Source organism: Delftia sp. DLF01 (assembly GCF_014852125.1).
In the GTDB taxonomy this organism is placed as follows: Bacteria; Pseudomonadota; Gammaproteobacteria; order Burkholderiales; family Burkholderiaceae_C; genus Comamonas; species Comamonas acidovorans.
This window is the reverse complement of record NZ_JACVAZ010000004.1, coordinates 1-115,343: the sequence shown is the minus strand read 5'-3', so window position 1 is coordinate 115,343 and position 115,343 is coordinate 1. Positions and strand designations below refer to the sequence as shown.

The 115,343-nt window shown below is 66.3% G+C and carries 89 protein-coding genes, 1 rRNA gene and 1 riboswitch; of the genes, 39 read left to right on the top strand and 51 right to left on the bottom strand.

Features of this window, described 5'->3' with window-relative positions; genetic code table 11:
• Positions 1 to 64 precede the first annotated feature (64 nt).
• From IB269_RS21555 to rplM, 7 genes are all read right to left on the bottom strand, one after another.
• On the bottom strand, positions 65 to 1,363 hold the full coding sequence (locus IB269_RS21555; protein ID WP_012207705.1) for an NCS2 family permease: 1,299 nt from the start codon (positions 1,361 to 1,363) through the stop codon (positions 65 to 67).
• Positions 1,364 to 1,539: 176 nt separating this feature from the next.
• A complete protein-coding gene (xdhB, locus tag IB269_RS21550) occupies positions 1,540 to 3,966 on the bottom strand; it encodes a xanthine dehydrogenase molybdopterin binding subunit (RefSeq protein WP_192368259.1) in 2,427 nt (808 codons plus the stop codon).
• A 1-nt stretch (position 3,967) separates the two neighbouring features.
• Entirely contained in the window at positions 3,968 to 5,581 is a 1,614-nt protein-coding gene (xdhA, locus tag IB269_RS21545) for a xanthine dehydrogenase small subunit (protein WP_192368258.1), read from the bottom strand.
• A 279-nt stretch (positions 5,582 to 5,860) separates the two neighbouring features.
• Positions 5,861 to 7,303, bottom strand: a complete 1,443-nt coding sequence (gene mdtD / locus IB269_RS21540) for a multidrug transporter subunit MdtD (protein WP_043820192.1) — start codon at positions 7,301 to 7,303, stop codon at positions 5,861 to 5,863.
• Positions 7,304 to 7,419: 116 nt separating this feature from the next.
• The gene (gene erpA, locus IB269_RS21535) at positions 7,420 to 7,794 is read right to left on the bottom strand and encodes an iron-sulfur cluster insertion protein ErpA (protein ID WP_013800449.1); all 375 of its coding nucleotides are present in this window, start codon (positions 7,792 to 7,794) and stop codon (positions 7,420 to 7,422) included.
• A gap of 214 nt (positions 7,795 to 8,008) precedes the next feature.
• The gene (gene rpsI, locus IB269_RS21530) at positions 8,009 to 8,401 is read right to left on the bottom strand and encodes a 30S ribosomal protein S9 (RefSeq protein WP_012207710.1); all 393 of its coding nucleotides are present in this window, start codon (positions 8,399 to 8,401) and stop codon (positions 8,009 to 8,011) included.
• A 10-nt stretch (positions 8,402 to 8,411) separates the two neighbouring features.
• Positions 8,412 to 8,840, bottom strand: coding sequence for a 50S ribosomal protein L13 (rplM, locus tag IB269_RS21525; RefSeq protein ID WP_012207711.1), 429 nt, complete (start codon positions 8,838 to 8,840; stop codon positions 8,412 to 8,414).
• Positions 8,841 to 9,087: 247 nt separating this feature from the next.
• Here rplM and IB269_RS21520 point away from each other — a divergent pair, with 247 nt between their 5' ends.
• Positions 9,088 to 9,960 (top strand): 23S rRNA (adenine(2030)-N(6))-methyltransferase RlmJ, encoded by an 873-nt coding sequence (locus tag IB269_RS21520; protein ID WP_012207712.1) that lies wholly within the window; start codon positions 9,088 to 9,090, stop codon positions 9,958 to 9,960.
• A 7-nt stretch (positions 9,961 to 9,967) separates the two neighbouring features.
• On the opposite strand, the gene IB269_RS21515 is transcribed toward IB269_RS21520, so the two are convergent.
• The 11 genes from IB269_RS21515 to kdpF form a co-directional block, all read right to left on the bottom strand.
• Positions 9,968 to 10,879 (bottom strand): septal ring lytic transglycosylase RlpA family protein, encoded by a 912-nt coding sequence (locus IB269_RS21515; protein WP_192368257.1) that lies wholly within the window; start codon positions 10,877 to 10,879, stop codon positions 9,968 to 9,970.
• 78 nt (positions 10,880 to 10,957) lie between these two features.
• The gene (gene metF / locus IB269_RS21510; RefSeq protein ID WP_034397320.1) at positions 10,958 to 11,785 is read right to left on the bottom strand and encodes a methylenetetrahydrofolate reductase [NAD(P)H]; all 828 of its coding nucleotides are present in this window, start codon (positions 11,783 to 11,785) and stop codon (positions 10,958 to 10,960) included.
• A gap of 22 nt (positions 11,786 to 11,807) precedes the next feature.
• A complete protein-coding gene (locus IB269_RS21505) occupies positions 11,808 to 13,010 on the bottom strand; it encodes a TlyA family RNA methyltransferase (RefSeq protein WP_012207715.1) in 1,203 nt (400 codons plus the stop codon).
• 175 nt (positions 13,011 to 13,185) lie between these two features.
• The gene (gene ahcY, locus IB269_RS21500; RefSeq protein ID WP_013800445.1) at positions 13,186 to 14,616 is read right to left on the bottom strand and encodes an adenosylhomocysteinase; all 1,431 of its coding nucleotides are present in this window, start codon (positions 14,614 to 14,616) and stop codon (positions 13,186 to 13,188) included.
• A gap of 70 nt (positions 14,617 to 14,686) precedes the next feature.
• A riboswitch (S-adenosyl-L-homocysteine riboswitch) is annotated at positions 14,687 to 14,771 on the bottom strand.
• A 7-nt stretch (positions 14,772 to 14,778) separates the two neighbouring features.
• The gene (locus IB269_RS21495) at positions 14,779 to 15,522 is read right to left on the bottom strand and encodes a response regulator (RefSeq protein WP_034397322.1); all 744 of its coding nucleotides are present in this window, start codon (positions 15,520 to 15,522) and stop codon (positions 14,779 to 14,781) included.
• A gap of 26 nt (positions 15,523 to 15,548) precedes the next feature.
• Positions 15,549 to 18,263, bottom strand: a complete 2,715-nt coding sequence (locus IB269_RS21490) for a sensor histidine kinase (RefSeq protein WP_192368256.1) — start codon at positions 18,261 to 18,263, stop codon at positions 15,549 to 15,551.
• A gap of 46 nt (positions 18,264 to 18,309) precedes the next feature.
• On the bottom strand, positions 18,310 to 19,188 hold the full coding sequence (locus IB269_RS21485) for a TorF family putative porin (protein ID WP_192368255.1): 879 nt from the start codon (positions 19,186 to 19,188) through the stop codon (positions 18,310 to 18,312).
• 151 nt (positions 19,189 to 19,339) lie between these two features.
• Positions 19,340 to 21,430 carry a potassium-transporting ATPase subunit KdpB gene (gene kdpB, locus IB269_RS21480; protein ID WP_192368254.1) on the bottom strand — a complete coding sequence of 697 codons (2,091 nt, stop codon included), beginning with the start codon at positions 21,428 to 21,430 and terminating at the stop codon, positions 19,340 to 19,342.
• Positions 21,431 to 21,433: 3 nt separating this feature from the next.
• Positions 21,434 to 22,180 (bottom strand): K(+)-transporting ATPase subunit C, encoded by a 747-nt coding sequence (gene kdpC / locus IB269_RS21475; protein WP_192368253.1) that lies wholly within the window; start codon positions 22,178 to 22,180, stop codon positions 21,434 to 21,436.
• Between the two features lie 78 nt (positions 22,181 to 22,258).
• On the bottom strand, positions 22,259 to 23,965 hold the full coding sequence (kdpA, locus tag IB269_RS21470) for a potassium-transporting ATPase subunit KdpA (protein WP_192368252.1): 1,707 nt from the start codon (positions 23,963 to 23,965) through the stop codon (positions 22,259 to 22,261).
• Positions 23,966 to 24,079: 114 nt separating this feature from the next.
• The gene (kdpF, locus tag IB269_RS21465) at positions 24,080 to 24,178 is read right to left on the bottom strand and encodes a K(+)-transporting ATPase subunit F (protein ID WP_034397326.1); all 99 of its coding nucleotides are present in this window, start codon (positions 24,176 to 24,178) and stop codon (positions 24,080 to 24,082) included.
• A 207-nt stretch (positions 24,179 to 24,385) separates the two neighbouring features.
• Here kdpF and IB269_RS21460 point away from each other — a divergent pair, with 207 nt between their 5' ends.
• The 23 genes from IB269_RS21460 to IB269_RS21350 all read left to right on the top strand — a co-directional run bounded on the left by IB269_RS21460 (position 24,386) and on the right by IB269_RS21350 (position 58,899).
• On the top strand, positions 24,386 to 25,783 hold the full coding sequence (locus tag IB269_RS21460; protein WP_318652178.1) for a hypothetical protein: 1,398 nt from the start codon (positions 24,386 to 24,388) through the stop codon (positions 25,781 to 25,783).
• A 146-nt stretch (positions 25,784 to 25,929) separates the two neighbouring features.
• The gene (locus tag IB269_RS21455) at positions 25,930 to 27,558 is read left to right on the top strand and encodes a peptide chain release factor 3 (protein ID WP_192368250.1); all 1,629 of its coding nucleotides are present in this window, start codon (positions 25,930 to 25,932) and stop codon (positions 27,556 to 27,558) included.
• 24 nt (positions 27,559 to 27,582) lie between these two features.
• On the top strand, positions 27,583 to 28,611 hold the full coding sequence (locus IB269_RS21450; protein ID WP_192368249.1) for an acyltransferase family protein: 1,029 nt from the start codon (positions 27,583 to 27,585) through the stop codon (positions 28,609 to 28,611).
• Between the two features lie 8 nt (positions 28,612 to 28,619).
• Positions 28,620 to 32,123 (top strand): hypothetical protein, encoded by a 3,504-nt coding sequence (locus tag IB269_RS21445; RefSeq protein ID WP_192368248.1) that lies wholly within the window; start codon positions 28,620 to 28,622, stop codon positions 32,121 to 32,123.
• A 21-nt stretch (positions 32,124 to 32,144) separates the two neighbouring features.
• Entirely contained in the window at positions 32,145 to 32,495 is a 351-nt protein-coding gene (locus IB269_RS21440; RefSeq protein WP_034397334.1) for an EamA family transporter, read from the top strand.
• Between the two features lie 5 nt (positions 32,496 to 32,500).
• The gene (locus IB269_RS21435; protein WP_225614248.1) at positions 32,501 to 33,478 is read left to right on the top strand and encodes a glycosyltransferase; all 978 of its coding nucleotides are present in this window, start codon (positions 32,501 to 32,503) and stop codon (positions 33,476 to 33,478) included.
• 51 nt (positions 33,479 to 33,529) lie between these two features.
• On the top strand, positions 33,530 to 35,404 hold the full coding sequence (locus IB269_RS21430) for a hypothetical protein (RefSeq protein ID WP_192368247.1): 1,875 nt from the start codon (positions 33,530 to 33,532) through the stop codon (positions 35,402 to 35,404).
• An 86-nt stretch (positions 35,405 to 35,490) separates the two neighbouring features.
• Complete coding sequence (locus tag IB269_RS21425) at positions 35,491 to 36,288, top strand: HAD-IIB family hydrolase (protein WP_192368246.1); 798 nt, start codon at positions 35,491 to 35,493, stop codon at positions 36,286 to 36,288.
• A 633-nt stretch (positions 36,289 to 36,921) separates the two neighbouring features.
• Positions 36,922 to 37,509 (top strand): fimbrial protein, encoded by a 588-nt coding sequence (locus tag IB269_RS21420; RefSeq protein ID WP_013800427.1) that lies wholly within the window; start codon positions 36,922 to 36,924, stop codon positions 37,507 to 37,509.
• Between the two features lie 113 nt (positions 37,510 to 37,622).
• Positions 37,623 to 38,384, top strand: coding sequence for a molecular chaperone (locus IB269_RS21415; RefSeq protein WP_192368245.1), 762 nt, complete (start codon positions 37,623 to 37,625; stop codon positions 38,382 to 38,384).
• A gap of 274 nt (positions 38,385 to 38,658) precedes the next feature.
• Entirely contained in the window at positions 38,659 to 41,751 is a 3,093-nt protein-coding gene (locus IB269_RS21410; protein WP_192368244.1) for a fimbria/pilus outer membrane usher protein, read from the top strand.
• A gap of 803 nt (positions 41,752 to 42,554) precedes the next feature.
• Positions 42,555 to 43,109, top strand: coding sequence for a fimbrial protein (locus IB269_RS21405; RefSeq protein ID WP_192368243.1), 555 nt, complete (start codon positions 42,555 to 42,557; stop codon positions 43,107 to 43,109).
• A gap of 152 nt (positions 43,110 to 43,261) precedes the next feature.
• Positions 43,262 to 43,990, top strand: a complete 729-nt coding sequence (locus tag IB269_RS21400) for a molecular chaperone (protein ID WP_225614246.1) — start codon at positions 43,262 to 43,264, stop codon at positions 43,988 to 43,990.
• 122 nt (positions 43,991 to 44,112) lie between these two features.
• Positions 44,113 to 47,004: a fimbria/pilus outer membrane usher protein gene (locus IB269_RS21395; protein WP_192368241.1), complete on the top strand. Its 2,892-nt coding sequence runs from the start codon at positions 44,113 to 44,115 to the stop codon at positions 47,002 to 47,004.
• A 115-nt stretch (positions 47,005 to 47,119) separates the two neighbouring features.
• The gene (locus IB269_RS21390) at positions 47,120 to 47,908 is read left to right on the top strand and encodes a hypothetical protein (RefSeq protein ID WP_192368240.1); all 789 of its coding nucleotides are present in this window, start codon (positions 47,120 to 47,122) and stop codon (positions 47,906 to 47,908) included.
• Positions 47,909 to 48,072: 164 nt separating this feature from the next.
• On the top strand, positions 48,073 to 49,080 hold the full coding sequence (locus tag IB269_RS21385; protein WP_192368239.1) for a fimbrial protein: 1,008 nt from the start codon (positions 48,073 to 48,075) through the stop codon (positions 49,078 to 49,080).
• Between the two features lie 182 nt (positions 49,081 to 49,262).
• Positions 49,263 to 53,300 (top strand): trifunctional transcriptional regulator/proline dehydrogenase/L-glutamate gamma-semialdehyde dehydrogenase, encoded by a 4,038-nt coding sequence (gene putA, locus IB269_RS21380; protein WP_192368238.1) that lies wholly within the window; start codon positions 49,263 to 49,265, stop codon positions 53,298 to 53,300.
• A 79-nt stretch (positions 53,301 to 53,379) separates the two neighbouring features.
• Complete coding sequence (gene putP / locus IB269_RS21375; RefSeq protein ID WP_180318657.1) at positions 53,380 to 54,882, top strand: sodium/proline symporter PutP; 1,503 nt, start codon at positions 53,380 to 53,382, stop codon at positions 54,880 to 54,882.
• A gap of 152 nt (positions 54,883 to 55,034) precedes the next feature.
• On the top strand, positions 55,035 to 55,379 hold the full coding sequence (locus tag IB269_RS21370; RefSeq protein WP_013800422.1) for a type II toxin-antitoxin system RelE/ParE family toxin: 345 nt from the start codon (positions 55,035 to 55,037) through the stop codon (positions 55,377 to 55,379).
• Complete coding sequence (locus IB269_RS21365) at positions 55,376 to 55,708, top strand: helix-turn-helix domain-containing protein (protein WP_013800421.1); 333 nt, start codon at positions 55,376 to 55,378, stop codon at positions 55,706 to 55,708. The genes IB269_RS21370 and IB269_RS21365 overlap by 4 nt, the downstream gene beginning before the upstream one ends.
• A gap of 232 nt (positions 55,709 to 55,940) precedes the next feature.
• Positions 55,941 to 56,927 (top strand): TRAP transporter substrate-binding protein, encoded by a 987-nt coding sequence (locus tag IB269_RS21360; protein WP_192368237.1) that lies wholly within the window; start codon positions 55,941 to 55,943, stop codon positions 56,925 to 56,927.
• A gap of 150 nt (positions 56,928 to 57,077) precedes the next feature.
• On the top strand, positions 57,078 to 57,593 hold the full coding sequence (locus tag IB269_RS21355; protein WP_013800419.1) for a TRAP transporter small permease: 516 nt from the start codon (positions 57,078 to 57,080) through the stop codon (positions 57,591 to 57,593).
• Positions 57,594 to 57,612: 19 nt separating this feature from the next.
• Positions 57,613 to 58,899 (top strand): TRAP transporter large permease, encoded by a 1,287-nt coding sequence (locus IB269_RS21350; RefSeq protein WP_192368236.1) that lies wholly within the window; start codon positions 57,613 to 57,615, stop codon positions 58,897 to 58,899.
• Between the two features lie 37 nt (positions 58,900 to 58,936).
• Here the strand turns inward: IB269_RS21350 and IB269_RS21345 are convergent, their stop codons facing one another.
• Positions 58,937 to 59,737 (bottom strand): IclR family transcriptional regulator, encoded by an 801-nt coding sequence (locus IB269_RS21345; RefSeq protein WP_012207743.1) that lies wholly within the window; start codon positions 59,735 to 59,737, stop codon positions 58,937 to 58,939.
• A gap of 165 nt (positions 59,738 to 59,902) precedes the next feature.
• Here IB269_RS21345 and IB269_RS21340 point away from each other — a divergent pair, with 165 nt between their 5' ends.
• From IB269_RS21340 to IB269_RS21330, 3 genes are all read left to right on the top strand, one after another.
• Positions 59,903 to 61,555, top strand: coding sequence for a GMC family oxidoreductase (locus tag IB269_RS21340; RefSeq protein ID WP_192368235.1), 1,653 nt, complete (start codon positions 59,903 to 59,905; stop codon positions 61,553 to 61,555).
• A 48-nt stretch (positions 61,556 to 61,603) separates the two neighbouring features.
• Positions 61,604 to 62,932 (top strand): MFS transporter, encoded by a 1,329-nt coding sequence (locus tag IB269_RS21335; protein WP_192368234.1) that lies wholly within the window; start codon positions 61,604 to 61,606, stop codon positions 62,930 to 62,932.
• 181 nt (positions 62,933 to 63,113) lie between these two features.
• Positions 63,114 to 63,974, top strand: coding sequence for a hypothetical protein (locus tag IB269_RS21330; RefSeq protein ID WP_192368233.1), 861 nt, complete (start codon positions 63,114 to 63,116; stop codon positions 63,972 to 63,974).
• A 23-nt stretch (positions 63,975 to 63,997) separates the two neighbouring features.
• On the opposite strand, the gene IB269_RS21325 is transcribed toward IB269_RS21330, so the two are convergent.
• Positions 63,998 to 64,963: a LysR family transcriptional regulator gene (locus IB269_RS21325; protein WP_192368232.1), complete on the bottom strand. Its 966-nt coding sequence runs from the start codon at positions 64,961 to 64,963 to the stop codon at positions 63,998 to 64,000.
• A gap of 129 nt (positions 64,964 to 65,092) precedes the next feature.
• Between IB269_RS21325 and IB269_RS21320 the strand changes: the two genes are divergently transcribed.
• Positions 65,093 to 66,271, top strand: a complete 1,179-nt coding sequence (locus IB269_RS21320) for an MFS transporter (protein ID WP_063328538.1) — start codon at positions 65,093 to 65,095, stop codon at positions 66,269 to 66,271.
• A 3-nt stretch (positions 66,272 to 66,274) separates the two neighbouring features.
• On the opposite strand, the gene uvrA is transcribed toward IB269_RS21320, so the two are convergent.
• The 3 genes from uvrA to IB269_RS21305 all read right to left on the bottom strand — a co-directional run bounded on the left by uvrA (position 66,275) and on the right by IB269_RS21305 (position 75,746).
• Entirely contained in the window at positions 66,275 to 72,232 is a 5,958-nt protein-coding gene (gene uvrA, locus IB269_RS21315; RefSeq protein WP_192368231.1) for an excinuclease ABC subunit UvrA, read from the bottom strand.
• A 435-nt stretch (positions 72,233 to 72,667) separates the two neighbouring features.
• Complete coding sequence (locus IB269_RS21310) at positions 72,668 to 73,657, bottom strand: porin (RefSeq protein ID WP_071956976.1); 990 nt, start codon at positions 73,655 to 73,657, stop codon at positions 72,668 to 72,670.
• Between the two features lie 406 nt (positions 73,658 to 74,063).
• A complete protein-coding gene (locus IB269_RS21305) occupies positions 74,064 to 75,746 on the bottom strand; it encodes an MFS transporter (RefSeq protein ID WP_013800409.1) in 1,683 nt (560 codons plus the stop codon).
• Positions 75,747 to 76,049: 303 nt separating this feature from the next.
• Between IB269_RS21305 and IB269_RS21300 the strand changes: the two genes are divergently transcribed.
• The 3 genes from IB269_RS21300 to IB269_RS21290 all read left to right on the top strand — a co-directional run bounded on the left by IB269_RS21300 (position 76,050) and on the right by IB269_RS21290 (position 78,941).
• Positions 76,050 to 76,358, top strand: coding sequence for a DUF485 domain-containing protein (locus tag IB269_RS21300; protein ID WP_013800408.1), 309 nt, complete (start codon positions 76,050 to 76,052; stop codon positions 76,356 to 76,358).
• The gene (locus IB269_RS21295) at positions 76,355 to 78,088 is read left to right on the top strand and encodes a cation acetate symporter (protein ID WP_012207754.1); all 1,734 of its coding nucleotides are present in this window, start codon (positions 76,355 to 76,357) and stop codon (positions 78,086 to 78,088) included. The genes IB269_RS21300 and IB269_RS21295 overlap by 4 nt, the downstream gene beginning before the upstream one ends.
• 217 nt (positions 78,089 to 78,305) lie before the next feature.
• Entirely contained in the window at positions 78,306 to 78,941 is a 636-nt protein-coding gene (locus tag IB269_RS21290; protein ID WP_012207755.1) for a YbhB/YbcL family Raf kinase inhibitor-like protein, read from the top strand.
• 21 nt (positions 78,942 to 78,962) lie between these two features.
• On the opposite strand, the gene IB269_RS21285 is transcribed toward IB269_RS21290, so the two are convergent.
• From IB269_RS21285 to IB269_RS21255, 7 genes are all read right to left on the bottom strand, one after another.
• Positions 78,963 to 79,616 carry a 3'-5' exonuclease gene (locus IB269_RS21285; protein ID WP_192368230.1) on the bottom strand — a complete coding sequence of 218 codons (654 nt, stop codon included), beginning with the start codon at positions 79,614 to 79,616 and terminating at the stop codon, positions 78,963 to 78,965.
• Positions 79,613 to 81,466, bottom strand: a complete 1,854-nt coding sequence (locus tag IB269_RS21280; RefSeq protein WP_065346953.1) for a DUF294 nucleotidyltransferase-like domain-containing protein — start codon at positions 81,464 to 81,466, stop codon at positions 79,613 to 79,615. The genes IB269_RS21285 and IB269_RS21280 overlap by 4 nt, the downstream gene beginning before the upstream one ends.
• Complete coding sequence (locus IB269_RS21275) at positions 81,467 to 82,102, bottom strand: DsbA family protein (protein ID WP_192368229.1); 636 nt, start codon at positions 82,100 to 82,102, stop codon at positions 81,467 to 81,469.
• A gap of 23 nt (positions 82,103 to 82,125) precedes the next feature.
• Positions 82,126 to 82,368 (bottom strand): DUF1289 domain-containing protein, encoded by a 243-nt coding sequence (locus tag IB269_RS21270; RefSeq protein ID WP_049801477.1) that lies wholly within the window; start codon positions 82,366 to 82,368, stop codon positions 82,126 to 82,128.
• Entirely contained in the window at positions 82,368 to 82,871 is a 504-nt protein-coding gene (locus tag IB269_RS21265; RefSeq protein ID WP_013800403.1) for a YbaK/EbsC family protein, read from the bottom strand. Before IB269_RS21265 ends, IB269_RS21270 begins: the two co-directional genes overlap by 1 nt.
• A gap of 2 nt (positions 82,872 to 82,873) precedes the next feature.
• Positions 82,874 to 83,815: a hydroxymethylglutaryl-CoA lyase gene (locus IB269_RS21260; protein ID WP_043820259.1), complete on the bottom strand. Its 942-nt coding sequence runs from the start codon at positions 83,813 to 83,815 to the stop codon at positions 82,874 to 82,876.
• Between the two features lie 109 nt (positions 83,816 to 83,924).
• Positions 83,925 to 84,833, bottom strand: a complete 909-nt coding sequence (locus IB269_RS21255) for a LysR family transcriptional regulator (protein WP_012207762.1) — start codon at positions 84,831 to 84,833, stop codon at positions 83,925 to 83,927.
• Between the two features lie 91 nt (positions 84,834 to 84,924).
• On the opposite strand from IB269_RS21255, the gene IB269_RS21250 reads away from it, so the two are divergent.
• From IB269_RS21250 to IB269_RS21240, 3 genes are all read left to right on the top strand, one after another.
• Positions 84,925 to 85,887 (top strand): 3-hydroxyacyl-CoA dehydrogenase family protein, encoded by a 963-nt coding sequence (locus tag IB269_RS21250; protein ID WP_034397384.1) that lies wholly within the window; start codon positions 84,925 to 84,927, stop codon positions 85,885 to 85,887.
• Positions 85,884 to 86,765 (top strand): 3-keto-5-aminohexanoate cleavage protein, encoded by an 882-nt coding sequence (locus tag IB269_RS21245; RefSeq protein WP_192368228.1) that lies wholly within the window; start codon positions 85,884 to 85,886, stop codon positions 86,763 to 86,765. The genes IB269_RS21250 and IB269_RS21245 overlap by 4 nt, the downstream gene beginning before the upstream one ends.
• 108 nt (positions 86,766 to 86,873) lie before the next feature.
• Positions 86,874 to 87,902 (top strand): Bug family tripartite tricarboxylate transporter substrate binding protein, encoded by a 1,029-nt coding sequence (locus IB269_RS21240; protein WP_192368227.1) that lies wholly within the window; start codon positions 86,874 to 86,876, stop codon positions 87,900 to 87,902.
• Between the two features lie 9 nt (positions 87,903 to 87,911).
• Here the strand turns inward: IB269_RS21240 and IB269_RS21235 are convergent, their stop codons facing one another.
• The 5 genes from IB269_RS21235 to IB269_RS21215 all read right to left on the bottom strand — a co-directional run bounded on the left by IB269_RS21235 (position 87,912) and on the right by IB269_RS21215 (position 94,216).
• Entirely contained in the window at positions 87,912 to 88,832 is a 921-nt protein-coding gene (locus tag IB269_RS21235; protein WP_192368226.1) for a 2-hydroxyacid dehydrogenase, read from the bottom strand.
• Between the two features lie 70 nt (positions 88,833 to 88,902).
• A complete protein-coding gene (locus IB269_RS21230; protein ID WP_099751274.1) occupies positions 88,903 to 90,921 on the bottom strand; it encodes an acetyl/propionyl/methylcrotonyl-CoA carboxylase subunit alpha in 2,019 nt (672 codons plus the stop codon).
• Positions 90,922 to 90,972: 51 nt separating this feature from the next.
• Positions 90,973 to 91,722, bottom strand: a complete 750-nt coding sequence (locus IB269_RS21225; RefSeq protein ID WP_043820273.1) for a DUF4126 domain-containing protein — start codon at positions 91,720 to 91,722, stop codon at positions 90,973 to 90,975.
• 66 nt (positions 91,723 to 91,788) lie between these two features.
• Positions 91,789 to 92,574: an enoyl-CoA hydratase/isomerase family protein gene (locus IB269_RS21220; RefSeq protein ID WP_012207769.1), complete on the bottom strand. Its 786-nt coding sequence runs from the start codon at positions 92,572 to 92,574 to the stop codon at positions 91,789 to 91,791.
• 34 nt (positions 92,575 to 92,608) lie between these two features.
• Positions 92,609 to 94,216: a carboxyl transferase domain-containing protein gene (locus IB269_RS21215; RefSeq protein ID WP_034397395.1), complete on the bottom strand. Its 1,608-nt coding sequence runs from the start codon at positions 94,214 to 94,216 to the stop codon at positions 92,609 to 92,611.
• 92 nt (positions 94,217 to 94,308) lie between these two features.
• Between IB269_RS21215 and IB269_RS21210 the strand changes: the two genes are divergently transcribed.
• A complete protein-coding gene (locus IB269_RS21210) occupies positions 94,309 to 96,042 on the top strand; it encodes a Na+/H+ antiporter (RefSeq protein WP_013800394.1) in 1,734 nt (577 codons plus the stop codon).
• A 44-nt stretch (positions 96,043 to 96,086) separates the two neighbouring features.
• Here the strand turns inward: IB269_RS21210 and IB269_RS21205 are convergent, their stop codons facing one another.
• The gene (locus IB269_RS21205; RefSeq protein WP_192368225.1) at positions 96,087 to 97,805 is read right to left on the bottom strand and encodes an AMP-binding protein; all 1,719 of its coding nucleotides are present in this window, start codon (positions 97,803 to 97,805) and stop codon (positions 96,087 to 96,089) included.
• A gap of 136 nt (positions 97,806 to 97,941) precedes the next feature.
• Between IB269_RS21205 and IB269_RS21200 the strand changes: the two genes are divergently transcribed.
• Positions 97,942 to 99,018: an AraC family transcriptional regulator gene (locus IB269_RS21200; RefSeq protein ID WP_192368224.1), complete on the top strand. Its 1,077-nt coding sequence runs from the start codon at positions 97,942 to 97,944 to the stop codon at positions 99,016 to 99,018.
• A gap of 75 nt (positions 99,019 to 99,093) precedes the next feature.
• Positions 99,094 to 99,759: a glutathione S-transferase family protein gene (locus IB269_RS21195; protein WP_192368223.1), complete on the top strand. Its 666-nt coding sequence runs from the start codon at positions 99,094 to 99,096 to the stop codon at positions 99,757 to 99,759.
• Positions 99,760 to 99,784: 25 nt separating this feature from the next.
• On the opposite strand, the gene IB269_RS21190 is transcribed toward IB269_RS21195, so the two are convergent.
• Positions 99,785 to 100,477: an HAD family hydrolase gene (locus IB269_RS21190; protein ID WP_012207775.1), complete on the bottom strand. Its 693-nt coding sequence runs from the start codon at positions 100,475 to 100,477 to the stop codon at positions 99,785 to 99,787.
• Between the two features lie 99 nt (positions 100,478 to 100,576).
• Complete coding sequence (locus tag IB269_RS21185) at positions 100,577 to 101,629, bottom strand: hypothetical protein (protein WP_012207776.1); 1,053 nt, start codon at positions 101,627 to 101,629, stop codon at positions 100,577 to 100,579.
• A gap of 187 nt (positions 101,630 to 101,816) precedes the next feature.
• Between IB269_RS21185 and IB269_RS21180 the strand changes: the two genes are divergently transcribed.
• Entirely contained in the window at positions 101,817 to 102,554 is a 738-nt protein-coding gene (locus IB269_RS21180) for a response regulator (protein WP_013800389.1), read from the top strand.
• Here IB269_RS21180 and IB269_RS21175 read toward each other — a convergent pair.
• Positions 102,524 to 104,377 carry a hybrid sensor histidine kinase/response regulator gene (locus IB269_RS21175; protein ID WP_192368222.1) on the bottom strand — a complete coding sequence of 618 codons (1,854 nt, stop codon included), beginning with the start codon at positions 104,375 to 104,377 and terminating at the stop codon, positions 102,524 to 102,526. The genes IB269_RS21180 and IB269_RS21175 overlap by 31 nt on opposite strands.
• The gene (locus IB269_RS21170) at positions 104,361 to 104,774 is read right to left on the bottom strand and encodes a YchJ family protein (RefSeq protein ID WP_192368221.1); all 414 of its coding nucleotides are present in this window, start codon (positions 104,772 to 104,774) and stop codon (positions 104,361 to 104,363) included. Before IB269_RS21170 ends, IB269_RS21175 begins: the two co-directional genes overlap by 17 nt.
• Before the next feature lie 166 nt (positions 104,775 to 104,940).
• Here IB269_RS21170 and IB269_RS21165 point away from each other — a divergent pair, with 166 nt between their 5' ends.
• The gene (locus tag IB269_RS21165) at positions 104,941 to 105,438 is read left to right on the top strand and encodes a DUF421 domain-containing protein (RefSeq protein WP_071956988.1); all 498 of its coding nucleotides are present in this window, start codon (positions 104,941 to 104,943) and stop codon (positions 105,436 to 105,438) included.
• 21 nt (positions 105,439 to 105,459) lie between these two features.
• Here the strand turns inward: IB269_RS21165 and IB269_RS21160 are convergent, their stop codons facing one another.
• The 11 genes from IB269_RS21160 to rrf all read right to left on the bottom strand — a co-directional run bounded on the left by IB269_RS21160 (position 105,460) and on the right by rrf (position 115,339).
• Positions 105,460 to 106,251, bottom strand: coding sequence for an alpha/beta fold hydrolase (locus IB269_RS21160; protein WP_192368220.1), 792 nt, complete (start codon positions 106,249 to 106,251; stop codon positions 105,460 to 105,462).
• A 142-nt stretch (positions 106,252 to 106,393) separates the two neighbouring features.
• Complete coding sequence (locus IB269_RS21155; protein ID WP_012207782.1) at positions 106,394 to 107,524, bottom strand: acyl-CoA dehydrogenase family protein; 1,131 nt, start codon at positions 107,522 to 107,524, stop codon at positions 106,394 to 106,396.
• A 66-nt stretch (positions 107,525 to 107,590) separates the two neighbouring features.
• Complete coding sequence (locus tag IB269_RS21150; RefSeq protein WP_065346941.1) at positions 107,591 to 108,253, bottom strand: SDR family oxidoreductase; 663 nt, start codon at positions 108,251 to 108,253, stop codon at positions 107,591 to 107,593.
• A 28-nt stretch (positions 108,254 to 108,281) separates the two neighbouring features.
• Entirely contained in the window at positions 108,282 to 108,905 is a 624-nt protein-coding gene (locus IB269_RS21145; protein WP_034397418.1) for a pyridoxamine 5'-phosphate oxidase family protein, read from the bottom strand.
• Between the two features lie 165 nt (positions 108,906 to 109,070).
• Complete coding sequence (locus IB269_RS21140; RefSeq protein ID WP_013800383.1) at positions 109,071 to 110,258, bottom strand: acetyl-CoA C-acyltransferase; 1,188 nt, start codon at positions 110,256 to 110,258, stop codon at positions 109,071 to 109,073.
• A 46-nt stretch (positions 110,259 to 110,304) separates the two neighbouring features.
• The gene (aceK, locus tag IB269_RS21135; protein WP_013800382.1) at positions 110,305 to 112,092 is read right to left on the bottom strand and encodes a bifunctional isocitrate dehydrogenase kinase/phosphatase; all 1,788 of its coding nucleotides are present in this window, start codon (positions 112,090 to 112,092) and stop codon (positions 110,305 to 110,307) included.
• 33 nt (positions 112,093 to 112,125) lie between these two features.
• Positions 112,126 to 112,788 (bottom strand): carbonate dehydratase, encoded by a 663-nt coding sequence (gene can / locus IB269_RS21130; protein WP_012207787.1) that lies wholly within the window; start codon positions 112,786 to 112,788, stop codon positions 112,126 to 112,128.
• A 55-nt stretch (positions 112,789 to 112,843) separates the two neighbouring features.
• Entirely contained in the window at positions 112,844 to 114,031 is a 1,188-nt protein-coding gene (locus IB269_RS21125) for an isovaleryl-CoA dehydrogenase (RefSeq protein ID WP_192368219.1), read from the bottom strand.
• 43 nt (positions 114,032 to 114,074) lie between these two features.
• On the bottom strand, positions 114,075 to 114,533 hold the full coding sequence (locus IB269_RS21120) for a PaaI family thioesterase (RefSeq protein WP_192368218.1): 459 nt from the start codon (positions 114,531 to 114,533) through the stop codon (positions 114,075 to 114,077).
• Positions 114,534 to 114,569: 36 nt separating this feature from the next.
• Positions 114,570 to 114,971, bottom strand: a complete 402-nt coding sequence (locus tag IB269_RS21115; RefSeq protein ID WP_013800379.1) for a MerR family transcriptional regulator — start codon at positions 114,969 to 114,971, stop codon at positions 114,570 to 114,572.
• A gap of 255 nt (positions 114,972 to 115,226) precedes the next feature.
• A 5S ribosomal RNA gene (rrf, locus tag IB269_RS21110) occupies positions 115,227 to 115,339 on the bottom strand.
• Positions 115,340 to 115,343: the final 4 nt, after the last annotated feature.

Sequence of the window (115,343 nt, the reverse complement as noted above, 5' to 3'; positions counted from 1 at the left end):
CTCCCGCGAAGCGAGAGAGGGCGCCGTGCATACGGGGGAAGGCGCGTAAGCGCCTCAGGGGGTGCTATCCGCCTATATAGACGAACTTGAAGAGGAAGACGCCGCCGATCAGCCACACCATCCAGTGCACTTCCTTGGCGCGCCCCGTGAACAGCTTGAGCACGGCATAGGTGATGAAGCCGAAGGCCAGGCCATTGGCCACCGAGTAGGTGAAGGGCATGAGCAGGGCCGTGACGGCGGCGGGGATGGCCTCGGTGGTCTCGCCCCATTCGATCTCGGTCAGCTCCTTGAGCATCAGGCAGGCCACGAAGAACAGCGCAGGCGCCGTGGCGTAGCCGGGCACCACGCCGGCCAGCGGCGACAGGAACAGGCAGCACAGGAAGAGCACGGCCACGGTCAGCGCCGTCAGGCCCGTGCGGCCACCCGCTTGCACGCCGGCCGCGCTTTCCACATAGGCCGTGGTGCTGGAGGTGCCCAGCAACGAGCCCGCGAAGATGGCGCCGCTGTCGGCCAGCAGCGAGCGGTTGAAGCGTCCCATGCGGCTGGGCACCAGCAGGCCCGCGCGCTTGGCCACGCCCATCAGCGTGCCCGTGGCATCGAACAGCTCGACCAGGAAGAACACCAGCACCACGTTGAGGATGCCACCTGTCAGCGCGGACTTGATGTCCAGCTGCAGGAAGGTGGGCGCAATGGAGGGCGGCGCCGAGAACACGCCATGGAACTCGTTGCCTGCGAAGAAGAACGAGGCCACGGTGACGGCGACGATGCCGATCAGGATGGCGCCCGGCACCTTCAGGCGGTCCAGCACCACGATGATCAGAAAGCCCAGCGAGGCCAGGATGACTTCGGGCTTGTGCAGGTCGCCCAGGGTCACGAAGGTGGCCGGCGATGCGGCGACGATGCCCGCGCTCTTGAGCGCGATCAGCGCCAGGAACAGGCCGATGCCCACGGTGATCGCTATGCGTATGGACTGCGGTATGCCCTTGATGATCAGCTCCCGCAGGCCGAACAGCGTCACCAGCAGGAACAGGCAGCCCGAGACGAAGACCGCGCCCAGCGCGGCCTGCCAGGTGAAGCCCATGTGCAGCACCACCACGTAGGCGAAGTAGGCGTTCAGGCCCATGCCCGGCGCCAGTGCGATGGGATAGTTGGCGTACAGCGCCATGATGGTCGTGCCCAGCGCCGCGATCAGGCAGGTGGCCACGAAGACGGCCCCCTTGGGCATCCCCGCATCCCCCAGGATCGAGGGATTGACGAAGATGATGTAGGCCATCGTCAGAAAGGTCGTCAGGCCCGCGACCAGCTCGGTTCTTACATTGGTGCCGTGCTCACTGAGCTTGAACACCCGTTCCATCCAGTTCATCGCATTGTCTCCGTGTTGTTTTCGCATGCGGGGCGCAACGGTTGTGAAAGCGCCCAGGGTTGAGCACCGGCTGTCCAGGCCGGCACAAGGCATGGCACCCTGCCGGGCGGCCATGGACCTGGTGGCGCGCATCGCTGCGCGCGGATTCAAGGAATGAGGAGGCGGCGCCGGTCCGCTCAGCTCCCGGCGGCCTGCACGGCCTCGATGGCGCGCAGGATGGATTCAGGCGTGGCCGGCGATTGCAGCGGCGGGTTGCTGCGGTGCCCGCCCGCGGCCGAGACGGCGTCGCGGATGGCGAAGAACACCGAGAACGGCAGCAGCAGCGGCGGCTCGCCCACGGCCTTGCTGCGGTGGATGGAGTCCTCGAAGTTGTCGCCCTCGAACAGCCGCACGTTGAACACGGGCGGGCAGTCATTGGCCGTCGGGATCTTGTAGGTGCTGGGCGCGTGCGTGGTGAGCTTGCCGCTTTGCGGGTGCCAGACCAGCTCTTCCGTGGTCAGCCAGCCCATGCCCTGGATGAAGGCGCCCTCGACCTGGCCCACGTCCACGGCCGGGTTCAGCGAGCGGCCCACGTCGTGCAGCACGTCGGCGCGCAGCAGCTTGAACTCGCCGGTCAGCGTGTCCACCACCACCTCGCTCACGGCCGCGCCGTAGGCGTAGTAGAAGAAGGGCCGGCCCTGCATGGTGTCCTTGTTCCACGACAGGCCGGGCGTGGCATAGAAGCCGTCGGACCACAGCTGCACGCGCTCGATGTAGGCCTCGCCCACCACGGCCTTGAAATCCAGCACCTTGCCGTTGACGTGGACCTGATCGTTGGCAAAGCGCACGTCCTGCGCGCGGCCGCCATGGCGCTCGGCGGCGCAGGCGGCCAGGCGTTCGCGGATCTGGCGCGCCGCATCCTGCGCGGCCTTGCCGTTGAGGTCGGCCCCCGTCGATGCCGCCGTGGCCGAGGTGTTGGCCACCTTGGTGGTGTCGGTGGCCGTGACGCGCACGCGCCCGAAGCCCACGCCCAGCTCGTGCGCCACGACCTGGGCCACCTTGGTGTTCAGGCCCTGGCCCATCTCGGTGCCGCCGTGGTTCACGAGGATGGAGCCGTCGTTGTAGACATGGACCAGGGCGCCGGCCTGGTTGAAGTGCTTGACGTTGAAGGAGATGCCGAACTTGAGCGGCGTCAGCGACAGGCCGCGCTTGAGCACGGGGCTGGCCGCGTTGAACTCGGCGATGGCATCGCGGCGCGCGCGGTAGTCGCTGCAGGTCTCCAGCTCGGCCACCAGCTCGTGGATCACGTTGTCGGTCACGACCTGGCTGTAGGGCGTGACATTGCGCTCGGTCTTGCCATAGAAGTTGACGCGGCGCACATCGAGCGCATCGCGTCCCAGCTCGCGCGCCACCGTCTCCATGATGTTCTCGATGGCGATCGCGCCCTGCGGGCCGCCGAAGCCGCGGAACGCCGTATTGCTCTGGGTATTGGTCTTGCCGGAGTAGCCGTGCATGGACACATCGGGCAGCCAGTACGTGTTGTCGAAGTGGCACAGCGCGCGCGTCATCACGGGGCCGGACAGGTCGGCCGAGTGGCCGGCGCGCGAGACCATGGAGATCTCGGCGCCGAGGATGCGGCCCTCGTCGTCGTAGCCCACCTCGTACTCGTACCAGAAGCAGTGGCGGCGGCCCGTGATCATGAAGTCGTCATCGCGGTCCAGGCGCAGCTTGACGGGGCGGCGCAGCCGCGTCGCGGCCACCGAGGCCACGCAGGCGAACAGGGCCGACTGCGACTCCTTGCCGCCGAAGCCGCCGCCCATGCGGCGGCACTCCACATGCACGGCGTGCGAGGCCACGCCCAGCGCATGCGCCACCAGATGCTGCATCTCGCTGGGGTGCTGGGTGGAGCAGTACAGGTGGACGGCGCCGTCCTCCTTGGGAATGGCGTAGCTGATCTGGCCTTCCAGGTAGAACTGCTCCTGGCCGCCCACGTAGAACGATGACTTCAGGCGGTGCGGCGCCTCGTCCATGGCGCGGCGAGCGCCGCCTTCATTCGTGCTGCGCGCCAGGTGCATGGGCGGCAGCACGTACTGGCCCAGCTCATGCGCCTGCTGGGGCGTGAGCACGGGCGGCTCGGCCGTGATGTCGGCCGCCGCCTTGGCTTGGGCCGCAGCCAGGCGCGCAGCCTCGCGGCTTTCGGCGATCACGGCGAACAGCGGCTGGCCCAGGTAGCGGATTTCGCCGCTGCACAGGATGGGGTCGTCGTGGATGATGGAGCCGCAGTCGTTGACGCCGGGAATGTCCTCGCCCGTGAGCACGGCCACCACGCCGGGCATGGCGCGGATGGCGTCGAGCTTGAGCGCATTGAGCCGGCCATTGGCCACGGGCGACAGGCCCAGCGCACAGTGCAGCGTGCCGTCCAGCTCGGGCAGGTCGTCGATGTAGGCGGCCTCGCCGGCCACATGCAGATGGGCCGATTCATGCGGGCGGCTGATGCCCACGCGCTGGCCCTGGGTGTGGGCACCGGCCTCGGCGCGCTCGTCCACGCGGAAGGCGGTGTTCTTCAGGTAATGCGCAAAGGCCTCGGACGAGTGCAGCAGGGAGGGATCGATGGGGCGGTTCATTTCAGGCTCCTTGGTGCACTGCGTGGGGCATCACGCTCCAGACGCTGGTGGCCTGCAGCGGCAGCGGTTGCTGCGGACGTGTCTCCAGCCACAGGCGCTGCAGCAGGTTCTGCGCCACCTTGAGCCGGTAGTCGGCGCTGGCGCGCATGTCGGACATGGGCTTGAAGTCCTGGGCCAGCGCGGCCTGGGCGGCCTTCACTGCGGCCTGGTCCCAGGGCTGGCCCACGATGGCCGCCTCCGCCAGGGCCGCACGCTTGACCACGGCGGCCATGCCGCCAAAGGCCAGGCGGGCGGACTTCACCACCTCGCCATCGAGCTCGATGGCCAGCCCCGCGCACAGCGCCGAGATGTCGCAGTCAAAGCGCTTGCTGATCTTGTAGGCCCGGGTCTGGCGCCGTGCAGCGTCCAGCGGCACGGCCAGTGCCTGCACGAACTCGCCCGGCTCCAGCTGGTTCTTCATGTAGTCCAGATAGAAGTCATGCAGCGGCATGCGGCGCACGCGTGCGCCCTTGCGCAGCTCGATCTGCGCGTCCAGCGCCATCAGCACGGGCGGCGAGTCGCCAATGGGCGAGCCATTGGCCACGTTGCCACCCATGGTGCCCGCATGCCGGATGGGCACGGAGGCAAAGCGCAGCCACACGTCGGTCAGCCCCTCGAAGCGCTGCGACAGCGCGGACCAGGCCGATTCCAGCGAGGCACCGGCGCCGATGTACAGCTCGCCGCCGTCCAGGCTGCCCGCGCCGCGGCGCTCCTCGACGCGCTTCATCTCGGCCACGTCGCCCACATAGACGATGTCGCCCAGGTCGCGGAACTGCTTGGTCACCCACAGCCCCACATCGGTGGAGCCTGCCAGCAGGCGCGCGCGGGGCTTGGCCTCGCACACGGCGGCCAGCTCGTCCAGCGTGCGCGGAGCGTGGAAGCTGTCCACACGGCCGCCCTGGGCGGCGTTGGACGCGGTGTAGTCCAAGCCGGCATCCTGCGCGCGCAGGCCCTGCAGTGCCTGCACCACGGGGTCGGTGGCCATGCGCGTGGCTGGCAGGTCGAACATGCGCTGGCCTGCGTCCAGGATGGGACGGTAGCCCGTGCAGCGGCACAGATTGCCCGACAGCTCGTCGGCCAGCTGCTGGCGCGAGGGGCGCGTGCCGGCCTGCTGGTGGTGCTCGTAGGCCGACCACAGCGACATCACGAAGCCCGGCGTGCAAAAGCCGCACTGCGAGCCGTGACAGTCCACCAGCGCCTGCTGCACGGGGTGCAGCTCGGCACCGCCTGCGGGCTTGCCGGTGGCACAGCCCTGCTTGCCGGCGCACTGGCCCTTGACGTCCTCCACCGTGAACAGCGCCTTGCCGTGCAGCGTGGGCAGGAACTGGATGCAGGCATTGACCGTCTGCAGCTGCAGGCCGCCCACGGCGTCGGGCGCGCCGTCTTCGGCCAGCTCGGCAATGACCACGGTGCAGGCGCCGCAGTCACCTTCGTTGCAGCCCTCCTTGGTGCCGGTGCAGCGCGCGTCGCCGCGCAGCCAGTCGAGCACCGAGCGCGTGGGATGCGGCCCCTGTACCTCGACGATCTGGCCGCGGTGATAGAAGCGGATGGGTTGGGAACTGGGGCTCTGGCTCATGCTCGTGGGGGCAACTGCTGGTGCGTGGACTGTTCGGATCACGACTTACGCAAATTCCGAGGAAGAAAGCCGCTGGCCCTGTGGCGATGGCGTGTTTGCGTTCTTGCTTGCGTAAGTCCTGCGGATGTACCCGAGATTAAGTCCAGCCCCGCCCAAACGCATAAGAAGGCCTCGATATTTCCTATGCGGGCTGCCATATATCCTTGCCAAAAACAAGGGTAAACCCGCAACAAAAGTGTGGATTGCAGCGGTTCAGGGTGCAAAAGGCATGCACAGCCCTCACTCGTGCTCGGCCGGCTCCAGAGGCTTGGGCCGCACATCCTCATCGTCGCCGAGCTGCGAGAAGATCATGGTCGAGGCCAGCGTCACCGCGCCCATGCAGACGAAGGTGGCGCGGAAGGCATTGAGGGTGTGCTGCGGCGTATCGCCGCCGAACCATTCGCTGAAACCGGCCAGCACCGCACCTGCGGCGGCCACGCCCATGCCCATGGCCAGCATCTGCACCATGGACAGCAGGCTGTTGCCGCTGCTGGCGTTGCCGGCATCGAGGTCCTTGAGCGTGACGGTGTTCATGGCCGTGAACTGCATGGAGTTGGTGGCGCCGAAGATCAGCAGTTGGACGATGACCACCCACAGCGGCAGCGCCGTGGAGACCGTGCCGAAGCTGGCGATCATCAGCGACAGCACCAGGGTGTTGCCCATGAGCACGCGGCGGTAGCCGATGCGCTGGATCAGCGTGGTGGTCTGGCGCTTCATGGCCATGCTGGCCAGCACCGTGGGCAGCATCATCATGCCGGCCTGCAGCGGAGAGAAACCCAGGCAGACCTGCAGCACCAGCGGGATCAGGAAGGGCATGCAGGAGCTGCCCAGGCGCGAGAACAGGTTGCCCAGCAGGCCCACGCGCAGGCTGCGTACGGCAAACAGCTCGGGGGCGAACAGCGGGTCGGGCCGGCGCAGCGCATGCAGCCAGTAGGCGGCCAGGCTGGCCAGGCCGAAGATCAGCAGCACGAAGACCATGGCGCCGTGGATGCCCTTGCCCGACATGCTGTCCAGCGCCAGCGACACGGCCACCATGCCGAAGGCCAGCAGCGCATAGCCCACGCCGTCGAAGCGCTTGACGGCAAAGCGGTCGCCCACCGGCATGAAGCGCAGCGTAGCGGCCAGGCCGATCAGGCCCACGGGCACGTTGACCAGGAAGATCCAGTGCCAGCTCACGTACTCCACCATCCAGCCGCCCAGCGTGGGTCCGATCAGTGGCCCGACCAGGCCGGGGATGGCCACGAAGCTCATGGCCTTGAGGAACTGCTCGCGCGGAAAGGCGCGCAGCACGGCCAGCCGCCCCACCGGCATGAGCAGCGCCCCGCCCATGCCCTGCAGCACGCGCGCAGCCACCATCAGCTGCAGGTTGGGCGCAATCGCGCACATCACCGAGCCCAGCACGAACAGCGCAATCGCCCACAGGTAGACACGCCGCGTGCCGAAGCGGTCGGCCATCCAGCCCGAGGCCGGGATCAGCATGGCCATGGTCAGCGAGTAGGCGACGATGACCGACTGCATGCGCAGCGGGCTCTCGCCCAGGGCCTCGGCCATGGTGGGCAGCGCGGTGTTGACGATGGTGCCGTCCAGCGTCTGCATGAAAAAGCCGATGGCCACAAGCCATAGCAGCACCGAACGCGAGGAGGATGTGGAGGAGGCGGAAGCGCTTTTGTCTTCAGGAATCATGGCAAGGCAGGAAGGGCGCAGGCGTTAAAAAACCGCCTGCGCATTGCTGCGCGGCGGTTGGTGGCGTGTTGTGCGGCGGGCTGCTGCGGGCTTCACTGCAGCGCGGCCAACAAGGCTTACACCGAGAAGCTCGATCCGCAGCCGCAGGTGGTGGAGGCGTTGGGGTTCTTGATCACGAACTGCGCGCCCTGCAGGTCTTCCTTGTAGTCGATCTCGGCACCCACCAGGTACTGGTAGCTCATGGCGTCGATCAGCAGCGACACGCCATTCTTGGTCATGGTCGTGTCGTCGTCGTTGGTGATCTCGTCGAAGGTGAAGCCGTACTGGAAGCCCGAGCAGCCGCCACCTTGCACGAACACGCGCAGCTTCAGGTCAGGGTTGCCTTCCTCGGCGATCAGATCGGCCACCTTGGCAGCTGCGCTGTCGGTGAAGACGATCGGGGTGGGCATTTCGGCGGTGGTGGTTTCGGTGATTTCTGCGACGGCGCTCATGGGGATACTCCGAAGTTCTCAATTGGCCCGAATGGTACAGCAAAGGGCTCGGGAATTCCCGGGGCCGCCGGCTTGACGACAGTGCAAGTGGGGGCATTGGCCACCAACGGCGAAGGTGAATGCGAAGGGTTTGCATCGCCCAGAAAAAAACCGCCGGCAAAGGCGGTTTTTTTCTGGGGAAAGCCCCGGGGGACTTTCCTGCAGTGCCAGCGGATTAACGCTTGGAGAACTGCTTGGCGCGGCGTGCGGAGCGCAGGCCGACCTTCTTACGCTCGACTTCACGAGCGTCACGCGTCACGAAGCCGGCTTGGCTCAGGACGGGCTTGAGCGCTGCGTCATAGTCGATCAGGGCGCGGGTGATGCCGTGGCGGGTAGCGCCGGCCTGGCCGGATTCACCACCACCGTGGACGTTCACTTGAATGTCGAAAGCTTCCAGGTTGCTCGTCAGAGCCAGGGGCTGCTTTGCGATCATGATCGAGGTTTCGCGGCCGAAGTATTCCTGAATGTCCTTGCCATTCACGGTAATCTTGCCGGAGCCCTTCTTCAGGAACACGCGCGCGACGCTGGATTTGCGACGGCCGGTGCCATTGTTCCAATCACCAATCATCTAGGTCTCCTTAGATTTCCAGAGCCTTGGGCTGCTGGGCGGTGTGGGGATGCTCAGCACCGCCGTACACCTTGAGCTTCTTGATCATTGCGTAGCCCAGGGGACCCTTGGGCAGCATGCCCTTGACGGCCTTTTCCAGAGCGCGGCCGGGGAACTTGGCCTGCATGTCGCGGAAGTTGGTGGCAGTGATGCCGCCGGGGAAACCAGAGTGGCGGTAGTACACCTTGTCCAGGTTCTTGGTGCCGGTGACCTTGAGCTTGGAGGCGTTGATGATGACGATGAAGTCGCCGGTGTCAACGTGAGGTGTGTAAATGGCTTTGTGCTTGCCGCGCAGACGGAGTGCCACTTCGCTGGCGACACGTCCGAGCACCTTATCGGTGGCGTCAATCACAAACCACTCGTGTTGCACCTCAGCGGGCTTTGCGCTGAATGTAGACATGAGTTTTCTCTTTCAAGAAAGGTTTGGCGGGTCCTTTTCCGCGGTCGGCGCTTCTTCAAAAAGGAAGCCTCTTAGGCGGGGATGTAAACTTCGCCGCGGGACCCTAAAATCGCTGCGAAGCCCTCCATTATACAAAAACGGCAGGTCTTCGCCATCCCCCCTTGCGCCGCCCTGGCTTCAGCGCCGGCCCCCATCCTTCAGCCGCCACGGACAACCACCCGGCAGCGCGGCTGGTTACCATACGCCTATGTTCAGTTACCGCCACGCCTTCCATGCAGGCAACCATGCCGATGTGCTCAAGCACACCGTGCTGATCGCCACCCTGCAATACCTCCTCCAGAAGGATGCCGCCCTCACGGTGCTGGACACGCACGCCGGCGCCGGCCTGTACCGACTGGACGGCGACTACGCCAACAAGAGCGGCGAGTCCGCCGACGGCATCATGCGCCTGGCCCAGGCCAAGGAGGCCGAGCTGGCCCCGGTGCTGCAGGCCTACCTGGCCACGGTGCGCTCCTTCAACCAGGGCGCGCAGCTGCGCAACTACCCGGGCTCGCCCTTCATCATCCAGTCCCTGCTGCGCGTGCAGGAGCGCGACAAGCTCAAGGTCTTCGAGCTGCATCCCACCGACATGCGCTCGCTGGTGGGCAACATTGCCCAGCTCGAAGCGGGCCGCCAGGTGGCCGTGCTGCACGAGGACGGCTTCGAGGGCATCAAGAAATTCCTGCCACCACCGTCACGCCGCGCCCTGGTGCTGTGCGACCCCAGCTACGAGCTCAAGAGCGACTACGCCAAGGTGCTGGACATGGCGGCCGACAGCCTCAAGCGCTTTGCCACAGGCACCTATGCGGTCTGGTATCCGATCATCCCGCGCCCTGAAGCGCACGATCTGCCGCGCCGCCTGAAGACCATGACCACCAAGGCCGGCAAGAGCTGGCTGCACGTGGAGCTCACGGTCAAGAGCAACAAGACGTCGGAGCGCGGCGGCCTGCCGGCCAGCGGCATGTTCCTGATCAATCCGCCGTTCAATCTCAAGGAACAGCTCAAGCCGGCCATGCCGCAGCTGGTCAAGCTGCTCGGTCAGGACGAGAACGCGGCCTTCACGCTCGAATCGGGCGGCTGAACACGGTTCAGCGCGAGCTCGACGCCGCAGAGGCCACTGCCGTGGCCGAGGCTGCGGCGGGCGCAGCGGCCTTCGCCACCGGCTTGGCGGCAGGGGCGGCACGGCTGGCCACGGCCGTGCGTGCATTGGGCCTGGATGCGGGCGCCTTGGCCTGCACACGCGGCCGGACCGGGGCCTTTGCCTGAACCTGGGTCCGCGCCTGTGTTTGTGTCTGTCCCTTGGCCTGCTGCGTCTTCTTGAGCGACTCTGCCTTCCTGGCCGTGACCAGGGTTTCGGGGCATTCTTCCTCGCCTTCGTCGAGCTGCCACAGCTCCACGGGCTTGATGCCCAGGCCGACCATGCCCAGCTCCTGCGCAGCGGCCTGACTCAGGTCGATCACGCGGCCAGGCGCAAACGGCCCCCGGTCATTGATGCGCACCACCACCGTCCTGCCTGTCGCGGCGCTGCGCACGCAGACACGGCTGCCGAAGGCGAAGCTGCGGTGCGCAGCCGTCAGCTCTTCCTTGTCGAAACGTTCGCCGCTGGCCGTCAGCCGGCCATGCAGGCCCGGGCCATACCAGGAAGCCAGGCCTTGCTGGTCACTGTCGCGCGAGGGAACGAGGGCGAAATCGGGATTGGAGGGAGTGTCGGCACTCTCTTCGGGCGAAGCCGGTTCGGAGGGCCTGGCATCCGCGGACCTGCTGGCAGGCGGTGTGGCCCGCGAGGCGCGGCTGCTGCGCTTGCCTGCGGAGGGAACGGCCGCAGGCGTCTGGCCTTCAGCCATGGCCTCGGCACCTGCCGAACCAGCAGAACCGGCCATCAGGGCGCCGGACTCGGCATCGGTTTCGGCCACGGGAGCCGGTGCGCAGCCAGCCAGGGTGGCGGTGATGGCACACATGGCCAGCCAGCGCCAATGCAGGCGTCGAAAATTACGATCCATGGGCAAAAACCTCCAGGGAACGCCTGACCGTTCCCAAGTTCTAGAGGGCCGCCCGGGGCCGGCGCAGTGGCTGCGCGCTCAAAGGCCCAATCGATCGCAGATTTCCAGCGTGGCGACGCTCTGGTTCATCGTATAGAAGTGCAGCCCGGGAGCGCCCTGGCTGCGCAACTGCTCGCATAGACGGGACACGACATCGAGGCCGAAGGCGCGAATGGACGCCGTGTCATCTCCGTAAGCCTGCAGACGCAGGCGGATCCAGCGCGGGATCTCGGCGCCGCAGGCGTCCGAGAAGCGCATCAGCTGCGTAGAGCTGGTGATGGGCATGATGCCGGGAACAACCGGTGCATCAAGCCCCATGCCGCGCGCCGCATCAACGAAACGGCAGTAGGCGTCGGCATTGTAGAAATATTGGGTGATCGCGGAATCCGCGCCAGCGCGCACTTTAGCCGCAAACGCTTCCAGATCGGAATGTGGGGATTTCGCCTGCGGATGGACCTCGGGATAGGCTGCCACCTCGATGTGGAACCAGTCGCCGAACTCGCGGCGGATGAATTCCACGAGGTCGCTGGCGTACTGGAATTCCCCTCCCAGGCCATAGCCGCTGGGCAGGTCGCCGCGCAGCGCGACGATGCGGCGCACGCCCATGGCCTTGAGCTCCTGCAGCTCGGCACGCACCTTGTCGTGCGTGGCGCCCACGCAGGAGAAATGCGATGCCGCGCTGACGCCTTCGCTCTGGATGTCACGCACCATGTTGAAGGTGCCGGCCTGCGTGGAGCCGCCCGCGCCATAGGTGACGGAGCAGAACTGGGGCTTGCGCGCATAGAGGTTCTTGCGCACCTGCACATGCTTGGCCGCGCCTTCGGGCGTCTTGGTCGGGAAGAATTCGAAGCTGATCGGAAAGCTCATGTAAGACTCACTGCTCAGTGTTTCATTCGTTGCGTTTGCGCAGCTTGGCGCGCCCCGGTCCGGGCACGCCGAACTCGGTGCTGGTGTCGATCACACGCTCGTTGCGCTGCTCGCGCAGCACGGTGCGGGACACGCGCTTGGGCGCGGCCGGCTTAGGCGCTGCTTTCACGGCCGAACGGGGTTCGTCCTCGTCCTGCGTTTCAGGCTGTGCAGGCTCCTTCACCACGGCCGCCTGCTGGGCATGCACGAAAAATTCGCGGTTGCCGTCACCGCCTTCGATGGCCGACTCCATCCAGCCCTTGACCTCCAGCCCCAGCTCGCCCAGGCAGGTGCGGATGCGCTGCTCCACCTCGGTGAACAGGGCCGCATCGCGCACGATGCCGCCCTTGCCGACCTGGCCCGGCTGCAGCTCGAACTGCGGCTTGACCAGCATCAGCAGCTGGCCATGCGGCTTGAGCAGGCGCGTGACGGCCGGCAGCACCAGGGTCAACGAGATGAAGGACAGATCGCCCGTGACGAAGTCGAACTGCGGCGTGATGTCCACGTCGGCAAACTCGGCGCGGCGGCGGCGCTGCGTGGCCACCGTGCCTTCTTCCCGGGCCTTGCCCTTGGCCGCGCGCTCGGCCTTGAAGGCCTCGATCTCTTTTTCCTTGGCGTCGTCGCTGTCGTCGTAGTCTTCATCGACCAGACCGCCGTTGCGCATCCAGGCATAGGGCGCCACGGGCTGGGTGTCGTTGTCGTCGGGATCTTCTTCCCAGCGTTCGGACAGCACTTCCTCGCAGGACTCCTGCAGGCCCTCAGCCGTCACCGCGCGGGCGTTGACGCCCTCGACGCAGATCACACGCACATCCGAGCGCAGCCGGTCATGCAACTGGCCGTGGCCCACGTCCACGCCGATGACCTGGGCGGCGCCCGCCTGCAGCAGGCAGTCGGTGAAACCGCCCGTGCTCTGGCCCACGTCCAGGCAGCGCAGGCCCTGCACCGACAGCTTGGTGGCCGCCAGCGCGCCTTCCAGCTTCAGCCCGCCGCGCGAGATGAACCGGGCCTCGGCCCCGTCCAGCAACTGCAGCTCGGCACCCGCAGGAATCTCGTCGCCGTTCTTGGCAACCTTCTTCCAAGGCGTCAGCGGCGTCATGCGCCATTGCACGCCGCCTGCAATCAGCCGCTGCGCCTGCGAGCGCGTGGCCGCATGGCCGGCTTCCACCAAAAATACATCTGCGCGCATAGCGTCGTTCCCAGGAAATCTCTAAACCAATGACGCCAAGCGGCGCCGCACCCCACAACTGGCAGGGCCCAACTCAGGGACACCGAGCAAGGGCCGCCCCGCCGCGAGGGTGTCGTCCCCCTCCCTTGCAAAGCAAGTAGAGAGGGGGAAGCGGCGCAAGCCGCTCAGGGGGTGCTTAATAGCGATAAGTTTCGGGCTTGTAGGGGCCCTGCTTGCTCACGCCGATATAGGCGGCCTGGCCGTCCGTCAGTTCGGTCAGCATGGCGCCGACCTTCTTCAGGTGCAGGCGGGCAACCTTCTCGTCCAGGATCTTGGGCAGCACGTATACCTTGCCGACCTCGTAGGCATCGGGCTTGGTGAACAGCTCGATCTGGGCGATGGTCTGGTTGGCGAACGAGGCGCTCATCACGAAGCTGGGGTGGCCGGTGGCGCAACCCAGGTTCACCAGGCGGCCCTTGGCCAGCAGGATGATCTTCTTGCCGTCAGGGAAGGTGATGTGGTCCACCTGGGGCTTGATCTCTTCCCACTGGTACTGCTCGATGGAGGCGACGTCGATCTCGTTGTCGAAGTGGCCGATGTTGCAGACGATGGCTTCGTTCTTCATGGCCACCATGTGCTCGTGGCGGATGATGTCGCGGTTGCCGGTGGTGGTCACGAAGATGTCGGCCTTGTCGGCTGCCCATTCCATGGTCACGACCTTGTAGCCTTCCATGGCCGCCTGCAGGGCGTTGATGGGATCGATCTCGGTGACCCAGACCTGGGCCGACAGCGCGCGCAGCGCCTGGGCGCAGCCCTTGCCCACGTCGCCGTAGCCGGCCACCACGGCAACCTTGCCGGCGATCATCACGTCGGTGGCGCGCTTGATGCCGTCCACCAGCGATTCACGGCAGCCGTAGAGGTTGTCGAACTTGCTCTTGGTGACGGAGTCATTGACGTTGATGGCGCGGAACTTCAGCGTGCCCTTGGCCGACATCTCGTTGAGGCGGTGCACGCCGGTCGTGGTCTCTTCGGTCACGCCGATGATGTGGGCGCTCTTGCGCGTGTACCAGGTGGGGTCCTGGGCCAGCTTGGCGCGGATGGCGGCGAAGGCGATCTTCTCTTCTTCGGAGGCGGGGTTGTCCAGCACGGACAGGTCCTTTTCGGCGCGCATGCCCAGGTGCAGCAGCATGGTGGCGTCGCCCCCGTCGTCCAGGATCATGTTGGGGCCTTCGCCTTCGGTGCCGGCGGCGCCGAATTCAAAGATGCGGTGGGTGTAGTCCCAGTAGTCGGCCAGCGATTCGCCCTTGATGGCGAACACGGGCGTGCCGGTTTCCGCGATGGCGGCAGCAGCGTGGTCCTGCGTCGAGAAGATGTTGCACGACGCCCAGCGCACTTCGGCGCCCAGGGCCTTGAGCGTCTCGATCAGCACGGCCGTCTGGATGGTCATGTGCAGCGAGCCGGTGATGCGCGCGCCCTTGAGGGGCTGGGCAGCGGCGAATTCCTCGCGCGTGGCCATCAGGCCGGGCATTTCGGTTTCGGCGATCAGGATTTCCTTGCGGCCCCAGGCAGCGAGGGAAATGTCAGCGATGGCCGTGTCGGCGGAAACGGGACGAACAGCAGCGTTCATGGTTTTCTCCAAAAGATGAATGAAAAACCACGTTCTGCGGGAGACGAAAAAAAGCTCACCGCACAGAAAGCGTGGGCGAGCGTCGTTGCAGGTATGACTCCGAGCCTCGCGACCACGCCTGATGTGTGGGGGCCGCTGCAACGCTCCTCGGAGAGGCGCCGATTATACCGATCCCGGGGATGCCTCACCGCCCAGCCCCACAAGCCGGTAGCCCACCTGCAGCTCGGTCACCAGGTGGCGCGGCTGGGCCGGCTCGTCCTCGATCTTCTGGCGCAGATTGGCCATGTGCACGCGCAGGTAGTGGGCGCGGCTCAGGTACTCGGGGCCCCAGACCTGCAGCAGCAGCTGGCGGTGGGTCATCACACGGCCCTGCGCGGCAATCAGGGCCGCCAGCAGGCGGAATTCGATGGGCGTGAGGTGCACCGGCTGCCCCGCGCGCCGCACCTCATGCGTGGCCAGGTCCACCTGCACCGGGCCGAAGTGCACCTTGCTGGACGCGGCGGTGCCGCCCGCCCCACCAGCGGCGCCCAGCTGCTGGCGGCGGCGCAGCATCACGCGCAGCCGGGCCAGCAGCTCGGGCACGCCGAAGGGCTTGACCAGGTAGTCGTCGGCGCCGGCATCCAATGCGGCCACCTTCTCGTCCTCACGCTCGCGCGCGGAGAGCACGAGCACGGGCACGGAGGACCACCCGCGCAGCTCGGTCAGGACCTGCTTGCCATCGGCGTCCGGCAGGCCCAGGTCGAGGATGACCAGGTCGGGCTGGCGGCTGGCGGCCTCGATCAGGCCACGGCGCGCGCTGTCGGCCTCGAAGACCTGCCAGCCTTCGTCTTCCAGCACCAGGCGCACGAAGCGGCGGATGCCGGGATCGTCCTCGATCATCAGGATGCGGTTGGCGGGCGTGCTCATGGGGGGCTTTCGTGCATGGCGGGACTCTAATCCAGCGCAGGCTGCTCGGGCACGGGAAAGCGCAGCGTGAAGATAGTGCCCGGGCCGGGCCGCGCGGGGGCAGCCTCGATGCGCCCGCCATGCGCCTCGACAATGCTGCGCACCAGCGCCAGTCCCAGGCCGATGCCCGAGACGGTGGACTCGGCCGTGCCGCGCGTGAAGGGCTCGAACAGCGTCTCCACCGGCAGATGCGATGGCAGGCCTGGCCCGCCATCGCGCACGGACAGCAGCAGTTCGCCATCCTGCACACGCGCACTGATGGCCAGCGGCGTGCCGGCCGGCGTGTACTTGGCGGCGTTGTCCAGCAGGTTGACCAGCACGCGCTCCATGAGCAGGGCATCGAGCTGCAGCAGCGGCAGGCTGGCGGGCACGTCGGTGCTCACAAGATGCTGGCCCAGGCGCGCGCGCATCTGGCGCAGCGCGCTGCCCACCACTTCGTCCAGCGGCAGCCATTCGCGCTGCAGGTGCACGCCGCCTTGCTGCAGGCGCGCCATGTCCAGCAGGTTCTCCACCAGGCGCTGCATGGCCTGCGCCTGGATGCGGACCTGCTCCAGCATGTCGGCCGCGCCGCCCGGCGGCACATGGCGCTGCGCGGCCTCGGCCGCGCCCAGGATGGTGGTCAGCGGGGTGCGCAGGTCGTGCGAGACGGCCGACAGCAGGGTGTTGCGCATGCGCTCGCCCTCCATGGCGATCTGGGTCTGCTGGGCCACGGCCACGAAGTGCTGACGCTCCAGCGCCAGCGCCACCTGGCTGGCACAGGCCTCCAGCAGGCGCTGCTCCTCGGGCACCTCCAGGCGCTGCGGCGCGCGCAGCTGCAGCACCAGCACGCCGCGCATGCGCACGGGTGCCGCCAGCGGCACATAGCGGGCCGGTGCGGCCGGCAGCGTGTCCGTGCCCTGGCCGGCCTGCTGGCCATGGTCCATGGCCCAGCGCGCAATGCTGTCGTCCATGGGGCAGGGGCCGCCGCCCGCGGGCCGCAGGCGCTCGTCGGCATCGGGCAGCAGCAGCCCGGCCTGGGCGTCGAACACGCCCGAGACCGTGCGCAGCGCGATCTCCACCACCTGCTCCTGCGTGAGCGCGCCCGACAGGTCGCGCGCCAGCCGTGCCAGGGCGCCCGCGCGGCGCTCGCGCTCGGCCGCCACGCGCGCCTCGTGGCGCAGCCGCGCCATGAGCTGGCCGCAGACCAGGGCCACGCCCAGCATCAGCACGAAGGTGAACAGGTATTGCGTGTCGTTGACATGAAAGGAGCCGCGCGGCGGCACGAAGAAGTAGTCGAAGCACAGTACCGACAGCAGCGCGGCCCAGGCACCGGGCCCCCGCCCCCAGCGCAGGGAGGAGAGCACGACGATGAGCAGGAACAGCATGACCACGTTGGCCGGGTCGAAGACGCGCAGCAGCTGCTCGGCCAGCGCCGTGGCGGCCAGGCAGGCCAGGGTGACGCCGGCATAGCCCTTCCACGGCAGCGGTGCGCGCCGCGGCAGCGCGGAAGTCGCGGCAGGAGCGGCCTCGGTCCGGGCCGCGCTGGAGCCGCCGGAGAGCACCAGCACATCGATATCGGGATGCAGGTGCGTGATGCGGTCGGGCAGGCTGCGCGTCCACCAGCGCCAGGGCGACCAGGCCGGGCGTGGCGGCTGGGCCAGCACCAGGCGGCTGGCGTTGCGCTCGCGCGCGAAGGCGACCAGGGCCTCGGCCACATCGGCGCCCGGCAGCGTGGCCGTCTCGGCGCCCAGGCGCGCGGCCAGGGCCAGGGTCTTGAGCACGGCGGCCTGCACGCTGCGCGGGCGGTGCTGGCGCTCGGGGGCGTCCACGTAGACCACCATCCAGTCCGCATCGAGCCGGCGCGCCATGCGCGCGACCTGGCGCACCAGCGCGTCGTCGCCCGCGCGGCCGGCCACCGCCACCAGCAGGCGCTCGCGCGCAGGCCAGACCGTGCCTATGGAGCGCTCGCGCCGGTAGTCGCGCATGTCCTCGTCCACGCGGTCGGCTGTGCGGCGCAGCGCCAGTTCGCGCAGCGCCAGCAGGTTGCCACGGCGAAAGAAATTGCGCGAGGCCCGCTCGGCCTGCTCCAGCATGTAGACCTTGCCGTCCTTCAACCGGCGCAGCAGCTCGTCGGGCGAGATGTCGACGACGATGACCTCGTCGGCATCGTCGAAGATCTGGTCGGGCACGGTCTCGCGCACCGTGATGCCGACGATGCCGCCCACCACGTCGTTCAGGCTTTCCAGGTGCTGCACGTTGATCGTGGTCCAGACATCGATGCCTGCGTCCAGCAACTCCTGCACGTCCTGCCAGCGCTTGGGATGGCGCGAACCCGGCGCATTGCTGTGCGCCAGTTCATCGAGCAGCAGCACGCGCGGCCGCCGCGCGAGCGCCGCATCCAGGTCGAACTCGCGCAGCGTCCGCCCCTGGTGCGGCAGCTCGCGCAGCGGCAGTTGCTCCAGGCCATGCAGCTGCTGCGCCGTTTCCTTGCGGCCATGGGTTTCCACGAGTCCCACCAGAACCTCGCGGCCCCCCTGGCGTTCGCGCTGAGCGGCGGCCAGCATGGCGTAGGTCTTGCCCACGCCTGCATTCGATCCGAAGTAGATGCGCAGCTTGCCCCTGCCCGCCTGCGCCTGCTCATGGCGCAGGCGCGCGACCAGGGCATCGGGATCGGGGCGCGGCAGGCCGGGCGAAGCCGGGTCGGCAGAGGGCGAAATGGGCATGGTTCTCAGCCTAGCACCAGGGCGTGCTCAAACACCAGAAGGACGCCTAGAACGCAGCCGACAGCGACAGCACCCAGCCGCTGCGCCCCAGGCTTTGCATCTGGCCCGCCGCGTTGGCCGCGCGGTAGTAGCGCGTGTCGGCCGAGGTGCCGGCCCAGGCCAGCGTGGCCGTCCACGGTCCCCAGCTGCGGGCCAGCGAGACGCGCCAGTCGGCATATGACAGTTCGCTGTAGTTGCGCACCTGCGTGTGGCCGGCATGCAGGCCCAGCACGGCCCAGTCGCCCAACGGGTGCTGGTAGTTCAGGTCCAGATAGCTGCTGCCGCGTGAGCTGCCGCTGCCGGGAAGCGCCTCGGCAAAGGCCGTGGCCGCCGTGCTGTCGCGCAGCCCGAAGTAAGGCGTGAGCGCCAGCGACCATTTGGCGCTGAAGCCGCCGTTGGTGACGCCCAGATAGGCCTCGGTGGTGTCGTAGCGCACGCCGCCGCTGCCATCCCCGCGGGGCACGCGCGCGCCGGGGTAGTTGTAGTGCAGCAGGCCGATGTCGCCCGTCCAGCCCGGCAGCAGCTCGGTACGCCAGCCGCCGTACAGGTCCAGCTCCAGCGCGCGGCCATCCAGATAGCTGTGGCGCGACACGCTGGAGCCGGACACGCCCAGGTAGGCGCCGCGCGGCAACGACAGCTCCAGCCCGCCCTGCAGCGCCGGCCCCATCCAGCTTTGCGAGATGCCACGGAAACGGTAGTCGCTGAGCAGCGTCACGCTGCCGGTGAGGGCGTAGGCGGGTGCGGACGGTTCCGCAGGCGCGGCGCTGGCGGAGCTGACGGGAGATGTCTCGGCATGAGACTGCGCATGGCAGGACGCCCCAGTCAGCGACAGCAGCGCGACCCAGGGGAAGCACCGCCACGTCGCTTGAGAAGAAAAAAAACTCATATGGATGTTTCAGAGATATCAAATGGAAATCAGCAGCCCATGAAACCGGCGCGCCCCAAAGCGAGGGACACCGAGGAAGGGCCGCCCCGCCCCGAGGGTGTCGTCCCCCTCCCTTGCGAAGCAAGTAGAGAGGGGGAAGGCGCGAAGCGACTCAGGGGGTGCCCCAGCCCAGAGCTACCAGCAGCATGTCGATCAGCTTGATGCCGATGAAGGGAACGACCAGGCCACCCAGGCCGTAGATCAGCAGGTTGCGCCGCAGCAGGGCCGAGGCGCCGATGGCGCGGTAGGGCACGCCGCGCAGGGCCAGCGGTATCAGCACGATGATGATCAGCGCGTTGAAGATCACGGCACTCAGGATGGCCGAGCCCGGGCTGGCCAGCCCCATGACGTTGAGCGCCGACAGCTGCGGATAGGTGCCCACGAAGGCGGCCGGGATGATGGCGAAGTACTTGGCCACGTCGTTGGCCACGCTGAAGGTGGTCAGCGCGCCGCGCGTCATCAGCATCTGCTTGCCGGTCTCCACGACCTCGATGAGCTTGGTCGGGTTGCTGTCCAGGTCCACCATGTTGCCGGCCTCCTTGGCCGCCTGGGTGCCGCTGTTCATGGCCACGGCCACGTCGGCCTGGGCCAATGCGGGCGCGTCATTGGTGCCGTCGCCGGTCATGGCCACCAAGCGGCCTGCGGCCTGGTGTTCGCGGATCAGGCGCAGCTTGTCCTCGGGCGTGGCTTCGGCCAGGTAGTCGTCCACGCCGGCCTCGGCCGCAATGGCCGCCGCCGTGAGCGGGTTGTCGCCCGTGATCATCACGGTCTTGATGCCCATGCGGCGCAGCTCGGCAAAGCGTTCGCGTATGCCGTGCTTGACCACGTCCTTGAGCTCGATCACGCCCAGCACGCGGGCACCGTCGGCCACGACCAGCGGCGTGCTGCCGCGCCGTGACACATCCTCCACCACCTTGAGCATGGCGGGCGGGAACTGGCCGCCCAGGGATTCAACGTGGCGGCGCACGGCGTCGGCCGCGCCCTTGCGCAGGCTGCGCGTGGCGCCGTCCGGCTGGGGCATGTCCACGCCGCTCATGCGCGTCTGGGCCGTGAAGGGCACGAAGACCGCATGCAGCGTGGCCAGGTCGCGCTCGCGCAGGCCATGCATCTCCTTGGCCAGCACGACCACGCTGCGGCCTTCAGGCGTCTCGTCGGCCAGCGAGGCCAGCTGCGCCGCATCCACCAGCTGCGCGGCCGTCACGCCGGGCGCGGGCAGGAACTCGCTGGCTTGGCGGTTGCCCAGCGTGATGGTGCCGGTCTTGTCCAGCAGCAGCACGTCCACGTCGCCGGCCGCCTCCACGGCGCGGCCCGAGGTGGCAATCACGTTGGCCTGCATCATGCGGCTCATGCCCGCCACGCCAATGGCCGATAGCAGGCCTCCGATGGTGGTCGGGATCAGGCACACCAGCAGGGCGACCAGCACCGTCAGGCCCACGACCTGGCCGCTGCCCGTCAGCTCCACCGCAAAGGACGAATAGGGCCGCAGCGTAACGATGACCAGCAGGAACAGCAGCGTCAGCCCGACCAGCAAAATGGTCAGCGCCAGCTCGTTGGGCGTCTTGTGGCGGCGGGCCGACTCCACCATGGAGATCATGCGATCGAGGAAGGACTCACCGGGATTGACGGTGATCTGCACCACCAGCCAGTCCGACAGCACGCGCGTGCCGCCCGTGACCGAAGAGAAGTCACCACCAGCCTCGCGGATCACGGGGGCCGATTCGCCGGTGATGGCGCTCTCGTCCACCGAGGCCACGCCCTCGATCACGGTGCCGTCCAGCGGCACGGTGTCGCCGGCCTCCACCAGCACCCACATGCCTGAACGCAGTTCTTCGGCACCCACGGGATGCCAGCGGCTCTGGTAGTTGGCCTGCTCCAGCTTCTTGGCGACGGTGCTGCGCTTCATGCTGCGCAGGCTGGCGGCCTGGGCACGGCTGCGCCCCTCGGCCAGCGCCTCCGCAAAGTTGGCGAACAGCACGGTGAACCACAGCCACAGCGCAATCGCCAGGATGAAGCCCGCAGGCGCTTCGCCTTCGCCCGCCAGGGCCTGGGCCCAGAGCAGGCTGGTGAAGATGGCGCCCAGGTAGACCACGAACATCACCGGGTTGCGCCATTGCGCGCTGGGTGCCAGCTTGCGGACGGAGTCACCCAGCGCCTGGCGCACCAGCGAAGGATCGAACAGGGACAAAGCAGTTTTGCGCGACATGGCTTACTCCTTGGCGGCATGGACTGCCGCAGGCTGCAGCGTCGCGGCCGAAAGATCGTCCAGCGCCAGGTTCATCTGCAGCACGTTCACGCGCGGCTCGCCCAGCAGGCCCAGCACGCGCGGCTCCACCTGCTGGCGCAGCAGTTCCTGGACCTTGGCCACGGGCAGCTGGCGCTCGCGGGCTACGCGCGGCAGTTGTAGCTCGGCATTGGCCACCGAGATGTGCGGGTCCAGGCCGGAGGCCGAGGCCGTCACGGCATCCACAGGCACCGCAGCATCTGCAGCCAGGCCATTGAGTTCGCGGTAGGCCGCCACGCGCGCCGCCACGGACTCCTTGAGCGCCGCATGGGTCGACCCCTGGTTGGTGGCGGCCGACAGCGCAGCGTTGTAGGGCGCGGCCACCGTGGCATCGGCCTTGTCGGGGTCGGGCGCCGTGGTGGCGCTGGGCCGGCCCTGGAAATAGCGCGGCGAGGCGAACTCCTGCCCGATCAGGGCCGAGCCCACGACCGAGCCCTGGCGCATGACCAGGCTGCCATTGGCGGCCTTGGGAAACGCAGCCTGGGCCACGAGCGTGGTGACCAGCGGATAGGCCAGGCCCGTGACCACGGCGACGAACAGCGCCGACCGCAGGCTGGGGCCGAACAGCGAGCGCAGCCCGCCAGGAACGGCCTGCGCTTGGGCCTGCGTTTGAGCCTGCGCATCAGCGCGCAGCACCGGCAAGGGGCCGGAAGTATGTGTTTGAACTTGCATCTCGAAACCTCCGCCGCACGGCCCTGCCAAGGCAGAACCGGCGGCCAAGAAAAAAACGGGCTCAGCTGGCTCAGGGATTCAGGGGTAGACCTGTCCTGACAGCATCTGCAGCTGCTCGACCACCGGCCCCAGGGCCAGCGAAGGCAGGAAAGTCAGCCCGCCGACCACGACCACCACGAAGACCAGCAGCCCCATGAACAGCGGCGTGGCCGTCGGGAAGGTGCCCGGCCCCGCAGGCACGGTGGGCTTGGCCGCCAGGCTGCCGGCCAGGGCCAGCATGGGCAGCAGCGTCAGATACCGGCCCGCCAGCATGGCCAGGCCGATGGTGGTGTTGAAGAACGGCGTGTTCGCATTCAGGCCCGCAAAGGCCGAACCGTTGTTGGCCGTGCCCGAGGCATAGGCATAGAGCACCTCCGAGAAGCCATGCGGCCCCCGGTTGGCCAGGCTGGCCAGCGTGTCGGGCCAGACCGCCGCCAGCGCCGTGAAGCCCAGGACGGAGATGGGGTGCGCCATCACGGCCAGCATCACCAGCTTGATCTCGCGCGCCTCGATCTTCTTGCCCAGGAACTCGGGCGTGCGGCCGATCATCATGCCGGCCAGGAAGACCGTGAGGATGGCGTACTGCAGCAGGTTGATCAGGCCCACGCCGTCGCCGCCGAACACACAGTTGAGCATCATCTGCGCCAGCGGCACCAGCCCGCCCAGCGGCGTCAGCGAGTCATGCATGGCATTGACCGAGCCTGTGGTCGCGGCCGTGGTCGTGGCCACGAACAGCGCCGTGTCGGCGATGCCGAAGCGCAGCTCCTTGCCCTCCATGTTGCCGCCCGCCTGGGTGGCACTGATCTGCTGGTCGGCACCTGCGGCCGTCAGCAGCGGATTGCCTGCCTGCTCGGCCGTGAACACCAGCGCCAGAAAGCCCACGAACATCACCAGGCAGGCGCCGAACAGCACCCAGCCCTGGCGGCGGCGCAGCAGCATGGAGCCAAAGGCATAGGTCATGGCCGAGGGAATCAGCAGCATGCCCAGGATGTGGATGGCATTGGTCAGCGGCGTGGGGTTCTCGAACGGATGGGCCGCGTTCATGCCGAAGAAGCCGCCGCCGTTGGTGCCGATGTGCTTGATGCTCTCCAGGCTGGCCACGGGGCCCAGCAGGATCTGCTGGCGCGCGCCCTCCAGCGTCGTCGCCCAGACCTGGCCATCCAGCGCCTGCGGCACGCCCTGCCACACATAGACCAGGGCCACCACAAAGCTCAGCGGCAGCATCACGCGCCACAGCACGCGCACATAGTCCACCCAGTAGTTGCCCAGGTCCGATGCACTGGAGCGCGCCAGGCCGCGGATGAAGCCCGCAGCCGCGACCACACCCGTGATAGCACCCGCAAACATCATGAAGGTAATGGCCACCATCTGCGTGGCGTTGGACAGGCTGCTCTCGCCCGAATACGCCTGCCAGTTGGTGTTGGTCACAAAGGACGCGGCCGTGTTGAAGGCCAGGTCCGGCGTCTGCGCCGCATTGCCCAGCGCATTCAGCGGCAGCCAGCCCTGCGCGCGCAGCAGCGCATAGCCCAGCAGCAGCATGGCGCCGTTGGACAGCAGCAGCGCCAGCCCGTAGCGCTGCCAGCCCATGCGCTCGGCCGGGTTCACGCCCAGGGCGCGAAAGCTTAGCCGTTCGATCCAGGCATGGTGCTCACTCGTGAAGCAGCGTGCCAGCCACTGCCCCATGGGCACGGCCAGCGCCGTCATCAACAGCAGCACCAGTGCGAATTCCATCCAGGTCAACCACATGGCGGTCTCCTTTCAGGCAGTCAAATCCGGCCCAGCGCTGCCACGAAGGCCAGCAGGCCCCCGAAGCAACCCAGGCTCAGGGCGATAAAGATCAGGTCTTGCATCTGCGCCACCTCAGAACTGCTCGGGCCGCAGCAAGGCGTATCCCAGGTAGACAAACAGAGCCAGAGCGCCCAAGGCGCCCAGCCATCCGGTGATTTCGGTCAGGGTCATAGGAATTTCTCCCGCATCGGCACCGCTTGGAGGCACCTGTTGTTGCGATGGGGAAAACTCTAGGGCCGGGGCTGTCAAAAGCGGATTGAGATTGCGGCATGCCGTATCAAGACGGCATCAAGATGTCCACCGATGCCTCTTATCGAATGGTTCAGAACCCCGCCCTTCACGCTCTGCCATCCCACCCTTATGACCCCTGCACTCCCAGTGAAAAACACTTCCACGACAGGCCAGGCAACCGACGGCAGGACTTTCCTTCGTTTCTGGGGTTTGCTCAGCCTCCTGTACCTGGGATGGCTGCTAATCTTCTGGCCCGGCGTGCTGGGCGAGGACAGTGCGGCCGTCCTCATGGAAGTGGACAACCCGGACAAATTCCGCTCCGGCAAAGGGGTGCTGTGGTACTACTTCATCCGTCTCACCTACGGCGCCACCCACTTGGTGGAAGTACCCATCATCGCGTTGATATTGCTGTGCGCCATGTTCTTCGCCCGAATGCTGGCCTGGTACTGGACCTCGCGGCACCGCGCGCTGTGCGTCTTTCTGCTGCTCTTCATCTGCGCGGCGCCGCACATGGTCTATTTCACAGGCACGCTGTACCCGGACGCCATCTTCGCCGTGGCTTCTTGCGCGCTGCTGTTCGAGCTCTGGCTGCTGTGCAGCCGGCGCCAGCACAGTCGGGCATCCCTGGCCGTGATTGCCCTTGCCTTGCCCTTCGCCGTGTTCGTGCGCGCCAACGGGATCGTTTTCCTGGCACCTGCCATGCTGGCCCTGTTTCTCGCCGACCGCCGCAGCCGCTGGTATCTCGGGACCATCATCGCGTTCTGGTGCGCCACGGTCTATGCAGGAACCCAATTGCACAAATCGACCGCGCAAAGCGCCACGGATTCACTGGTCCTCTTCGAGACCGTCAAGCTGCTCCAGCCCAGGGCCATGAACGATCTATGGCAAAAGCAGCCCCTCATGAACGACCCTTGGGTACTGCAGGAGCCCAAGCTTTCCGCGCGCACCCTGGAAATCCTCGACAGCTACCGCCCCCGGGAGCTGATGCTCACCTACTCGGACCCAGCCTACTGGGACATGCTGGTGTTCCATCCGTCAGGCCCCCAGCTCTTCGGGCTGCCCGAGGACCAGCGCAAGGAACTGGTGCAGGAATTCTTCCGCTACAACCTGTGGCACAACCTGCCGGACGTGGTGGCCAGCCGTGTGAACGTTTTTTTGGCTGCGGCGCTTGCGCAGGGTGGATTTCCTGCGCTCGACTATGCGCAATACGTCCTGAAGCGCACCCAGACACAGTCGCAGATGCGCCGGCTCGGGCTGGACCAGGCAGAACAGGCACTGCGCGCCGTGCACAGATATAGCTACGCGTGGCGGTGGCTGCTGTGGACACCTTGGCTGGGCATGGGCCTGCTGGCCTTGCTGCTGTGGCGCAGTTGCCGCGGCAAGGACCTGCCAGCCCTGCTTGTGACAATTCCCTTAGCGTTTCAACTGGCAGGTATCGCTGCATTCGCTTCGGCAGGCGAATATCGTTACTTACTGCTTTTCTTCACCATGCCGCTGGTACTCATTCCCATAATGATTTCGTCAGCGCACGAAAACAGGTCGTAACAGCCCCCAGGCGGCAGGTCAATGCATGGGCCAATCAGGGACACCGTGTAAAAGCCATCTTTTGCCCACGCTCTGTAAAATGCGCCGATTCGCCACGGGTGCCAGACACCCGTGCGCTCTCGACAGCCCATCTCCTGGATTTCCCCTTGACTTACGCCCTGGAAACCCGGCGCCGCCGGACTTTTGCCATCATTTCCCACCCCGACGCGGGCAAGACCACGCTGACCGAAAAGCTGCTGCTGTTCTCGGGCGCGATCCAGATCGCGGGCGCCGTCAAGGGCCGCAAGGCCAGCCGCCATGCCACCTCCGACTGGATGGAAATCGAAAAGCAGCGCGGCATCTCGGTGGCCAGCTCGGTCATGCAGATGAGCTACCGCGACCATGTGGTCAACCTGCTCGACACGCCCGGCCACAAGGACTTCTCGGAAGACACCTACCGCGTGCTCACGGCCGTGGACTCGGCGCTGATGGTGATCGACGCCGCCAACGGCGTGGAATCGCAGACCCGCCGCCTGATCGAGGTCTGCCGCCAGCGCGACACGCCCATCATCACCTTCGTCAACAAGATGGACCGCGAAGTGCGCGATCCGCTGGACATCCTCGACGAAGTCGAGCGCGAACTGGGCATGCCCTGCTGCCCCGTCACCTGGCCCGTGGGCCAGGGCCGGCAGTTCGGCGGCATCATCAACCTGCTCACCCAGACCATGACGGTGTTCCAGCCCGGCAGCGAACGCCGCCCGCAGGACTTCGAGGCCATTCCCCTGGCCGAGGCCGACAAGCTGCGCGCGCGCTTCGGCCAGTCCTTCGACGATGCGCTGGAAAGCATGGAACTGGCCCAGGGCGCCTCGGCACCCTGGGACCACGAGGCCTTCCTGGCAGGCAAGCTCACGCCGGTCTTCTTCGGCTCCGGCGTGAACAACTTCGGTGTCATGGAAGTGCTGGATGCCGTGGTCGACATGTCGCCCCCGCCCGGCCCCCGCAAAAGCTCGCTGCTGGTCAACAAGCAGCCTGTGGAAAAGATCATCCAGCCCGAGGACGAAGGCTTCTCCGGCGTGGTCTTCAAGGTCCAGGCCAACATGGATGCCAACCACCGCGACCGCATCGCCTTCGTGCGCGTGGCCTCGGGCAAGTACACACCCGGCATGAAGATGAAGGTCCAGCGCACAGCCAAGGAGCTGCGCCCCACCTCGGTCGTGACCTTCATGAGCCAGCGCCGCGAAGCCGTGGAAGAAGCCTATGCGGGCGACATCATCGGCTTCACCACGCACGGCGGCGTGCAGCTGGGCGACACCATTACCGACGGTACCAACTTGCAATTCACGGGCCTGCCCTTCTTCGCCCCTGAAATGTTCATGACCGTGGTGCTCAAGAACCCGCTGCGCACCAAGCAGCTGCAGCAGGGCCTGATGCAGCTGGGCGAGGAAGGCGCCATCCAGGTCTTCAAGCCCGAGGCCGGCGGCAACATGCTGCTGGGCGCCGTGGGCCAGTTGCAGTTCGAAGTCGTCCAGCACCGCCTGAACGCCGAATACGACTGCGACATCCGCCTGGAAGGCTGCCAGTACACCGGCGCCCGCTGGATCACGGCCGACACCCCGGCCGAACTGCGCGAGTTCGAGAATGCCTATCCGCTGCGCATGGCACGTGACGCGGCGGACACGCTGGCCTACCTGTGCACCTCGCCCTATGACGTGCGCCTGGCCCAGGAGCGGTTCCCGAAAATCCATTTCCACCCGCTGCGCGAGCATGCAGGACTGGCGTTGCAATCCGGAAACTGAGCACAGGCAAGCCAGACGACAGGCATGACATCAAGCACTCCCGACCTCCTGCGGCCCGTTTCCCATACCAACAACTTCGATGCCATCCGAATCGTGGCGGCCCTGGCGGTTCTCGTCAGCCACCACCACGCCCTCATCGGGCAATTCGAGCCATTGGTCCTGGGCATACATTCGCTGGGTGGCTTCGCGGTGCTAGTTTTCTTCGTGGTCAGCGGCTACCTCGTCGCGTCCAGCTGGAACAACGACCCGCACCTCATACGCTTTGCCCTGAGGCGCGCCCTGCGCATCTGGCCTGCACTGACCGTTGTCGTCGTCGTGACGGCCTATGGTCTGGGCGTATGGCTTACCAGCCTGCCGACAATGGACTATCTGCAAGACAGCGCGACCTCCGGGTATCTGTCCAACATTTGGCTGCATGGAAAGGCCGGACTTCCAGGCCTTTTCGAGAACAACCCTCTGAAGGGTGCGGCCAATGGGTCCATATGGACGATTCCCTACGAGGTGCAGTGCTATGTCATCCTGGCCTGCGCGGGGTTGCTGGGTGCGCTGCGCATTCGCACGGTCTGGGTTCTGGCCGTCCTGGTCACCACCATCTGGTACCAGGTTAAATATGGACCCGATTTTCACGCCGACTGGAAGCTGAAGCGTGAAATGATGGTGTATTTCATCCAGGGTTCTGCCATTGCCGTGCTTCAACCCTACTGGAGCAAAAAGCCGCTGCTGTGGATGATGGTGTTGACGGGTACCGGTATCTGCACCTGGTTTGCAGGATTCCGCTATCTCGCCTTGATGATAGCCCTGCCCTATCTGCTGATTTATCTCGGAACGCAGTCAACCCCCATTCTGCGCAAGTTCGGTCGATGGGGAGACCCTTCCTACGGGCTTTATCTGATTGCCTTCCCTGTACAGCAAACCGTGGTTCATTTTTTCTGGCCCTCCATCGGCTCGACGGCTGTTCTGGCACTCTCCATCGCCATCACCACGGCTCTGGCCTATGCCTCGTGGCATGGCATAGAAAAAAGAGCACTGAAAATCAAGCCCCGCAAACCGTAGCCTGCACCATGCTCAGAAGCCCGCAACGAAGATTCCTCCTGTTACTGACTTTCCTGGGTATTGCTTACGCGCTCTGGCTGCTGGCTTTCTGGCCCGGTGTTCTGGGGCAGGACAGCCTGGCGATCATGCTGGAGGTGGAAACCGACAGAGTGGCCCAGGCGGGCAAGCCTGCATTCTGGTATCTCTACAACCTCTGGCTCTACGGGCCATGGCGGCTCGTGGAAGCCCCCATCATCGTGCAGATGTGCGTCAGCGCCATCGTGAGCGCGCGCATCCTGAGCTGGATGCTGGGCCAGCGCCTGTACAAAAGCTTCTGGTACTGCCTTTTCTTTGTCACGCTCGCCCCGAGCGTGCTCTATTACTCCATAGCACTGTATTCCGATGGAATCTATGCCATGGCCATGATGGGCATGCTTTTCGAAATATGGCTTTGCTACCGTGCGCGGCGCATTGATGCAGTGGCGTGCGGCATGCTGGCCCTGACAATTCCCTTTGCATTGTTCGCCCGCCCCAATGGGTTCATCAATACCATCGCCTTGGTCGCACTGTTCTTTGTCCTGCCACACCTTCATCGATGGAAGCTGCTGGCCGTGACACTGCCATGGTGCGCCATCGCATTGTTCGCCAACACCCAATACAAATACCACACACCCATTGGCAGCGTCTTTCCGCTTGCACTGTATGAAACCGTCGGTTTCATGGAGCACAGACCCATGGGCTTGTGGGAGTACGACAAGCCCCGCATATCCGGCAAATCGGTGGAAGCGCTGACTTCCACGGGAAAATCCCTGGCCCACATACTGAAGTTCCACGACCACTACTATTGGGACCCGCTCATCTTCAGCGACGAGGGCCCCGCGCTTTTGCACCTTCCCAAGCAGGCAAAGAAGACAATTGTCAAAGAATTCTTCAAATACAATCTTTGGCATAACTTCCCCGCCTTCATGGCAAGCAGGGTCAATATATTCACATACGCCGCCCTCGCCAATGGCGGACTTCCGCCTCCCGAAGCCGCGCAATATATTCTTTCGCAAACAAAATCGGAATCATCCGTTCTATTCCGGGAGCTGCTGCCGCACCAGATTTTGATGCCATGGTACAACTTCGCGCTGGAATATCGCGCAATATTCTGGGCGCCTTGGCTGGGACTTTTCCTCATCCTGGCCACCACCGCGAAGGCATGGCGCCTGCGGGATCGAAGCGGTCTCGTCGTGTGCAGTGTCTTCGTTCTGCAGCTGACTGCCGTCTTCTTCTTCTCTATTGCCGGAGAATATCGATACCTTCTTTCCTTCTTCACGGCGCCGCTCGTGCTGCTTCCGGTATTTACGAGCCTGTCGTCAAGTCCATCCAGCACGGCAGCCACCCCGTCCGGAAATGTAAAAAAAAATTCGGACCAATTACCACAAAGCGGTGCTTCCGGCCCATCGATTAGAATCAAGAATTCTCTTTTCCACAGACTGATTCGTTCCAACGAAAAATCGCAGCTCTGGCCTAGAATATTGACCTCAAATCTCATGCGGCGCAAATTAGGATTCTATTTTTCAGTGCTATGGCTGGCTTTCGTGCTGATTGCGGCGACCAAGCGCCTGATCCGGTTTTTCCCCCCGCCAGATGCAGAAATCAACGGTGATGCGTACTGGACCTACCTGCCCAATGCCCGCAAGCTGCTGGACCAGCCCTGGACTTTTCTGACCACGGATCCCTCCAGCTACCACGTCGCTCCTCTGGGCTACATGTGGGCCGCCCTGTGGGATGTGGACCCGGCACGCATTCAGCTGGCCAACTGCGTGCTGTTCCTTGCATGCATCCTGCTGATGTGGCGTTGCGCCACCCTGCTGGGAGGCCTGTGGGCCGGTGTTGTGGCAACCGCTCTGCTGGTCTTCTTCCCGGTGCTGGCATCTTTCGTCCCTCAGGTGCTGACAGAATCGCCGTATCTGTTCGGTCTGATGCTGTGCACCACGGCCGCCACCGAGTACGCGCTGGGCAACCGCCGCCCCCGCATGATGCTGGGCCTCTTCGCCGCCGGGCTGACGATCACCCTGCTGTCGCGGCCCGTGCTGCAGCTTTTTGCACTGGGTGGCCTGATCGCCGCGCTGGCGTTCACCATACTCCGCGCGCGCCGCGCCCATCCAACCGGGGGCGTCGTGGCCCGGCTGGCGAAGTACATCAATCATCGGCTGTGCGTGGCCTTGCTGGCCGCCCTGCTGCTGCCTGCCGCCGTGGTCGTGAAGAACGGCCTGTGCTTTGGGGTCTGGGGCCTTGGCACCGGCGCCGGATCCGGGCTTTACTACGGTCTCAGTCCGTTCAAGATGGGATTGGAGCCTGTGTACTCCGGCTTCAAATACGACGCAGGCATCACGCCTCTCACCGCCGCCCCCCACACCCGGGGCAATCCGCTGCACAGCGACGCCGACCGCGTCAATGCACGGGTGGCGATGGACATCGCAAAAAACACCTCGCTGCAGGATAACGCGTCGTTCTTTGCGGGAAAGCTCAAGGCATGGCTGTTCTACAGCACGCCCGAACTGCGCATAGCATCCAAGCTGCGCAGCCTCAGAACCTTCGAATGGTTGGCCATCGTCCTCGCAGCCCTGGCCCTGGCCCTGCGAACCCTGGGAGCCAGACGCGCACCCGCGCAAGCCCGACAGCCACTGCCCGGACCCCAGGGGACGGACGGTGAAAAGCTGGTGGTGCTATCGCTGCTGCTGGTGCTGGTCCTGGGCATGGCCCTGCAACTGACCCCCGTGCTCTACAACACCCGCTACAACCTCTTTTTCCTGGAGCCCTGGCTGATGCTGCTGTGCGGTGTCAGCATCGCCGTTCTGCTGCAATGGCCCGCCGGCCCGATGCGCGGCGGGACGGCAGGTGCCCGCACGTGGTGGCTGAAATGGCTGCCTGGGAAGATCCTCGTCGCCGTGCTCCTGGCAGCACTGCCTCCGGCACTGACCCGCCATGCGGTTCGCCACGAAACCTGGAACATGGACCCCTACCGTCCCGGCCCCGTGCAGACCGTGCTGGACCGGGATGCCATGGGTCCCGTGCGCGCCGTCAATGCCACGGCATTGCAGGACGGCCAATGGCGCCTGGAGGCCAGCCCGGCAACCTTGCTCATCCCGCTGCGCGTGATGGACGCCGCCGCCCTGGCGCCCCACAGCATCCTGGATGCCATATGGCGACTGCGGTTCGCAGTCTCCGCACCGGAAGCGCCGCGCGCATGCCGCAAAGCGGCATTGCAGCTGTCCAACGGGCACCAGCCCCAGGGCTGGTACACGCCGGAAGCCGCACTGCCCCTTCAATTGGACGGGGAGCCCCACACCTATGCATTCCATGGCAATGACAATCTGCGTCCGGCAGGCGATGGCGATCTGCTGGTGAGCTTCAACTGCCCGCCAGGCACCGTCGTGACCTGGCATGGCGCGGAACTGCTAAGGTCCACGCTTCCCGAGGCGGCACGGGCCCTGGTTCAGCACGGCGTGCCCATCGACCCCTATTATCGCAACGAACCTCGCTGACGCCCTCTTCGAATCCACGACATGACTCCGTTTCTCACCAGCATCACCATCCTGTGCGTCCTGGGCATCTCGCTCGGACAGATGCTTTTCAAGAAAGCCGCGCTGTCCATACCCGAGGCTGCCACCTGGCAGCACTGGGTCTTCAACGGCTGGCTCATTACCGCTCTGGCCCTCTACGGCATTACCACCCTGGTATGGATCTGGGTGCTGCGGCACGCGCCGCTGCATCTGGCCTATCCCTTCATGGGACTGGCCTTCGTGATCGTTCCCTGCCTGGGGTGGCTGTTCCTGAACGAACCCATCCGCATTCCCACGCTGGTGGGCGGCGCCCTCATCCTTGCCGGAATCACCATTACCGCCCACGCATCCTGAGACCCATGTCCACTCCCATGCGCATCGCCGTCGCCATCCCCTGCTACAAGGTCACCCAGCATGTGCTCGGTGTCATAAACGCCATCGGCCCCGAAGTCGAGGCCATCTATGCCGTGGACGACGCCTGCCCTGCCGGCAGCGGACGCTTCATCGAGGAGAACAACACGGACCCACGCGTGCGCGTGCTCTACAACCCCGAGAACCGGGGCGTGGGCGGCGCCATCGTCACGGCCTACAAGGCGGCGATTGCCGACGGCATGGACATCGTAGTGAAGATCGATGGCGACGGCCAGATGGACCCCTCGCTGCTGCCGCTGTTCGTGCGTCCCCTGCTGCGCCACCAGGCCGACTACACCAAGGGCAACCGCTTCTACCGGCCTGAATCGGTACAGGACATGCCACCGGTGCGCCTGTTCGGCAATGCCGTGCTGTCCTTCATGACCAAGCTCAGCTGCGGCTACTGGAACGTGATGGACCCCACCAACGGCTACACCGCCGTGCGCACCTGCGTGCTAGCCGAGCTTCCGCTGGACAAGCTGGAAAATCGCTACTTCTTCGAGACCGACATGCTGTTCCGCCTGAACACCGTGCGCGCCGTCGTCAAGGACGTGCCCATGGATTCGGTCTATGCCGATGAGGAGTCCAACCTCAAGATCGGCAAGGTGCTGCCCGAATTCCTGCGCAAGCACGCCTCGCGCCTGTGGCGGCGCTATGTCTACAACTACCTGGTGCGCGACTTCAACGTGGGCACGCTCTACAGCCTGAGCGGTGTCATGCTTGTGCTGCTGGGCACCTTCTTCGGCCTCTGGCGCTGGATCGTCAGCAACAGCACCAGCCATCCCGCCACCAGCGGAACCGTCATGCTGGCGGCGCTGCCCATCATCATCGGCATCCAGTGCCTGATCGCCTTTCTGCACTACGACGTGAGCAGCGTGCCCACCGAGCCGGTCAGCCTGTCCCTCGAAGACGAAGCCGTCGCCTGACCGCGCCGTCTTCGCGGCCTGCCACATCCAGTCCTGTCCACCAGCCCATCCATGCCCCACCTGCCTCGCACCTTCCACCTTCCATACGCATCCACGCTGATCGCCGCAGGCCTTGCCCTGACATCCATGGCAGCCCATGCACAGACAGGTTCTGGTGCCACGCGCGGCCAGCCCCTGGTCATCGCGCCCACGGTGGAAGGCATGCTCCTGTGCGATGAAGCCGTTGCAGACACCAGGATCAAGTCCATGGACGAGGCCTATGCCTTCTGCCAGCAGCGCAAGCTGGACGGCTCCGCTGCCGTCAACCGCCTGCTGGACACGCTGGAGCCAGGCGGCCCCAAGGGCAACGTGCAGATCGGCTACACCGCCACACTGCAATTGCTGGGGCTGTACCAGCGCACGGCCAAGGGCTGGGAAATCGACGAAGCCAAGGTGGACAGCTTCCTGAACGTTATCCGCAAGGTGCAGCGTCCGGTCGTGCTGTATTTCTCGGCAGACCATTTCGACTCGGTCGGCCCCATTGCCGCCGAGCTGGCCAAGGACCCCGTCAATCTGATGCAGCTGAAAGACGGCAAGCCCCTGGAACTGGGCTATTTCGGCTACCGCATCCTGCCCTACACGCTCTCGACGGATGCTTCGGTTCCCGTCAACCACTACCGCTTCAAGGCCCTTGAATACATGGCCAGGAAGATCCGGGAGCTGCCCAAGCCTGTGCAGGACCGCATCATTGCCTACACGTTGCCGGGCGAGCTGCACCACATGTTCCCGGACTTCGAGAACGGCATGGGTGCCTATCAGGACATCCGTGTCACCGACTACAGCCCGGGCTCGGTCGCAGGCTTTCGCCAATGGCTTCAGGCCAAATACAAGGACATTGCCCAATTCAAGGCGCAGACCGGGCTGGACTACGCGTCGTTCGACGTCATTCCGGCCCCCTCCAAGGACATACGCAAGGAAAAGCTCAACGGCTTTGGTGAACACTACGACGCATTCGCCGACGGCACACTGCCCGTGGGCGGCTGGCTGTGGGACCCAAAGCAGGCAATCGAGCGCCTGGATCTCTATCTGGACGGCAAGCTGGTAGGGCCCATGGCCCGCGGCCTCAACCGGCTGGACGTCTACCGCGCCGTGGACAACATCACCAGCCCCAACACCGGGTTCCGCTACAACCTCGACTTCAGCAACCTGTCCGCTGGACAGCACATCGTCCAGGTCGTGGCCGAGTCCAAGGGCCGCAAATACCAGTTGGCCAATGCCAACTTCGTTGTCGTTCCGCGCAATCAGGGCAAGATCGTCAACATGTACCCCCGGCGGCTCGGCTGGATGCCGCCCACCTCCATACTGGAAAAGCAGGGCGTGCGGTCGTGGCTCGACATGCCGGCGCAACTGCAGGACGTCTACTACAACCCCTTGGCCCGCGACTGGAACCACTACCGCGAATCGCAGGTGTACGCACAGCTTGCGGTGTTCCACGAACGCGCCATTGCTGCCGGCCTGCCAGCAGCCAAGCTCTACTCCCACCAGATCATTCCCGATGTGAATCCCTCCTGGAATCCGCAGTTGTTCGCCTCCACCCAGACCCTGGACGGCAAGTCCCCCTGGCACCAGGGACTGAACATGTACGGCGGCGCCACAAACAGCGACTGGCTGCGCGGTTTCATGAAGCAGCACCAGATCGGCAGCGGCTACGGCGCGCCCGAGTTCAATCCGCAGCAATGGAAACTTGACGGAACGCACCTGGCCGCGCTGAAGGCCCACTATGACGCAGGCGCCACCTTCATCAGCCCCTACTACTTCTCGGTGATCAACCAGCGCTTCAAGGGCGCAGCCGAACACGGCGTCAACCGCATGGAGCTGTCCCCCGACAACCCCAAGGACGGCTCCGACAAGTTCTACAAGGCCATCGTCGAATTCGCCAGGCAGTAGGATGGAGCCCTTGCGTGCACGGTCCGTGCGCGCAAACGCTGCCCTTTTACAAGCCGCCCCGGGCGGCTTTTTGCATTTTGACGACCGTGCCTACAACCCTCCAGCCGCTGTCCCTCTGGACACCTCCCGCATCGCCGCTCGGCATCCTCACCGACATCGACGACACCCTGACCACCGAGGGCGTGGTGCCGGACCATGTCGTCGATGCCATCGCCCGGCTCAAGCAGTCCGGCCTGCGCGTGGTGCCGATCACGGGCAGGCCCGTGGGCTGGAGCGAGCCGTTTGCCCAGGCCTGGCCTGTGGATGCCATCGTGGCCGAGAACGGCGCCGTGGCACTGCGGCGCAATGCGCAGGGCGGGCTGGACAAGCTCTACCAGCAGGACGAGGCCACGCGCACCGCCAACTACGCGCGCATGCAGCAGGTGCTGGCCGAGATCGAGGCCACCGTGCCCGGGGCACTGCGCGCCACCGACTCGGCGGGCCGCGAATGCGACATTGCCGTGGACCACAGCGAATTCACCCAGATGCCCCAGCAGGACATTGACCGCTGCGTGACCATCATGAAGGCGGCGGGCATGAACGCCACCGTCAGCTCCATCCACATCAACGGCTGGTTTGGCGCGCACAACAAGCTCGAAGGCGCGCGCTGGATCCTGCGCACGCTGTTCGACATCGACCTCGACGCCACGCTGGACCGCTGGATCTACATCGGAGACTCCACCAACGACCAGCTCATGTTCGAGCACATGCCCCACAGCCTGGGCGTGGCCAACATCGCGCGCTTCGTGCCCCAACTCAAGCACCTGCCTCGCCATGTCACCCAGGCCGAGCGAGGAGACGGCTTTGCTGAAATGGCGCAGTACCTGCTGACCCAGCGCCCCTGATCCACAGGGCCGAGGGCCGGTGCAGCCCTTGCGGGCCTTCGCCCTCGACCACCCCCATCGGCCCCTCCTGATCTGCGGGACCCGCGCTCCCCCCGCAGACACCATCACCCTCAGCACAGCCAACCGCCCGGCGCAGGCGGGCTGTGCACCCTCTTTCCCCATTCGACAGAGCAAATCTAGGACTATTCCTAGATCAAGCATCAATTATCAGAATGCGCCCTATTTCATATAACGGCGGTGCACACCTAGAATCCATCACATACCCAAAGAACAGGTTTTTGTTTCGCCTTTTTCTTTGACAGATTCTCTCCTGCATCCCATCCGCGCCATTGGGCACTGGTGTATTTGAACAATTCAACTTCAAACATGCCAGAGAAACAAACCTCGCCCATCCCTCGCCAACGCTCCCTCATCCGAACAATTTCTCCATGTCAGCGCCACCACCTATTCCAGCATGATCGCAACCCCTGCAAATCCTTGACCATGCTGACAGTTACCAACCATTGGATTGATGAGGTGAACATGGAACACTGATGATTTATTAACCACTCAACCATTCACACAGTCTCTTATTCCACCAGCGCATTCATCGCTGCTGGAATTTCATTATCTCTTCAACTCGAGGGAATACCCATGAAAAAGATCGCATTGCTGACATCGGTTGCCGGCCTGGTCATGATGGCCATGAACACCGCTCAAGCAGCAGACGGCACCATCAACTTCACGGGCGAGGTGGTCACCACCACCTGCAAGGTGGACACCACGGTCGCCGGCGCCGCCAAGGACGGCGTGAAGCTGCCCAACGTGGCGAACAACCAGCTGGCCACCGTGGGTGCCACGGTCGGCCGCCAGGCGTTCTCGCTGGAACTCAGCGGCTGTGAGCTGGCCACCGCCACCTCCACAGCGCCCGTCTCCAAGGTCGCCGTGTTCTTCGAAGCCGGCCCCAACGTAGACCTGGTCACCGGCATGCTCAAGCCCGCAGCGGCCAGCGGTACTGGTGCGCCCACCGTGGCCTCCGGTGTCCAGATCGCCATCGTGGATCCCAGCAACAACGAGCGCCTGAAGATCGGTTCCGCCCAATCGCGCTTTGTGGACATCGACAACAAGGTCGGTGGCAATGGCCGGGCCATCATGCGTTTCGCCTCCGAATACGTGGCCACCGGCCCCGTGACGGCCGGCCGTACCGACACCTCGGTGACCTACTCGCTGGTCTATCAGTAATCACTGACTTTCAGGCATATCGGCCGCCTTGCGGTGGTCGATATGCCGTGTCTTCTGCTTTTCTGACATGGGCCCGGCCCCAGTCTTTCGCTCAAAACCCAGAGAGTTCTCCGATGCTGACGATCAAACGTTCATATGGGCTTGCTGCCATCCTGTTGTCCCTTCTTCTTGGAACGGCGACACAGGCCAGCGTGACATTGACGGGCACGCGCATCATATTCCCCAGTGGCGAGAAGGAAGCCACCATCCAGCTCACCAACGAAGGCAGCAAACCTGCCCTGGTGCAGACCTGGCTGGACAAGGGCAACAACCAGGAATCGCCTGAGAACATCGACGTTCCCTTCGTCATCACGCCCACCATCATGCGCATTGAGGCGGGCAAGAGCCAGACGTTGCGCATCATCTATTCGGGCGAAGCACTGCCTGCCGACAAGGAATCCCTGTTCTGGCTCAACGTGCTGGACGTCCCGCCCAAGGCGGAAATGGAAGGCGACTCCAACAATCTCCAGTTCGCCTTTCGCACACGCGTCAAGCTCATGTACCGGCCCGGCAATCTGCCCGGCAATGCCCAGGAGGCTCCTGCCCAGCTTCAATGGTCGGCAGGCGTTGACGCCAAAAACCAGCCTGTTTTGAAAGCACGCAATCCCAGCGCCTTTGTGGTCAATGTGGCTGGCGTTGAATTGCAGCTCAACGGCAAATCCTTCGAGGCAGGCGTTGGGCCCGTTCTTCCCGGTCAGGTGGCCGCCTTCCCAATCAAGGAACCTGCGGGTGCCAATATGGCTGGTGCGACCGGTGCCACGGTGATGTTCAGCAGCATCAATGATTGGGGCGCCAGTCTCAACCACGAAGCCAGGATTGGCAATTCCGCCCAATAAACAGGGCAATGCGAGCACAGCCACGCGAATCCTCCGTTCTCTCCGGTCTGATTATCTAATGCCACTGCATTTTCAGCCCGGCCAGCACACCGATACCCAGCGTTAATACCCGGCGAAACGGCATCGGTCTCTTTAACGGGACTGGCACATCGGCCTTGGCCGTTCGCTTTGCATCGGGCGCACAGCATTAGGAGATAAGCAAATGATCAGGCCAGTCTTTCCAGATTCAGAAAAGGGAATCAAAAGCCGGCATACAAGGCAAGGCAAAGGAACAATGCCGGGGCCAGGCCAAGGCCCTGCCGGATATTTCCAACTGAAGCCCGGCCATGCGCTGCTGCTCTCCGTGCTGGTGTGCTGGCAGTCCGAGGCCCAGCAGGGCCAGCAGGTCAAGGAAGTCACGACCTCCACGTCCACCGGCCAGTGGCAGCCCACGCCGGCTGCCGTCGACTTCGATCCCAGCTTTCTGAACACCGGCAAGCAGACCATTGACGTCTCGCGCTACTCGCGCGCCAACGTGGTCACGGCAGGCAGCTATAACCCAGACATCTACATCAACGGCAACTGGGTTGGCCGCAGCGAAGTGCAGTTCAAGGCACTGGCCGGTTCGCAGGACGCGCTGCCCTGCCTGGACAAAGCACTGCTGGAGAAGGTGGGCATCGACCTTTCGCGCCTGCCGCCCGAGGCCGCCTTGAAGCTGGTGGCCGACGGTGGCTGCAACCGTCTGGACCAGATCATCGCGGGCGCCTTCACCAGTTTCGACTTCGGCAAGCAGCGACTGGACCTGAGCGTGCCCCAGGCCTCGCTGCGCCGCTCGGTGCGCGGCTATGTCAGCCCGGACCAATGGAGCGCCGGCGTGCCTGTCGGCCTGCTCGGCTACCAGTTCAACACCTACCACGGGCGCTCCAGCAACGCAGAAAACTCCACGCAGAGCTATCTGGGCCTGAACGGTGGCGTCAACATCGACCGCTGGCATTTCCGGCACAACGGCTCCTTCAGCTGGGCGGACACTGGACGGGGCAACTACCAGAACATCTCCACCTACGCACAGCGCGACATTGCCGACTGGTCTTCCCAGCTCATACTGGGCGACACCTACACGGGTGGCGACCTGATGGACTCCACCTCGTTTCGCGGCATACGCTTGAACAGTGATGACCGCATGCTGCCCGACTCCCAGCGCGGCTACGCGCCCGTGGTGCGCGGCGTGGCCAACACCAATGCCCGAGTCACCATCACGCAGAACGGCATCAAGCTCTACGAAACCACGGTGGCGCCCGGCGCCTTCGTCATCAACGACCTCTATCCCACGGGCTACGGTGGCGACCTGCAAGTCAGCATCACCGAGGCCAATGGTGCCGTGCGCAGCTTTGCCGTGCCCTACGCGGCCGTGCCGCTGTCGCTGCGCGAGGGGCAGGACCGCTACAGCCTCACGGCGGGCGTGGTGCGCCACCTGCCCAATACTTCGCCGCTATTCTCGCAGGCGACCTGGCAGCACGGCTTCACCAACATGCTGACCGGCTACGGCGGTGTGTCCGTGGCCAAGGGCCATATCTCGCCCATGATTGGCGCGGCGCTCACCACGCCCTGGGGTGCCTTTGGTGCAGACATCACGCACGCCTCCACCAGCATTCCCAATGACGGCTCCTTTTCCGGACAGAGCTTGCGTGCCAGCTACGCCAAGTCCTTTGCGCAGACTGGCACCCACGTGGCCATTGCCGCCTATCGCTACTCCACCAACGGATTCTTCGGCCTCAACGACGCCATGCGCGCACGGGATCAGGCCAATCTGCTACGGCCCTCCACGGACCTGTACCGGCCTCGCAACCGCGCCTCTCTGGTCATGGGCCAGCAGTTTGGCCCCGGGGGAGGTAGCCTCAGCCTCACGGCGTCCACTGCCAAGTACTGGAACCGCCAGGGCTCCAACGTCGACTACGCCATTGGCTACAGCAACTCGTTCCGCAACATCTCCTACAACCTCTCCGCGGCGCGCCAGCGCGATGCCTGGGGACAGTCCAACACGTTCCTGCACGTGGGCCTGTCGATTCCGCTCAGCATGGAGCGCGGCATGATGCTCTCCACCAATACCAACCGCGACTCGCGCGGCCGCGTGCAGGCCCAGGCCAACCTGTCCGGGCTGCTGGGCGACGACAACGCCATCTCCTACGGCCTCAGCGCCAACCACAACACCGGTGGCATGAATGGCAGCAGCACCAGTGCCAGCGCCAACGCCACCTACCGCGCATCGCAGACCGAACTCAGCGGCAGCGTCAGCGCCAGCAGCGGCTACCAGCAGTTCTCGGTAGGCGCGCGTGGCGCCATCGTGGCCCACCCGGGCGGCGTGACGCTGTCGCAATCGGTGTCTGACACCTTTGCCATCGTGGAGGCCAAGAACGCGGAAGGCGCGCGCATCAACAACGCGCCCGGAGTGAAGGTGGACAGCCGGGGCTATGCCGTCGTCCCGTATCTGACGCCGTTCTCGATGAACGAGGTCTCCATCGATCCCAAGGGCCTGTCGACGGACGTGGAACTCAAGGAAACCAGCCAGCACGTCGCGCCGCTGGCCGGCGCCGTGCCACTGCTGGTGTTCAAGACAGCCTATGGCCGCTCGGCCGTGATCCGCGCGCGGCAGGCCGGCAACATGCCTGTGCCCTTTGGCGCCAGCGTGCTGGACATGGACGGCAAGGAGTTGGGCATGATCGGCCAGGCCGGCAAGCTTCTGGCTCGCGGGCTGTCAGACCAGGGCGAACTGCAGGTGCAATGGAAGACCGACACCGGCATGGTGGGCTGCAACCTCTCCTATACCCTTCCTGAAAGAAAGCGCAGCACCACCTACCAGCCGCCGCAAAGCCTGGAACTGCCCTGCGTGGCCAGCAGCAACCTGGTGCCTGCGGCCACCGACGTGGCATCGGCCAAGCCGGGCAAGACCGCGGCAACCTCAACCGCAACCACCAATGCCAAGACAGCCGTGGCAGGCGCCCCGGCCTCCAACGCTGCGTCGGCCGTGGCTCTGGCCGGCATGACCCAGGAACGTACGGCAGCAACGGCACCGGCCACGGCAGTCGCCAGCGCCCCGGCAGTCACTGCGGCGGCAGTGCTGCCCGCTCGTGCCACACAGCCGAGCGACAGCCAGCAGGCACTGAAGCTGGAGCGCAACCTGGACGGCCTGCGCATGAGCGTCAAGATCAGCGCCTTGCCCACCACGGTGCCAGTCACCAGCAACACGGGCAGAACTCCCGTGGCGGCAGGGCACGACGCAGGCACCGGCAAGCACAAGCCGCCGCAGCAAACCCTGCGGGCTGACCGTCCGCTGGCCATCCTGCAGCCCAGCCTGAAGATCAGGGTCCTGGCATCGGCCGATCAGACATAAGCACCGGAAAGCAGCCCAAATAGGCCCCTGCCAATGCAGGGCCACGTTGATTGCCTGCACCAGCAGGCTTCCATTTCCGACTCCCGCGCCGACTGCAGATACGTTGGTACGGGTAGCCATCGGCATGCAGCTATTTGCCGTCACTGCCCAAACGCTGTTCATCAAGACCCGCAAGATTGACTGCGGGCCTTGTGCCGCAGGGCGGCACAGCCGAGACCTTGCTCTTCTCGCAAAGACCATCGTCCGCTTGTCTGCCGGCATCAGCTGCATCGCAGATCCCCCCAACCCATAGGCGACAGCATTCCCACAAGGCTTTGCCCCGCCATTTCTGGACCCGCGCACGCACAGTTCGGATCACCAATTCGTAAGCAATTGAAGACAAGATAGGACTATTCCTAGGGAATCCCGAAAAATCCGCTCAAAAGATCAGGGAATTCCTAGAGAGAAAATCGCGAAATTCAGAATTATCCAATTTCATTTCAGCGAGCATGTGTTGACAATAGGCCGATCAGACAAATTGCCAAAAATCAGAATCTGATTCTTCGAAATTTTGTCATCAACGAGAACAATCCACCGTCAATTCATATTCCCAAAAGCCTCTTCAGCCACACCCAATTGACGCATAAAAAAATATATTACCTGCAACTTTCAGCAGCAGCAACTCTATAGCCATCGATATCTGGAATCATTCAAAAATATCCAATATCAAATCAAAAATGGAGGTGCGTCAAAGAAAAAGTTTCAAACAAGATCATTACTTCAATCCACCATATTCATCAAACTCAATTTCATCAGGCATAAATATGAAATTTTCTGCATTGAAATTTTCGGTTGCGGGCTTGTCCTTGCTTGCACTGAGTTCTGTCCATGCGCAATCCACTCAGAGTGGAATCGTCAGATTCACAGGAAATATTTCTCCTGTCACCTGCATCGTCAATCTGGGCAGCAGGGACCAGAAGATCGATTTCGGCGTCGTGCCTCCCAACGCCAACGGCTTCACGTCTGGCGGTGGTGCCGTCGGCAACGTTGCCCTTCCCTCCCATCAGAGAACGATCACCATCAGGCTGGATGGCTGCTCAACCCCAGGAGCGAACAATCAGCCCACCACTGCCACGGTCCGTTTTGATGGCCCCATCAGGAACGGCCGCATCAATACGAGCAATGCCACGGCCGACATCCAGTTACTGGAGAACAACTCGACAACGGCCATCTGGGATCTGAGCGGCCCGTCCGCGCCTGTCAACCTGCAATCAGGAACCAATACGCTCAACTACATCGCCAGGTACTACGTGGCTGCCGTGCCCCTTGCCTCAGGAGAGGCGAATGCTGAAGCGACTTTCACCATGAACTATCAATAGGCAGTCCACCGCCTCAGAGAAGCGCCGGCCACCTTCTGGTGGCTGGCGCATTCACCCCCAATGCCTGTGGCATTTCTCTCATATACAGAAATTCAGGATCTCCTATGCCGGTGAAAAATCGCCGATCCAGTCTGCTGTCACATTGTTTCTCCATGGCCGCATTGCTTATTTGCGTCCTCCCGGCCAATGCCAGCATAGTCCTCTATGGAACACGGGTCATATTTTCAGGCGACGAGACGGAAGCCACCCTCAAGATTTCCAATGAAGGGAAATTGCCATCGCTGGTGCAGTCATGGCTGGACACGGGCGATGGAGATATGGCGCCCGAGGGCATAGATGTGCCCTTTGTGATCGCGCCGTCGCTCACCCGCCTGGAAGCCTCGGACCAGCAGATGCTGCGCATCATCCATTCCGGCCGGACCCTACTCCAGGACAGAGAGTCATTGTTCTGGATCAACGTGCTGGACGTGCCGCCCAAGACCGAGAACGCGAAAGGCTCCCAGGGCAGCCTCGCACTGGCCTTTCGCACGCGCATCAAGCTGATATATCGCCCCAAGGGCCTGCCGGGCGAGCCCAGGGATGCGCCTGAACAGTTGCAGTGGTCCGCAAGCACCACCCAAGACGGACAGGCCGTACTTCATGCCCGCAATCCGACCGCGTATGTCGCCAATCTGGGTCATATCGCCATAGAGGCAGCCGACCAGAGTTTCAAGGTGACTGTAGGGCATGTGCTGCCAGGAGAAACAGCGACGTTCGCACTTCAGAAGCCCGCCGAGAACGAGCAACCGCCCAAGGAGCTTCCCGCTGGGGCAGTCGTGGTCTACACCAGCCTCAACGACTGGGGCGGGGCCGAGGGCCACAGGGTCGAACTTGGGCGCTGACGGTAGCCGAAGCCCTAACGCAGCACCGAAAGCCTCCATGCCGGTCACGCGTGACTGGCCGAGGTAGGCAGCACGGTGCAGCAGGTGCAAAAAAAAAGGCATGTCCATCGAGAGGGATTGCTATGAAGAAAAAAGCCGACAGGGTACGGAAGCCAGGCTGTTTCCCGTTCAAGGCCAAACCACTACATGCCTTGCTGCTGGCAGTACTGGCCTGTTGGCAAATGGATATGCGCGCCTCGCAAACAGAGCACACCACCGGCAGGATGCCGCCCGCACGCGCACAGCACATCGAATTCAACAGCAGCTTTCTGCGAGGAGGCGACGGGATCGATGTCTTGCGTTTTGCAGAGGGTAATTCTGTGGAACCGGGTCTCTACAACCCGGACCTTCTGGTCAACGGCAACTGGATGGCCCGCACCGAGGTGCGGTTCACTCAACGCAGTCGGGGTGCCAGTGCCCAGCCCTGCTTCAACATGTCCCTGCTGGAGCAAATGGACATTGACATGGCGAGCCTGCCGGCGAATGAGGATGTTGTGGATGGAGACCCGGCGTGCCTGCGCATTGAAAAGGTCGTCCCCGGCGCTTCCGCAAGCTTCAACGTAGGTTTGCAACGACTGGATGTGAGCATTCCCCAGATCCTGATGCGGCGCGTGGCAAGCGGCTACGTGAGTCCGGAGCAGTGGAACGCGGGCGTGACGACCGGCACGCTCGGCTATGACTTCAACACCTACCATGCGCGCGGCGGGCCAGCGGGCAGCAGCACCCAGGGCTACCTGGGCCTGAACAGCGGCTTCAACTATGCGCGCTGGCATTTCCGGCACAGTGGCTCGTTCAGTTGGAGCGATCAGGGACCGAGCCGTTATCAGAGCATCTCGGCCTATGCGCAGCGCGACATCGCCGACTGGTCATCGCAACTGATCCTGGGCGACACCTACACCGACGGGGAGATCATGGACTCGGTCTCCTTCCGCGGCCTGCGGCTGCGCACGGACGACCGCATGCTGCCCGAGTCGCAGCGCGGCTTCGCGCCCGTGGTGCGCGGCGTGGCCAATTCCAACGCCCGGGTGGTCATCCGCCAGAACGGCATCAAGCTGCAAGAGACCACGGTGGCACCGGGCGCCTTCGTGATCAATGACCTGTACCCCACCGGCTATGGCGGCGACCTGCAGGTGGACATCGAGGAGGCCGACGGCTCCGTGCGTTCCTTCTCGGTGCCCTATGCGGCCGTTCCTCGTTCGCTGCGCGAGGCCCAGCACCGCTACAGCCTCACGGCGGGCGCGGTGCGCGGCCTGCGTGACAGCGCGCCGTTCTTCTCGCAGGCAGGCTGGCAGTACGGCTTCTCGAACATGCTCACGGCCTATGGCGGCGCCACGGTCGCCAGGGGCTATTTCTCGCCCACGGTGGGCGCCGTGTTCAATACACCATGGGGTGCCTTTGGCCTGGACCTCACACACGCCAGCACCCGCATTCCCCATGACCGCAGCTACTCGGGGCAAAGCCTGAGAGTCACCTACGCCAAGACCTTCCCGGAGTCCGGCACGGGCATCACCCTCGCTGCCTACCGCTATTCCACCAACGGGTTCTTCGGCATCAACGAGGCCATGCGGGCGCGCGACCTGACCCGGCCCGCTGCCAGCGGCGCACCGCCCCCGCTGTCGCGCCCGCGCACGCGCGCCGCAATGACACTGAGCCAGCGCCTGGGCGAGCAAGGCGGCAACCTGAGCATTTCCGCCTCCATGGACAACTACTGGAACCGCGCGGGCCGCCGCGTGGACTACACGCTCAACTACAGCAGCTCGTGGCTGGGCGTTCCCTACAACCTGTCGGCCTCGCGCCAGCGCGATGCCTGGGGCCGCCCCAGCACGCAGCTGTACGCAGGGGTGACGATTCCGTTGGGGGCGGGAAAGCCCAGAGTCATGAGCCGTTTCACACATGACTCGCGCGGCGGCAACCAGTTGCAGGCCAGCACCTACGGGCAGGCCGGCAGCGATCTCTCCTATGGCCTGAATGCCGAATACGGCAGCAGCGGCAATCAGGGATCGCGCCTCAATGCAGGCGCCAATGCCCTCTACCGCCGCCCGTACACGCTGTTCAGCGGCAGCGTGAGCGCGGGCCGGGCCGGCCAGCAACTGTCACTGGGCGCGCGCGGCGCCTTGGTCGCCCACCCCGGAGGGGTCACGCTGTCGCAGCCCCTGGGCGAGACCTTCGCCATCGTGCAGGCCCCGCATGCCGAGGGCGCGCGCCTCACCAATGCGCCCGGCGTACGCATCGATGCACGGGGCTATGCCGTGGTGCCCTACATGACACCCTATGCCATGAACGAGGTGTCGCTGGACCCCAAGGGCATGTCCATGGATGTGGAACTGCAGGAAACCAACCGGCGCGTCGCACCGGTGGCCGGTGCCGCCGCCATGGTGGTGTTCAAGACGAGCTACAGCCGCTCAGCCGTGCTGCGCCTGACGCAGGCGGACACGTCGCCCGTGCCTTTCGGCGCCGTCGTCTCGGACGAGAGCGGCAAGGACCTGGGCATGGTCGGCCAAGCCGGCAAGCTCATGCTGCGCGGCCTGTCGGACCAGGGGCAGCTGCACGCCCAGTGGAAGGCCGGCGATGGCACGGCCCATTGCAGCATGGCCTATTCGCTGCCGGCGCGGGAGCGCTCCACCGGCTCCCGTGTGCCAGCCAGCATGGACCTGCACTGCGTGCCGTCCCATCTTGCCGCAGCGCCGTCCCATCAGGCCGCGCTGACACACAGAGCCGAGACCTCGCGCCCCATCGCCATCCGCCAGTCCAGCCTGCCCTTCCAGGCCGAGAAGCATCTTGGCGATTTGCGGCTGAGCCTGCGCATCAGTGTCTTGCGCACCACGGCCGATGCGAAGCAGTACACGGGCCAGGCGCAACCGCCCTTGGCGCCGGACGGCCAGGCAGACAACAGCCCTGGCCTGCGGATCGATCGCAGCCTGGTGGGTGAATTGCGGGACTCGCCAACACAAGCCCAGGCCTCGGTCGGCGTCTGAACCGACGCGGTACATGGCTGTGCCCACCTCCTTTCCGGCACGCGGTCCGCCGGTCACCTGCCCTGCGATATTGAAATCCAAGAACCGCCTTTTCATTCAGCAACGGAGCATTTTCATGACCATTACCCGTGCCATCGCATTGTCCTCAGTACTCTTCATCTTTTCCATAGGCCAGGCACATGCGCAAGCTTTTTGCTCTAACGATGGAGTCGGCAATTCCATCAACGATGGCAAAAATCACTATGTCCTCCTGCCCAGTAGAACGCTGGAGGTCCCACTGCCGTTTGATATTGAATCTCGTGCAATCGGCAGTGTAGTAGGCCGCGTCGCCTTTCTCCCTTATATCATCAACAAGAAAGATACTGGAATGAAAGGGGGTGCAATGTTCTGTGCAAAATACCAAACCTCTGGCTGGTATGGCGTGGGCACCTTTCACCAGAAGCACCGGGCTTATGAGAGCTCCATTCCCGGCATAGGACTGCGCATAGATTTCAGAAAAATGCCTATTCCGACCGACCCAAGCAATGCAATACAGAGCTACTTTCCCATCCAGGAACTGTCCGATGCTCCCATCTATATCTATCTGGTGAAGATTGGCCCGATCAAACAGGCAGGGCCCCTCAAAGGGGTTTTCCTTCAATACAAGGTCGACGACGTGGTCATCGCCCAATACCAGTTTGACCGTGAGGCCACCGCTCCGACCGGTCCGTTCTGCACCGCGAGCCTCAGCGCAGAGAACCCGGCCACGGCCGCCGTCGCCCCTTCTTCCGGTCGCCCCGCTGCTGAGGGCAGGCTGCCGGAAATGATCGCCAAAGCTCCATCCTGCCTTGCTGATGAACTGCCAGGCATCAAGCCGGTCATGGGAAGTTCCAGTGTCGCCCAGCTTTCGCTCAACCGCCACTGATCCCAAGCCTGCCTTTGCGAGGACCTTGGAGCAGGCGCTGCACTCCTCAGAGATGCCATGCGCCTGCACATGCCAGGGCTAACGGCACACGGCACACGGCACACGGCACAAGACGCCACGTTGTTCTTTCGAACTGCCGCCTTGATTCCAGATGGAGAACCAGAATGAATATATACAAGCTTTTCGCATTTTCCATGGGAATCATTTTTTCCACCATTTCCGCATCCCATGCAGCAATCTGCATGCCGGCTGACTCCAACCCGACCACTGATGGAAAGAACCATTACATTGCATCTTACCCCGTGAATCAGGTCCTGAATTTACCCATCAACATAAACTCCGAACCAAACGGCAAAGTGTTTGCAACAATTCCGATTAAACCAGTAGTCGACAACAAGACTCATTCATCAATAATTGCACAAGTGGTTTGCTCCGGCGCCAGCAGACCTTCATTTTCAGGAATCGGAGCACCTGATGTCAGAATCTACCCCAGCAATGTCTCCGGAATAGGATTGCGAATATCGATGAAGGGGATTGGAACAATTCCCAACGAACTGCCCATACTAACAAATTCGTATCCCATTCCCGAGGGAGAAAATTTCATCATTACAATAGAATTCATAAAAACAGGACCCATCAGTACTATTTTTGGAGATATCCAACTGGCAGGACCATACATGGAAATGAAAATTGCCGGAGCACTCGCCGCGCAATACGTGTTCTCCGGTATCACCCTGGTCCCCACCAATCCCACCTGCACGCTGGTGTCGGACAGCATCAGCGTACCGCTGGGCACGCATCCCGACACACGCTTCACGGGTTTGGGTGCGACCACGGACAAGGTGCCTTTCTCCATCCAGCTGAGCTGCTCCGGCGGCGACCCGAACACCCAGATCAAGCCTTTCGTGACGCTGTCGGGCACGACGGACACGCAAGTCCCCTCAGTGCTGGCGCTGACCGGCTCGCAGGTCAGCGGCGTTGGCGTGGAGGTGCTGAGAAATGGCGCGGTCCAGGGCTTTGGCGCAGCCAACGGCTGGCAGGCGGGCACGATTTCGCAGGGCACGGCAAATTTCCAGATCGACCTGGAGGCGCGCTACCGGCAGATCAGGAATACCGTGAGCGGCGGTGGCAGTGCCAATGCCTTGGCGACCTTCACCATCGACTACCAGTAGGCCGGTCGCAGCACGGCCGTAACACGGCGGTATCGGCTTGGGTCATGAGACAAAAGGGTTAACCCCAGTCCAAAAACGTCGCAACCTCTGCGACATTTCAACCAAGCAAGGTTGCACCATGTCTTCTTCATGGTGCATCTCCATTCGCATTTCCCACCTCTTCCATTCCTCACTGGCACACCATGTCCACCACCGTAGGCATCAAGGTTGATGACGCTCTGCGCGAGCGCATCCGCATCGCCGCCCAGCAGATAGGGCGCACACCGCACTGGCTGATCAAGCAGGCGGTTGTCCAGTACGTCGATGCACTGGAGCGCGGCGCGACCACCATCCGGCTGTCCAGCGCGGGCGACAGCCAGGGCGATGTGGCGCTGGAAGAAGCGCAACCCAGCAGCCCGCAAGAGGTGCAACCCTTTCTGGAATTCGCCCAGTCCATCCTGCCGCAGACGCCGTTGCGCGCTGCCATCACGGCCGCCTGGCACCGGCCCGAGCCCGAGTGCCTGCCGGTGCTGCTGCCGCTGGCACGCGCCCAGGATGCCCAGCAGGCCGACAAGGTGCGCGAGCTGGCGACCCGGCTGGTGCAGGGCCTGCGCGATGCGCCGGCCGGCAGCGGCGTGGCGGCGCTGGTGCAGGAGTTCTCGCTGTCCAGCCAGGAAGGCGTGGCGCTGATGTGCCTGGCCGAGGCGCTGCTGCGCATTCCCGACCGTGCCACGCGCGATGCGCTGATCCGCGACAAGATCAGCAAGGGCGACTGGCGCGCCCATGTGGGCCGCTCGCCCTCGCTGTTCGTGAACGCGGCGGCCTGGGGCTTGGTGCTGACGGGCAAGCTCACGTCCACGAGCAGCGAGAAGAACCTGTCGTCGGCGCTGACGCGCGTGATCGGCAAGGGTGGCGAGCCGCTGATCCGCCAGGGCGTGCACCGCGCCATGAAGCTGATGGGCGAGCAGTTCGTGACGGGCCAGGACATTGCCGAGGCGCTGGCCAACAGCCGCGCCTATGAAAAGCAGGGCTTTCGCTACAGCTACGACATGCTGGGCGAGGCGGCCGCCACCGATTCCGACGCACAGCGCTACCTGCAGGCCTACGAGCAGGCCATCCACGCGATTGGCGCGGCCTCCAACGGACGCGGCATCTTCGAGGGGCCGGGCATCTCCATCAAGCTGTCGGCCCTGCACCCGCGCTACAGCCGCGCGCAGTACGAGCGTGTGATGGCCGAACTGCTGCCGCGCGTGCTGCAGCTGGCCGAGCTGGCCAAGCAATACGACATCGGCATGAACATCGACGCCGAAGAGGCCGACCGGCTGGAGCTGTCGCTGGACCTGCTGGAGGCCTTGTGTGCCGCGCCCTCGCTCAAGGGCTGGAACGGCATAGGCTTTGTGGTCCAGGCCTACCAGAAGCGCTGCCCGCAGGTGCTGGACTACCTGGTGGACCTGGCCCGCCGCAGCCGCCGCCGCCTGATGGTGCGCCTGGTCAAGGGCGCCTACTGGGACAGCGAGATCAAGCGCGCCCAGGAAGGCGGCCAGGCCGGCTACCCCGTCTATACGCGCAAGGTCTATACCGATGTGAGCTACCTGGCCTGCGCGCGCAAGCTGCTGGATGCGCCCGATGCCATCTACCCCCAGTTCGCCACGCACAACGCGCAGACCCTGGCCAGCATCTACCACCTGGCCCAGGCCGTGGGCGGCAGCTACTACAGCGGCCAGTACGAGTTCCAGTGCCTGCACGGCATGGGCGAGCCGCTGTACGCACAGGTGACGGGCCCGGCCTCCGAAGGCAAGCTGGCCCGCCCCTGCCGCATCTATGCGCCCGTGGGCAGCCATGAGACGCTGCTGGCCTATCTGGTGCGCCGCCTGCTGGAGAACGGTGCCAATACCTCGTTCGTGAACCGCATCGGCGATGCCTCCGTGCCGGTCTCCGACCTGGTGGCCGACCCGGTGGACGAGGTGATGAAGATCGCGCGCAACGAAGGCCGGCTGGGCGCCCCCCACCCGCGCATTGCGCTGCCGGCCGATCTGTTCGCGCAGCAGGGAGACAAGCCAGGGCAGGCCCGCGCCAATTCCCAGGGCCTGAACCTGGCGCACGAGCAGCAACTGGCCTCGCTGGCCGCCGCGCTGCTGCACAGCACGCGCCAGACCTATCTGGCCGCCCCCGCGGATGCCGACCTGCCGGCCGACCCGGCGCGTACCGAAGGCTGGCAGCCCATGCGCAACCCGGCCGAGCTGTCCGACATCGTGGGCTGGGTGCGCGAGGCCACGGCGGCCGAGGCCGAAGCCGCCGCCGCGCGCGCCGCGCAGGCCGCGCCTATTTGGGCCGGCACACCGCCCGCCGCCCGTGCCGACGCGCTGGCCCGCGCCGCCGACCTGCTGGAGCAACGCAGCCAGCCGCTGATGGGCCTGATCATGCGGGAGGCGGGCAAGACCCTTTCCAACGCCGTGGCCGAAGTCCGCGAGGCCGTGGACTTCCTGCGCTACTACGGCGCCCAGGCGGCCGCGCATTTCGACAACGCCGCGCAGCGCCCTCTGGGCGTGGTGCTGGCCATCAGTCCCTGGAACTTCCCGCTGGCCATCTTCTGCGGACAGGTGGCTGCGGCCCTGGCCGCCGGCAACACGGTGCTGGCCAAGCCTGCCGAGCAGACACCGCTGACGGCCGCCGCCATGGTGGCCCTGCTGCACGAGGCTGGCGTGCCGCGCGACGCGCTGCAACTGGTGCCGGGCACGGGCGAGACCGTGGGCGCAGCCCTGGTGGCCCATGCCCAGGTGGCGGGCGTGATGTTCACGGGTTCCACCGAGGTGGCGCGCCTGATTGCACGCCAGCTGTCCCGCCGCCTGTCGCCTGCAGGCCGCACCATTCCACTGATTGCCGAGACTGGCGGCCAGAACGCCATGGTGGTGGACTCCTCGGCCCTGGCCGAGCAGGTGGTGGCCGATGTGCTGGCCTCGGCCTTCGATTCGGCCGGCCAGCGCTGCTCTGCCCTGCGCCTGCTGTGCCTGCAGGACGAGGTGGCCGACCGCACGCTGACCATGCTGCGCGATGCGCTGCAGGAGTGGAACCTGGGCAACCCCGACCGCCTGAGCACCGATGTGGGCCCCGTGATCGACGACGCGGCGCGCCGCCAGATCGAGCAGCACATAGAGCAGATGGCCGCAGCGGGCCAGAAGGTCACCCGCGTGGAACGCAAGGACGGCGTGCTCAATGGCCACTACGTGGCACCGGCCCTCATCGAGATCGACAGCACCACGCGCCTGCAGCGCGAGGTCTTCGGCCCCGTGCTGCATGTGATCCGCTTCAAGCGCGAGCAGCTGGACGCGCTGGTCGATGGCATCAACGCCACCGGCTACGGCCTGACCTTCGGCGTGCACAGCCGCATCGACGAGACCATTGCCCACCTCACCCAGCGCGTGCATGCGGGCAACATCTATGTGAACCGCAATGTGATCGGCGCCATGGTGGGCGTGCAGCCCTTCGGCGGCATGGGCCTGTCGGGCACCGGCCCCAAGGCCGGCGGCCCGCTGTACCTGCACCGACTGGCGCAGGGGCCGGCCAGCGCGGCGCTGTCCGTCTTTGCGCGGGCCGAGTCGTCCGCCCAGGCACCGCTGCAATTGCTGGGCCTGCTGCGCGAGACGCTGTCCAAGGCCCCGCCCCAGGACATGTCCGCCGATGAGCAGGTGCAGGCCCTGGCCGCCTGCGACGAGGCCCTGGCCGCCTCGCGCCTGGACGCCGCCATGCTGCTGCCCGGCCCCACGGGCGAATCCAACCGCTACCGCCTGCTGCCGCGCGGCCCCGTCTGGGCACTGCCGCGCACGCCGCTGGGCCTGGTGGCCCAGGTGGCAGCAGCCCTGGCCAGCGGCAACGCCTGCCATGCCGTTCTGCCCGACAACGGAGCAGGCGCCGACAGCGGCTGCGCCGCCACCTGGCAGGCGCTGCGCACCGCTGCGGGCGATGCCGGCGTGTCGTGGCTGCACAGCGCCAGCGCAGACTCGCTGGCTGATGCACAAGCGCCCATGGCGGCCTTGCTGTTCGAGGGCGACGGCGACGCCCTGCTGCAGGTCTGCGCCCAGGTCGCCGCGCGCGACGGTGCCCTGGTGCGCGTGGAAAGCCGCAACAGCGACGAGCTGCATGCGGGCCGCGGCTATGACTTGGCTGCGCTGTTCCACGAGCAATCCATCAGCACCAATACCGCCGCCGCAGGCGGCAATGCACAGCTCATGACCATGGCTTGAACCGCCGGGGCCGGCACAACCGGCCCCTGGCAAGCGCCCCGCACAACCCGAAAAAACACGACCAACGCAGGACACTTCAATGCAATTCAACTGGAACGACCCGACGGCGATCATGTTCGCCATCTACCTGGTCGCCATGCTCGGCATCGGCGCCATCGGCTACTTCAGCACCAAGAATCTTTCCGACTACATCCTGGGCGGCCGCAGCCTGGGCAGCTTCGTGACGGCGCTGTCGGCCGGCGCCTCGGACATGAGCGGCTGGCTGCTGATGGGCCTGCCCGGCGCCATCTACCTGTCCGGCCTGTCGGAAGCCTGGATCGCCATCGGCCTGATCCTGGGCGCCTACCTGAACTGGCGCCTGGTGGCGGCGCGGCTGCGCCTGTACACCGAGCGCGCCGGCAATGCGCTGACGCTGCCCGACTACCTGGCCAACCGCTTCGAGGACCACTCCAGCGTGCTGCGCATCGTGACGGCCGTGGTGATTCTGGTGTTCTTCACGCTGTACTGCGCCTCGGGCGTGGTGGCGGGAGCGCGCCTGTTCGAGAACATGTTCGGCATGCCCTACAGCACGGCCCTGTGGGTGGGCGCGCTGTGCACCATCGCCTATGTGTTCATCGGCGGCTTCCTGGCCGTGAGCTGGACGGACACCATCCAGGCCTCGATGATGATCACGGCGCTGATCCTGGCGCCCGTGATCGCCTGGCTGGCCGTGCAGGGCCATCTGCAGCCGGGCCAGGACCTGCACGCCATCGTGGCGGCAGAGAAGTTCGACCTGTTCCGTGGCGCCAGCTTCGTGGGCGTGGTCTCGCTGCTGGCCTGGGGCCTGGGCTACTTCGGCCAGCCGCACATCCTGGTGCGCTTCATGGCGGCCTCGTCGGTGCAGACCATTCCCTCGGCCCGCCGCATCAGCATGACCTGGATGATCCTGTGCCTGGCCGGCGCCGTGGCCGTGGGCTTCATCGGCATCCCGTACTTCGCGGCCAACCCCGGTGGCGCCGCCGCCGTGAACGCCAATGCCGAGACGGTGTTCATGGAGATCACCAAGCAGCTGTTCAACCCCTGGATCTCGGGCGCGCTGCTGGCGGCCATCCTGGCGGCCGTGATGAGCACGCTGTCGTGCCAGCTGCTGGTGTGCTCCAGCGCGCTGACCGAAGACATCTACCGCACCTTCCTGCGAAAGAACGCCAGCCAGATCGAACTGGTCTGGATCGGCCGCGCCATGGTGCTGCTGGTGGCCTTGATCGCCATCGCCATCGCCAGCAACCCCGACTCCAAGGTGCTGGGCATGGTCAGCTACGCCTGGGCCGGCTTCGGCGCCGCCTTCGGCCCGGTGATCATCCTGTCGCTGTTCTGGAGCCGCATGACGCGCGGCGGCGCGCTGGCCGGCATCATCACCGGCGCCGTGACCGTGCTGGTGTGGAAGCAGTTCGGCTGGCTGGGCCTGTACGAGATCATCCCCGGCTTCATCCTGGCCTGGCTGGCCACGGTGGTCGTCAGCCGCATGGGCCCTGCGCCCTCGCAAAGCATCCTGAAAGCGCATGCGGCGGTGGAGAGCGAGTTCGAGCGGATCGGGGCACGCTGAGCCGTGCGCACGAAGACGGCACCCCTGCCATGACGCAAAACGCCCGATGCCTGCGCCTCGGGCGTTTTTGCTTTGATGCACGCACTCGAAAGGCCATACAGCCGCTTTACGCCTTCGGCATGCCTGTATAAAATTTTATACAAGGATCTTCCATGGAGCAGGACAAAGACATCCGCTGGGTCGGATCCTCATACGACGATCTGCGGGACTTTCCCGCAGGCCCCAGGCGAGATGCGGGCTTTCAGTTGAGCAAGGTTCAGGCAGGCCAGGAACCGGAGGACTGGAAACCCTTCGACGACGTGGGCGCCGGGACACGGGAGATCCGCGTGAGGGACGCCAGCGGAGCGTTCCGGGTGATGTATGTGGCCAAGTTCGAGGAAGCGGTCTATGTATTGCACTGCTTCCAGAAGAAATCACAGGTGACAAGCCGGCACGACAAGGACATCGCATCGGCGCGCTACCGTGCCGTGGTCCACATGAGAAAGGCCAACAAATGAAGATCGATACAGAAATCCGCCATGTGACCAAGGCGAAGGCAAACCTCTTTCTGGAGCTGGGCTTTCCTGAAGACGAGGCATTGAAGCTGCAAGCTGCATCGCGCCAGCAGATCAACGACACCCATCTTCTCAAGGAGCAACTGATGGCGGAGCTGGCGCAATGGATTGCACAGCATCACCTGAAGCAGTCAGACGCGGCAGAGATCCTGATGGTGTCCCGCCCGCGCATCTCGGATGTGGTGAACAGAAAGACTGCAAAGTTCACCATTGACGCCCTGGTTGAAATGTTGAGCCGCGTGGGAAAGCCGGTGCGTCTGTCCATTGGTTGATATGCCGATCGCTGCCCACGACATCGCCAAATCAGATGCACCTCAACGCACATGACGAGCGCTTTGTACGTGGTCGCCACAAGGGGAGTGGTCACTACAATCCAGGGGCTCTTTTTTTCATCGCCGGGCCGCCCCAGGATGAAAAGCGGCCCCCTGCGGGGGACCGCAGACCTTGCCCTGCAAGGGGAGCGTGGGGGCCATTTTTCAACACACAACAAGTGAGACTGCCGCTATGCAAATGATCCGCCGCACCCTTCTTTCGACCTGCGTGGCCGCCATGGCGGCTGCTTCGGCTGGCGCCGCCCTGGCCCAGACCAAGGAGGTCAAGGTGGGCTACGCCCTGGCCGTGAATTCGCACTACGGCGCGGCCGCCCAGGCCTGGGCCGATGCGGTGGAAAAGGGCACGAACGGCGCCTACAAGTTCAAGCAGTTCCCCGCGTCCGCCCTGGGCGGCGAGCGCGAGCTGATTGAGGGCCTGCAGCTGGGCACGGTGGAGGCGGCCATCGTCTCCACGGGCGCCATCAGCAACTTCGTGCCCGATGTGGGCGTGGTGGACATTCCCTTCCTGTTCCGCGACACGCAGCATGCGCGCGCCGTGCTGGACGGCGCCTTCGGCCAGGAGCTGCTGGCCAAGTTCAGCAAGCGCGGCCTGGTCGCGCTTGCCTGGGGCGAGCAGGGCTTTCGCCACCTGTCCAACAACAAGCACGCCGTCAACGGCGTGGCCGATCTCAAGGGCCTGAAGATCCGCGTGACCGAGAACCCCGTGCACATCACGGCCTTCCGTACGCTGGGCGCATCGCCCACGCCCATGTCCTGGCCCGAGGTGATCGGCGCGCTGCAGCAGGGCACGATCGACGGCCAGGAGAACCCGATCTCGGTGCTGGCCTCGGCCAAGCTGTGGCAGGTGCAAAAGCACCTGACGCTGACGGCCCATGTGTACGCGCCCATGGCGCTGCTGGTGTCGCCCTCGTTCTGGGGCACGCTGAACGACAGCCAGAAGGCGGCCTTCACGCAGGGCGCCAAGTCGGGCGCCATCGCTTCGCGCGTGTTCGTGGACACGGTGGAGAAGAAGGGCGTGGAAGAGGCCAAGAGCCACGGCATGCAGGTGGTGGAGAAGGTGGACCAGGCCGCCTTCCGCACCGCGCTGGAGCCGGCCTACAAGGAATACGCGAAGAAGTTCGGCCAGAAGACGCTGGACACCATCGCCAACGCCAAGTAATCCCCTGACGCATTGCGGGCTGCGGCCCGCAATGCAGGGCGCCCCGCTGCGGGCAACACCTGTGGCCCCGCACGGCGCCCGCGCCGATGATCTGACATCCGGCGGCAGCCCGGCCCTTGCGCCACTCCCCTCCTGCCCTCGCCCACTCCTATGCTCAACCGAATCGAACGCGCCCTTGTGGCCTGCAACCGCTGGCTGCTGATCGTGCTGTTGCTGGCCATGGCCTGCATCGTGTTTGCCAATGTGGTGCTGCGCTACACCACGGGCGACTCCATTGTCTGGGCCGAGGAAGTGGCCCGGCACATGATGATCTGGGTCACCTTCCTGGGCGCGGGCCTGGTGCTGCGCTTCGGCGGCCATGTGGCCATCGACAACCTGCACCGCTCGGTGGGCACGCGCAAGGCGCAATGGCTGCGCCGCCTCGTGGTGCTGGGCGTGGGCCTGTTCTGCGCGGTGATGGCGGTGGCCTCGTCGCAGTACGTCTGGGCCACGCGCTTCCAGACCACGGCGGCCACGGACATTCCGATCTCCTTCGTCTACGCGGCCATGCCCGTGGGCTTCGTGCTGATGCTGGTGCATCTGCTGTTCATTGCGCGCGGCTATATCGCAGACGGCTCCTTCGCCGAATCCGACGAGATGGATGCCGACGCCGCAGCATCGATCTGATCCACCAGGCAGACACATCATGGGTATCACGCTTTTCATCGCCATCATCGTCCTGCTCACGCTGGGCTTTCCGGTGGCCTTCGCGCTGGCGATCTCCGCCGCGCTGGCCGTCTTCGTGGGCGGCCGCTATCCGCAGCTCATCGTGTTCAAGGAGATGTTCACGGGCATAGACAGCTTTCCGCTGATGGCCGTGCCCTTCTTCATCCTGGCGGCCGAGCTGATGTCGGGCGGCGCGCTCACGCATGTGCTGCTGCGCTTTGCCGCGCAGTTCGTGGGCCATCTGCGCGGCGGCCTGGGCTATGCCAATGTGCTGTCGCTGACGCTGTTCTCGGGCATTTCGGGCTCGGCCCTGGCCGATGCGGCCGGCCCCGGCTCGATGATGGTCAAGATGATGGACAAGGCCGGCTACGCGCGCTCCTACGCGGCGGCGCTGACGGCCAGCACGGCCATCGTGGGGCCCATCATTCCGCCGTCGGTGAGCATGATCATCTACGCGCTGCAGGATGAGAACGTGTCGGTGGGCGGGCTGTTCATGGCCGGCTTCATTCCCGGCATCCTGATCGCGCTGGCCATGGCCGCCGTGAACTGGTGGGTGTGCAGGAAGCGCGACTACCGCTCCACCGAGCCGCGCCCTGACGGCCGCACGATGTGGATCAACAGCGTCAAGGCGATTCCCGCGCTGATGCTGATCGTGCTCATCGTGGTGGGCATCCGCTTCGGCATCTTCACGCCCACCGAGGCGTCGGTGGTGGCCGTGTTCTACGCCCTGGTCTGCGGCAAGTGGGTGTACCGCACGCTGCAGTGGTCGGCGCTGCCGGGCATTGCGGCGCGCTCGGCCATGCTGACGGCCTCGGTGCTGCTGGTGATGGCGACTTCGGCCGCCTTTGCCTGGGTGCTGACGGTGGAGGGCATTCCGCAGTACCTGTCCGAGCTGATCGTGAGCTGGGAGCTGTCGCCCACCCTGTTCCTGATCGCGGTGAACATCCTGCTGCTGGTGTTCGGCATCTTCATGGAGCCGCTGCCCGGCGTGATGATCCTGGTGCCCATCCTGGCGCCCATTGCGTTCAGCCTGGGCATCGATCCCACGCACTTCGCCATGGTGGTGATCGTGAACCTGACGCTGGGCATGATCACGCCGCCTGTGGGCGGGCTGCTGTTCGTGACCTCGGTGGCCACGCGCGTGTCCATCACCGATCTCACGCGCGAGATGCCGCTGTTCCTGCTGGCCCACTTCGTTGTGCTGTGCCTGCTGACCTTCATCCCCGCGCTGTCCACCTGGTTGCCGCATACGCTGGGCTTCCAGTGACGACAAGGGCCTCTTGAAGAGGCCCTTTTTTTCGGATTCAGAACAGAAGGCCGGCCATGCGCTGGGCCGTTTCCTTCAGGTGCGGCAGGCCCTCCAGCGCCTGCGCCAGCGGCATGCGCGCCTCGGGCGCATGCACGGCCAGCGTGGCGCGGCACTGGCCCTTGGCATCGCGCACGGGCACGGCCACGGCGATCATGCCGCGCATGAATTCCTCGCGATCGCAGGAGTGGCCTTCGCGCACGATGCGCGCGCACTCCTGCGCCAGCGCCTCGGGCGTGGTCAGCGTGTTGGCCGTGCAGGCGGTGAGTTCCACGCTGTCCAGAATGGCGGCGCGCCGGGCCGCAGGCATATGGGCCAGGAACAGCTTGCCGCTTGCCGTGGCGTGGATGGGCACCATCGATCCGGCCTCCAGCTGGATGCGCAGCGGCCAGTGGGTCTCGACACGGTCCAGGTAGCGCACGCGCGTGCCGTCCAGCACGGTGAGGTTGCAGGTCTCGCCCAGCCGCGCCACCAGCTGGGACAGCAGCTCATGGCGCAGGGCCTGGCGCGGGTCGGCTTGCAGGGCGCGCACGGCCAGGCTCAGCAGCTTGGGGCCCGGGGAGAAGCTGCGGTCACCCTCATGGCGCAGCAGCCATTGCCGCGCCTCCAGGTGGGAGCACAGGCGCGAGGCCGTGGCCTTGGGCAGGTTGAGCGCAGCTGCGATGTCCATGAGGCCCGGCGGGGCCTCGGCCTGGGTCACGAAATCGAGCACGGCCAGGGAGCGATCGGAGACCGAGTTCGCTTCGTCCTGCCGTGCAGGGGTGGGGTCCGGGGCAGCGCTGGCAAGGGATGGCGGCATGGGGCGGTGTCGTGTCGTGTGGAAGGCCGGAAACGCTTTCGATCATGCCTGATCGCCAGGAGGCGGCAAGGGTTTGCGCGGGGTTGCAGTCCACGGCGGCAACGAATAAGTTTCACTCAAAGGAACAGATAGTTCCTTAAAAAGAAACTCAAAAGGAGCCACCGCATGCCGGACCCCATCGACAGCTATGACTACGTGATCGTGGGAGCAGGCTCTGCCGGCTGCGTGCTGGCCGCGCGCCTGTCCGAGGACCCGGCCACGCGGGTGCTGCTGCTGGAGGCCGGCCCGCCGGACCGCTCGCCCTGGATCCACCTGCCCATCGGCTACGGCAAGACCATGTGGAGCCCCGTCTACAACTGGAAGTTCGAGACCGACCCGGACCCCAACATGAACGGCCGGCGCATCTACTGGCCGCGCGGCCGCACGCTGGGCGGCAGCAGCTCCATCAACGGCCTGATCTACGTGCGCGGCCAGCGCGAGGACTACGACCACTGGGCGGCGCTGGGCAATGCGGGCTGGTCGTATGAGGAGGTGCTGCCCTACTTTGTGAAGTCCGAAGGCAATGCGCGCGGCGCCTTCCCGGGCCATGGCGCGGACGGGCCGCTCAAGGTCTCGGACATCGGCGCACAGCATCCGCTGATCGAGGCCTTCATTGCCGGTGCAGGCCAGGTCGGCGTGCCCCGCACCGAGGACTTCAACGGCCGCGACCAGGAGGGCGCAGGCTACTACCAGCTCACCACCCACAAGGGCCTGCGCTGCAGCACGGCCAAGGCCTATCTGGGCGAGGCTCGGCGCCGCCCCAATCTGCGCATAGAGACCGATGCCATGGCCACGCAGCTGGTGCTGCGCGGCCGGCGCGCCACCGGCATCCGCTACCGGCAAGGCGGGCAGGAGCGCCAGGCCCAGGCGCGGGCCGAGGTGATTCTGTCGGCAGGCGCCATCCAGTCGCCGCAGCTGCTGCAACTGTCGGGCATAGGCCCGGCCGCGCTGTCGCAGTCCCTGGGGATTCCCGTGGTGCACGATCTGCCGGGCGTGGGCGAGAACCTGCAGGACCATCTTCAGATCCGCCTGGGCTACGAATGCAGCCAGCCCATCACCACCAATGACCAGCTCAATTCCTGGGTGGGCAGGACAAAGCTGGGGCTGGAATGGCTGCTGTTCCGCTCGGGCGCGCTGGCCGTGGGCATCAACCAGGGCGGCTGCTTCATGCGTGCGCTCAGGGACGAGCAGGGCCGGCCCGTGGCCGCCACGCCCGACATCCAGTTCCACGTCTCCACGCTGTCGGCCGACATGGCAGGGGGGCAGGTCCATCCGTACTCGGGCTTCACCATGTCGGTCTGCCAGCTGCGGCCCGAGTCACGCGGGCAGTTGCGCATCCGCTCGCGCGATGCCTTCGAGCCGCCCTCCATCCAGCCCAACTACCTGGCCACCGACCTGGACCGCCGCACCAACGTGGCGGCCGTGCGCGCGGCACGCGCCATTGCCGACACGCCGGCCATGCGCCCCTTCGTGAAGCGCGAGGTCAAGCCCGGCCCCGATGCGCACAGCGATGCGGAGCTGCTGGAGTTCTGCCGCAACCACGGCGCCACCATCTTCCACCCCAGCGGCACCTGCCGCATGGGCAGCGACGCCCTGGCCGTGGTCGATGCGCGCCTGCGCGTGCACGGCATGGCCGGTCTGCGCGTGGTCGATTGCTCGGTCATGCCCACCCTGGTCTCGGGCAACACCAACGCGCCCGTGGTGATGATGGCCGAGAAGGCCGCCGACATGGTTCGCGAAGACAGGCACGGAGAGACAGGGCAGCTCAAGGTCGCATGACTGCCCGTTCCTGCATCCCGGCAATGCGACAGACAACCAGGAGACAGCATGACGACGGCAACCGATCCCAGGGTCATCCGCAAGGTGGTGACCTCCGCGCTCATCGGCGCAACCATCGAGTGGTATGACTTCTTCCTGTACGGCGTGGTCGCCGGCATCGTGTTCAGCAAGCTGTACTTTCCCAGCGATGATCCGCTGATCTCCACGCTGCTGGCCTACACCACCTTTGCCGTGGGCTTCGTCACGCGGCCGCTGGGCGGGGTGATCTTCGGGCACTTCGGCGACCGCGTGGGGCGCAAGAGCATCCTGGTGGTCACGCTGATGATCATGGGCGTGTCCACCTTCCTGATCGGCCTGCTGCCCACGCATGCGCAGATCGGCGTGGCCGCCCCCATCCTACTGCTGCTGTTGCGCGTGGCCCAGGGCATAGGCCTGGGCGGCGAATGGGGCGGTGCCGTGCTCATGGCCTACGAATACGCGCCCAAGGAAAAGCGGGGCTTCTACGCCTCCCTGCCCCAGGTGGGCCTGGCCATCGGCCTGTTCATGGCCTCGGGCGTGGTGGCCCTGCTGTCCTGGCTGTGTACGGAAGAGCAATTCATGGCCTGGGGCTGGCGCGTCGCGTTCCTGATCTCGGGACTCATGGTGGCCGTGGGCATGTACATCCGCCTGCATGTGAAGGAGACGCCCGAATTCGCAGCCGTCAAGGCACGCAATGCCGAGACCGCGATTCCCTTCATGGACATGATGCGGCGCTACCCCGGCAATGTGCTCAAGGGCATGGGCGCACGCTATATCGACGGCGTTTTCTTCAACGTCTTCGGCGTGTTCTCGATCAGCTACCTGACCTCCACCCTGCAGATCAGCCGCACCGACGCATTGATCGGCGTGATGGTCGCCGCCGTGGTGATGTGCTTCACGATTCCGCTGTTCGGCCGCCTGTCCGACCGCCTGGGCCGCAGCCGCGTGTATCTGTGGGGATCGCTGATCACCGCGGTCTCTGCCTTCCCGGCCTTCTGGCTCATGGCCCACAGCGGCGGCAATGTGCTGCTGATATGGATCGCCATCGTCGTGCCCTTCGGCATTCTCTACGCGGCGGTCTACGGTCCCGAAGCCGCCCTCTTCTGCGACCTGTTCGACGCCAAGGTGCGCTACACCGGCATTTCCTTCGTCTACCAGTTCTCGGGCATTTTCGCGTCCGGCATCACGCCCATCATTGCGACGGCGCTGGTCAAGACGGCCGGTGGCAGCCCGTGGCTGGTGTGCCTGTATGTGATGTTTGCGGGAGCGGTCTCGGCCTGGTGTGCCTGGGCGATTGGGAGGGATGGACAGGGTGCCCGCGCCTTTCGGCCCGTGGGCAATGCCAGGGCAGGCCTGTGAATGGATGGAATCCGGGCGCTTTCAAGAAAGTTGAATACGCACGCCGGAAAACACATTTCCGGCGTACGAACCCATTTCAGGGATTCCAGCAAAAAACCACTCAAAACCATCGTACTGTTTCTCTTTGTAAAGACGATGGCTAGAATGCCCATGCATTTTCTTATTCAGACAGAGAGGGACCATGTTCAAGAAAGCATTGGCAGCAGCCATCTTGCTGGGCTGCGGCCTGGCGCACGCATTCATGCCCAGCAATGGCACCTGGGTCGTGACTTCCGAACTCAACGGCAAGCCGGGTCGCGGACTCGCCCTTGATGCGCAGAACGGCACCCTGGTCATGCAGATGTATGCCTACGAGCCCAGCGGGCAGCCGAGCTTCTACATGACGTCGGGCGCCTTGACCAACAACCGTTTTTCAGCGCCGCTGATGCGCTACAAGGGCGGCCGCTATCTGGGCAGCGGCCCGCTGTCGGGCTCCGAAGACCGCAATATGGGCCAGGTCAGCATGCGCTTCACCAGCGGCGTTTCGGGATTCATCACGCTGCCCGGCGAGCCTGAAGTGGCGATTTCACGTTTCAACTTCGGTTATCCCGCCGTGGCATCCAGCCTGCGGGGCATCTGGGCGCTGACTTCGTTCGGTGGCGAAGGCGTTTTCTCCGACGTCGTGAATATGCAGCTGCAAACGCCTGCCACCGCAAACGGCAATGGCCTGATGGAAACGACGGACCGGCTGTTTGGCTGCGAACACCAGGTCCGGGGCAATCTGGCGGGCGGCGTGCTGTGCGTGAAGATCACCAGCTCCGGCCAGTTGCTGCGTTCCTACTACTTCGTCTACAGCGTGAACGAGGGCGAAGGCAATTCCCGCACCAATGGAACCCGGCCTGAACAGGTGCTGGTGGTCAAGCGCCTGCTCGACCCACAGGGTGTGGGCACCGGCATCGTCTACGCGGCCGATGCGCCCGTGGACCCGACGCCCACCGTGCTGCACGACATCATCGAGAACCTGTCCTTCAACGCCGCCCCTCTGCCCGCCGAGCAGGAGTGACGCCCCCCGCTGCCAGCTCCCCATCAGGGCAGTGCCGGCAGCTGCTCCGCATGCCGCAGGTCCACATGCTGCTGCAGGAAGTCGAGCACGGCGCGCGTGCGCGGGGGCAGGCGGTCGGGCTTGCCCAGGTAGACGGCGTGGATGGGCTCCAGGTCGCCCGTGTTGAATTCCTCCAGCACGGGCACCAGCCGGCCGGCGAGCACGTCGGCCCAGGCGTGGTAAAGCGACAGGCGGGCCAGGCCCGTGCCGTGCAGCGCCAGCTCGCGCATCACATCGCCATCGTTGACGCGCACCACTTCCCCGATATCGACGGCTACGCGCTGGCCGTCCACCAGAAATGGCCAGTGCGGTATGGCGCGCTGGTAGCTCCAGCCCAAGCGCACATGGTGGCCCAGTTCGTCTGGATGCAGGGGCCTGCCCATGCGGGCCAGGTACTCCGGTGAGGCCAGGATGACCTGCCGCGTGTGGCCCAGCAGCCGCGCGACCATGTCCGAGGGCGGAAGCTGACCCCAGCGCACGGCGATGTCCGTGCCGGCCTCGACCAGGTCCACGATCTGGTCCGTAAAGCTCAGTTCCAGGCTCAGCCCGGGATGGCGCTGCAGCAATTGCGGCACCAGGGGCACGAGCAGCATTTTTCCGGTCGATGAGCTGGTGTTGATGCGCACCAGGCCGCGTGGTTCGCTGCGCACGGCCACGCAGGCCTCCAGTTCCTCCAGGTCGGCCAGCACACGCTTGCCGCGCTCGAACAGCTGGCAGCCTTCGGGCGTGAGGTGCAGGCGCCGCGTGCTGCGCTGGAGCAGTTGCACGCCCAGGCGCGCCTCCAGCCGCGACATGCTCTTGCTGACGGCCGAGGGCGAGATGCCCAGGTGGCGTGCAGCGGCCGAGAGGCTGCCGCGCTCAGCCACCAGTATCAGCATTTCCAGCTCGGCAAAGCGGTTGGCATCGGCGTTGCCTGTATCGGTGGCCGTGGGTGGGGCAAGTGCGGGCATGGCGTCTCCTGAAAAGAGGTCATCTATTCCACACAGGAACAGATCCGTTTCCATTATTCCATCTACACAAAGGTATGTTGCGGTGCGACATTACTGGACATCACACCAAGGATCACAAGGAATCCGTCCATGCCTCTTTCCCTACTCGCCCTGGCGGCCGGTGCCTTTGGCATCGGCACCACGGAATTCATCATCATGGGCCTGCTGACACAGGTCAGCCAGGATCTTCACATCAGCATTCCCACGGCGGGCTCGCTGATTTCGGGCTACGCCATCGGCGTGGCCGTGGGCGCGCCCGTGCTCACGCTGCTGACGCGCCAATGGCCGCGCAAGCGCCTGCTGCTGGCGCTGATGCTGATCTTCATTGCCGGCAACCTGGCCGCCGCGTTCGCACCCAGCTATGAATGGCTGATGTCGGCGCGCGTGCTGACCTCGCTGACCCACGGCACCTTCTTCGGCGTGGGCGCCGTGGTGGCCACGGGACTGGTGCCGGTGGACAAGAAGGCGTCGGCGATCGCGCTGATGTTCTCGGGCCTGACACTGGCGACCCTGCTGGGCGTGCCTGCCGGCGCCTGGATCGGCCAGATGTTCGGCTGGCGCAGCGCTTTCCTGGCCGTGGCCGCGATCGGCGTGCTGGCCTTTGCCATCCTGGCCGCCTTCGTGCCGCGCGACCAGGGCCGCCCCGAGGTCACGCCGCTGGCGCAGGAGCTTGCCGTGCTGGCCAACGGCCAGGTCTGGCTGGGCCTGGGCATCACGGCCTTCGGCTTTGCGGGCGTGTTTGCGCTCTACACCTATGTGGAGCCGCTGCTGACCCAGGTGACCCGCATGGGCGACAGCCTGGTTGCACTGACCCTGCTGCTGTTCGGCGCGGGCCTGGCCGCAGGCAATCTGCTGGGCGGCAAGCTGGCAGACCGGGGCGTGATGCGCGCCCTGGTGTGGAGCATTGCGGCGCTGATGGTGGTGCTGGCGGCAGGCCGCTGGGCCTTCGGGAACCAGGCCGTGGCCATGGCCTATGTGATCGTGCTGGGCGTCGTGGCCTTCGCCACGGTGGCCCCCATGCAGATGCGCGTGCTGGACCAGGCCGGCCCCCAGGGCGCCAACCTGGTCTCCAGCCTGAACATTGCGGCCTTCAACCTGGGCAATGCCCTGGGTGCCTGGGTTGGCGGCCTGGCCCTGGCCGGTGGCCTGGGCCTGGTCAACCTGGGCTGGGCCGCCGCCGCGCTGACGGCCGTGGGCCTGGTGCTGGTCTTCTGGAGCAGCCGCCTGTCCGCAGGCTCCGCACGCAGCGCAGGCGTGGCCTGCGCCTGAGGCTCAACGGGCCAGCACGGGCTTGAGCGCCTTGCCCGTGTGCGTGCCCGCAGCCACCAGATCCTCGGGCGTGCCGGCCGCGATGATGCGGCCGCCGTCCTTTCCGCCTTCGGGGCCGAGGTCGATGATCCAGTCGGCCTCGGCGATCACGTCCAGGTCATGCTCGATGACGACCACGCTGTGGCCCGCATCCACCAGGCGGTGCAGCACGCGGATGAGCTTGTCCACATCGGCCATGTGCAGGCCCACCGTGGGTTCGTCCAGCACATAGAGCGTGTGCGGCGCCTTGTTGCCGCGCCGGGTCACATCGTCGCGCACCTTGGTCAGCTCGGTGACGAGCTTGATGCGCTGGGCCTCGCCGCCCGACAGCGTGGGCGAGGGCTGGCCCAGCGTGAGATAGCCCAGGCCCACGTCCTTGAGCAGCTGCAGCGGGTGGGCGATGCTGGGCATGCTGGCGAAGAACTCGACGGCCTCGTCCACCTCCATCTGCAGCACGTCGCCAATGCTCTTGCCGCGCCAGGAGACGGCCAGGGTCTCGGGGTTGAAGCGCGCGCCATGGCAGACCTCGCAGGGCACCTTCACGTCGGGCAGGAAGCTCATCTCGATGGTGCGCATGCCCTGGCCCTCGCAGGCCGGGCAGCGGCCTTCGCCGGTGTTGAACGAGAAGCGGCCGGCCGCATAGCCGCGGGCCTTGGCCTCCAGCGTTTCGGCGTAGAGCTTGCGGATGGTGTCCCAGAAGCCGATGTAGGTGGCCGGGCAGCTGCGCGGGGTCTTGCCGATGGGGGTCTGGTCGACCTCGAGCACGCGGTCAATGCCCTCGAAGCCCTGCAGGCCCTTGCAGCCGGACAGCGGCGGCGCCTTGCCCGCGTCCATGGCATCGCGCCCGGCCTTGGTGGCGCGCTGGCCCACCCAGGCGGCCACATTGGCCAGCATCACGTCGCGCGCCAGCGTGGACTTGCCCGAACCGCTGACGCCCGTGACGGCCACCAGGCGCTTGAGCGGCACGCGCGCATCCACGTTCTGCAGGTTGTGCAAGTGGGCGCCGCGCACGGTCAGCCAGCCCAGTGCGTCGGAGGCGGGCTCGGCTTCGACAACGACAGGCGCGGCCTTCTTTTTGGATTTGGATACCTTGACAGGCGCGGGTTCCGGCACCGGTTCGGCCACGGCGGCAAGCTCGGCGGCCGCCTGCGGCGGCTGGCCTTCGCCCACCCAGCGGCGCGGCTGGAACGGGTGGCGCATGGCATGCAGCAGGTAGCGGCCCGTGATGGAGTCCTCGGCCGCCATGATGTCGGCCGCCGTGCCCTGGGCCACGAGGCGGCCGCCGCGTATGCCGGCGCTGGGGCCGATGTCGATGATGTGGTCGGCGCGGCGGATGGTGTCCTCGTCATGCTCGACCACGACCAGGGTGTTGCCCTTGTCGCCCAGCTTGTGCAGGGCGTTGAGCAGGATCTGGTTGTCGCGCGCATGCAGGCCGATGGTAGGTTCGTCCAGCACATAGCACACGCCCTGCAGGTTGCTGCCCAGTTGCGCGGCCAGGCGGATGCGCTGGGCCTCGCCGCCCGACAGCGTGGGCGCGCCACGGTCCAGCGTCAGGTAGCCCAGGCCCACTTCCTCGAGGAATTCGAGGCGGCTCTGGATCTCGGGGATGAGGTCGCGGGCAATATCGGACTCGCGTCCGGACAGGGCCAGCGCCTGCACCCATTGCCGCACGTCGTTGACCGACAGCTGGGCGATCTCGGCAATGCCCACGCCATGGAAGCGCACGGCGCGCGCCGTGGCGTTCAGGCGTGTGCCCTGGCAGGTGGGGCAGGTCACTTCGGCCAGGTCTTCGATTTCCTGGCCTTCGAACTTGACCTCGCGGCCCCGGTTGTCCTCGACCAGCAGGGTGTCGTCATAGACCTTGCGCTGATCCTTGGTGAGCTTGACGCCCGTGCCCACGCAGTCGGGGCACCAGCCATGCTTGCTGTTGTAGGAGAACAGGCGCGGGTCCAGCTCGGCATAGCTGGTGGCGCAGACCGGGCAGGCGCGCTGGGTGGAGAACACCTGCAGGCTGCCGATGCCGGCCGTGCTCCGGCCGCCGGCCATGGCATCGGCCAGGGTGTCCAGGCCGGACAGCACATGCAGCACGCCCTTGCCTGTTTCCAGCGCCTGCGCCAGGTGGCCGCGCAGTTCGCGCTCGTTGGCCGCCGTGACGGTGACGCTGGCCACGGGCAGTTCGATGGTGTGCTCCTTGAAACGGTCGATGCGCGGGAATCCCGTGGTGGGCAGGAATTCGCCGTCCACGCGTAGATGGGTGTAGCCGCGCGGCCGTGCCCAGTCGGCCAGCTCGGTGTAGACGCCCTTGCGGTTGACCACCAGCGGCGCCAGCAGGCCGATGGTCTGGCCCCTGAACTGAGTGAGCAATTGGGCCGCGATGCTTTCCGCCGTCTGCGGCTGCACGGCGGCGCCGTCGTGGATGCAGTGCTGCGTGCCCAGCTTGACGTACAGCAGGCGCAGGAAGTGCCAGACCTCGGTGGTCGTGCCCACGGTGGACTTGCGCCCGCCGCGCGACAGGCGCTGCTCGATGGCCACGGTGGGCGGAATGCCGTAGACCGCGTCCACCTCGGGCCGGCCCGCAGGCTGGACGATGGAGCGCGCATAGGCGTTGAGCGACTCCAGATAGCGGCGCTGCCCTTCGTTGAACAGGATGTCGAAGGCCAGCGTGGACTTGCCCGAGCCCGAGACACCCGTCACCACGTTGAACTTGCCACGCGGGATCTCCACCGACAGCTGCTTGAGGTTGTGCTCCTTGGCGTTGACGATCTCGATGGCATTCCTGGCCGCGGCGCCCGACATGGCATGCGCCTTGCGCTGGCTCTTGTAGAGCATGGGAGCGACCTCGCGCACGGCCTCGCCGCCCACGCCCATGGCCAGGTCGTACTCGCGCAGCGCCTGGGCCGTGTGCGAGCCGGGAATCTGGCGCACTTCCTCGGGCGTGCCCTGGGCCACGATGGCGCCGCCGCCGTCGCCGCCTTCGGGGCCGAGGTCGATCAGCCAGTCGCTGGCACGGATCACGTCGAGGTTGTGCTCGATGACGATCAGCGAGTGCCCGGCCTCCAGCAGCTTGCGCAGCGCGCGCATGAGCTTGGCGATGTCGTCGAAGTGCAGGCCCGTGGTGGGCTCGTCGAACAGGAACAATGTGCCCTTCTTGGCCAGCGCCTGCTTCGACTTGGCCTGGGACTTGGCCGCCTCGGCCAGAAAGCCCGCGAGCTTGAGGCGCTGGGCCTCGCCGCCCGAAAGCGTGGGCACGGGCTGGCCCAGCTTCACGTATTCAAGGCCCACATCGACGATGGGCTGCAGGGCGCGGATGACCTCGCGGTCCTGGGCGAACAGCAGGGCCGCCTCGGCCACGGTGAGCTCCAGCACATCGGCCACGTTGAGCTTGCGCGGCTGCAGCTCGCCGGCCGCGTGGCGCTCGATCGTGACTTCCAGGATCTCGGGGCGGTAGCGCGTGCCGTTGCAGTCGGGGCAGCGCAGGTAGACATCGGAGAGGAACTGCATCTCCACATGCTCGAAGCCCGAGCCGCCGCAGGTGGGGCAGCGGCCGTCGCCGCTGTTGAAGCTGAACTTGGCGGCCGTGTAGCCGCGCTGGCGCGACAGCGGCGCAATGGCGAACAGCTCGCGAATGGAGTCCCAGGCGCCCACGTAGCTGGCCGGGTTGGAGCGCGCCGTCTTGCCGATGGGCGACTGGTCCACGAACATCACGTCGCTCAGGTGGTCGGCGCCCAGCAGGCGCTCGAAGGCGCCGGCCGCATCCGTGGGCTTGCCGAAGTGGCGCATCAGCGCAGGTACCAGCACGTCCTGGATCAGTGTGGACTTGCCCGAGCCGCTGACGCCGGTGATGGTGACCAGGCGCTGCAGCGGAAAGTCCACGTCGATGCTGCGCAGGTTGTGCTCGCGCGCGCCTTCGAGGATGAGGCGCGGCGTGGATTCGGTCACCATGCGCTTGAGGCCGAAGCCCACCTGCTTGCGGCCGCCCAGGTAGGCGCCGGTCAGCGTGTCGGCATGGCGCAGGTCCTCGGGCGTGCCGTCGAACACGATCTGGCCGCCGCGCGCGCCGGGGCCGGGGCCCATGTCGATCATGCGGTCAGCGGCGAACATCACGGCCGGGTCGTGCTCGACCACGACCAGGGTGTTGCCCGCATCGCGCAGGCGCTGCATGGCCTCGGTGATGCGTTCCATGTCGCGCGGGTGCAGGCCGATGCTGGGCTCGTCGAGCACGAACAGGGTGTTGACCAGCGAGGTGCCCAGGGCCGTGGTCAGGTTGATGCGCTGCACCTCGCCGCCCGACAGCGTGCGGCTCTGGCGGTCCAGCGTGAGGTAGCCGATGCCCACGTCGCACAGGTACTGCACGCGCGCCATGATTTCGGCGTGCAGCATCTTGAGCGCCTGGGCCTCGCCGTCATGCAGCGGGGCATCGACTGCCGGCGCCAGCTGCTGGAAGAAGTCGCGCAGCCGCACCAGGGGCAGCTGCATCAGGTCGTGCAGGCAAAGGCCCGGCAGCGCGTCCAGCTGCTCGCGGCTCCATGCCACGCCCTTCGGCATGAAGCGGCGGTAGCGGCCTTCGTCGCCGGGCGGCAGCACGGCATCGGCGGCCTGCTTGCCGCCCAGGCGCCACAGCAGGCTTTCGGTCTTCAGGCGCGCGCCGCCGCAGGTGGGGCATTCGGTATAGCTGCGGTACTTGGACAGCAGCACCCGGATGTGCATCTTGTAGGCCTTGCTCTCCAGGTATTCGAAGAAGCGCTTGATGCCGTACCAGGTCTGGGTCCACTTGCCGTTCCAGTTGGGCGAGCCGTCCAGCACCCAGCTCTTTTGCGCATCGGTGAGCTTGGCCCAGGCCGTGTCGCGCGGGATGCCTTCGGCCTCGGCGTGGCGCATCAGGTCGTCCTGGATCTCCTTCCAGGCCGGTGTCTGCACGGGCTTGATGGCGCCCGTGCGCAGGGTGAGCTTGTCGTTGGGGATGACCAGCCCCCAGTCCACGCCGATCACGCGGCCAAAGCCACGGCAGGCCTCGCAGGCGCCCACGGCGGAGTTGAAGGAGAACAGCGAGGGAATCGGCTCCTGGTAGCTCAGGCCGCTTTCGGGGCAGTGCAGGCCCAGCGAGAACTTCCACAGCTGGGGCTCGGTGGGCTGGCCACCTGCAGCTTCCACGGCGGATTCAGGCAGCACATAGACCGTCATGTGGCCGCTGCCGCGCTTGAGCGCGACCTCGATGGCCTCGTAGACACGGGCCCGCTCCACATTGCCCAGGCGGAAGCGGTCGGCCACCACATCCAGCATCTTGACCTTGAGCGGCGCCGCCGCCTTGGCCTTCTTGCCCTTGGCGTCCGCGGCAGGCTCCACGGCGCCGGCCTTCTCGGCCTCGCGCTCGGCCTGGACCTTGGTGAAGCCGCTGGCCGACAGCCATTGCTCCACCTCGGCGGCCGTGGTGTTGGCGGGCAGCTCGACGGGGAAGGTGATGGCGATGCGCGGATCCCCGGCCTGCCGGCAACGCTCGGCCAGCTCCTCCAGCACGCTGTCGGGCGTGTCGTGGCGCACGGGCACGGCGGTGTCGCGGTCGAACAGCTGGGCCGCACGCGCGAACAGCAGCTTCAGGTGATCGTTGAGCTCGGTCATCGTGCCCACGGTGGAGCGCGAGTTGCGGACGGGATTGGTCTGGTCGATGGCAATGGCCGGCGGCACCCCCTCCACACGGTCCACGGCCGGCTTGTCCATGCGGTCCAGGAACTGGCGCGCATAGGCCGAGAAGGTCTCGACATAGCGGCGCTGGCCTTCGGCATACAGGGTATCGAACACCAGGCTGGACTTGCCCGAGCCGCTGGGCCCCGTGACCACGGTCAGCTCGCCGGTACGGATGTCGAGATCCAGGTTCTGGAGATTGTGCTGGCGTGCGCCGCGAATTCGAATCAGACCGTGCGTCATGGGTGTTCTGTGGTCAGTGGGAGCCAAACATTCTAGGCAGTCCATGCGTCAGGCATCAGACGTTTCTCAATACCTGTATTTTCATACAGGTTAAACAAAAAGATACCCCCTCAACGCATCCACGCGACCATAAAAAAACCCCGGAACCAGTCCGGGGCTCGTGCCTCTTGCCGAGGGCTTACTTGGCCATCTGCACGGAGGCAGGCATGGCCTGCTCACCCGGCACACCCTTCACCTGGGTGACGGCCAGCAGCGAGACGACGACAAAGGCCAGGCAACCGGCCGCGATGATCCTCATGGTTTTTTCCTTGATCAGGCTGTGAAAAGACGGGCCCAGACAAAAAGGCCCCGCACCTTTCGGTACGAGGCCTGATATGGCAGGCAGGTGCTGATTGGAACAGACCTGCTTTGCTCGCGGCTTACGCCGCGCGGCGATCAGAATGCGTGACGCACGCCCAGCGCGAAGGAGGAGAAGTCCGCGCCCTTCACACCGGTCATGTAGTTGGCGCCGGCCTTGTTGTCCACCTTGGTGTAGTAGCCGTAGACCTTGGTGCGCTTGCTCAGGTTGTAGTTGTAGCCCAGGGTCCACTGGTTGGCACCGGAGTCGGCAATGTTGCTCCACTTGTTGGCGTGGCCCAGGTTCACGTGGAACTCGGAAGCGCCCAGGGTGTACATGCCCGACAGACGGAAGTTGTTGCGCGTGCCGCGGATTTCTTCGTCGTTGCGCTGGTAGTAGCCGCCCAGCACGAACTGGCCGAGAGTGTAGGCAGCGCGGAAGGCCAGCTGCTTGTCTTCGTCGAACTGGCTGTAGCCGGCGCCCAGGGCCAGGGGGCCCACGTTGTAGTTGGCGGCCAGGTCGTAGCCGTTCTTCTTCTTGGCCAGGGCGGTGGCCTTCTCGTGCATGGAGACCGAGCCTTCCACCGTCAGGCCGCCGAAGTTGGGCGTGGTGTAGGAGATCTTGTTGGCGGTGCCCAGGCCGCTGGCGAACCAGACGGGATCGAAGTACAGCGCGTCGGAGGACGAACCCGTGTCATGGTTGTGCATGCTCACGTAGTCGGCCGTGGCGAAGTACGAGCCGGGGAAGAAGTTGCCCAGGCGCAGCATACCGAAGTTGCCCGACAGGTTCACTTCGCTCTGGCGGCCGAAGGTCAGCGCGCCGGTGGAGGAGGAGCCCATGCCGGTGTCGGAAGCGAAGCCGCTTTCCAGCACGAAGCCGGCCTTCAGGCCGCCGCCCAGATCTTCGACACCGCGCATGCCCCAACGCGAGGAGTTGTTCTCCATCTTGCTGACGCTTTCGTCACCGATCTTCTGGCGCTCGATCGTGGTGTTGATACGGCCATAGATCGTGACGCTGCTTTGCGCCATCACGGTGGTGGAACCCAGCACGGCCAGCACGGCCAGGGCAACGCGGTTCATCTTGATCATCTCGGCATCTCCTTGGGATTGTTGAGTGGGTATTCTTGAAATCTCAGGGCCGACTCCGGCTCTAGATCAGTGCCATTTGCGGCTGCTGCGGATTCTAGGTGCGGGCATGTCAAAAAATGTATGCCCGCCTCTGAAAATGCGCCATCTGATGCTTTGCTGCCACAGGCATGACATGGAAAACCATTAGAAGCACCCAAAGAAAAAGCCCACGGCAAACCGCCATGGGCTTTCATCAATGCAGAGCCGCAAAACACCGCCGGATACTGCGCATACCGCATGAAACCGGCGCTGCCCAAAGCGAGGGACACCGAGGAAGGGCCGCCCCGCACCGAGGGTGTCGTCCCCCTCCCCCGCGAAGCGGGTAGAGAGGGGGAAGGCGCATCAGCGCCTCAGGGGGCGCCTTCAATCAATCATTAGCGTAAATATCCACATCCTTGGTCTCGCGCAGGAACAGCGTGCCGATGATGGCCGTGGCGCCTGCAATGACGATGGGATACCAGAGGCCGCTGTACATGTTGCCGGTCTGGGCCACGATGGCGAAGGACATGGTGGGCAGCAGGCCGCCGAACCATCCATTGCCGATGTGATACGGCAGGCTCATCGAGGTATAGCGGATGCGCGTGGGGAACAGTTCCACCAGCATGGCGGCGATGGGACCGTAGACCATGGTCACGAGGATGACCAGGTAGGTCAGGATGGCGACCATCATGACCTTGTTCATCTTCGCGGGGTCGGCCTTGGTGGGGTAGCCGTCCTCGGCCAGCACCTTGGCCACGGTCTTCTTGAACTCGGCGTCCTTGGCCTTGGCTTCCTCGGGGCTCAGGCCCTTGATGGAGAACGAGGGGATCTCGGTGCTGCCGATGCGGATGAAGGCCGTCTTGCCGGGCGCTGCGTCCTCGGAGTCATAGCTGACCGAGCCTGCGGCCAGCAACTGCTTGGCCACGTCGCAGGAGCTGGTGAACTTGGAAGTGCCCGTGGGATTGAACTGGAACGAGCATTCCTTGGGATCGGCGACGATGACCACCTTGTTCTTGGCCTGTGCCGCAGCCAGGTCGGGGTTGGCCGCTTCGGTCAGCGCCTTGAACACGGGGAAGTAGGTCACCACGGCCAGCACGCAGCCCAGCATGATGATGGGCTTGCGGCCTATCTTGTCGGACAGCGAACCGAAGATCACGAAGAACGGCGTGCCGATGATCAGCGCCGCCGCGATCAGCAGGTTGGCCGTCACCGCATCGACCTTGAGCTGCTGGGTCAGGAAGAACAGCGCATAGAACTGGCCCGTGTACCAGACGACAGCCTGGCCGGCGGTCAGGCCGATCAGCGCCAGGATCACGATCTTGAGGTTGCGCCATTGGCCGAAGGACTCGGTCAGCGGGGACTTGGAGACCTTGCCCTCGGCCTTCATCTTCTGGAAGGCCGGCGACTCGGACAGCGTCATGCGGATCCACACCGAGATGCCCAGCAGCACGATGGACAGCAGGAAGGGAATACGCCAGCCCCAGTCCGCGAAGGCCTGCTCGCCGATGGAGGTGCGCACGCCCAGGATCACCAGCAGCGACAGGAACAGGCCCAGCGTTGCGGTGGTCTGGATCCATGAGGTGTAGGCGCCGCGCTTGCCGTGCGGCGCATGCTCGGCCACGTAGGTGGCCGCACCGCCGTACTCGCCGCCCAGGGCCAGGCCCTGCAGCATGCGCAGGCCGATGAGGATCACCGGCGCCGCCACGCCGATGCTGGCGTAGGTGGGCAGGATGCCGACGATGAAGGTCGACAGGCCCATGATCAGGATGGTCACGAGGAAGGTGTACTTGCGCCCGATCATGTCGCCCAGCCGCCCGAACACCAGTGCGCCGAAGGGCCGCACGATGAAGCCGGCCGCGAAGGCCAGCAGCGCGAAGATGAAGGCCGATCCCGCATCGAGCCCGCTGAAGAATTGCTTGGCGATGATGGCCGCCAGCGATCCGTAGAGATAGAAGTCGTACCACTCGAAAACCGTGCCTAGCGACGAGGCAAATATCACCTTGCGTTCTTCCGGAGTCATGGGCCGCGGGGTCGCCTTGACCCCCGCGCCTTGCGATGCGTTGATAGCCATGTCTGTCTCCTTGATTTATTGAATATTTAGCGGGCTTGCCATAGGCCCGCCGATTCACTATCCGCCTGCCTGCTGACGCGAATCTGACTCACCTCTTACAGAAATTGACGGCGAACTGAACGATTTCTTACTAACTCAGCAGCAACCCTGATGCCGTCTTTTTCCATGTGAAAAGCACCGTAAAAACCCTGCCAAACCATGCTGCACTGCGTAAGCACTCGGTCAGAAGCGGTTTCCAGAATGCACCGCAAGGCTGCAGATCCATGGGGCTGCCGCCGCGATTCCAACTTCAGGAGACAAACCATGACCGATCCGGTGGTAGACAAAATACAGCGCCATCCCAAATACCAGGAGTTGCGATCCAGACGCAATCGCCTGGGCCTTTTTCTGACGCTGCTGATGCTGGTCGTTTATTACGGCTATATCGCGCTGATTGCCTTCGACAAATCCTTTCTGGCCCAGCCCATTGGCGCGGGCGTGACCTCGCTGGGCATCCCGATCGCCATGGGCGTGATCGTCTTCTCGGTGATCATCACCGGCCTCTACGTGCGCCGCGCCAATGGCGAGTACGACAAGCTCACCCAGGACATCCTGAAGGACGCCACGAAATGAAGAATTCCGCACAACGCATGCTGCTGGCGCCCGCCGTGGCGCTGGCCCTGACGGGGCCCGTGCTGGCCGCCGGCGGAGATGTCGGCGTAGCCGCCAAGCAGGCCACCAACTGGACCGCCATCATTCTCTTCACGGCCTTCGTCGTGGCCACGCTGTGGATCACCAAGTGGGCTGCAGGCCGCACCAAGTCGGCCGCCGACTTCTATACGGCCGGTGGCGGCATCACGGGCTTTCAGAACGGCCTGGCGATTGCGGGCGACTACATGTCGGCCGCCTCCTTCCTGGGCATCTCGGCCTCGGTCATGGCCAGCGGCTATGACGGCCTGATCTACTCCATCGGCTTCCTGGTGGGCTGGCCCATCCTGACCTTCCTGCTGGCCGAGCGCCTGCGCAACCTGGGCAAGTTCACCTTCGCCGACGTGGCAGGCTACCGCTTCTCCCAGACGCCGTTCCGCGCCTTCGCGGCCAGCGGCACGCTGGTGGTGGTGGCCTTCTACCTGATCGCGCAGATGGTGGGCGCGGGCCAGCTGATCAAGCTGCTGTTCGGCCTGGACTACTGGATCGCCGTGGTGCTGGTGGGCGGCCTGATGATGATCTACGTGCTGTTCGGCGGCATGACGGCCACGACCTGGGTGCAGATCATCAAGGCCTGCATGCTGCTGGCCGGCGTGACCTTCATGGGCTTCATGGTGCTGGCCAAGTACGGATTCAGCCCCGAGGCGCTGTTCGCCGAAGGCGTGCGCGTGCGCTCCGAGATCGCTGCCAACAACGGCGCCGACCCCTCGGCCGCCGCCAAGGCGGGCCTGGCCATCATGGGCCCGGGCGGCTTCATCAAGGACCCGATCTCGGCCATCAGCTTCGGCATGGCGCTGATGTTCGGCACGCTGGGCCTGCCCCACATCCTGATGCGCTTCTTCACCGTGCCCGATGCCAAGGAAGCACGCAAGAGCGTGTTCTGGGCCACGACCTGGATCGGCTACTTCTACGTGCTGATCTTCATCATCGGCTTCGGCGCCATCACCCTGGTGCTGACCAATCCCGAGATGGCCGATACGGTCAAGGGCGTGATCCACGGCGGCGCGGGCACGGCCAACATGGCGGCCGTGCTGGTGGCCAAGAGCGTGGGCGGCGACGTGTTCTACGGCTTCATCTCGGCCGTGGCCTTCGCCACCATCCTGGCCGTGGTCGCGGGCCTGACGCTGTCGGGCGCCTCGGCCGTGTCGCATGACCTGTACGCCACCGTGATCAAGAAGGGCAAGGCCGACAGCGCCGCCGAGCTGCGCGTCTCGCGCATCACCACGCTGACGCTGGGCGCCATCGCCGTGCTGCTGGGCATCGTGTTCGAGAAGCAGAACATCGCCTTCATGGTGTCGCTGGCCTTCGCGGTCGCGGCCTCGGCCAACTTCCCCCCGCTGCTGCTGTCGGTGCTGTGGAAGGACTGCACCACCAAGGGCGCGGTGATCGGCGGCTTCATGGGCCTGATCTCCTCCGTGGGCCTGACCGTGGTCTCGCCCCCGGTGTGGGAGGCCACGCTGGGCAACCCCGCAGGCTCGGCCTGGTTCCCCTACGCCTCGCCCGCGCTGTTCTCCATGACCATCGGCTTCGTGGGCGTGTGGCTGTTCTCGGTGCTCGACAAGAGCGCCCAGGCCGCCAAGGAACGCGCCATCTTCCCCGCGCAGCAGGTGCGCTCGGAAACAGGCCTTGGCGCCTCGGGAGCTTCGGGCCACTGAGCCACCGAGCCTCTCAGGCACCCACCATGAAAAGCCGGGCCCAGCGCCCGGCTTTTTCGTTGGCGTGGCAGCAGCCGCCCTCAGATTGATCGGCTGGAGAAGGCGCGCGATCGGATCTGCGATGGCCGGCGCCGTCCAGGCCTCTAGACTTGCGGGGTCTGCGCAGCTTCGCCTGTGCAGCACCGCTTCCCTCTTCAACGCACAGGACAGATCCGACATGCAACTCATCAGCCAAAGCTTCCAGGACGGCCAGGCGATTCCCGGCGAATTCGCGTTCGCGGTGCCCGATGCGGCCTCGCACGTGGCGCTGTCGTCCAACCGCAACCCGCACCTGGCCTGGAGCGGCGCGCCCGCAGGCACGCAGTCCTTTGTCGTGGTCTGCCATGATCCCGACGTGCCCAGCCGCGGCGACGATGTGAACCAGGAAGGCCGCGAAGTGCCGGCCAGCCTGCCGCGCGTGGACTTCTTCCACTGGCTGCTGCTGGACATTCCGGCAGCCACCACCGAGATCGCGGCAGGCGCCCAGTCCGACGGCGTCACGCCGCGCGGCAAGAGCGGCCCGGCAGCCCCCGGCGGCCTGCGCCACGGCATCAACGACTACACGGGCTGGTTCGCGGGCGACGAGCAGATGAAGGGCGACTACTTCGGCTACGACGGCCCCTGCCCTCCGTGGAACGACAGCATCGTCCACCACTACGTCTTCACCGTCTATGCGCTGGCCACGCCCACGCTGGCCGTCTCCGGCGAGCTGACCGGCGCCAATGTGCGCGCGGCGCTGCAAGCCGGCCAGGTGCTGGGCAAGGCCAGCATCACCGGCCTGTACAGCCTGAACCCTGCGGTCTCCGCCGCCTGAGCGAACGCCTTTCCGGGCGCCCTACGTCGCGCCGGCCAGCCTGCGCAGCTTGATGAAGGCCAGCGCCGCCATCACGGCGTCGTTGAGCGCGTCGTGGGCCTCGCGCTGCGGCAGGCCCAGGTCGGCCATCAGCGTGGCAAAGCGCAGGTCGATTTCGGGCGCCTGCTGCTGCCAGGGCAGCAGCTGCCGGAAGCGGTGGTCGTAGTACAGGGCCGAGACCTCGATGCGCTCGTTGGGCAGGCCCGTGCCCAGCCACGGGCGCAGCACGCGCTCGATCATGGCCACGTCGAATTCCAGGTAGTAGCCGACCAGCGGGCGGCTGCCGATGAAGCGCAGCAGCTGCGCCAGCGCGTCCTCGATGGCCAGGCCCCGGGCCAGGTCCCGCTCGCGCAGGCGGTGGATGCGCACGCTGTCGCCGGGCACGCTGCGCGAGGGGCGCACCAGCAGTTCCAGGCGTTCGCTGGACAGGATGCGCTCGCCCACGATGCGCACGGCGCCGATGGAGATGATCTCGTCGCAGCGCACATCCAGGCCCGTGGTCTCGCAGTCCAGCGCCACCCATTCGCCCGGCGGCGGCGCGTCGAAGAGAAAGGCATAGGCGGGGTCCGCCAGCCTGCGCCGCTGCCAGTTGCGCCGCAGGCCCGCCACCAATTTCGACAGGGGTGCCGCGCTCATACCGCGTCCAGCCGCAGGCGCTGGCGCAGCAGTTCGCGGAAGCGCCGCACCACGGCCAGCGTGTCCTTGAGCAGGTCGCGCTCCAGGCTGCTCAGGCGAGCCGGGTCCACATGGCCGGTAACGGGGCGGCCCAGGTCGATCTCGGCCAGTCCCGCCTGCAGGCGCAGGCCCATGAGGAAATGCAGGCCCTGGAGCAGCTCCTGCCCCTGGGCGCCGTCGAGCACGCCCTTGTCCACAAGGGCCGCGATGCGCTCGGCCGTGCCGGTGGCGGCGATGCGCTGGGACAGCGCCAGGCTGCGCACGCCATGGACGATGGGGAAGATGCCGGCCTTCTTCAGGTGCACGGGCGCGCCCTCGCCGCCGCGGCCCAGCAGCCGCTCCCACCAGCTGCCCGGCTCGTGCGCGAAGGCGTCGACGGCCGAGGCGAAGCGCGCCACCTGGGCATCGCTGTCCAGGGCCAGCGCCATCAGGTCGCGCCGCACCGTGGCCAGCAGCGCAGCATCGCCCGCCACCGCATGGGCGTCCAGGAAGATCGCCAGGTGCATGAGGCCCTCGGGGCCGGGCAGGATCAGCCATTCGCGCACCTGCCTGCCGAAGCTGGCCACCGTGCCGCGCCACTGCGGGTTGCTGAGCATGATGCCGCCCGGGCATTCGGGGTAGCCGAAGCGCTGCAGCTGCGCGGAAAAGCGCGCGCAGATGGCATCGAGGTCCTGGGGCGGCGCATAGCCGTCGCGCAGCAGCAGGCCGTTGTCCTGGTCGGTCTTGAGCAACTGCTCGCCGCGCCCCTCGCTGCCCATGACGAAGAGGCAGCTGTGGGCCACCAGGTCCGGCGGCGCCAGCATCTGCCAGGCACGCTCGAACAGGCGGGCATTGAGCTGCTGCACCAGCCGCGCCATCAGGGCCACCCGCGTGCCGCCCCGGTGCAGGGCGGCCACCAGGCGCGTGATCTGGGCGGCCGCCTGCTCCAGCGCCTGCAGGTCGGCGGCCTGCTCGATCTGCACGGTGATCAGGTGGGAGTGGTTGGCCAGGAAGCTGAACAGGTCCAGCGCCTCCAGGATGCCCAGCACCTGGCCCTGTGCATCCAGCACGGCCAGCCGGTGCACGCGCGCACGCAGCAGCACGACCAGGGCATCGCCCAGCTGGTCGTCGGCGCGCACGGTGAACACGGGCTGGCTGGCGAACTCGCCCACGGCCAGCCGGTCCAGCGGGCGGCCGTCAAGGATGGCGCGCTGCAGCGTGGTGCCCGTGAAGATGCCCAGGCCGCCCTGCGGCAGTCCCGAGACCAGCACGCAGGTTGTGCGCTCTGCATGGAACAGGCGCACCACGGAGACGATGTCGGTGGCCGCATCCACCACATGGGCGGCACGCAGATAGGCCTGGTCCACGCGCGCCAGCGTCAGCGACTGCAATTCGTGCCGGTCGGCGCGCTGGGCCAATGTGCCCAGCTTGTGGCCCAGGTCGGAGAACAGCAGGGCGCCAAAGGCCGTGTTGCGCGCGATCAGCTCGCCCACGGTTTCGCGCGCAAGCTGGTAGGCGATGAGTTCCTCGGCCACGGTGAAGCGGCTGCCCGTGCGGCCGGCCACCAGGGCGCGGCCGTCGAAGCTGTCGTCGGGGCCGTAGCTGGCCAGCACCTCGTCGCCCTCGGTCTGCACCACATGGCCCTTGATGATGACGAACAGGTGGGTGGGCGCCGAGCCGGCGTCCAGCACCACTGCGCCCTCGGGGAAGTAGGCGATGTCCACGCCATCGCGCACCAGCGCCTGTTCGTCGGGCGTGAGGCAGTCGAAGGGCGAGGCGGCGAAGTTGAAGGCGTTGGGCATGGGGCGGGGCCGTTGTTCCAGCCCCGCCATTCAAACCTTCAGGCCTTGCTCCACGCTTGCAGCCGCGTCCCAGCCGCTGTCGAACCAGCTGTCGCCTTCCAGGTAGGCGCGCAGCATGGGCAGGCTGTCCAGGCCCCAGAAGAGGCGGCCGTCGACCTCCCAGGCCGGCACGCCGAACAGGCCCCGGGCGGCGGCGGCCTCGGTGTTCTCGCGCAGCAGGCGCTTGGCGTTGTCCGCCGCATCCGTGCGCAGCTGCGGCGCCAGCGTGGCGCGCAGTGCGTCGAGCCGCGCGGGGTCCAGCGCGTCGGCGCCGCCCAGCCAGACATGGCGCAGCACGGCGTCCGCCACAAAGCGGTTGATGGAGCCGTCATCGCTGCACTCCAGCGCCAGGCGCAGCAGCGGCAGCGGGTTGAACGGGTGGCTGGCCGGCATGTCCAGCCCCACGCCCGTGGCATGGCCCAGCCAGCTCACATGGCGGTAGGTCCATTCGCGCTTGCCCGCGATGCCGGCCGGTCCCGGGTTGGCGTGGCGCTGCAGCAGCGCGCCCAGCAGCACGGGGCGGTACTGCATGTGGTGGCTGATGCCCTGCAGCGCCTGCGGCAGTTGCGCGAACGCCAGCCAGGCATAGGGCGAGATGAAGTCGAGATGGAAGGTGATCTGCTTCATGGCGGGTGCGTCGTGATGGGGATCTAGGGTGCGGTGGCCGCGATGCCTGCGCGCTCCAGCAGCGCGTTCCAGATCGCCAGGCGCTGCGGCGCATCGGACTTGGACCAGGCGCGGATCTCGTCGATGGTGCGAAAGCACCCTTCGCAATGGCTGCGGTCGGGCGTCATGCGGCAGACCGAGATGCAGGGCGAGAGCACGGGTTCCTCTTCGGCACGCGGAGCGTATGCGGCGCGGGCCTTCTGGGCCAGCATTTCCTTGGGGCCCATCATGCCGCCACCTCCTGCACCACGTCGGCCCAGGGCGCACCGGCCAGCAGTTGCAGCGCGGCCGGCGTGGCCGCGAACACCGCATGCGGATGGCCTGCTGCCGCCCAGACCGTGTCGAAACGCTGCAGCTCCCGGTCCACCAGGGTCACGGGCGTGTTGGCATGGGCCACGGGGCTGACGCCGCCGATGGAAAAGCCCGTCTGCGCCTTGACGAAGTCGGCGTCGGCACGGCCCACGGGGCCGACCAGGGCGGCGACCTTCTTCTCATCCACGCGGCGGTCGCCCGATGCCACGACCAGCACGGCCACGCCGTCGCTGCGGCGGCGGAAGATGATGCTCTTGGCCACCTGGCCCACGAGGATGCCCAGCTGGTCGGCCGCCTCCTGGGCCGTGCGCGCGGCGCCGTCCAGCATGCGCGGTCCGTCGCCGTGGCCGGCCTGCTGCAGGAAGGCAGCCACGCGCTGCACGCCTTCGGGAAGATGGTGGAGTTCAGATCCGCACATGCTCACACCGCCTCGCATGCAGCCGCGCTGGCGCGCTTGGTGAGCAGTGCCTTGGCCACGCGCGATTGCGTGGGGCGGCCCAGGTGGTCGCTGATGAACTGGCCGGCGTCAATCAGCTTGTCCAGGTCGATGCCGGTCTCTATGCCCATGCCCTGCAGCATGTAGACCACGTCCTCCGTGGCCACATTGCCCGTGGCGCCCTTGGCGTAGGGGCAGCCGCCCAGGCCCGCCACCGATGTGTCGAACTGCCACACGCCCAGCGACAGCGCGGCCAGCGTGTTGGACACGGCCTGGCCGTAGGTGTCGTGGAAGTGGCCCGACACATCGTCGATGGCGAAGTGCTGCAGCGTGGCCTCGATGGCCTTGCGCACCTTGACGGGCGTGCCCACGCCGATGGTGTCGGCCACGCCCACATGCTGCACACCGATGCCCTTCATGAGACCGGCCAGGTAGGCCACGCGCTCGGGGGCGATCTCGCCTTCGTAGGGGCAGCCCACGGTGCAGCTCATGGCGCCGCGCACGTAGATGCCCTGGGCGCGTGCGGCTTCGGCCACGGGGGCGAAGCGCTCGATGCTTTCGGCAATGGAGCAGTTGATGTTCTTCTGGCTGAAGGCCTCGCTGGCTGCGCCGAAGACCACGATCTCGTCGGGCCACAGTTCACGCGGCGCCGACAGCGCGGCCTCCAGGCCCTTCATGTTGGGCGTGAGCACGCTGTAGCGCACGCCGGGGCGGCGGACGATGCCGGCCATGACTTCGGCGTTGTCGGCCATCTGCGGCACCCATTTGGGGCTGACGTAGCTGGTGACCTCGATTTCCTTGAGGCCGGCTTCCTGCAGGCGGTGCACCAGCTCGATCTTGACGGCGGCGGGCACGGGCTGTTTTTCATTCTGCAGGCCGTCGCGGGGGCCTACATCGACGAGTTTGACGCGGGAAGGAATGCTCATGGGGTGTTCTCACCGGGATGACGGGTACGGCCCCTATTGTCCAGGCTTGCAGGCCCGGGCACCACCCCATATCCTGCCGGGCCATGCACAACGGCTGCCAGCGCCCCCTTCAGCCCGGCAGGGCCGCCATTTCCTCGCGCAGCATCTCCACCATGCGCGCGGCAGCCGGCGACAGGCGGCGGCCGCTCAGGCGCACCAGGCCGATGGGGCGGCGCAGCACCGGCCGTGCCAGCGGGCGCGCCACCACTTCCGGCCGCTGCACCACCTGCGCGGCCAGCAGCGGCAGCGCGCTCACGCCCAGATCGGCGGCCACCATGGCCGCGATGGTGGCCAGGTGCTCCACGGCGTACTGGGGCGCAAAGCGTATGCCGTGGGTCAGCAGGGCCTCGTCGGCGTACTGGCGCACGCTGGTGCCGGCCGGCATGGAGATGTGGGGCAGATGGGCCACGTCGGCCCAGCCCAGATCGCCGCGCCCGCGCGCCAGCGCATGGCCGCGGCCCAGCAGCAGCACGAAGCGGTCGGAGGCCAGGGGCAGGTAGTCCAGGTCGGCATAGGCGGGGTTGGCCGCCGTGAGCGCAAAGTCCACGCGGCCTGCGCGCACCATGTCGAAGGCCGGCCCGGCCAGGCTGTCGAACAGCTCCAGATGCACGCCCGGATGCTCGGCCGCGAAGCGCGCCAGCACGCGGGGCAGCAGGCCCGCGGCCAGCGAAGGCAGGGCCGCCAGCGCCAGCCGGCCCACCTGCACCTGGGCCACCTCCTGCACGCGGCGCACGGTCTCGTCCATCTGGTGGCGCAGGATGCGCGCCTGCTCGGCGAAGACCTCGCCGGCCTGTGTCAGTTCCACGGCGCGCGTGGTGCGCTCGAACAGGCGCGCGCCCAGCATCTCTTCCAGCCGCGCCAGCGTGCCCGAGACGGCCGACTGCGACAGGTGCATCTGCAGCGCCGTGCGCCGAAAGCTCAGCGAATCGGCCAGCGCCAGAAAGACATCGACCTCGCGGGCTGACCAATTGATCTTCATGGCCGATCAGTTTATCGAAAAATGCGTCTTTACCGTTCAATGACGGCTGCCTAGACTGCGCCTCAAATCCATGAAATCAGCAGGAGACAGCATGCACAGCAGTTCGCCGCGCAACGCGCGCACGGTGGTCGTCGGGGGAGGCACCATGGGTGCCGATGTGGCCGTGGTCCTGGCCCGGGGCGGCGCCCTGGTGACCGTGGTCGACCCCGGCGCGGCACGGCGCGAGCTGCTGCTGCAGCACATTGCCATCGAGCTGGCCACGGCCGGCTTTGCCCGGTGCGCGTCCCAGGTCTCGGTCTGCGCGGCGCTGGAGGATGTCGCCTGGGACGGCGTGGCCCTGGTGGTGGAATGCATCACCGAGCGGCTGGATGCCAAGCAGGCGCTGTTCGCCGAACTGGAGGCGCATGCGCCGGCCGACGCCGTGCTGGCCAGCAACAGCTCGGGCTTTCCCATCAGCGCCATCGCCAGCGGCCTGCCCACGGCGCAGCGCATGCTGGGCCTGCACTTCTTCATGCCCGCCCATTTGGTGCCACTGGTGGAAGTGGTGCTGGGAGAGCGCAGCGACCCGGCCCTGGGCCAGTGGCTGCACGGCTTCATGCGCGGCTGCGGCAGCGTGCCCGTGCTGGTGAAGAAGGACAAGCCCGGCTTTCTGGCCAACCGCATGCAGCATGCGCTGTCGCGCGAGGCCTTCGCCCTCATCGACGAGGGCATTGCCTCGCCCGAGGACGTGGATGCCGCCGTGCGCTTCGGCTTCGGCTTCCGCTTCCTGGCAGCCGGCCCCGTGCTGCAGCGCGACCATGCGGGCATCGAGGTGCACTGCGCGGCCGCCGCCACCATGTACCCCACGCTGTCCAACACCGATGTGCCGGCCCAGGCACTGCGCGATCGCGTGGCACGCGGCGATCTGGGCATGAAGACCGGCAAGGGCTTCTTCGACTGGCCCGAGGACCGCCGCCTGGCCGAGCGTGCCCGCTACGACGCGCTGCTGCGCCAGGGCCTGGCCCTGCTGGCCAGCGAGCTGCCGGTGCCGGAGCAGGCACAGGACACGCCATGAGCACGCCGGTCCCCACGTCAACCGCGTCGTCCACATCGCCCACGTCACCCACCTCGCAGTGGAGTGACCCGCTGATCATCACCGTGGCCCCCAATGGCGCCTACAAGCAGCCGGCCGACCACCGAGCCCTGCCGATCACACCGCAGGCGCTGGCCGCCACGGCACGCGCCTGCCTGGATGCCGGCGCAGCGATGATCCACATGCACATCCGCGACGCCCAGGGACGCCACAGCCTGGATGTGGGCGGCTACCGCGAAGCCTGGCGCGTGGTGCGCGAGGCCGTGGGCACGGACATGGTGGTGCAGATCACCAGTGAGGCCGCAGGCGTTTACCGCGCGCCCGAGCAGATCGCCCTGGTGCAGGCGCTGCGGCCCGAGGCCGTCTCCATCGGCCTGCGCGAGATCGACCAGCCCGAGATCGGCGATGCAGGACTGGCGCACTTTTTCACGGGCCTGGTGCGCGACCAGGTCATGGTGCAGGTCATCCTCTACGACGTGGCCGACCTGCGCCGCTGGCAGGCGCTGCGCGCCCAGGGCGTGGTGCCCGAGGCGCCCTGGTTCCTGCTCTTCGTGCTGGGCCGCTACAGCGCGGGCCAGACCTCGCGGCCCCAGGACCTGCTGCCCTTTCTTGCGGCACATGACGGCGGCGAGCCCTGGGCCGTGTGCGCCTTCGGCGCCACGGAAAACACCTGCATCGCGGCAGCCGCCGCCTTCGGAGGCCATGCGCGCGTGGGCTTCGAGAACAACCTGCTGACGCGGGACGGCCACACCGCGCCCGACAACGCCGCCCTGGTCCGCCAGGCCGTGGTGTCCGCCCAGGCGCTGGGCCGCCCCCTGGCCACGGCCGACGACATACGCCGGCGCTTCACACCGGGCTGAGCACCAGGCGCCTTACAGGCCGATAAGCCCATAAGCCGTTAAGCCGATAGGCCCATGAGCCCGCACAAGACGGGCCTTCCATTCCAACCACAGGCAGGAGACACAACCATGCAACAGCCCACCCACGGCACGCGGCGTGACGCCATCGCCAAAATCAAGGCAGCCACCGCATTCACGGCGCTTCCCCTGGCCTTCATGGCCCTGGGCCTGGCGGGCCAGGCCTCGGCCCAGACCCCGGCATTCCCCAGCAAGACCATCCGCTTCGTCGTGCCCTACCCGCCCGGCGGCCCCACCGACCTGATGGCACGCATGCTGCAGCCCGAGCTGCAGCAGCGCCTGGGCGTGACCGTCATCGTGGAGAACAAGAGCGGCGCGGGCGGCAACCTGGGCAGCGCCGAGGTGGCCCGCCAGGCGCCCGCCGACGGCCACACCCTGCTGCTGGCCGCCAGCGGCCCCATGGCCGTGAATTCCTCGCTGTACAAGAGCATGCCATTCAACCCGCTCAAGGACCTGGAGCCCGTGGTGCAGCTGTCGGCCTTCCCGCTGGTGCTGGAGGTCCATCCCTCGCTGGGCGTCAAGACCGTGGCCGAGCTGCTGGCCCTGGCCAAAACGGGCAAGACGCTGAGCTTTGCCTCGGCCGGCAACGGCACGCCCCAGCACCTGGCGGGCGAGCTGTTCAACTCCATGGAGCAGGTCAAGCTGGGCCATGTGCCCTACCGGGGTGCGGGACCGGCACTCAACGACCTGATCGGCGGCCAGGTGGGCGTGATGTTCGACATCGTGGGCAGCTCGCTGCAGCACATCCAGGGCGGGCGCCTGATCCCGCTGGCCGTCACCTCGGCCGAGCGCACCAAGGTGCTGCCCGATGTGCCCACCATGGCCCAGGCCGGCGTGCCCGGCTACCAGATCACGGGCTGGCATGGCATTGCCGTGCGCGCGGGCACGCCGCCCGCCGCCATCGACAAACTCAATGCCACGGTCAACGCCATCTTCAAGGACCCGGCCTTCCGCACGCGCTGGGAGGCCATCGGCACGCCGGCCGTGGGCGGCACGGCGGCCGAATTCGGCGCCTTGATCAGGAGCGACTCCCAGCGCCTGGGTGCCCTGGTACGCAGCACCGGCGTGACGCTGGACTGAGCGCTCCCGTCAGTAGCCGCGCCGCAGGTCCACGCGGCCGCTCACGGCCTCGCCCCGGCTCAGCGCCGCGACCTTGCCCACGATCTGCTCCACGCTGTCGCGCGCCAGGGTGCGGGCCGAGGTGTGGGGCGTGAGCGTGATGCGCGGATGCCGCCAGAAGGCATGGCCGTCGGGCAGCGGCTCAGTGCGGAACACGTCGAGCAACGCGCCGGACACATGGCCCCCGTCGATGGCGGCGATGAGGTCCTCGTCCGCCACATGGCCGCCGCGTCCCACGTTGATGACATAAGCGCCCGGCTGCAGCAGGGCCAGGCTGCGCGCGTCGATGATGCTGTCGGTCTCGGGCGTCAGCGGCAGCAGGTTGACGAGGATGCGGGTGGCGCGCAGAAAGGCGTCGAAGTCCTGCGGGCCGCAGAAGCCACGCACGCCGTCGATGGCATGCGGCGTACGGCTCCATCCGTTGACGGGGAAATCGAACACCGTCAGCGCGCGCGCCACGCGCTCGCCCATGCGGCCCAGCCCCATGACGCCCACGGGGAAGTCCACGCGCCGGGGATTGGGCCGGTGCTGCCACAGGCCGGCGGCCATGTCGGCCTCGTAGCCGTCCAGACCGCGGAAGAAGCGGATCACGGCCTGGCTGACGTATTCGGCCATCTGCACGGCCATGCCGGCGTCCTCCAGGCGGTAGACGGGAAGGTCGGCCGGCAGGCGCAGCGGCAGCAGCGCATCGACACCCGCGCCGATGTTGAACACGGCCTTGAGGCCCGGCTGCTCGTCGATGAAGCGCTGGGGTGGCGCCCAGACCAGGGCGTAGTCGGCCTGCGGCGCGCCCGGCGACCAGATGTCCACCTCGGCGCCCGGCAGGGCCGCGCGCAGTCCTTGCAGCCAGGCGTCGGGCCTGGTGTCTTCGCAGCAGAAAGTCACTCGCATAGGGGGCCAAGCCTAACGGCCTGGCGACGCCCACGCGCGACTTTTGCGCAAAACTGTCTTGCCTGCGGGCTCAGCTTTCCAGGCGCAGCAGCTCGGAGCCTTCGGTCACCTGGTCGCCGGGCGCGTACAGCAGCTCGGCCACCACGCCGTCGCCGGGCGCGGCGATGGTGTGCTCCATCTTCATGGCCTCCATCACGGCCAGCGGCTGGCCCTTGCTGACCTTGTCGCCGGCCTTGACGGCAAAGGAGACCACCTTGCCCGGCATGGGCGCCGTCAGGCGGCCGCCTTCGGACTGCACCTCGCCCGCATGGGCCAGCGGATCGGCCAGGCCCAGCACGGCCGCGCCCTGGGGAGCGAACACATGGCATTGCTCGCCCAGCACATGGACCTGGGCGCGCAGGCGCTGGCCCGCGAACTGCACGTCGAAGGCGCCGTCCCCGGCCTGTTGCCAGGACAGCAGGCCCTCGGCGAGGGACTCGCCCTCGCCCACGGCCAGTTGCAGCGCGCCGTCATGCAGGTAGCGCAGGCGCGCGGGCACGGCGGCCTCGCCCTGGCGGAAGTCCCAGCGCCGCTCGGCCACGCCGTGCGAGCGCCAGCCGTCGCGGCGGCTGAAGGGGTCGGCGGTTTCCTGCGCGCGCTCGGCCTGCAGCACCTGGGCCACGGCGGCGGCCACGGCCTGGGCCTGCGGCAGGCGCTGCTGGTGGAACAGATGCTGCTTCTCGCGCTCGATCAGCGCCGTGTCCAATTTGGCGGTTGCAAAGGCATCGCTGGCGATGACCAGGCGCAGGAACTGCACATTGGTGGCCAGGCCCACGATGCGTGTCTCGGCCAGAGCGGCATCAAGCCGCGCCAGCGCCTGTTCGCGCGTGTCGCCATGCACGATGAGCTTGGCGATCATGGAGTCGTAGAAGGGGCTGATGGCATCGCCCTCGCGCACGCCGTCGTCCACGCGCACGTCGCCGACATGGAAGCTGGCGCAGTCGGGCTTGCGGTAGACGTGCAGGGTGCCGGTGGCGGGCAGGAAGCCGTTGTCGGGGTTCTCTGCGCAGATGCGCGCCTCGATGGCGTGGCCGGTGATGCGCAGCTCGTCCTGGCGCTTGGGCAGGGGCAGGCCGCTGGCCACGCGCAGCTGCCAGTCCACCAGGTCCTCGCCCGTGATGGCCTCGGTCACGGGATGCTCGACCTGCAGGCGGGTGTTCATTTCCATGAAGTAGAACTTCATGGCCTCGGGCTGGTCGTAGCCGCCGGGCTGCTCGACGATGAATTCCACCGTGCCCGCGCCCACGTAGTTCACGGCCTGGGCGGCGGCCACGGCGGCCTCGCCCATCTTCTGGCGCAGCGCAGGCGTCATGCCGGGCGCGGGGGACTCCTCCAGCACCTTCTGGTGGCGGCGCTGCACCGAGCAGTCGCGCTCGAACAGGTAGACGCAGTTGCCCTGGGTGTCGCCAAAGACCTGGATTTCGATGTGGCGCGGGCGCAGCACGTATTTCTCGACCAGCACGGCATCGTCGCCGAAGCTGTTGATGGCCTCGCGCTGGCAGCTGGCCAGGGCGGCGGCGAAGTCCTCGCTGCGCTCGACCAGGCGCATGCCCTTGCCGCCGCCGCCGGCGCTGGCCTTGATCAGCACCGGGTAGCCGATGCGGTCGGCCTCGCGCTGCAGCAGCTGCGGGTCCTGGTCGGCCCCGTGGTAGCCGGGCACCAGGGGCACGCCGGCCTTTTCCATGAGCTGCTTGGAGGCCGCCTTCAGGCCCATGGCGCGGATGGCCGAGGGCGGCGGGCCGATGAAGACCAGGCCGGCATCGGCACAGGCCTGGGCGAATTCCTCGTTCTCGCTGAGAAAGCCGTAGCCGGGGTGGATGGCCTGGGCGCCCGTGGCCTTGGCGGCTTCCAGGATGCGTTCCCAGCGCAGATAGCTGTCCTTGGGGGCGCTGCCGCCGATGTGCACGGCCTCGTCGCAGGCCTGCACATGCTTGGCGCGGGCATCGGCGTCCGAGTACACGGCCACGGTGCGCACGCCCATGCGGCGGGCGGAAGCCGCGACGCGGCAGGCGATTTCACCGCGGTTGGCGATCAGGATCTTCTTGAACATGCGTTATCTCCAGTGTTTTCTCTGCAGCCCCGGTCATTCGGCGACCGGCGGCTATGGTTTTTGATTCATCGCGGGAGACCCGCCCAACAGCGAGCGCAGGCGCTGCACCACGGCCTTGAGAAAGCGCCACAGCGCCCAGGTCAGCAGCCACAGGGCGATGACCACGACCAGCAGCACGGCGGCGAAGGCCAGCGGATGCGTGAGCGCCAGCCAGATCGCGCCCACCGAGGCACCGTCCTCCACCAGGCTCGCGCCCACGTTGGAAAACGGCTCGGGCGAGGTGTTGATGGCCGCGCGCGCCGTGCTCTTGGCCACCTGGCTGGACAGGGCCAGCGAGCCGCCCATCAGGGCCGCCATGGTGGCCATGGTCGCGCTGTCGGCGCCGAAGACGCCGGCCGCCAGCGCCGCGCCCGCCGGGATGCGGATCACGCTTTGCAGCAGGTCCCAGACCGAGTCCACGCCGGGGATCTTGTCGGCGAAGAACTCCACGAACAGCAGCGCGCCGCTGGCGAACAGCAAGGCCGGATGCTCCAGCACATGCAGCCCGCCCGGGAGCGCCACCCAGCCCAGCGCGCCCAGCAGCCCGGTCACGAAGACCACGGCGTAGAGCCTAAAGCCGCTGGCCCAGCCCAGTGCGGCGGCCAGCGCCAGCAGGCCGGCCATGTCCATGCCGCTGGTGGCCTGGCCCACGCGCTCGGCCACTTCGCCAGCCGCCTCGCTGACCGTGTGGTGCACGGCCGGGCCCGGGTACAGGCCCACGGACTGCAGCCACTGGACGAGGGAGTCGGTCAGGGTGCTCATGGTGTTGACTCGGCGTTGGCTCGGCGTTGCTCGGTGGTCGCGCGATGAATGGGCAGCCCGCGCGTGTCAGGCCAGCCAGGCCGGCTTGCGCTTTTGCAGGAAGGCCTGCACGCCCTCCTTGCCCTCGGCGCTGGCGCGGATGTCGGCGATGCCTTCGACGGTGGCGGCGATCAGCTGCTCGTTGATCTCGCGCTCGGCCACGTCGATCACCAGGCGCTTGCAGGCGCGGGCGGCAGCGGGACCGGCGCTGACCAGGTGCTTGAGCAGGCCGTCCACGGCGTTGTCCAGCTCGTCTGCCGCCACCACGCGGTGCACGAAGCCGATGCGCAGCGCCTCGGCCGCGTCGAAGCGCTCACCGGTCAGGAAGTAGCGGTGGGCGGCGCGCGCGCCCATGGCGCGGATCACGTAGGGGCTGATGGTGGCGGGGATCAGGCCGATCTTCACCTCGGACAGGCAAAAGCCCGCACCCTCGGCGGCCACGGCCATGTCGCAGGCAGCGACCAGGCCCATGCCGCCCGCATAGACATCGCCCTGCACGCGCGCGATGGTGGGCTGCGGGCATTCGTAGATCACGCGCAGCATCTCGGCCAGCAGGCCGGCGTCCTCGCGGTTCTCGTCGCGCGAGTAGTCGGCCATGCGGCGCATCCAGTTGAGGTTGGCGCCTGCGCAAAAGGCCGGGCCCTCGGCGGCCAGCACCACGGCGCGCACGTCGCTGCGCTTGCCCACGGAGTGGAAGGCCTGGGTGATGTCGGCGATGACCTCGTCGCTGAAGGCATTGCGCACTTCGGGCTGGGTCAGCGTGATGGTGGCCAGGGGGCCCTGGAATTCGAGGGTCAGTGCGGTGGTTTTCATGAAGTACCTCGCTGCAAGGAAAGAGGGGCCGCCGTCACATGCGGAACACGCCGAAGCGCGTGTCCTCTATGGGAGCGTTGCGCGTGGCCGCCAGGCCCAGCGCCAGCACGCGGCGCGTGTCGGCAGGGTCGATGACGCCATCGTCCCACAGGCGCGCCGTCGCGTAATAGGGGTGTCCCTGATCCTCGTACTGCTGGCGGATGGGGGCCTTGAAGGCCTCTTCCTCCTCGGCCGTCCACTGGCCGCCCTTGGCCTCGATGCCGTCGCGCTTGACGGTGGCCAGCACGCTGGCCGCCTGCTCGCCGCCCATGACCGAGATGCGCGCGTTGGGCCACATCCACAGGAAGCGCGGCGAGTAGGCGCGGCCGCACATGCCGTAGTTGCCCGCGCCGAAGGAGCCGCCGATGATGATGGTGAACTTCGGCACGGCCGCCGTGGCCACGGCCGTGACCAGCTTGGCGCCATGGCGGGCAATGCCTTCGTTCTCGTACTTGCGGCCCACCATGAAGCCCGTGATGTTCTGCAGGAAGACCAGCGGGATCTTGCGCTGGCAGCACAGCTCGATGAAGTGCGCGCCCTTGACGGCCGATTCGCTGAACAGGATGCCGTTGTTGGCGATGATGCCCACCTGCATGCCCTCGATGCGCGCAAAGCCGCAGACCAGGGTGGCGCCGAAGCGGGCCTTGAACTCGTCGAAGCGGCTGCCGTCCACCACGCGGGCGATGATCTCGCGCACATCGAAGGGCTTGCGCGTGTCCACGGGGATCACGCCGTACAGCTCGCCGCCGTCGAACAGCGGCGCTTCGGGGGGCAGGTCGCCAGCCGAAGGCTGCTTGGCATGGTTGAGGTTGGCCACGGACTGGCGCGCCAGCGCCAGCGCGTGGGTGTCGTTGTGGGCCAGGTGGTCGGCCACGCCCGACAGGCGCGTGTGCACGTCGCCGCCGCCCAGGTCCTCGGCGCTGACCACCTCGCCCGTGGCGGCCTTCACCAGCGGCGGGCCGCCCAGGAAGATGGTGCCCTGGTTCTTGACGATGATGGACTCGTCGCTCATGGCCGGCACATAGGCGCCGCCGGCCGTGCACGAGCCCATGACCACGGCGATCTGGGCAATGCCCTCGGCGCTCATGTTGGCCTGGTTGAAGAAGATGCGGCCGAAGTGCTCGCGGTCGGGAAACACATCGTCCTGGTTGGGCAGGTTGGCGCCGCCCGAGTCCACCAGGTAGATGCAGGGCAGGCGGTTCTGCGCGGCGATCTCCTGGGCGCGCAGGTGCTTCTTCACCGTCATCGGGTAGTAGGTGCCGCCCTTCACCGTGGCGTCGTTGCACACGATCATGCAGTCCACGCCGCTGACGCGGCCGATGCCGGCGATCAGGCCCGCGCCGGGCGCATCGTTGCGGTACATGTTGAGCGCGGCCAGCGGGGCGATCTCCAGGAAGGGCGTTCCCGGGTCCAGCAGCATGGCCACGCGATCGCGCGGCAGCAGCTTGCCGCGCGCCACGTGCTTGGCGCGCGCGGCCTCGCCGCCGCCCTCGGCGACCTTGGCCACCTGGGCCTGCAGGTCTTCGACCACGGCGCGCATGGCGGCGGCATTGGCCAGGAAGTCCGCCGAACGCGGATTGAGTTGGGTACCCAGAATGCTCATGTGTGGCCTCTTCTTGTGTTTGCCCGATGCGGGCGCTTGGTTTTTTCGAATGTGCTGCAAAGAACGGCGGCCCGGGCTGGGGAAAATGCCGTATGCACACCGTTGAAATCGTCTTGCTCGTTTTGCTGCTGGGGGCACTGACCGGCATTGCCGCGCGCTATGTGCGCGCCATCCCGCTGCCGCTGATACAGATCGCCCTGGGAGCGCTGATCGCCTGGCCGCAAAAGGGCCTGCACATCGCCTTCGATCCCGAGCTGTTCCTGCTGCTGTTCATCCCGCCGCTGCTGTTCGCCGACGGCTGGCGCATCCCCAAGCGCGAGTTCTTCTCGCTGTACCGCCCCATCCTGCGCCTGGCGCTGGGCCTGGTGCTGTTCACGGTGGTGGGGCTGGGCTGGCTGATCCACTGGCTGGTGCCCGGCATGCCGCTGACCGTGGCCTTCGCGCTGGCCGCCGTGGTCTCGCCCACCGATGCCGTGGCCGTCTCGGCCATCACGCGCAACCTGGGCATGCCCGAGAAGACCATGCACATCCTCGAAGGCGAGTCCCTGCTCAACGATGCCTCGGGCCTGGTGGCGCTGAAGTTCGCCATTGCCGCCACGCTGACCGGCCTGTTCTCGTGGACCGAGGTGGCCAAGGAATTCATGTGGATGGCCCTGGGCGGCCTGGGCGTGGGCACGCTGATCGGCTGGGGCTTTTCCTATGCGCGCAGCACCATCACGCGCCGCCTGGGCGACGTGGCGGCCACGCAGATGGTGCTGCTGCTGATCCTGCTGCCCTTCGCCGCCTACATCGTGGGCGAAAAGATCGGCGTGTCGGGCATCCTGTCGGCTGTGGCCGCGGGCATTGCCACCAACTTCGCCGACCTGGAGCGCAGCAGCTACATCAGCGAGCGGCTGCAGACCGAGGGCACCTGGAGCATGGTGGAAGCCTCGTTCAACGGTGCCATCTTCCTGCTGCTGGGCCTGCAGCTGCCCTCCATCATCGGCGTGACGCTGCACGATGCGGGCAGCGAATGGTGGGTGCTGGTGGGCTATGTGGTGATCATCTCCAGCGCGCTGCTGCTGATGCGCTGGATCTGGCTGACCCTGGGCGTGCAGCGCAGCCTGGCTCGCGCCCACTTCCAGGGGAAGATGGCAGAGCGCCCATCGCACCTGCTGAACCTGGCCACCACCATGGCCGGCATACGCGGCGCCGTAACGCTGGCCGGCGCGCTGTCCGTGCCCATGCTGCTGAACAACGGCCAGCCCTTTCCGGGCCGCGAGATGCTGATCTTCCTGGCCACGGGCACCATCTTGTTCACCCTGGTTCTGGGCAGCATCGCGCTGCCGCTGATCCTGCGCCGCATGCCCCAGCCCGGCGAATCGCCCACGGTGCGCGAGGAGCGCCTGGCGCGCGTGGCCGCCTGCCAGTCCGCCATTGGCGGGCTGACGCTGAGCGAGGAAGAGATCCAGGGCCACACGCCCGAATGGGTGGCCATGCACCAGGAGGTCATGGGCCACCTGACGCAGGAGTACCGCAACCGCGTCCAGCTGCTGGACGACGGCAGCGGCACGGCCTCCAGCATCGAGATCCAGCGCGAGGCGCCCGAAGTCGTGCGCCAGCGCAAGCTGCGCTACCTGTTGGAGATCGAGCTGCGCCTGCGCTGCATCCACCAGGAGCGCGACGCGCTCTACGCCGAGCGCCAGGCCCACCGCATCAACGACGAGTCGCTGCGCCGCCTGGTCAGCGAGCTGGACATGCAGGAGATCTCGCTGCGCAAGCGCCTGGTGGTGGCGCGCCGCGCTGCAGCCTCGGCCGTGGCCGCGCCCGAGGGCGGCACGCACTAGGCGGCACGCGGTGGACAGCTGGCGGCAGCACATGAAAGCAGCCCTCAGGCGGTCCTGGCCGGACGCAGATCCAGCATGGCGATCATCTCGTCGCGGATCTTGAACTTCTGGATCTTGCCGGTCACCGTCATCGGGAAGGCCTCGACGAAGCGGATGTAGCGCGGCACCTTGTAGTGGGCGATCTGGCCCTTGCAGAAGTCGCGCACGCCGTCTTCGGTCAGCGTCTGTCCGGGCTTGACGATGATCCAGGCGCACAGCTCCTCGCCGTAGCGCACATCGGGCACGCCGACCACCTGCACGTCCTGCACCTGGGGATGGCGGTAGAGGAATTCCTCGATCTCGCGCGGGTAGATGTTCTCGCCGCCGCGGATCACCATGTCCTTGATGCGGCCGACGATGTTCACGTAGCCCTGCTCATCCATGGTGGCCAGGTCGCCCGTGTGCATCCAGGCATCGTCGTCGATGGCCTCGCGCGTGCGGGCCTCGTCCCCCCAGTAGCCATGCATGACCGAGTAGCCGCGCGTGCAAAGCTCGCCCGAGACGCCGGGCGCCACGACCTCGCCCGTGGCCGGGTCGACGATCTTCACTTCCAGGTGCGGCTGAACCTTGCCTACGGTGGACACACGGCGCTCCAGCGGCGTGTCGGCATCGCTCTGGCAGCTGACGGGGCTGGTCTCGGTCATGCCGTAGGCGATGGTGATCTCGGACAGGTGCATGTCGCTGACCACGCGCTTCATCACCTCGATGGGGCAGGGCGAACCGGCCATGATGCCGGTGCGCAGCGTGCTCAGGTCGAACTCCTTGAAGCGCGGGTGGTCCAGCTCGGCGATGAACATGGTGGGCACGCCGTGCAGGCCCGTGCAGCGCTCGGCCTGCACGGTCTCCAGCACCAGCAGCGGATCGAATCCGTCATTCGGGTAGACGATGGCCGAGCCATGCGTGAAGCAGGCCAGGTTGCCCAGCACCATGCCGAAGCAGTGGTACAGCGGCACGGGAATGCACAGCCGGTCCTCGGGCGTCAGCCGCATGCACTCGCCGATGAAAAAGCCGTTGTTCAGGATGTTGCGGTGGGTCAGCGTGGCGCCCTTGGGAAAGCCCGTCGTGCCGCTGGTGAACTGGATGTTGATGGGGTCGGTGTTCTTCAGCGTGGCGGCCATGGCGTCAATGCGCGCATCCTGCGCATCACCGCGCGCCAGCAGGCTGGAAAAGCGCAGCATGCCGGACTGCTCTTCGCCCTGCCCTGCGACGTCGATCCAGACCACGCTGCGCAGCTGGGGCAGGCGCGCGCAATGCAGGCGGCCGGACTCGGCCGTGGCCAGCTCGGGTGCGAGTTCGCGCAGCATGCCCAGGTAGTCGCTGGTCTTGAACTGCGCCATGGTCACCAGCGCCTTGCAGCCGACCTTGTTGAGCGCGTACTCGACCTCGGAGGTGCGGTAGGCCGGGTTGATGTTGACCAGCACCAGGCCGACCTGGGCCGTGGCCAGCTGCATCAGCACCCATTCGGCGTTGTTGTGCGACCAGATGCCGACGCGATCGCCCTTGTCCAGCCCCAGGCCCAGCAGCGCGCTGGCCAGGCGGCGCGCCTCGGTGTGCAGGCCGGCATAGCTGTAGCGCAGGCCCTGGTGGCGGCTGACCAGGGCCTCGCGATCAGGCTGGCGGGCCGCCATGTCGGCAAAGAAGTCGCCGATGGTCTGCTCGATCAGCGGCACATCGGTGCGGCCTTGGGCATGGCTGGAAGCGAGCGGGGCGTTCTGGGCGGGCATGCGTTGTCTCCTGTGTCGTCGGCGGCGCCTGGGACGGGCAAATGCAGTGGCCTGCCCCGTCACGGCAGCTATTGCGTGGCAGCATAAGGGCCAACCCCGAGCAGAACAGGCCACGAAGGTTGCAATAATTGCCAGCATGTTCACCCCCTCGCTGGTCAAGACCCCCCTGCCCCAGGCGGCCGCCACCATGGCCTCCGCACACCCTGCAGTTACGCCCATGGCCTTTGTGCAGGCCATTATGCTGGCCTACGAACGCCGGGGCATCAGCGCCCTGTCCGCCCTGGAGAAGGCACAAATCGCGCCAGACTCCATCAAAGAGCGCAACGAGTGCATCACGGCGCTGCAGATGGAGGCACTGTCCGATGCCGCCATGCGCGAACTCGACGACGAGGCCCTGGGCTGGTTCTCCCGGCGCCTGCCCTGGGGCAGCTACGGCATGCTGGCACGCGCCAGCATGGGCAGCGAGCAGCTGGGCCTGGCGCTGGCGCGCTGGTGCCGCCACCATGGCCTGCTGGCCGACGACATCCGCCTCACGCTGACGCAGGAAGACGGCTTGGCCACGCTGGCCATCGAGGAGCTGTCCACGCTGGGCGCCATGCGCGAGTTCTGCCTGCTGTCGGTGCTGCGCAATATCCACGGCCTGGCCAGCTGGTTCATCGATGAGCCGCTGCCGCTGCGGCGCGCCTGCTTTCCCTTCGATCCCCCGCCGCATGCGGGCGTGTATGCGCTGCTGTTCCCGCCGGGCGAGGTGGAGTTTGGCGCGGCCCGGGCCTGCCTCCAGTTCGACGCGCGTTTTCTGGATATGCCGCTGACGCGCGACGAGCCTGCGCTGCAGCGCATGCTGCAACGCGCCCTGCCGCTGCAGGTGCGCCCCTACCGGCGCGAGCGCCAGCTGGTGCAGCGCGTGCGCCAGCTGCTGGCGGCCGACGCCGAATGCCTGCAGACGGCCGACACGCTGGCGCGCCAGCTGCACCTGTCCCAGCGCAGCCTGCATCGCCAGCTCAAGGAAGAAGGCGCCTCGCTGCAGGCGCTCAAGGACGAGGTGCGGCGCGAGCGTGCCGTGGCCCTGCTGCTGCGCACCAGCCGGCCCATCAAGCGCATCGCCCAGTCCTGCGGCTTTCTCAACGACAAGAGCTTCATCCGCGCCTTCCGGCTGTGGACGGGGCTGTCGCCCTCCGAATTCCGCAAGAGCGCGCGAGCCCGGCCCGAGTGAGGGCCGCGCGCATCCTGGCGCGATTTGCATCCTGCGCGACAGCCGCCGTCCGCGCATCTGGCCTAGGCTTTGCGCATGCACCATCTCCATCACTGCGTCAGCGCGCGCTCCTTCCGCGCGCTGTGGATGCTCGAAGAATTGCAGCTTCCCTACACGCTGCACATGCTGCCGTTTCCGCCGCGCGCGCTGCAGCGCAGCTACCTGGAGCTCAACCCGCTGGGCACGGTGCCGCTGCTGCGCCACGGCGAGGCCAGGCTGACCGAGTCAGCCGCCATCTGCGAATACCTGGCCGCCCTGCACCCCGGGGCGGGCCTGTCCGTGCAGCCGCAGGAGGCGGGCTTTGCGGCCTACCTCAACTGGCTGCACATGAGCGATGCCACGCTGACCTTCCCGCAGACCCTGGTGCTGCGCTATGCGCACTTCGAGCCAGCCGAACGGCGCCAGCCCCAGGTGGCCCAGGACTACCAGCGCTGGTTCCTTGCGCGGCTGCGCGCCGTGGAGCAGGCCGTGGAGCAGCGCGACTGGCTCGCGGCAGACCGCTTCACCGCTGCCGACGTGGCCGTGGGCTATGCGCTGATGCTGTCGGCGCACCTGGAGATGGAGCCGCAATGGGGGCCTGCCACCCAGGCCTACTGGCAGCGCCTGCAGCAGCGGCCCGCCTTCCAGCGGGCGCTGCAGGCCGAGCAGCAGGCTGCGCGTGCGCAGGCCGTGGACGAGACGCCTTCGCCGCGGCTGCGCTAGGGCCGGCTCAAGCCCAAGCCCAAGCTCAGGCGCTGGCGCTGGCCTGCCCGATGGCGCGCAGCATGGCAGGCAGCTCGCCCATGTCGCCGAATACGCAGCTGGCGCCGGCCTCGAGCAGTTGCTCGGCCGAGGCATGGCCCTGGTCGGCCGGGAAGTAGCCCCAGACCGTGGCGCCTGCGGCCACGCCGGCGGTGACGCCGGTCACCGTGTCCTCGATGACCAGGCAGCGCGCCGGCTCCACGCCCAGGGCGGCGGCGGCGGCCAGGTACACATCGGGAAAGGGCTTGCTGCGCGGCAGCTCATGGCCGCTGAAGACGCGGCCCTCGAAATACGGGGCCATGCCGACCTGGGCCAGCTGCATCTCCACCTTGGCGCGGTCCGCGCCCGAGGCGCAGGCAATGCGGCCAGCGCACAGCGCATGGGATTCGCTGACGGCGGACAGCGCGCCGTCAATGGCCACCAGCTCGGCGCGCAGCGCGGCGTTGCGGCGCTCGTAGAAGGCAGCCATCCATGCGTCGGTCAGCGGCTTGCCGGTGCGCGCCTCGATCAGCGCGGCCTGGCTGCGCACGGTCTTGCCGATGAATTCGCGCAGGCATTCCTCGGTGCTGATGGGCCAGCCCGATTCATTGAGCATGGTGCACAGCACGCGGTTGGTGATGGATTCACTGTCGACGAGCACGCCGTCACAGTCGAAGAGCACGGCCTCGAAAGCAGTCATGGATGGATTCTCGAAACAAACTGAGCAAGGGCGCCCTGGGGCGCCCTTGCTGCGGAAAATGGCCGGATTATGCGCCGGCCGCGCATGCCTGTGCCCTGCTCAGGGGAAGGAGGCACCGGCCAGCGGATGGACCATGCGCTTGACGTTGCGCACCGAGATGGAATGGAACTGGCCATCGTCGGTGACCACATCGCCGAAGGCGAAAAAGCCTTCGGCCGCGTTGCGGTTGAACTGCTCCAGGCGCTGCGCGAGGCTGGCGTTGTTGGACACGGATTCGAGGCGGTACTCGATGGCGCCCTGCTGGTCGCCGCTCTTTTCGTACAGCTGCACGCCTTCGGTATTGCCGCGCAGCACCAGGGCGCCACGCAGCAGGTGGCCCTTGGCACCCATCTCGTCCAGGCGCTGCTTCAGCGCCGTGCCGTTGGCCATGCCGAAGGGCGCGGCCAGGGCGAACACCGCGTACTCGAAGGCCGGTGCCTTGGAGTCCTTGACGTAGAGGTTGAACATCTCGTCGCCCGAGATCAGCGGGCCCGTGTAGCGGAAACCCCGGCCACTCATCTCGGCCAGTTGCTGCGTGAAGCCGGACGTGTCCAGCGCACCCACGGCGGGGCGCGTCTCGTAGCTGTAGGTGGCGGCGGCGCTGCTGCTGCGCACATAGAGGTTGCGCAGGTCCTGCGTGCTGCTGGGGAACGCCATGCCCGACTTGTACAGGTAGCCCTGCGCACCCTGCGCATTGAGCTGGGCCACCAGGGCCGAGACGCCCGCCACGTCGGCCACCATGCGGTAGTCCAGGCGCGTGCCGGTGTGGGCCGTGTCGGTGACGTAGAAGTCACCGATGGGAACGGGGAAGGTCGTGCCGCCCGAGGCCAGGCTGTAGGTGAAGGCATAGCCTTGCGCCCCCAGCGTGTTCATGGCGGACAGGGCCGCGTCGAAGTTTTCGGCAGCCGTCTCCATGCGGTACTGGCCGGTCACCGGGGTCGTTGTGCCGCCGCCGGGGTTGCCGGGAGTGCCGGGGTTGCCAGGATTTCCGCCATTGCCGGGATCTCCGCCGCCCGGTTCTCCCAATCCACCACCACCGCCGCCGCCACAGGCGGCCAGGGTTCCCAGAAGCATCAATGCCGCACTGCGGCGCGTGAGCTGTACCATCTTCATGACTATCTCCCCTTCTCGTTGAATACGTGCCCGTTCCATGCGGAATCCCAGGGCATCGGCGGCGATTTTGGGGAGTTGGCCGACATCCGGTCACCCCCCGGCCGGGGGGTAATCGTTACGATGTGCGCAAGGTGTATCCGGGCGCGCCCTGGCGCTCCAGCCCTTTCGACATGCCTTCGCGCGGACCATGCACAGCCATCCCCTCCTGACCGATTCCTCCTGTCTCCAATCGGGGCGCTATGCCCTGGTGATCGACGACCACCCGCTGACGGCCATGGGCGTGTCCGAGTTCCTGAAACAATTCGGCCTGTCCGAAGTCCATGCCGTGGCCGATGCGGGCGAAGGCCTGCAGTGCATGGCCGGCAGGGGATCGCCGCATCTGGCCATCGTGGATTTCTGGCTGGGTGCCAGCGCGGGCACGGACGTGGTGCGCGAAATCCGCACGCTGGCGCCCGCCTGCCGCGTGCTCATGACCAGCGGTGACACGCATGGCGCGATTGCCCTGAAGGCACGCGCGGCCGGGGCCCATGGCTTTGTGCTCAAGTCGCAGCCGCCGCAGGTGCTGCAGCAGGCCGTGGCGGCCCTGCTGCGCGGCGAGACCTGGTTCCCCGCCGCCCCGCTGGCGCCACAGGCGCCCGGCGGCGCCCATGCCATCCGCATGACGGCGGCCGAGCTGGGCCTCACCCCGCGCCAGGCCCAGGTGCTGGACCTGGTGCTGCGCGGCCTGCCCAATCCCAGCATTGCGCAGTTGCTGCATCTGTCGCCGCACACGGTCAAGGAGCATGTGGCGGGCGCCCTGCAGCGCCTGGGCGTGCACAGCCGCATCGACGCCATCACGCGCATGCAGGGCATTGCGCTGGAGCTGCCGCCCTCCGTCCCGCCGACCGATACGGTTCAGGCGCCGGCCACGGCCAGCCTGCGCTGAAGCAGGGCCAGCAGCGCCAGCGGGTCCACGGGCTTGCGCAGCAGCAGATAGCCCAGTTCCTGCGCCTCTTGCTCCAGCGCCGGCGACGACTCGCCGCTGAGCAGGGCGCCCGCCGCCTGCGGCGATTGCGCCAGCACGTTCTGCAGCAGCGCAAAGCCGTTCTCGCCCTGGGCCAGATGGTGGTCGCACAGCACGAAATCGGGATGCTGCCCCGCCGCCAGCCAGTCGGCCACCTCGCGGCCCGTGGCAGCCACATCCACCTGCAGCCCCCAATCGCGCAGCAGGCCGGCCAGGGCCCGCGCCACCTGCGCATCGTCATCGACCACCCAGCACCGGCCCTGGAGCAGGGGCGGCCGGGACTGCGCCTGCGGTCCTTCGGACGGTCCCTCGGACTGCGGCAAGGCCGCCTGCACATTCAGGCTGGACGGCAGTTGCAGCCAGAAGCAGGACCCCCGCCCTGGCGTGGACAGCAGGCCGTGCTCCACGCCCATGCGCCGCGCGGCTGCGGCCACCACGGCCAGGCCCAGGCCCTGGCTGCTCACGCCGGGCAGGTGGTCGGCCGCAGGCTGGGCCGCGCGCCGGGCCGCCTGGCCTGAGCGCGCGCGAAAGTGCGGTGCGAAGACATGGGGCCGGTCTTCGGCCGCAATGCCCAGGCCCGTGTCCCAGACCTCGATGCGCCAGCCCCCGCCGTGCACGCGGGCGGCCAGCAGCACGCCGCCGCGCTGGGTGTAGCGCAGGGCGTTGTGCAGCAGGTTGAACACCATCTGGCGCAGCAGGGCCTCGTCGGCACGCACCCGGCTGTCCATGCCGCGCGCCACGCGCCAGCGCAGCACCAGCCCGCGCTGGCGCGCCTCGGCCGCGAACAGGCGCGTGGCATCGCCCAGCAGAATGCGCAGGTCCATCACCTGGGCGCGCAGCTCCCAGGTGCCGTTCTCCAGCCGCGACAGGTCCAGCAGGTCGTTGCACATGGTGCCCAGCGACTGGGCACAGGCCTGGGCATCGTCAAGCACGCCTGCCAGCGCGCCGTCGGCATTGCGCTGGCGGGCGGTTTCCACCAGCAGGCCCAAGGCATGCAGCGGTTGGCGCAGGTCATGGCTGGCGGCCGACAGGAAGCGGCTCTTGGCCTCCAGCGCCTGTTCGGCCTGTTCCTTGGCGGCCAGGTAGCGCTCGGCCAGCAGCTGGCGGTCACGCTCCTGCGCCCATTGCTGCAGCATGAGCTGGCGCGCCCCCCAGGCATGGCGCGCGATGGTGGCGCCATACAGCATGAGCAGCGGCAGCAGGTACAGGCCCCTGTTCGGGAAGTACCAGACCACGGCCAGCAGCATGGCGCCGTACAGCACGCCGAAGAAGCGCTTGAACACGGCAGCCGCCGGCGCCAGGAAGGTGGCGGCCGAGGCCACGACGCCGCACAGCACCAGGTAGATGAAAAGCCGGAATTCATGGCCGCTGCCATGGGTCAGCGGTATCGCCAGCGCCCAGGAACCGGCGTTGAGCAGGGCCATGCGGCCCATCACGCGCTCCCAGCGCTGCAGCCGCGCTGGCAGCTCGGCCGATGGCACGGCAGCACCCAGGTCCCGGCGCAACTGGCGCCGCAACCCGACAAAGACGCAGGCCATGAACGCCATGCCCAGCCACCACAGCAGCAGCGGCGCCTGGAAGGCGCCCGTTTCGTGCCGCTGCAGCCAGACCACGATTCCGGGGATGATGAGGGCCGCCGCCTCGGACGAGCCCCGCGATGCGATGGACAGCAGCAGCCGCTGGCGCTGCTGCAGTTTCCACAGCGGCTCCGCAGGGCCGCCGCCGTGTTCAGAACTGGTCGCCATCCACGTAGAGCCAGCGCCCGGCTTCGCGCACGAAACGGCTGCGCTCATGCAGGCGCACGGCGCGGCCGCCCACGCGGTAGCGCGCGACGAATTCCACCTCGGCGCTGTCCTCACCGGTGCATCGGAAGTCCTTGACCGCCAGCCCCAGCCAGCGTGCCGAAGGCTCGAAGTCGAGCGTGGCGGGCCGCTGGCTGGCGTGCCAGGTGGCCAGCAGATAGGCGGCGTCCTCACGCACGAAGGCGCTGTAGCGCGAGCGCATCAAGGCCTGGGCATCGGGCGCGGGGCAGTCGTCGAAGTGGTCCAGGTAGCGGCCGCAGCAGGCATCGAAGGCCAGGGGACGGCCCTTGGCATCGTGCTGGCCGCAGGGACAGGCCGGGAAAGTGGCGGCAGCGCTCATAGCGGCTGGCCCTGCGGAACTTGCAGAACTTGCGGAACTTGGGGGAGGACGGCGCGGGAGCAGGAATGCATGTCAGTCACGGCCGCCTTGCTGCGACCGGGTTCTTGATGGAGGACAGGCGGGCCATGATACTGACCGCGGGCCCTCGGGCCTGTAAGGAGAGCCCATGTTTTCAATGTCGGTCCCGTGGTGGGAGTTCGTGGTGCGCGGCGTGGCCGTGTACCTGTTTTTGCTGGTATTCCTGCGCCTGACCGGGCGGCGCCAGACGGGGCAGTACGCGCCGTTCGACCTGGTGCTGCTGCTCATCCTGTCGAATGCGGTGCAGAACTCCATGAATGCCGGGGACAACTCGCTGATCGGCGGCATGGTCTCGGCCTCCACGCTGATCCTGTGCCATCTGCTGCTGTCCTGGCTGACCTTTCGCTTTCCCGCGCTGGAGCGGCTCATCGACGGCAAGGCCAAGGCCCTGATCAAGGACGGACACCTGAACAAGGACCTGATGCGCGAGGAGCGCATCACGCGCGACGATATCGAGGCCGCTCTGCGTGCGGGCGGCTGCCTGCACCTCAGAGAGGTGGAGCGCGCCACGCTGGAGACCGACGGCAGCATCACCGTCGTCCTGCGCCGCCGCGACAGCGAGAACGAGGGCGATCCGCCGGTCTGACCCCCTGCCCGGCAGACCCTGTCAGTCGAGCTGCTCCAGGAAGCGCTCGATGGCCAGGTTCACGGGCTGCGGATGCGTGAGGTTGGCCGCATGGCCGGCACCCGGCACCTCCACCCACTGCGCCCTGGGCAAGGCCTTGGCCATGGCGCGTGCACGGTCGGGCGCGATGGCGGTGTCGTCCGTGCCATGGATGACCAGGGCCGGCACATGGATGTCGGGCAGGCGTGGGCTGATGTCATCGCGCTGGGCCAGCGCCAGAAAGCTCTGCCCCAGGTTGATGGGCGTGGCCTTCTTCCATTTGGCACGCCAGGCCGCCGCGCCGCTCCAGCCCTGGCCCAGGATGGTGCGCTCCACCGTGGACGCCATGTCGTCGCTGAGGCCATGCTCCATCCAGGCGCGCAGCAAGGCTTCGTGGTGGGGCATCTGCTCGGGGTCTTCCAGCATGGCCTGGGTGTCGATCAGCACCAGCGCGCGCACGATCTCGGGGTGGATGAGCGCGCAGCGCAGCGACAGATAGCCGCCCTGCGACATGCCGACCAGCACTGCGCGCTCCACGCCCAGGTGCTCGAGCAGGGCGGCCAGGTCGTCGGCCGAGTCGTAGTAGTCGAAGGGGGCGCACTGCTCGGGGTCTGCCGTCTGGCCATGGCCGCGCTCGTCCCAGCTGATGCAGCGAAAGCGCCCTTGCAGTGCCTGGACCTGGGGAGCGAACATGGTGTGGTCCATGAGCAGCCCGTGCGAAAACACCAGGACCGGGCCTCTCCCGCCCGTGTCCTCGTAGTACAGGTTCTGGCCGTTGACGGAAGCGATGGGCATGTCGGGATCTCCTGCGAAGGTGGTCACAAACCTGCCGGAAACGGCCGCCCGCCTCTCTCGGGCACCGTGCCGGCGATGCTCCATGCTAAGCCCTGCGGGTGTCAGGGCCATCCGGCCCGACCCGCAGCGTGGGGGATTGGCCTCAGGCCAGGGCGCGCTGGATGAGAATTTTCTGCACGTCGCTCGTGCCTTCGTAGATCTGGCAGACGCGCACGTCGCGGTAGATGCGTTCCACGGGGAAGTCGCTGACCACGCCATAGCCGCCCAGGGTCTGAATGGCGGCGCTGCACACGCGCTCGGCCATTTCGCTGGCGAACAGCTTGGCCATGGCCGCTTCCTTGAGGCAGGGCAGGCCGGCATCGCGCAGGCTGGCCGCATGCCAGATCAGCTGGCGCGCGGCCTCGATCTGCGTGGCGCAGTCGGCCAGGCGAAAGCCCACCGCCTGGTGGTTGAAGATGGGCTGGCCGAAGCTCTCGCGCTCCTTGGAGTACTGCAGCGCGCAATCGAAGGCCGCACGCGCCATGCCCACGCTTTGCGCGGCAATGCCGATGCGCCCTCCTTCCAGCGCCGACAGCGCAATCCTGTAGCCCTCGCCCTCAGCGCCGATGAGGTTGGCGGCGGGGATGCGGCAGCCCTCGAACTGGATCTGGGCCGTATCCGAACTGTGCTGGCCCAGCTTGTCCTCCAGCCGCAGCACCTGGTAGCCGGGTGCGGAGGTCGGAACGATGAAGGCGCTCATGCCGCGCTTGCCCGCCGCCTTGTCGGTGACGGCGATGACGATGGCCACGTCGCCGTTCTTGCCGCTGGTGATGAACTGCTTGACGCCGTTGATCACGTAGTCGCTGCCGTCGCGCGTGGCCGTGGTGCGCAGTGCCGAAGCGTCCGAGCCCACATGCGGCTCGGTCAGGCAGAAGGCGCCCAGCATCTCGCCGCGCGCCAGCGGCGCCAGCCATTGCTGCTTTTGCGCCTCGCTGCCGTAGCGCATGAGGATGGCGTTGACGGGGCAGTTGGTGACGCTGATCACCGTGCTGGTGCCGCCGTCGCCGGCTGCGATTTCCTCCAGCACCAAGGCCAGGCTCAGGTAGTCAAGGCCGGCGCCGCCGTACTCCTCGGGCACGCAGATGCCGTAGGCGCCCAGCGCCGCCAGGCCCTGGTGCACGTTCTTGGGAAAGTGGTGTTCCTTGTCCCAGCGTGCGGCATGGGGCGTGATTTCGGTGCGCACGAAGTCGCGCACCGCGTCACGGATCATTTCCTGGTCTGCGTTGAGCAGCATGTCTTGTCTCCTGATTCTTGTTTAGTTGTTCGTTGTCCGTTGCGCTGGCTGGATCTGCCGTCGGATCTACCAGGCGATGCGCTGCCCGTCATGCCTCAGCATGCGGCCCCGGTCGGCCGGCGTGACGCCGGCCAGCGTGCGCACCAGGCCCTGCACGCTTTGCTCCACGGTGAAGGTGGCAGCCGCGCCACCCATGTCGGTCTGCACCCAGCCCGGGTCCAGCGCGACCACGGTGGCGCCCGGCCATTGCGGCTGGGCGCTGGCCACGACCATGTTGAGCGCAGCCTTGCTGACGCGGTAGAGCCAGGCGTCGGATTCGGCGTCGGCCAGCAGCGACATCTGGCTGGAGAACAGGCCGAACACGCCACCCGCCGCCTCGACCAGCGGCGCCACCTGGGGCAGCACCTGCATGGCGCCCAGCACATTGGTGTGCATGACGCGGTCGAACTGCTCGCGCGTGGGCGGCGTGGCCGAGCTGTGGGCATCCCACACTCCGGCCACGTACAGCGCCAGCTCGATCTTCTCGCCGTCGAGCTGCCAGGCCAGGCCGCTGACGCTGGCCGGATCGGCCACATCCACCAGCAGCACCTTGGCGCCCGTGGCCTCGACGTGCTCGCGGTCGGCCTCGCTGCGCACCGTGGCGACCACGCTGCGGCCCTGGGCCGCATAGGCCTCCACCAAGGCAAAACCAAGCCCGCGCGAGGCTCCCAACACCAGAGTGACTGCCATGTCTTTCGACCTTTCAAATGGAATGCGGTCAGCGGCCCTGCTCGTCCGCGATCTGCTTTTCGTAGCGCTCGACCATGGCCTCCTGCGTCTCGGTGGGCGCAGGCAGGCCGATCTGCTGGTGGACCATCTGGTTCACCGAGGGCATGACGTTGCGCGACACCTGGGATTCTGGCTTCCAGAGCCGGGCGCGCATCAGGGCCTTGGCACAGTGCAGATAGGCCTCCTGCACCTGGATCTCCAGAACGATCTTGGGCCGGAAGCCTTCGCTGGCGAACAGCGCCGTGTAATGGGCCTCGTCGCGCAGCTTGGCCACGCCGTTGACGCGCAGGGTCTCGTCGAAACCCGGCACCATGAACAGCAGGCCGATGCGCGGATCGGCGATCAGGTTGCTGAAGCTGTCCAGACGGTTGTTGCCGCCCGAATCGGGAATCAGCAGCGTCTGGTTGTCGGGCGCCTTGATGAAGCCCGGCTTGCCGCCGCGCGGCGAGGCATCCATCATCGCGCCCGCCCCGCCCCCCGTGGCCACGATGCACAGCGGCGACAGCGCGATGAAGCGCAGGCAGTGCCGGTCCAGGTCCACCTGCTGCTTGAGCAAGGCCCTTTCGGCCGGCATGGCATACAGGCTGCGCAACTGTTCTTCGCTGGTAATCATGGTCGAGAGGTCAAAGTAATAGCGGATCGGCCGATCCAAGTCTAGCTCTCTGGACGTCTGTGGCGCTGCCCATAAAACTGGCGCAATGCAAATCAGAGACACCGAGGAAGGGCCGCCCCGCACCGAGGGTGTCGTCCCCCTTTCAGGGGGAGGGCGCGCAGCGCCTCAGGGGGTGACCATTTCTATCGCCATGGCTGTTCCCTCGCCGCCGCCTATGCACAGCGTGGCCAGGCCGCGCTTGCCGCCACGCGCCTGCAGGGCGTGCAGCAGCGTGACCAGGATGCGCGCACCGCTGGCGCCAATGGGGTGGCCCAGCGCACAGGCGCCGCCGTTGACGTTGACCTTGTCGCGCGGCACGCCCAGCTCGGCCATCAGGGCCATGGGCACGACGGCAAAGGCTTCGTTGACTTCCCACAGGTCCACGTCCGCCGCCGTCCAGCCGGCCTTCTTGAGGGCCTTCTGTGTGGCGCCCACGGGGGCCGTGGTGAACCATTCGGGCTCCTGGGCATGCGTGGCATGGGCAACGATGCGCGCCAGCGGCTTGCAGCCCAGTTCCTTGGCCGTGGATTCGCGCATCAGCACCAGGGCGGCGGCGCCGTCGTTGATGCTGGAGCTCGATGCGGCCGTGATCGTGCCGTCCTTCTTGAAGGCGGGCTTGAGGCTGGAAATCTTGTCCAGCTTGGCCTTGGCCGGGCCTTCGTCGATGCTGACCGTGACGTCGCCCTTGCGCGTGGAGACGGTGACGGGCGTGATCTCGGCGGCGAAGGCGCCGCTTTCCGTGGCCGCCTGGGCGCGCTTGACGCTTTCGATGGCGTAGGCGTCCTGCTGCTCGCGCGTGAAGTGGTATTTGGCGGCGCAGTCCTCGCCAAAAGTGCCCATGGAGCGGCCAGGCTCGTAGGCGTCCTCCAGGCCGTCGAGCATCATGTGGTCATAGACCTTGTCGTGGCCCATGCGGTAGCCGCCACGGCCCTTCTTGAGCAGGTAGGGCGCATTGGTCATGCTTTCCATGCCGCCGGAGACCACGACATCGCGGCTGCCTGCGACCAGCTGGTCGTGCGCCAGGATGGTGGCCTCCATGCCGGCGCCGCACATCTTGGACAGGGTCACGGCGCCCGTGCTGCGCGGCAGGCCGCCCTTGAAGCCGGCCTGGCGGGCGGGCGCCTGGCCCTGGCCCGCCATCAGGCAGTTGCCGAACAGCACTTCGTCCACTTTCTCGGGCGCCACGCCCGCGCGCTGCACGGCCGCCTTGATGGCAGCGCCGCCCAGATCATGGGCCGCGAGGTCGGCGAAGTCGCCCTGGAAGGCGCCCATGGGGGTGCGGGCTGCGCCGACGATGACGATGGGGTCTTGCATGCTTGTCTCCTGGGGTGTCGTGATGGTGAAAGAAAGGGAAAACGGGTCAGGCCAGCCAACGGCTGCGCTCGTAGGGGAAGACATCGTGGACATGGCCTTCGCGGATGCGCTGCTGATGCGCCTGCCAGAAGGCGGGGTCGAGCAGGTCGGCATGGTGGCGCATGAAGACTTCGCGCACGGCCGGGTTGCCCAGCAGAAAGGGCGCGAAGGTTTCCGGGAACACATCGCGCGGGCCCACGGGGTACCAGACCTCGCCGCTGAGCTCGTCCTCCTCGTTGCGCGGCGCGGGCACCTGGCGGAAGTGGCAGTCGGTCAGGTATTCGATCTCGTCGTAGTCGTAGAAAACCACCTTGCCGCCGCGCGTGATGCCGAAGTTCTTCCACAGCATGTCGCCCGGGAAGATGTTGGCCGCGACCAGATCCTTGATGGCATTGCCGTACTCGATCACGGCGCTCTCCAGCCGCTGCCGCGGTGCCGGCAGGTCCAGCCCGTCATCGAAGCACTCCTGCAGCAGCATGTTCAGCGGCACCATGCGCCGCTCTATGTAGAGGTGGGAGATGATGACCTCCTGCCGGCCATCGCCGTCGCGGTCGCTGATCTCGACCTGGCTGGGCGCATGCTCCAGGATCTCGGCGATCAGCGCATCCGAAAAGCGCTCGCGCGGGAAGGCGACCAGGCTGTACTCCAGCGTGTCGGCCATGCGCCCCACGCGGTCGTGCTGCTTGACCAGGCGGTACTTGGCCTTGACCTGTTCGCGCGTGATCTCCTTGGGCGCGGCGAAGCGGTCCTTGATGAGCTTGAACACATAGGGAAAGCTGGGCAGGTCGAACACCAGCATGACCATGCCCTTGATGCCGGGCGCGATGCGGAACTGGTCGCGCGAATGCCGCAGGTGGTGCAGGAAGTCGCGGTAGAACAGCGTCTTGCCCTGCTTGGCCAGGCCCAGGGCGTTGTACAGCTCGGCGCGCGGCTTGCGCGGCATGAGGCTGCGCAGGAACTGCACGTAGGCGCTGGGCACGTCGGTATCGACCATGAAGTAGGCGCGCGCAAAGCTGAACAGGCCGTGGAAGTCCTTCTCGCCGAACAGGGCCGCGTGCAGCACCAGCCGGCCGTTGTCGCCGTGCAGGATGGGCACGGCCCAGGACAGCTCGGCAAAGCCGTTGATGATCTTGCCGACGATGTAGGCGCCCTTGTTGCGGAAAAAAAGGCTGGACAGCACCTGGATCTGGAAGTTGGCGTACAGGCGCATGGCCTGCAGCTGCGGCTCCAGGCGCTCGGCCAGGCGGGCGATGTCGCGCTCCAGGTCCTCGAAGGGGCGCTGCAGCGCGAATTGCTCCACGACTTCGCGCAGCGTCTGCGGCAGCGTCTCGCGCGTGGGGTAGAAGGCCAGGTAGGCCGGGCGCGCAGCCGGCTCCTGGTTCTCTATGTATTCCGTGCTGACGGCGGGCCGCACGAAGATGAAGTCGTTGTGGAAATGCGTGCGGTGCAGGATCTTGGTGGTGACCGAGTTGAAGAAGGTCTCGGCCAGCTCCGGCTGCAGGTGGTTGACCATGAGCCCGATGTAGTGGCGCTTGATCTGCTGCCAGACCGGCATGGGCTGGGCGCCGGCCGCAAACTCCTTTTCAAGCCGGCGCACGCATTCGCGCACGCGCAGGTCGTAGAACTCGATGCGCTCGCGCTGGGCACGCTGCTGGCCCAGCCAGTCGGCAGTTTCGAAGCGGTGCTTGGCGCGGGCGGATTCGGCGCGGAACAGGCGGTAATGGCGATTGAAGCCATCCATCATCGCCCGCGCGATGTCATGGGCAAGCAGGGTGTCCTGGGCAGGCATCGGCATGAAGTCTCCCGGGGTCCCGCCTGCCATGGCCGCTCAGTCGCGCTGGCGGCTGGCGACCAGCTCGACAGCCTCGGCATGGATGTTGGCGATGCCGCCGACACCGGGCACGGTCATCTGCAGATTGGTGATCAGGCCGTCCTTGAGGCCATAGCACCAGCCGTGCAGCGTGACCTTCTGGCCTCGCGCCCAGGCATCCTGCATCACCGTGCTCTGCGCCACATTGATCACCTGCTCGATGGCATTGAGTTCACACAGCGCATCGTGGCGCCATTGCGGGGACAGGCTGGCCAGCAGCGCCTGGTGCTTGTCGCGCACATCCTTCACATGGCGGATCCAGTTGTCGGCCAGGCCCACGCGCACATCCTCCAGTGCCGCCAGCACGCCGCCACAGCCATAGTGGCCCACGACCATCAGGTGCTCGACCTTGAGCTGGTCCACCGCGTACTGGATGGTGGACAGGCAGTTCAGGTCGCTGGGCACGACCACGTTGGCCACGTTGCGGTGCACGAACACCTCGCCGGGCTCCAGGCCCGTGATCTGGTTCGCAGGGACGCGGCTGTCGGAACAGCCGATCCACATGTAGCGGGGTTTTTGCTGCGACAACAGCCCGGTGAAGAAACCGGGCCGGTCACGCTCCATCTGCTGGGCCCATTCGCGGTTATGGACAAACAGTTCTTCGATGGAGGTTGTGCTCATAAGCAATCCTTTTGTTGGGTCAAACTCAAGAACGGCGCGGCAGGCGGGTGCGGGATCAGCAGGTCTCTGCGAACAGCTCGCGGCCGATCAGCATGCGACGGATCTCGCTGGTGCCGGCGCCGATCTCGTAGAGTTTCGCATCCCGCCAGAGGCGACCCAGTGGGTATTCGTTGATATACCCATTACCTCCATAGATTTGAACGCCTTCGCCGGCCATCCATGTCGCCTTCTCGGCGCACCACAGGATGACGCTGGCACAGTCCTTGCGGACTTGGCGAACATGCTCCGTTCCCAGCAGATCGAGGTTTTTGGCGACCGTATAGGCAAATGAGCGGCCCGCTTGCAGCACGGTGTACATGTCCGCCACCTTGCCCTGGATGAGCTGGAACTCGCCAATGCTCTGGCCGAACTGCTTGCGGTCATGGATGTAGGGCACGACGTTGTCCATCACTGACTGCATGATGCCCAGCGGCCCGCCGGTCAGCACGGCACGCTCGTAGTCCAGGCCGCTCATCAGCACCTTGGCGCCATTGTTCAGGCCGCCCAGCACGTTCTCGGCCGGCACCTCGACGTTCTCGAACACCAGCTCGCCCGTGTGGCTGCCACGCATGCCCAGCTTGTCCAGCTTCTGGGCAATAGAAAAGCCCTTCATGCCCTTCTCGATCAGGAAGGCGGTCACGCCGCGGGCGTTCAGCTCGGGCTCGGTCTTGGCGTAGACCACCAGGGTGTCGGCATCGGGACCATTGGTGATCCACATCTTGGTGCCGTTGAGCAGGAAGTAGTCGCCCTTGTCCTCGGCCTTGAGCTTCATGCTGATCACGTCCGAGCCGGCGCCGGGCTCGCTCATGGCCAGCGCGCCCACATGCTCGCCACTGATCAGCTTGGGCAGGTACTTGGCCTTTTGCGCCTCGTTGCCGTTGCGGTTGATCTGGTTCACGCAAAGATTGCTGTGCGCGCCATAGGACAGGCCCACCGAGGCACTGGCACGCGAGATCTCCTCCATCGCCACCATGTGGGCCAGGTAGCCCATGTTGGCGCCGCCGTACTGCTCGGACACGGTGATGCCCAGCACGCCCAGATCGCCAAACTTGCGCCACAGGTCCATGGGGAACTGGTCGTCGCGGTCGATCTCGCCGGCGCGCGGTGCAATCTCGGCCTGTGCGAACTCGCGCACGGCATCGCGCAGCGCGTCGATGTCCTCGCCCAGTTGGAAGTTCAGGCCCGGCAGGTTGGAAAGGCTCATCTCGTGTCTCCTGTGGAAATTCGGTGAAAGAACGCCGCCCGGCTCAGTCGGCCAGATCGCGGCCCTGCACACACATCAGCGTGCAGCCCATGGTTGCAATCAGTTTTTCGCGGCCTTCGTCGATGGCATAGGCGCGCCCCTCGGTCACGATGATCGTGCGGCCCGGCTTGATCACCCGGCCTTCCATGCGAAAGCGCTGGCCCTTGGCGGGGGCCAGCAGATTGATCTTGAATTCGATGGTGAGCACGGCAGCATCGGCAGGCATCAGGGTCAGCCCTGCATAGCCGCAGGCGGAATCCAGCGCCGTGGAAACCATGCCGGCATGCAAAAAACCATGCTGCTGCGTCAGCCCGGGCGCCCAGTCCAGGCAGACATCGACGGCGCCGGGCTCCAGCAGGGACAGCTCGGCGCCCAGGGTGTGCATCGCGCCCTGGCGTGCAAAACTGTCTCGCACACGGCGGGCAAAGTCGCTGTTGGCAGGTTTCAGGCGGGGCACGGTCAAGGCAAGCCTCACAAATTACGTTTACGTAAACGTCAATTATGAAGCATTTTTCCCATCCAGGTGTTTCAACAGAGTGCGGGCCTCGGATTCCTGCTCTCGCACCTCGGCCAGGTTGGCCTGCAGATCGGCAAGGCGGTCCTCGAGCTGGCGGCGATGCACAGCCAGCACTTCCAGGAATTTGCGCAGTTGCACGCCCGTGTCGCGGGGGCTGTCGTAGAGATCGATGATCTCCTTGGCTTCGTTCAGAGACAGCCCCAGGCGCTTGGCGCGCAAGGTCAGGCGAAGACGCGTGCGATCACGCGCGCTGTAGACGCGATTGCGCCCGCCAGGCCCGGCGCGCTCGGGCTCAAGCAGGCCCATGTCCTCATAGAAGCGGATGGCCCGGGTCGTGAGATCGAACTCCTTGGCAAGATCGCTGATGGTGTAGGTGGTCGACATGGCTGGAGAGTCCGCCAGCATCCACAGCCGGCGGCCATGGGAATGCGACGTTGACGTTAACGTCAATGCTAGCGGAATTGGCCCCAGGAAACTGCGCCGGATGTTGCATCCGGGTGCGGGAATAAAAAGAGAGCGCGTCAGCGCTCTCTTTTTTTGGGATGTCCGTTTTGGCTGCTCTGCCTATTTCCCCGTTTCCTGCGGCCCAATGCAAAAAACCCCGTAGCTTTGGGCTACGGGGTTTCTTGGGCTGTAAGAGCCTGACGATGACCTACTTTCACACGGGAACCCGCACTATCATCGGCGCAAAGTCGTTTCACTGTCCTGTTCGGGATGGGAAGGAGTGGTACCAACTTGCTATGGTCATCAGGCATA

Coding starts and splice junctions, on each gene's coding strand:
- IB269_RS21150 (WP_065346941.1), bottom strand. CDS start 108,253: ATGGCAGTCACTCTGGTGTTGGGAGCCTCGCGCGGGCTTGGTTTTGCC.
- IB269_RS21260 (WP_043820259.1), bottom strand. CDS start 83,815: ATGAGCATTCCTTCCCGCGTCAAACTCGTCGATGTAGGCCCCCGCGAC.
- IB269_RS21420 (WP_013800427.1), top strand. CDS start 36,922: ATGAAAAAGATCGCATTGCTGACATCGGTTGCCGGCCTGGTCATGATG.
- IB269_RS21255 (WP_012207762.1), bottom strand. CDS start 84,833: ATGAAGATCAATTGGTCAGCCCGCGAGGTCGATGTCTTTCTGGCGCTG.
- IB269_RS21410 (WP_192368244.1), top strand. CDS start 38,659: ATGCCGGGGCCAGGCCAAGGCCCTGCCGGATATTTCCAACTGAAGCCC.
- IB269_RS21415 (WP_192368245.1), top strand. CDS start 37,623: ATGCTGACGATCAAACGTTCATATGGGCTTGCTGCCATCCTGTTGTCC.
- IB269_RS21395 (WP_192368241.1), top strand. CDS start 44,113: ATGAAGAAAAAAGCCGACAGGGTACGGAAGCCAGGCTGTTTCCCGTTC.
- IB269_RS21515 (WP_192368257.1), bottom strand. CDS start 10,879: ATGGATCGTAATTTTCGACGCCTGCATTGGCGCTGGCTGGCCATGTGT.
- IB269_RS21520 (WP_012207712.1), top strand. CDS start 9,088: ATGTTCAGTTACCGCCACGCCTTCCATGCAGGCAACCATGCCGATGTG.
- kdpB (WP_192368254.1), bottom strand. CDS start 21,430: ATGTCGCGCAAAACTGCTTTGTCCCTGTTCGATCCTTCGCTGGTGCGC.
- IB269_RS21355 (WP_013800419.1), top strand. CDS start 57,078: ATGCTCAACCGAATCGAACGCGCCCTTGTGGCCTGCAACCGCTGGCTG.
- IB269_RS21280 (WP_065346953.1), bottom strand. CDS start 81,466: ATGGCGGGGCTGGAACAACGGCCCCGCCCCATGCCCAACGCCTTCAAC.
- IB269_RS21310 (WP_071956976.1), bottom strand. CDS start 73,657: ATGATCAAGATGAACCGCGTTGCCCTGGCCGTGCTGGCCGTGCTGGGT.
- IB269_RS21300 (WP_013800408.1), top strand. CDS start 76,050: ATGACCGATCCGGTGGTAGACAAAATACAGCGCCATCCCAAATACCAG.
- IB269_RS21405 (WP_192368243.1), top strand. CDS start 42,555: ATGAAATTTTCTGCATTGAAATTTTCGGTTGCGGGCTTGTCCTTGCTT.
- IB269_RS21365 (WP_013800421.1), top strand. CDS start 55,376: ATGAAGATCGATACAGAAATCCGCCATGTGACCAAGGCGAAGGCAAAC.
- IB269_RS21400 (WP_225614246.1), top strand. CDS start 43,262: ATGGCCGCATTGCTTATTTGCGTCCTCCCGGCCAATGCCAGCATAGTC.
- IB269_RS21320 (WP_063328538.1), top strand. CDS start 65,093: ATGCCTCTTTCCCTACTCGCCCTGGCGGCCGGTGCCTTTGGCATCGGC.
- IB269_RS21230 (WP_099751274.1), bottom strand. CDS start 90,921: ATGTTCAAGAAGATCCTGATCGCCAACCGCGGTGAAATCGCCTGCCGC.
- IB269_RS21330 (WP_192368233.1), top strand. CDS start 63,114: ATGTTCAAGAAAGCATTGGCAGCAGCCATCTTGCTGGGCTGCGGCCTG.
- IB269_RS21265 (WP_013800403.1), bottom strand. CDS start 82,871: ATGTGCGGATCTGAACTCCACCATCTTCCCGAAGGCGTGCAGCGCGTG.
- IB269_RS21245 (WP_192368228.1), top strand. CDS start 85,884: ATGAGCACGCCGGTCCCCACGTCAACCGCGTCGTCCACATCGCCCACG.
- kdpF (WP_034397326.1), bottom strand. CDS start 24,178: ATGACCCTGACCGAAATCACCGGATGGCTGGGCGCCTTGGGCGCTCTG.
- IB269_RS21160 (WP_192368220.1), bottom strand. CDS start 106,251: ATGCCCATCGCTTCCGTCAACGGCCAGAACCTGTACTACGAGGACACG.
- IB269_RS21350 (WP_192368236.1), top strand. CDS start 57,613: ATGGGTATCACGCTTTTCATCGCCATCATCGTCCTGCTCACGCTGGGC.
- xdhB (WP_192368259.1), bottom strand. CDS start 3,966: ATGAACCGCCCCATCGATCCCTCCCTGCTGCACTCGTCCGAGGCCTTT.
- IB269_RS21370 (WP_013800422.1), top strand. CDS start 55,035: ATGGAGCAGGACAAAGACATCCGCTGGGTCGGATCCTCATACGACGAT.
- IB269_RS21450 (WP_192368249.1), top strand. CDS start 27,583: ATGACATCAAGCACTCCCGACCTCCTGCGGCCCGTTTCCCATACCAAC.
- kdpC (WP_192368253.1), bottom strand. CDS start 22,180: ATGCAAGTTCAAACACATACTTCCGGCCCCTTGCCGGTGCTGCGCGCT.
- IB269_RS21335 (WP_192368234.1), top strand. CDS start 61,604: ATGACGACGGCAACCGATCCCAGGGTCATCCGCAAGGTGGTGACCTCC.
- IB269_RS21185 (WP_012207776.1), bottom strand. CDS start 101,629: ATGAAGATGGTACAGCTCACGCGCCGCAGTGCGGCATTGATGCTTCTG.
- IB269_RS21295 (WP_012207754.1), top strand. CDS start 76,355: ATGAAGAATTCCGCACAACGCATGCTGCTGGCGCCCGCCGTGGCGCTG.
- IB269_RS21225 (WP_043820273.1), bottom strand. CDS start 91,722: ATGAGCACCCTGACCGACTCCCTCGTCCAGTGGCTGCAGTCCGTGGGC.
- uvrA (WP_192368231.1), bottom strand. CDS start 72,232: ATGACGCACGGTCTGATTCGAATTCGCGGCGCACGCCAGCACAATCTC.
- can (WP_012207787.1), bottom strand. CDS start 112,788: ATGAGCACAACCTCCATCGAAGAACTGTTTGTCCATAACCGCGAATGG.
- ahcY (WP_013800445.1), bottom strand. CDS start 14,616: ATGAACGCTGCTGTTCGTCCCGTTTCCGCCGACACGGCCATCGCTGAC.
- IB269_RS21155 (WP_012207782.1), bottom strand. CDS start 107,524: ATGCTGCTCAACGCAGACCAGGAAATGATCCGTGACGCGGTGCGCGAC.
- IB269_RS21555 (WP_012207705.1), bottom strand. CDS start 1,363: ATGAACTGGATGGAACGGGTGTTCAAGCTCAGTGAGCACGGCACCAAT.
- kdpA (WP_192368252.1), bottom strand. CDS start 23,965: ATGTGGTTGACCTGGATGGAATTCGCACTGGTGCTGCTGTTGATGACG.
- IB269_RS21305 (WP_013800409.1), bottom strand. CDS start 75,746: ATGGCTATCAACGCATCGCAAGGCGCGGGGGTCAAGGCGACCCCGCGG.
- IB269_RS21195 (WP_192368223.1), top strand. CDS start 99,094: ATGCACCATCTCCATCACTGCGTCAGCGCGCGCTCCTTCCGCGCGCTG.
- IB269_RS21270 (WP_049801477.1), bottom strand. CDS start 82,368: ATGGGCCCCAAGGAAATGCTGGCCCAGAAGGCCCGCGCCGCATACGCT.
- xdhA (WP_192368258.1), bottom strand. CDS start 5,581: ATGAGCCAGAGCCCCAGTTCCCAACCCATCCGCTTCTATCACCGCGGC.
- IB269_RS21290 (WP_012207755.1), top strand. CDS start 78,306: ATGCAACTCATCAGCCAAAGCTTCCAGGACGGCCAGGCGATTCCCGGC.
- IB269_RS21220 (WP_012207769.1), bottom strand. CDS start 92,574: ATGAAAACCACCGCACTGACCCTCGAATTCCAGGGCCCCCTGGCCACC.
- IB269_RS21440 (WP_034397334.1), top strand. CDS start 32,145: ATGACTCCGTTTCTCACCAGCATCACCATCCTGTGCGTCCTGGGCATC.
- metF (WP_034397320.1), bottom strand. CDS start 11,785: ATGAGCTTTCCGATCAGCTTCGAATTCTTCCCGACCAAGACGCCCGAA.
- IB269_RS21170 (WP_192368221.1), bottom strand. CDS start 104,774: ATGAGCGCTGCCGCCACTTTCCCGGCCTGTCCCTGCGGCCAGCACGAT.
- IB269_RS21235 (WP_192368226.1), bottom strand. CDS start 88,832: ATGCGAGTGACTTTCTGCTGCGAAGACACCAGGCCCGACGCCTGGCTG.
- IB269_RS21485 (WP_192368255.1), bottom strand. CDS start 19,188: ATGAGTTTTTTTTCTTCTCAAGCGACGTGGCGGTGCTTCCCCTGGGTC.
- IB269_RS21435 (WP_225614248.1), top strand. CDS start 32,501: ATGTCCACTCCCATGCGCATCGCCGTCGCCATCCCCTGCTACAAGGTC.
- putA (WP_192368238.1), top strand. CDS start 49,263: ATGTCCACCACCGTAGGCATCAAGGTTGATGACGCTCTGCGCGAGCGC.
- IB269_RS21340 (WP_192368235.1), top strand. CDS start 59,903: ATGCCGGACCCCATCGACAGCTATGACTACGTGATCGTGGGAGCAGGC.
- IB269_RS21140 (WP_013800383.1), bottom strand. CDS start 110,258: ATGCAAGACCCCATCGTCATCGTCGGCGCAGCCCGCACCCCCATGGGC.
- IB269_RS21495 (WP_034397322.1), bottom strand. CDS start 15,522: ATGAGCACGCCCGCCAACCGCATCCTGATGATCGAGGACGATCCCGGC.
- IB269_RS21240 (WP_192368227.1), top strand. CDS start 86,874: ATGCAACAGCCCACCCACGGCACGCGGCGTGACGCCATCGCCAAAATC.
- erpA (WP_013800449.1), bottom strand. CDS start 7,794: ATGAGCGCCGTCGCAGAAATCACCGAAACCACCACCGCCGAAATGCCC.
- IB269_RS21115 (WP_013800379.1), bottom strand. CDS start 114,971: ATGTCGACCACCTACACCATCAGCGATCTTGCCAAGGAGTTCGATCTC.
- IB269_RS21275 (WP_192368229.1), bottom strand. CDS start 82,102: ATGAAGCAGATCACCTTCCATCTCGACTTCATCTCGCCCTATGCCTGG.
- IB269_RS21285 (WP_192368230.1), bottom strand. CDS start 79,616: ATGAGCGCGGCACCCCTGTCGAAATTGGTGGCGGGCCTGCGGCGCAAC.
- IB269_RS21180 (WP_013800389.1), top strand. CDS start 101,817: ATGCACAGCCATCCCCTCCTGACCGATTCCTCCTGTCTCCAATCGGGG.
- IB269_RS21390 (WP_192368240.1), top strand. CDS start 47,120: ATGACCATTACCCGTGCCATCGCATTGTCCTCAGTACTCTTCATCTTT.
- IB269_RS21205 (WP_192368225.1), bottom strand. CDS start 97,805: ATGCCCGCCCAGAACGCCCCGCTCGCTTCCAGCCATGCCCAAGGCCGC.
- IB269_RS21125 (WP_192368219.1), bottom strand. CDS start 114,031: ATGAGCCTTTCCAACCTGCCGGGCCTGAACTTCCAACTGGGCGAGGAC.
- IB269_RS21210 (WP_013800394.1), top strand. CDS start 94,309: ATGCACACCGTTGAAATCGTCTTGCTCGTTTTGCTGCTGGGGGCACTG.
- IB269_RS21490 (WP_192368256.1), bottom strand. CDS start 18,263: ATGCCCATTTCGCCCTCTGCCGACCCGGCTTCGCCCGGCCTGCCGCGC.
- IB269_RS21165 (WP_071956988.1), top strand. CDS start 104,941: ATGTTTTCAATGTCGGTCCCGTGGTGGGAGTTCGTGGTGCGCGGCGTG.
- IB269_RS21385 (WP_192368239.1), top strand. CDS start 48,073: ATGAATATATACAAGCTTTTCGCATTTTCCATGGGAATCATTTTTTCC.
- putP (WP_180318657.1), top strand. CDS start 53,380: ATGCAATTCAACTGGAACGACCCGACGGCGATCATGTTCGCCATCTAC.
- mdtD (WP_043820192.1), bottom strand. CDS start 7,303: ATGATTCCTGAAGACAAAAGCGCTTCCGCCTCCTCCACATCCTCCTCG.
- IB269_RS21200 (WP_192368224.1), top strand. CDS start 97,942: ATGTTCACCCCCTCGCTGGTCAAGACCCCCCTGCCCCAGGCGGCCGCC.
- rpsI (WP_012207710.1), bottom strand. CDS start 8,401: ATGATTGGTGATTGGAACAATGGCACCGGCCGTCGCAAATCCAGCGTC.
- aceK (WP_013800382.1), bottom strand. CDS start 112,092: ATGCCGATGCCTGCCCAGGACACCCTGCTTGCCCATGACATCGCGCGG.
- IB269_RS21175 (WP_192368222.1), bottom strand. CDS start 104,377: ATGGCGACCAGTTCTGAACACGGCGGCGGCCCTGCGGAGCCGCTGTGG.
- IB269_RS21145 (WP_034397418.1), bottom strand. CDS start 108,905: ATGATTACCAGCGAAGAACAGTTGCGCAGCCTGTATGCCATGCCGGCC.
- IB269_RS21430 (WP_192368247.1), top strand. CDS start 33,530: ATGCCCCACCTGCCTCGCACCTTCCACCTTCCATACGCATCCACGCTG.
- IB269_RS21445 (WP_192368248.1), top strand. CDS start 28,620: ATGCTCAGAAGCCCGCAACGAAGATTCCTCCTGTTACTGACTTTCCTG.
- rplM (WP_012207711.1), bottom strand. CDS start 8,840: ATGTCTACATTCAGCGCAAAGCCCGCTGAGGTGCAACACGAGTGGTTT.
- IB269_RS21345 (WP_012207743.1), bottom strand. CDS start 59,737: ATGCCGCCATCCCTTGCCAGCGCTGCCCCGGACCCCACCCCTGCACGG.
- IB269_RS21360 (WP_192368237.1), top strand. CDS start 55,941: ATGCAAATGATCCGCCGCACCCTTCTTTCGACCTGCGTGGCCGCCATG.
- IB269_RS21215 (WP_034397395.1), bottom strand. CDS start 94,216: ATGAGCATTCTGGGTACCCAACTCAATCCGCGTTCGGCGGACTTCCTG.
- IB269_RS21505 (WP_012207715.1), bottom strand. CDS start 13,010: ATGCGCGCAGATGTATTTTTGGTGGAAGCCGGCCATGCGGCCACGCGC.
- IB269_RS21250 (WP_034397384.1), top strand. CDS start 84,925: ATGCACAGCAGTTCGCCGCGCAACGCGCGCACGGTGGTCGTCGGGGGA.
- IB269_RS21190 (WP_012207775.1), bottom strand. CDS start 100,477: ATGACTGCTTTCGAGGCCGTGCTCTTCGACTGTGACGGCGTGCTCGTC.
- IB269_RS21325 (WP_192368232.1), bottom strand. CDS start 64,963: ATGCCCGCACTTGCCCCACCCACGGCCACCGATACAGGCAACGCCGAT.